The sequence below is a fragment of the Rhodococcus ruber genome, assembly GCF_027270735.1.
Classification (GTDB): Bacteria; Actinomycetota; Actinomycetes; order Mycobacteriales; family Mycobacteriaceae; genus Rhodococcoides; species Rhodococcoides rubrum_A.
In genome coordinates this window covers 1-112,971 of sequence record NZ_JAPWIJ010000006.1, presented here as the reverse complement: position 1 = coordinate 112,971, position 112,971 = coordinate 1, and the positions used below count along the sequence as shown (strand labels likewise).

Genomic DNA, 112,971 nt, shown 5'->3' with positions numbered 1-112,971 from the left:
GGCCCAGGAACGCGCCGACGGCGAGGATATCGAGGCGGAGTTCGCACGGCTGTACGTAGACACGCCGCGCACGGTCTTCTCCGACACCCTCGACTCCGTTGCCGACGGGTGTCGGTTGGTGCGCAGTGCCGATGCAGTCGCCGAGGTGCAGCGGATCAAACGAGAGACCGAGGGCACCATAGCCGTCGCCGGTGCCGCACTGGCGAAGTCGCTGGTCGACGAGATCGATCAATTCGAGGTCATCCTCCTGCCGACCATCCTCGGCGGCGGGAAGCCCTACTTTCCGGTCGGGCAGCACCTCGACCTGGCTCTGGAAGAGCACCGAGTGTTCGCGGCCTCCGGGTGGGTCTACATGCGCTACAGCGTCTCTCGCTGACTGTCGTCGGGTCCGTTTGCGTCGGGAGCACAATGAACACATGAGCTCCGGACACCGCCGTCACTGGTGGACCCTTCCCGTGCACCTGCTGTGGCTCGACACCGAATCAGCTCGGCTCCTTCGGTTCGGAACTTCGCTCGAGCACCCAGCCGGTGGCGCGGCGTGGTTGGACGATCATGGCCATCCCGACCTGGAGCATCCTGCACTGACCTACATCACCGCACGGATGGCGCACGTGCACTTCCTGGCGTCGGTCCAGGGGTATCCCGGGTCTCGCAGGAAAGCCGATCGAGTGTTCGACGGCCTACTGACGACGTTGCGGGACAGCACGAACGGCGGCTGGTTCGAGTCCAGCGCCGACGCGACCTCGCCCGATGCTGTCAAGAACGCGTACACGCATGCGTTCGTGGTGCTGGCCGCTTCGGCTGCCGCCGCCGCGGGGCACCCCGATGGTCGCGGTCTTCTCGACGAAGCCCTCGATATCGTGGCCGCACGTTTTTGGGACGAGAACTACGGAATGTGTGCGGACACATGGACCGCCGACTGGACCGAACTCGACGACTACCGCGGAATCAACGCCAACATGCACATGGTCGAAGCGCTGTTGGCCGCCGTCGATGCAGGTGCGCCCACGATCTGGCGCGAACGTGCAGTACGCATCTGCGACAACGTGTGCACGTGGGCTGCGGCCAACGACTGGCGCATTCCGGAACACTTCACTGCAAAATGGATCCCGCAACTCGAGTACAACAGCGACGACACCGCCAACCAGTTCAAGCCGTACGGGGCGACGGTGGGTCACGGATTCGAGTGGGCACGACTTCTGGTGCAGGCCAGCATGGTTGCGACCAGCGCCCACGGCCACGACTATGTCGAATCGGCGAAGTCGCTGTATCACCGTGCGGCGCAGGATGGCTGGCAGCCCGGCCCGACCCCGGGGTTCGTGTACACCACCGACTGGTCCGGACGTCCCGTGGTGACCGAGCGCCTGCACTGGGTACTGTGCGAGGCGATCGGCGCTGCTGCAACACTGGGGCGCCACACCGGAGAAGATCGGTACGACGACGACTACCGCGAATGGTGGGACGTCGCCGCCGACTCCTTCATCGACCACGTCGACGGCTCCTGGCATCACGAACTCGATTCCGACAATGTTCCAGCGGCGACGGTGTGGAGCGGCAAACCCGATCTATATCACGCCGTTCAGGCGACGTGGATCAGTCGATACGAGCTTCGCTCGAGCCTCCTGGCGGCATTCGGATAGCCTCTCGCCGCTTGCGCTTGTGTCAGATCAGGGTGTTCCCGGATATGCGTCACCGTCGTGTCGGACCATTATGGAGTCATGGCTCGACTACTTCGTCCACCTGCCGCGCATCGCACGGTCGCGTACTTTCTCTCACTGTCGAGCGCCGTCTTCGCCGCCGTGCACGTGGCGTGGGCTGCCGGTTGGCGCGGCGGTGTTCCAGCGGAGATCGCACCCATTGGTGAACGGCCGGTGTTCCTCGCCTACGACCTCGCCGCGACCGCGATCATCGCAATTGGAGCGGGGTTGTTCGCCTGGTTCGGAACCGGCATCGAATCGACCGTGTGGCATCGGCGCGTGACGTGGGCGATGCTGGTCGGATCGTGCTTGGCTTTGGCTCGCGGTGTCCCCGCGTTGATGCTCGATGTCGTCACGCTCGCACGAGGTGATCAGGTGCAGACAGTCGGGATCATTGCCGACGTCTGGTTCGGTGTAGTCGGCATCGGAGGATTCGTGATCGCCAGATCAGCGCGGAGTTGCAGTCGACGCGCAGTTGGAACGCGCTGTTGAGAAGTGCACCGTCGCTACGTCTCGCTCGAGAATGCATCAGCTGGACGTCCGGTGTTCAGATGTCGTTGGGTGCGCTCTATACCCTGGCGAGATCATCCCATCTCGAAGGGCAGATCATGGAGCTCAGGCATCTGACGGCGTTCATTGCCCTCTCCGAGGAACTGCATTTCGGACGCGCCGCCGCCCGACTGCACCTCACCCAGCCGTCGTTGAGTGCGCAGTTGCAGAAGCTGGAGAAGTCGCTGGGAGTGACGTTGGTGGCCAGGACGTCGCACGAGGTGACGCTGACGCGAGCGGGCCGCGAATTCGAGAGTCAGGCGCGGCTCATAGTTCGTCAGATGGACACGGCGGCACGGGTCACCCGGGCGGTAGCGACCGGCGAGGAACGGTCTCTCAACATCGGTTACAACCTGCCGGCCAGCCGGCATGTGCTGCCCGACGCCCTGGCCCGGATGAATCGCGATCATGCGGACGTCGTGGTTTCGCTGTGGGAGAAGCGAACCGGCCCACAGTTGACGGCTCTGAAGGAGGGCACTCTCGATGTTGCGCTCGTGTACGGCCGCCCTGGGTCGGCTGAGTTCATGCATCGCCGGGTGCTGCAAGGTATACCGCTTGTCGCCGTGGTCGGCAGGACACACAATTGGGCAGGTCGGTCCCGAGTTCCGTTCGCGGACTTGGCAGGTCAATCGTGCATCTTGTTCGACCGCGAGCAATGCCCGGCCATGTACGACTCCATCTTCGCGGCGGCCGCCGACAACCGCATCGGACTGCATGTGGCCCAGACTGCCGATGACCCCGGTGCGACAGCGCATGTGGTCTCGGTGAAGCCACTGGTCGGCTTTGCGTCGTGGTCACGGGCGATGTCTGCGGGGATGGGGGCTGTAGGGGCCAGTACTGTGGCCGTCAAATTGTTCGACCCCGTTCCGACAATCGATCTGTATCTCGTCTGGCGAGGCAACGAGTGCAACCCCGCAGTCGACGCCTTCGTTCGCTGCGTCGAACCGGCGTGATCACTTCAATCCCGACCTGACGAACGCGTCGACGATATGCCGCTGCAGAACGACGTAGAGCAGGAACACTGGTAGACACGCCATTCCCGCGACCGCCATCATCGGGCCCCAATCGGTGCCCTCGGTTCCCATGAAGCTACGCAGACCCAGCTGCAGGACGGCGTTGCTTCGCTGCAATACCACTGCAGGCCAGAAATATTCGTTCCAGGAGTTGACGAACAACAGGATCGACAGGGCAGCGAGTGCGGGCCTGAGGTTGGGAACCACCACAGTCCACAGGATCGACCACGAGGAACGTCCATCCATTTGTGCGGCCGAGATCAGCTCTTTCGGAAAGCCTGCCATGTGTTGACGAAGCAGCAGCACGGCCAATGCGGAACAGAGTGTGGGCACGACGACGCCCGCGAGGGTGTTGATCAGCCCCAACTGATACAGCAGAACGTAATTGGGCAACATCGTCACCTGGAACGGCACCAGCCACGTGCCGACGAACGCGAGGTACAGCAACTTCTGGAACCGGAAGGTGTACATCGCGAAGGCATACGATGCCAGCACAGCGATCAGCAGCTGTGCCGTCGACGACGCGAGCGCAACGGCAAACGTGTTGCCCAACAGCCCGAACAGGTCCACCTTGTTCGCCGCGTCGGTGTAGTTGGCCAGCGAGAGGGGCCACGGTACGGGGGAGAGCGAATAGACGTCGTCGGGGCGGCGCAACGACGTCGCGAACAACCAGTAGATCGGAAACGCACACGCCAGCGCGGTGATGCCGAGAATCAGGTGTCCGCGTAGGCGGCCGATATCAATCGTCATGAAAGGCAACCTTTTCCGACAACAACACGAGACAGCCGGCGAGCGCCCCGAATCCCACGAACAGCACGATGCCCGCGGCCGCGCTCAGTCCGGCGTCGAACGTGCGGAAGCCGTAGTCCCACAGCAGGTAATATATGTTGGTCGTAGACCGAGACGGACCGCCCTGAGTCAAGGTATCGATGAGCGGGAACGTCCACTGAGCGCTCAACAACACGGTCATCAGGGCCAGGAACACCAGGGTCGGCGACAGCAACGGCAGGACGATCCAGCGGTCGATCTGCCACTTCGACGCACCGTCCGACTCCGCAGCCTCCTGGTACGACGTGTCGATACCGGCCATCCCCGCGGACACCACCAGAACTGCGAAACCCAGGAAGTGCCAACCTGTGATCACGATGATCACGAACTGTGCGGTGTCCGCGTCCTGAATCCAGTTGCGATCCGAGCCGATGATGCGGTTGACGATGCCGGCACCTGGGTCGAGCAGCCACTGCCACACGGCCGCTCCGGCGACGGGTGCGATGAGGAACGGCGCGAAGACGATGCTCTGGTAGACAACCCGTGCGCGCCCGTTCACCTTTCGGGTGGCGAACGCGATGGCCACCGGAAGTACGATGGAGAACGGCAGTAGCCCGACGATAAGAATCACTGTGCGCCACAGGGAGTCTCCGACGGCCGGTAGCTCGAGCAGTCGCCGATAGTTGTCGGCACCGACCGGAACCATCAGTGTGGTCGGCAATAGGTTCCACGAGTAGGTCGACAGCTCCGCGGCCTGCACCAGTGGTCGATACGTCCAGACGATCAACAGGCCGACGGCCGGTGCCAGATACAAGTACGGCTGCGCCGACCGGATCACCCGCCGCCACCGGCCCTCGCGAACGATGGGTCCTGCATCCGTATCGAGGACGGTCTCGGGCGGTCGATCCGCGACAGTGACGAACACCCTTTCTCACCCGCCCTGGCGTGAGAGATGGGCGAGCTTGTCGAGTACCGATTGCCGAGACTCGTCGTACACGGTGGCGGCAGGCGTCACCTCGACGGCGGTTGCGGTGAAACCGGATTCGAGCAGGTCTATGCGAGTGAAGCCGAAGCCGATCAGTCCTCGGTGCCGCCCGGCCGGGGGAGAGGTGTCGACACGGTACGACATCGCAGGACCGACCCACACCGGAACACCGCCGACGGACCCTGCACCGGTGTGGTGGGCGTGGCCGCAGACGATCATGCGCACATCCGATCCTGCAATCGCGGACTCGAGGTCAGCAGGATTCTGCAGCCTCAGGCAGTCGACCGTCACCACCGGCGACGAAATGGGCGGGTGATGCAGCACCAGGATCGTCCCACGCAGCGATGGCACCGCCAACGCCTCTGCAAGCCAACGCAATTGATGTGGCTCTATCCGGCCGTCGTGTCGCCCCGGTGTCGAGCTGTCGAGCACGACGATGCGAACTCCGTCGACGACCTGAACCGAGTCGAACGTGCGATCCGGGTCCGACGCCCGAGTGTCGTCGAGTAACTCACGACCGAACGCTGCCCGCTCGTCGTGATTTCCCATCGCGTAGATCGTTGCCGCACCCAGTGATTCGGCCACCGGATCGACAGCACCCCGTAGTCGACGGTACGCGGCCGGATCACCGTCGTCGGCCACGTCACCGGAGAAGATCATCGCGTCGATGCGCTGCCCGGAGGTCACGAGCATGTCGAGAGCACACGTCAGATTGGCGAATGTGTCGACACTTCCGTGAACCATTTCTCCTGCAGCCCGCAGATGCGTGTCGCTCAACTGCACGAGCGTAAATCCTGACCCCCTCATGATGCTGGCAGAAGAGTCGCGGCCTGCTCCCGAGCGGCAGTCAACGCCGTTGCGGGGTCGGCTCCCTGGTACACCGACGATTCGACGGCGTCCATCATGCCGTCCCGGATCTGCAGATAATCGTTGCCCGGCATCGACACCCACGGCTCCATCGTCGCCAGCTGCGTCAGGTTGGGTTCGATCAGCGGATTGGACTCGGCCCAGTCCTTCAACCCGTCGGGATCGTCGACGAGCCCGGTACGCAAGGGCAGGTAGCCGATACCCTTCGAGATCGCGATGTAGGACTCTTCGCTGGTAAGGAACTCGATCAGTTCCCAGGATGCTCGCTGCTTCGCAGGATCGGAGGCGAAGGTGAAGAGCGACGCCCCGGAGTTGGTCGGTACCAAAGGCTTCGAGTCGAACGACGGCATCGTGGTGGCCCGCAGGTCCCACTTGTCCTTCGCGCCCTTGATGAATGTGCCTTGTATCGCGCTCGTTTCGAGGATCATTCCCATGTCGCCGCGAGCAAAGGCTTCGTACCCCTGTTGCTGGCTGAGCTTCGGCGTGGCCCCGGTGTCGACGAGTCCGCGGGCCATTGCGACGGCGTCGACGGCAGGTTGTGCATCGAACTCGAGCGTCGACCGGTCCTGCGATATCGCTCGACCACCGTTGGACCGAACCAAACTCTGGAAGCACCAATCCTTCGCCGATTTGGTGAGGCAGTCCAGATACACCCCGCCCTTGCCGGTCTTCGACGCGATGGCCGATGCGGCGGTGGCTACCTCGTCCCACTTTGTGGGCGGACTCGCCGGATCGAGACCGGCCTGCTCGAACAGGGTTGCGTTGTAATAGAAGACAGGGGTGGAGAAGACGAACGGCACTCCGTATGTCGTGCCGTCCCAGTCGGCAAGTGCTCGCGCAGTAGGGGCGTACGGGTGCCGTACGCCGTCGAAGTTGCGCTGCACCTCGTCCTTGCCGACGAGATCGTCGAGCGACTTCGCGCCCAGCTGGTGAATGGTGAAGTCGAGGTCACTGAAGCCGAGCTGCGCCACGTCCGGCGGCACCCCGGCAACCATTTGGCTCTGGATACTCGACACGGTATCGGTGGCGGGATTGGGGCTGTTGCCCTGTGGCTTCTGGGCGGTGACAGTGATGTTCGGGTGTTGCTTCTCGAATTCGCCGATCAGGGCGTCGAACGTGTCCGTCCAGGCACCGGCCAGCCCGTAGTTGTAGCTCTCGAAGACGATGGACACCGGTTGATCAGGGGCGAGTTCTGGAATCGCGGCCGATCCTGCTGTCGAGATGGGGGCCGAGGTACTGCCCAGTCCTGCGCAGGCGGTCAACAGCAGAGCGCTCACCAAGAGCGCTCCCGATCCGGTGAGAATGCGTTTCACTGTCTGCACTTTCCGTTCGATGAGGGGAGTGGGATGGTTACGCCACGTAAAGCGGTGATCGGTCTCGGGCAGGTGTGTCCTCGGGCGCCCAGATCAGGCGCCGCCCGGTTTCGGGGTCGAACAGATGCACGTCCGCGGGCTCGACCCGGATGGAGATCGGGCTTCCGACGCGGGCCGGAGACGGTCGAGAAGCTCGGATGCACAACGTGTTCGAGCCTGCACGAATGTGGACGAGCTCCTCGCTGCCGAGGTTCTCCACCGTCGTGACGTCGGCTTGAAGGCGAGTGGATGCGTCCGTGATGTGCATCTTCTCCGGCCTGATGCCGACTGTGACCGGCTGATCGGTATGTGCGCCCGCCACGATCCCCAGGGGAATGTTCACTCCTGGAGCCACGGCGTGAAGTTCGCCTCGATGCGCCGTGACGGTGGCGTCGAACAGGTTCATCGGCGGGGCACCGAGGAATCCGGCCACGAAGACCGATTTCGGGGTGTCGTAGAGCTCGGACGGTGTGCCGACCTGTTCGATGCGGCCGTTGTCCATCAGCGCGATTCGCGTCGCCATCGTCATGGCCTCCACCTGATCGTGTGTGACGTAGAGGAAGGTGGTGCCGATTCGCCGATGCAGTTCGATCAACTCGGTGCGGGTGGCACTGCGAAGCTTGGCGTCGAGATTGGACAGGGGCTCGTCCATCAGAAACGCGCCGGGATCTCGAACCATGGCCCGAGCCAAAGCAACTCGCTGCCGCTGCCCACCGGAGAGTTCGGCCGGTCGTCTGTTCAACAGCTCGCTCAGATCGAGGGCCGTGGCAACGGAGGCCACCGAATCCGCAATGCGTCTACGGGAGAATTTGCGTGACCGAAGCGGGAAGCCGATGTTCTTGGCCACGCTCAGGTGCGGATAGAGCGCGTAGCTCTGAAACACCATCGCAAGGTCTCGGTCACGCGGCGGCACGACTGTGATGTCTGTGCCATCGAGCAGAATTCGGCCGCCGCTCGGCTGGGCCAGGCCTGCGACCAGTCGAAGCAGGGTCGACTTCCCGCAGCCGCTCGGTCCGAGTAGAACCAGGAATTCGCCGTCGGCGATGTCGAGATGTATCTCCGTCAACGCGTAGCTGCTGCCGAACTTCTTGGAGACGGATTCGAGCTGTATTCGGGCCACCGCAACCCCTCACCTGGTGCTGTCGAATTTGATGGCCCCATGCCAACACTCGGTGATGTATTCGAGGTGAACGCAGTGCGGTCGTCGTGACCGGTAGGATGCAGAGCAACCTCGGTGAGCTGGAACGATAGGTTGTCGCACTCGACCGATCGTCAACGCAACAGCGCCAAAACCTTCCTTTGGGTCTGTATTGTCGTCTCGTGCCCGACGGTAGAAGATGCGACGCCATCATCGACATCTCTGTCATCGTCACGGTGGTGGCCCTCGGTGTCGTCGCGGCCGGCCTGCTTCGATCGCCGGAGTCGGCTGTTGCCGTCGGTGATTCCGAAGTTGTGTCCGAGCCGATCGAGTATCCGGTGGACATCCCGGGCTGTTCGGAGGTCGAGCCGCCCCCGTCGAGTGAGGGTGCAATCTTCGTATCTTCGTCGTCCATCGGAGGCGAGACTCCGTCCTACGACGATCCCGCCTATCCGTGGCTCACCTCGGGTAAGGCCGGTGCCATGTCCGACGCCGTTCTCGCCGCGCTACCAACGGACGTCACCGTCGAACTGGCCGCCCCATCCCAGTCTCTGACCTTCCAACCGATCGACGACCTCGGCGGTACTGCACCGGAGGGCTTCGAGCCCAGCACGAGCGCGACGGGAACATTGACCCGGGCCGACTCGTCTGCGTACGCAAGCGTCGACGTTCGGCCGTCCGAGACCGGCGTACCCGCCTGTGTCGCAGGCGCTCTCGATGCGCGAACCAGCAACTCCGACGGCACCGTCGTCGACACCAACGACAATTGGTACGAGTACGGCGGTAACCGAACTCACTTCCGCACGGCCACCGCCTATCATCCGGACGGGACGCAGGTGACCGCCAATCTCACGGACACCGAATCGGACGAGTTTCCACTGGAGGCATCCGAGCTGGCCGACATCGCGGCGCTGCCGGATCTGCGTGTCACGGTCGCTGCGCCGGCGGGAAGTGCTGCACCACGTGAGGATTGCAGTCTCTGGACATCGGATTCCGGAACTTCACAGGATGTTCGGGCCGATTCCGTCGCCGCGGCGAACGACGCGTTGACGATCGCGTGGGAGTCGCTGCCCGACGCGCCGCGGCTCGATCGACCGATCGGGTCCCTTGTTCCCGGCTATTACGGCTCTGGGGTGTGCACCGATCTCGAAGTTGTCGGTACCGATATCGCGATGTCCATTTCCGTGGCCGGAGGTATGGAACTTCCGGTGCCACTCGATCCCTACGATCCAGAGTCCGCGTACGGCCCCGTCATCGAAACACGAACGCTGCCCGACGGTTCGGTGGTCGAAAGTTACGACGCCGACATCATGAACAGCTTCGTCTCCGAGGACGGCGCCACACAGCTCACCCGTTCGGTGACGGTGACACGACCGTCCGGGGTGCAGGTGTCGGTCCGCTCGACGGTCGACCTCGAGCCCACCCAGTACGCACCGCTGGTGTTGCCGGAACCACTGTCTTTCGAGGTGCTCGATGCTGTGGCGCAGGCTCCGATTGCGCAGTGGCCATGACCGATTCGCAGAGAAGGTCCACAATCGGCGCAGGAGTTGCGGTCGCTGTCGCCGCCGTATCCGTCGTCGCTGCAGTCGTCGTGGTATCGATGCAGGATGTTCCCGTCGAACAGCCGTCGGATATCCAGGCGATGACACCGACATTCTCGGAGGAGACGACCAGTACGCAGGCATTGGCCGGGCCCATCCTCGACCCGACGTGGCAGATCGACGTGGAGACAGTCTACGGACGCAAATTCGCCGAATTTCGTTCTCCCGCAGCAAATCTGCAATTCGATTCGAGCGTCACCGGGGTGATCGACGTCGGTGATGTTCTCGTCACTGCAGCGGGACTGCCGAATCCTCGATCGTATTCCGTGGATTCGATCGAGTTCGTGGCCATCGATGCCGAGGGCGGCGATGTCCGCTGGAAGAAGTCACCCGGCAATGTCGACCAATGCGCAAGCGAGCCTGTGGGCACCGACATCGTCTGTCTGGATTCCTATTCCGACGTCCCGTCGATCGTGAGGATCGGCGTGGACGACGGGGAGGCACGGAGAACGCCGATCCCCGAAGCCTGGTTCCCGTACGCCATCGAGAGCGACGGGCAGTCCGTCTTCCTGCTCGAGGGCAACCCCGAGGACGGCGAATCGGTGCTGCACGGTGGTTCCATCGATGCCCTCGATCGGATGTGGTCGCGCCCGATCACGTCCTTCGCGGGCTGGGATGGCGTCGAGGGCCCGCTGATTCACGTGTCCGATGGGCGTGGTCTCGTCACCCTCGGCGGCGAGGCGACGTTCTTCGATCCGCAGACCGGTGCGCCGCTCGAGGGGCTCGAATTGAATTCCGACGCAACCATCGTCGACGCAGGCGGTGCGGACGTGTGGACGCTGCGTGATCCGTACGCGTCCGAGACGACCGTCGGCAACACCGCTTATTCGTTCGAGGAGAACGCGCTCGTCGCCACCACGGAATCGGACGACGTGCGGTGGCGATGGCCACTGCCCGAAAGATCCGACGGATTCACGGAGTCGGGTTCGATCGTCGAGACGCGGTCCGGGGTGTTCTTCCTCGGGACCGATTCGATGGTGCGTCTCGAATCGGTCCCATCATGACCTCGTGATTCACCGAAAGCACAGCACGTCGAACTATTCGCGGTGGGGAGTGCGTTCACCGGTGTTCGGATCCACGTCGAACAGTTGGTCGGTGCTGTCGGGTGCGTAGACGACGGTGTCGATTTCCCGGGCGCGCCGTCGGGCACCGTCTCGAACAGCGAAGAATGCGGCACCGAACAGCACGACGACGGTGACACCGGCAACGATGGCCCACCCTTCGAAGCCGCCCGCCAAGGCGGCGATCAGACCGCCTGCGGCCGCGATTCCGGCGAAAATCAAGATGACGGCCAACATGTTCTCGACCGCACGTGCCCAGCTTGTCTTGGAAGGCCTTTTCTCGACCATGGGGGATGTTCCTCTCGCTAAGTTCCATCCCCGGATACCCGGAAGTCCGTCGACTATGCCGTCGGCCTCGAGGAGCCCTCCGCTACTGGGCCTTGCGTGCCCGGTACGCGGCGACCGCCGCACGGTTGCCGCAGGTTGTGCTGCAGAACCGGCGAGAGCGGTTTCTGGAGAGGTCGAGAACCAGCCCGTTGCAATCGGGGTCGGCACAGACGTCGAAGCGGGACAGCTCGTCGGCGCGGATGACGTCGATCATCGCCATTGCGGTTTCTACGACGATGCGGGTCGCGAGCGGACTGTCGTCGGCCACAGCGTGGATGTGCCAGTCGAGGTCCCCGTGACGCACCAGACGCGGCAGCGCAGAGGACTCGGCCAGCAGGCGGTTCACCTCGACGACTGCGTCGTCGCGGCTGCTGGTGAGCAGCGCTCGCAGCGTCGGTCGCAGGGCCCGGACGGCGTCCAGCTCTGCGTCGTCGCCGTCGAACCGCCCGGAGTAGCCCTGCTCGGTGATGAACTCGGCCAGCTCGCTGCGTGTGGTCAACGTGTCCGGATCCTCAGCGGAATTGACCAATGCCACGGCGGACAGAAGCGACAGTTCTGCGTCATGAGCAAAAAGCATGTTGACACCTTACCAAGTCGGTCTCTACTGTCACATGTCATGACGGCTTACACTCATGACACGACGGTGGATCTCGCGGCCACCCACGACGCTGCTGCGCGCTCGCGCCGGCTTTCGGGGCTCGGGTTCGCGTTGCTCTCGGCCGCGTCCTTCGGGCTTTCCGGCTCACTCGCCACGGGATTGCTCGACGCCGGCTGGACGGCCGGGGCCGCGGTGACCGCGCGGATTCTGTTGGCGGCAGCGGTGTTGCTGATTCCGTCGATCCTGGCGCTACGCGGCCGCTGGAGGCTGCTGGCCAAGAACTGGAAGCTGATCGCGGCGTACGGAGCGTTCGCGGTCGCAGGCTGTCAACTCGCCTTCTTCAACGCGGTCGGTCGCATGGAGGTGGGTGTAGCGCTGCTCATCGAATTCACCTCGCCGGTGGCCGTCATCGGGTGGATGTGGTTCCGCCATCACCAACGCCCGGGCCGCCTGACCCTGGTGGGTGCACTGTTGGCCGCAATGGGTCTGGTGCTCGTGCTCGACCTGATCTCCGGTGCCGACGTCGATACCGTCGGCGTGCTGTGGGCACTCGGCGCGATGGCCGGTGCAGCCGTCTACTGGGTGCTCTCTGCCGACGAGAGCAACGGACTTCCGCCGATCGTGCTCGCAGGCGGAGGGTTGCTCGCGGGCGGGCTGATCCTGCTGGTTGCCGGGCTCGTCGGAATCGTGCCGTTCGCAGCCCCGCTGACCGATGTCACCTTCGTCGATGCCGTTGTGCCGTGGTGGGTTCCGATCATCGGGCTCGGAGTGGTGACGGCAGCGCTTGCCTACGTCCTCGGGATCGCCGCGGGTCGACGCCTCGGCTCGAGGCTGGCGTCGTTCATGGGTCTGATGGAAGTTGTTGCGGCACTGGTGTTCGCGTGGCTGCTACTCGGTCAAGCACCGGCACCGATCCAACTCGCCGGTGGCGCACTGATCCTGCTCGGTGTTGTCGTCGTCAAATCCGGTGAACGCGCCACCGCGGACGAGCCTGTGGAACCGCTGCAGAGCAGGGAGTGACAGCTGCTCAGCCGTCGACGCGTCCGAACACCACCGCGGCCAGGATGGTGTGGGCACTGGCTATCACCGAGTCCAGGGGTTCGCGTTCGGTGGACAGCAGCCATTGCTGAGCGATGGTGAGGACCGCACCCACCAGTCCCATCGCCAGTGTTCGACGGTTGGGCCCGGCCAGGCCACGGCTGGACCCGACGGTCTCGGCCACCTGTAGCACCGTCGCGGAGAACGAGGTGGTGGTCTTGCGGTACAGCGCGTCGACGGTGGGCGATACGCCGAGGATTTCCACGAAGGCGATGCGTGCAGACTTGGGCTGTTCGGCGACAAACGTGAAGAAGCCGGTGAGGGCTCCGCGGAGCACCTGCTCGCTGGAGTTCGTCTCTGCGGCAGCTCCGGCGAGAATGCTCTCGCGCATGGCGTCGGTGGCGCGGGCATAGGTCGCCATCAGCAGGTCCTCGCTGTTGGTGAACGACTCGTAGAAGTAGCGCTTGGTCAGGCCCGCCTCGCTGCACACCTTCTCCACCGTTGCGGTCCGATAGCCGGTGGTGCCGAAGACTTCGACGGCTGCGTCGAGCAGGCGTATCCGACGCTCCTGCTGCCGCTGTTGCGGATCGGCACCTCGGTAGGTGCGGCCGACTTCACTGTGATGCGTAGTCACACACAGATCTTGACACCGCTCGGTATCAGATGCAAAGTGTTCGCAGACAAGCATTCGGATCGAGGGGGAGCACATGGCGGCGTCGACGCTACGGAACAAGGTGGTTCTGATCACCGGAGCAGCACGGGGAATCGGTGCCGCCACTGCACGTGACCTGGCAGGCAAAGGTGCCCGGCTGGTACTCGTCGACGTCGACGAGGCCCCGCTGCGCGAGCTGGCGACGCAGCTGAAGGCCGAGGCGTTCGTCGCCGACGTCCGAAATCTGGACGACATGCAGCGCGCAGTCGACGGCGGTATCGCGGCCTACGGGGGTATCGATCTGGTGCTCGCCAACGCGGGTATCGCCAGCTACGGATCGATCATGCAGGTGGATCCGGCCACGTTCCAGCGGGTCATGGACATCAACGTGATGGGCGTGTTCAACACCGTCCGCGCCGCACTACCGTCGCTGATAGAACGCAACGGCTACATCCTCGTCGTCTCCTCGCTGGCAGCGTTCACCCCCTGCCCCGGTCTGGCGGCCTACAACGCGAGCAAGGCTGCGGCCGAGCATTTCGCGAATGCGCTTCGGCTGGAAGTGAACTACCGAGGAGTCGATGTCGGCTCCGCCCACATGGCCTGGATCGATACCCCGATGGTGCAGGACGCGAAGTCCGATCTCACCGCATTCCAGGATTTGCTTGCGGTACTGCCCGGCCCCCTCGGGAAGACGATGACCGTCGAGCAGTGTGTCGACGCGTTCGTCGACGGTCTGGCCAAGCGCAAGCGTCGCGTCTACGTACCGCGCTGGGTGGGTGCAGCGTCCTGGTTCAAGGCCGTCATCACCTCGCGCGTCGGCGATCGCAGCATGCTGGCGCACGTGCCGACCATCCTGCCCAAGATGGACGAAGAAGTAGCTCGCCTCGGTAGGTCCGAGAGCGCTCGCAACAAGACCAGCTGACCCCCCACCGAAGGAATCGTTGCTGATATGACTGCCGTACTGACCACCCCCGAGGTCGATGTCCTCATCATCGGTGCCGGCCTGTCCGGCATCGGGGCCGCGCGTCATCTCGGGCACGATCTGCCCGGGAAGACGTACACCATCCTGGAGAGCCGCGGCGCGATCGGTGGCACGTGGGATCTGTTCCGCTACCCCGGTATTCGCTCCGATTCCGACATGTACACCCTGGGGTACAGCTTCAAGCCGTGGATGGGCGAGAAGTCCATCGCCGACGGCACCGACATTCGCAACTACATCGTCGAAACTGCCCGAGAAGCAGGCGTCGACAAGCACATTCGGTACCACCACAAGGTGATTGCCCTCGAATGGTCGTCCGAGCAGCAGTTCTGGACGGTGACCGCGCAGCGTAGCGATACCGACGAGACAGTCACGATCACCGCGTCGTTCGTGTTCTCCTGCAGCGGTTACTACAACTACGACAAGGGCTTCAGTCCGGAGTTCGCCGGCCAGGAGAATTTCGGTGGGCAGGTCATCCACCCGCAGCACTGGCCGGAGGATCTGGACTACGCGGGCAAGAAGATCGTCGTCATCGGCAGTGGCGCAACGGCAATTACGTTGGCTCCCAACCTTGCTCGCGAGGCCGAGCACGTGACGTTGCTGCAGCGGTCGCCGAGCTACATCCTCTCGCTGCCGTCCAAGGATCCGATCGCGCAGACACTGCGAAAGCGACTGCCGAAGAAATTGGCGTACAGCGTGACCCGGCTCAAGAACGTGTCGATGGCCATGTTGATCTTCACGTTGAGTCAGAAGTACCCGGAATTCATGAAGAAGCGGATCCGGAAACTGCAGGAGGGCTGGCTGCCGAAGGGATACGACCTCGACACGCACTTCACCCCGTCCTACAACCCGTGGGATCAGCGCCTGTGCCTGGTGCCCGACAACGACCTGTTCCGCTCGATCCGCAAGGACGAGGTCTCGATCGTCACCGATCACATCGACAGCTTCACCGAGACCGGCCTGAAGTTGAAGTCCGGCCAGCACCTCGACGCCGATATCGTCGTCACCGCAACGGGATTGAACCTGTCCGCACTCGGCGGCGCGACGTTCCGCGTCGACGGTGAGGACGTGGATCTGCCCAGCACCATGGCGTACAAGGGCATGATGCTCACCGGCATCCCCAACTTCGCTTTTGTCGTCGGGTACACCAACGCGTCGTGGACGCTCAAGGCCGACATGGTGTCGAACTACGTCATGCGGCTTCTCGCTCACATGGACGAGAACGGGTACAGCACCGTCGAGCTCGAACGCGATCCCTCCGTCGCCGAAGAACCGTTTCTCGATTTTGCCGCCGGTTACGTGCTGCGGGCCGTCGACAACTTCCCGAGGCAGGGCAGCGAAACCCCGTGGAAGCTGCGGATGAACTATTTCCGTGACCTGCCGGTTCTGCGGTACGGCAAGCTCGTGGACAAGGCGATGAAGTTCGGTCGGCCCCGATCGAAGGTCTCTGTGGGTTCCTGACGGGAATAGATCTCGTCCCGGATCGTTTGTTCCGGACATGAAAATTGGCATCATCGGAAGTGGACAGATCGGCGGCACGCTCACGCGCCGTCTCGCAGCACTCGGACACGAGGTTCGGTTCTCCAACTCACGAGATCCGGAGACTCTTGCCGACCTGGCGGCCGAAACCGGAGCGACCGCGGTGTGGGCCGCGGATGCCGCGGAGGATGCCGACCTCGTCATTCTGAGTATCCCGCAGAAGAACGTTCCGGATCTCGCTGCAGGAATCACCAGTGCTCGTAAGCCCGGGGCGCCGATCATCGAAACGAATAACTACTACCCGCAGCAGCGCGACGGGCTGATCGAGGAGATCGAAGGCGGAACACCCGAAAGCGTCTGGGTGGCACAGCAACTCGGTGAGCCGGTGATCAAGGCCTTCAACGGAATTTGGTACAAGCACCTGCTCGAGAAGGGCGTACCGGCCGGGACCGACGGGCGCATCGCGCTTCCGATCGCAGGCAACGGCGCCGACTCGAAGAAGTTCGTGTTCTCGGTCATCGACGAGCTCGGCTTCGACCCCGTCGATGCCGGAACCCTCGAGGATTCCTGGCGACAGCAGCCGGGGTCGCCGGTGTACGGCAAGGACTTCGGAGTCGACGCCACCGTCGAGGCACTGAGCAAGGCAACCGAAGAACGCAGCGAGGAGTGGAAGGCCTGACAGCTGGGCTGACTACAGGGCTGAACTACCTGACGCGGCCCTCGCGGAGTGTGCGCTCCGCGAGGTCGCGTAGGGGCCCGGTCAGGGCCGAATCGCCGACTCGGCACGAATGCTCGCCCACCGACACGTTCCAGACGAATGTGTCGCGGGCGTTCGACTCGGCCGCGTCGGTGGCCTGCTGATCGGCAAGGTACGGCTGCGCGGCCTCGACCAACGACTGCCATTCCGGCTCGTCGGTCTCGACGACGCCACGCTTGGACATCCCGGCGACTCCGCCGGTTCGTAGTACCTCGATGCGCAGGCTCATCTGCCCTCGATCACACCCGATTCTCGCTCGGCTTCGGTAGGGACTCAAGACCGGTTGTCTTCACCCCCACGGTAGACCAACCCGTGGCCACGGCCTCGGAAACGTCGGACCCGGCTCCGAATCGCTTGTTTGCTGCCGCGAGTGTCGCGGCGGCAAAGCCGGCAAAGTCCACGGTTGGCGTGAGTCCGCCGACGGTCATCGTGTCGAACCAGACCTGCCCGACGCGGTCCCACGCCGGGCCTCCCAGAGTGGTGGCTGCAACGGCGAACGCGCGGTTGGGGATACCCGAATTGATGTGTACGCCGCCGTCGTCCTCGGTGGTGACGACAAAATCGTCCATACTCGCCGGCTGCGGATCCTTGCCCAACACATCGTCGTCGTAGGCGGTGCCCGGCTCGAGGAGCGAGCGCAGAGCCCTCCCCTGAACGGCGGGAAGGAACAGACCTTCACCGATCAGCCACGACGCGTCCTCGGCGTTCTGCTTCGCGGTGTACTGCTCGACGAGTGCGCCGAACACGTCGGAGACGGACTCGTTCAGTGCGCCGGCCTGGTCCTTGTATTCGAGCGGGGTGGTGTACTGCGTGAACCCGTGTGCCAGTTCGTGCGCGATGACGCCGAGCGAGACAGTGAAGCGTGCGAACACCTCGCCGTCACCGTCGCCGAACACCATGCGCGAGCCGTCCCAGAACGCATTGTCGTAGTCCTGGCCGTAGTGCACCGTCGCGTCGAGGGGCAGGCCGCTGCCGTCGAGACTCGAGTAGCCGTACACCTCGTCGAAGAACGCGTACGTGGCACCGAGACCGTCGTATGCCTCGTCGGTTGCGGTATCGCCGGTGGGATCTTCACCCTCGGCGCGAACCTGCTGGCCCGGGAGGTCGCGAGTCGATTTAGCGTCGGAGATGGTGCGTTCGAGTGTGCCGCCGGTGCGCGGCGCGATGGCGGTACGTGCCTGAACGACTTCTCGTCCCGCACGCATCTCACGGTCGGCGAGCAGTGTGGCGCGGGCACCGGCTCCCTGGAGCCGTTCGAGCAGAAACGGTGGAACTACAGAATGAAACGTCATACGCGGTGACCCCCTAGGTCCGTGGCATGTGCGGTGCGTAGTTCCCAGTGTGCCCGAGGGCACCGACAATTCTCGATCCTCGGCACCGACCTCACTCGCGCATGGTCGACAGATCGATACCCTCCACCTCGCTCGGGGGACGCAGTGCGGTGACGGTCGCCCAGTTCCGGGCCAGCAGCGAGGCGTCGGAATCGTCGTCCTCCGCTCGGATCGCGTCGAACTGGACGGTCACGAAATCTTCTCCGCGGTCTCCTATTTCGGCCTGCACAGCGCCGTAGCGAGCCAGTGACGCCGGGACGATTCCGGCGAAGTCGGCGAGGGGAACGTCGGGAATGTTGACGTTGACCACGGCATCGACGGTCAGGTGCGCGACCATCCATGTCACCGCCAGGTGTGCGACGTGTTCGGCAGTCTCCCAGTGCGACGGTCGAGTGGCGAGCGAGGACAGCGCCATGGCAGGAACCCCGTGCGTCAGGGCCGTCAACGCCGCGCCCACCGTTCCCGAATGCAGAACGGCAGCACCGGTATTGGGGCCGTGATTGATGCCCGAGAGCACGAGGTCCGGTACGTCGCCGAAGGCCCCTCTCGTAGCGACGAACGCGATGAGGGCAGGCGAGGCCTGCACCGCATACGCCGTCACCTCGGGTAGTCCCTCGATCTCGGTCATCTCGATACCGAGGTGGTCGTCGACGCCCATCCCCGTCAACGAAGCGCTGGCACCACTGCGCTCCTCGTGGGGCGCGGCCACCACGACGTCGAGGCCGGCATCGAGGGCCACTCGTGCCAGCAGTGCGATGCCCGCGCTGTGCACGCCGTCGTCATTGGTGATCAGGGCTCTCATTTCTTGCCCGCCTTGCCGTACGGACGCACGTCCACCGATTCGGTCAGCCCGAGTACCAGATCTTTCCGCCCGCTACCGAGGCCACGGCGGGTGACGTTGGCGGTGCCCGCGCCTCCGCCCAGCCGTAGCGCCTCCTGCATCGACATTCCCTGGGCGATTCCGGTCGCGATACCGGCGCTCATCGAATCGCCTGCGCCGTGGTGATCGACCATCTGCAGACCCGGGGTGACGATCTCGAGTACGTCGCCCTCCACGAGAGCCAACGCCGGGTCTCCCGCTCGTGAGATCACGACGACCTCGGCACCTGCGTCGTGCATCTTTCGCATCGAATCGATCAGGTGCTTCGGATCTTCGGATTCTGCACCGCCGTCGGCGATGAGATCCTCGTGACTGACCTTGAGCACCGTGAGACCGCCGGTGAGAGCAGCCTGCATCGTCGGTCCCGACAGGTCGGCTACCACCGGGACATCGAGCGCGCGTAGGTCTGCGCACAGCCGCTCGTACACCTCGGGCGGCACGATGTCGTCGGCGTGCGGTCCGCCGAGAATTGCCACGTCGCTGCGGGCACCGGTGGCAAGTGCCGCACCGAACAGATCGTCGAGCGCATGCCTGGCCAGCGGTGGCGGATCCACCGTGGCGAGTACCTCGCGCTCTCCGCTGCGGCGGTCGTGCACGTAGGAGCCACTTTCCTGACCGATATCGATGGAGACGACGGAGATGCCCTCACTCTCTACGATGCCGCGCAGCACGGCACCGATCTCACCGCCGAAGACCCCGGCGAGCGTGACATCGAGACCGAGCACCGACGCCATCCGCGCGATCCAGTGACCCTGACCGCCTGCGTGTACGTGCAGTTCGGTACTGCCGTTCGGGGCGGCGTCGAGAGTCACCGTCAGAAGCGGAGACGGTGCGAAGACGAGGGCAGTGGGCGTACGAGAGGAGGAAGGCACCGATCGCGAATGCCCGATTTGTCAGGTCCGAAACGGAATGAGTGGGAAGGGTCGGTCGGAGATGCCGTCAGAACCTACGACGCAGGCGCATCCCGATGGGACGTCCGTCGGGGTCGACGAACAAACGGTAGGCGAGTGCTGCGAGTCGCTGTTGCCAGACGGGCGGCACCGAGATCTCGTGCTTGCGCAGTCGGCCGACGGGTCGGGACTTCGCGGACGGGTTGCGATGCCAGTTGTCGAGTGCGGTCGCGCTGGCCGCAACCACATCGAAGAACTGCTGCGGGTCGACGAGATCTGCGTCGTCGCCGTCGGCCCGTCCCAGGTGCTCGCGGATCAGTTCGAGTCTCAGGTTGCGCGCATGGGTTCTGGCACCGTCGCCGAGGCCGGCCGGGTCCACGGGTGCGCGATCGTCGCGCTGCTCGTCGACGATGGCCGCGGTCAGCTCCGAATCATGGGTCCAGGAGCGGCGATTGAAGTTGTCCGATCCCACCGCGGTCCACACGTCGTCGATGATGCAGACCTTCGAGTGCACGTATACCGGTATGCCACGGTCATTTTCGATGTCGAGCACCAGAACGCGATCACCGCCGGCCGCGCGGATGACCCCGAGCGCCGCCGAGTGTCCCAGCAGCGCAGAAGGAATGGTCAAGTTGCTGTCGTCGTCGAGGTGCTTGGGGACCACCACCACCAACCGCAGGTTCGGCTTGCGCCGCAGTGCCGCGGCGAACACGCGAGCGACGTCGACCGACCACAGATACTGATCCTCGATGTAGATCAGCTCGGTTGCTCTGTCGAGGGCTTTGGCGTACGCGCGGGCCGCGCTGCGCTCGCCCTTCGTGGCGAACGGGTAGGCAGGGCGTCGGCGGGGATAGGTACGCAACAACTGCACCGAGCACGTGCCCTGCTGCTCCGGGGCCGGCGCCGCCGGAGGGAGTTCCGACGGCTCGCGCGTCACTCCGCGCAGGAAGTCGGGAATCGCGTGCCACGGTAGGCGCGAGAGAGCCGCGGGATCTTCCCAGCGTTCGCGGAAGACGTCTTCCACGTCTCGGACCGCCGGGCCTTCGATCTGCACCTGCACGTCGTGCCATGCGGGGATTTCGCCGTACTCGGGAGGGAAGGGACGTGAGACAGGATCGCCGAAGTGATCGGCATCGTCGCGTCGGGCACGGGCCAGGTCGATGCCACCGACGAACGCGACGTCGGGCAGATCTTTCCTGCCGTACCGCACGACGACGAACTTCTGGTGGTGGCTTCCGGTCACCAGCACGCGCTGGTCGAGAATGACCTCGCCGCCTGCCTCCTCCAGCAGCAGCGCAAGCTTGCGGTTCTTGGGGCCGGTGAAACCGAGGGTCTCCATGTGGGAGCGCCACACCATGCCCTTGACGACGCCACCGCGGTGCGCGACGGCGGCCAGGGCATCCTCGACGGTCACGCCGTCGTCGGTGAGCAGCTGCTCCGGGTCTCCGCGCCAATCGGTGAAGAGCACCAGATCGTCGCGTTCGGTCTGCTCGAGGGCTCGTGCGAGTGCAGCGAAGTAGGTCTTGCCGTGCACCAGGTTCTCGACGCGGTTGCCCTCGGTCCAGGCCGAAATTCGAGTGTCGTCGTTGCCCCGCTCGGGTGCAGTGAGGAACCACGGGTGCGCGGGGTCGAAGTGGCGCTCGGGGGCAATCAGAGCGGAGGTGGACCGGCCGAATTTCTCGGCAACTCCGTCTACGACGCGCCGGATGCGCTGCACTATCACGCACGCATCATTTCACCCGGTTTGAAGGCGAGAGTGGGCGGGCACCCCGGCGATATGACTCAGGTACCCAACGTCACGCTCAGAAACGGCAAGCAGATTCCCCAGCTCGGCTTCGGCGTCTTCCAGATCGACCCGGAGGAGACCGCGAAGGCCGTCGAAACGGCGCTCGAGATCGGCTACCGGCACATCGACACAGCCGAGATGTACGGCAACGAGAAGCAGGTCGGCGAGGGCATCCGTAACTCCGGAATCGATCGCGAATCGGTCTTCGTGACCAGCAAGCTCAACAACGGCTTTCATCGGCCCGACGACGCGCGCTCGGCATTCGACAAGACGCTCAGCGACCTCGGAACCGACTACGTCGACCTCTTCCTCATCCACTGGCCGCTGCCCACCCGCTACGACGGCGATTTCGTATCCACGTGGAAGACGTTGGAGGAGTTCGCAGCCGACGGTCGCGCCCGTAACATCGGTGTCTCCAACTTCCAGCCCGCTCACCTCGATCGCCTCGCAGAGGAGACCGATACGGTCCCTGCGGTAAACCAGATCGAGGTGCACCCGTACTTCGTCAACAACGACGTGTGGGCCTACGGCCGTGAGCATGCCATCCCCACCGAGGCGTGGTCGCCGATCGCTCAGGGCAACGTCCTCGACGACACGGAAGTGCGGCGAATCGCCGACGCGGCAGGCAAATCCGTTGCGCAGGTGGTGCTCCGCTGGCACATTCAGCGCGGCAATATCATCTTCCCGAAGTCGGTCACGCCGGAGAGGGTCAAGGCCAACTTCGAGATCTTCGACTTCGAGCTCAGCTCCGCCGATGTCGACGCCATCACGGCGCTGGACAAGGGTGAGCAGGGTCGTACCGGACCGAATCCGGACACGTTCGACATGATTCCGGACTAGAACGAAACACTGTGGGCCCGAACGTCTCCGGAGACGTTCGGGCCCATAGTTGTTCGGTCAGCTCTTCAGGGTCGATCCGGTTGCGGCGGTGACCTGCTCGGTGGTCACGCCCGGTGCCAGTTCCACCAGCTCGAGCGTGCCGTCGCCGACGACGTCGATGACGGCCAAGTTGGTGACGATGCGATCGACGACGCCCTGGCCGGTGAGAGGCAGAGTGCAGGCGTCGAGGATCTTGGGGTTGCCGGCACGGTCGGTGTGTTCCATGACGACGATGACGCGCCTGGCACCGTGTACGAGGTCCATCGCGCCGCCCATACCCTTGACCATCTTGCCGGGCACCATCCAGTTGGCGAGGTCGCCGGTGCGGGAGACCTGCATGCCGCCGAGCACCGCTGTGTCGATGTGGCCGCCGCGGATCATCCCGAAGCTCAACGACGAATCGAAGTACGCTGCACCGGGATTGACGGTGACAGTCTCCTTGCCGGCGTTGATGAGATTGGCGTCGACCTTGTCCTCTGTTGGGTAAGGTCCGGTGCCCAGGATGCCGTTCTCCGAGTGCAGGGTGACCTTGACGTCATCGGTCAGATATCCCGGGATCAGTGTCGGCAATCCGATGCCGAGGTTGACGTATTCGCCGTCGATCATCTCCGCCGCGGCGCGTTCGGCCATCTGATCGCGTGTCCATCCTGCACTCATGCTCGAACTCCTGAACTGACGGTGCGCTTTTCGATGCGCTTGTCCTGTGGCCCGGTATGCACGACGCGTTGAACGAACACGCCGGGAAGATGTACGTGGGCTGGGTCGATCTCGCCCGGCTCCACGAGATTCTCTACCTGCGCGATGGTGATTCTGCCGGCCATCGCGGCGAGGGGGTTGAAGTTCATCGCAGTCTTGTCGAACACGAGATTGCCTGCTGTATCGCCAGTTTCGGCGTGCACCAGCGCGAAGTCGGCGTTGATCGACTCTTCGAGTACGTACCGCTTGTCGCCGAACACTCGCGTTTCCTTGGGCGGCGATGCGATCGAGACCGAGCCGTCGGCGTTGTATCGCCACGGCATTCCGCCGTCGGCGATGGGGCTGCCGACTCCGGCGGGGGTGAAGAATGCGGGAACGCCGTTGCCGCCGGCGCGGAGTCGTTCGGCGAGCGTGCCCTGAGGGGTCAGCTCGACCTCGAGTTCGCCGGCGAGGTACTGCCGGGCGAATTCCTTGTTCTCGCCGACGTACGAGGCGGTGACGCGGCGAATGCGTCCGGCGGCCAACAGGATTCCCAGTCCGTAGCCATCGACGCCGCAGTTGTTGGAGAACACTTCGAGCTCGTCGGCGTCGGTGTTCGCGATGGCCTCGATGAGAGCGTCCGGAATGCCGCACAGTCCGAAGCCGCCGACCGCGATGGTCGCCCCACGGCCGATGTCCGCGACCGCGTCGGCAGTGGACGCGTAGGTCTTTCCTGTCACAAGAACTCCTGATGTGTTCGTTGAGCAAACGATGTGTTCAGTGAACCTGAGCTGCACTTCGATGTGGGACAAATGGCCTCGATTGCTCATTCGGTGAACGGTTCGAGAGTTGGTGTCCACTCAATGGACGTACGATCCTCGGGTGACGTCATCGGAAGCCAACGCGAGTGTGATCGGGAAGATCTGTTCGTTGCTGCGTGCAGCCGGAGCCGAGGAACCATCCGGTGCGTCCACCACCGCTCTCGCGCGGGCGGCCGGTATCGCGCGACCGACCACCCACCGCTTACTGTCCACGCTCGCGGATCAGGGATTCGTGGATCGCGACGCAGGTACCGGTCGCTGGTCGCTGGGGCCGGAGATCTACCTGCTGGGGTCGATGGCGGCCCTGCGGTACGACATCACCGACCAGGCGCGAAAAGTAGTGCAGGCGTTGGCCACCGAGAGTGGTGAGAGTGCGTTCCTGTCTGTCCGGCGGGGTTCGGAGACGGTGTGCTTGCTTCGCGTGGAGGGAAGTTTTCCGCTGCGCTCGCACGTGCTGTACGAGGGGATTCGGTTGCCGCTCGGAGTGGCGTCGGCAGGGTTGGCCATTCTTGCGCACCTACCGGATCGGGAGGTCGACGAGTATCTCGACGGCGTGAATCTGGTGCCGGAGTGGGGAGAGAGTCACTCCGCCGTGGCGATTCGCAGGCGGATAGCGCACACCCGCACCACGGGATTCGCCGTCAATCCGGCGCTGCTCGTGGAGGGTAGCTGGGGACTCGGTGCCGCCGTGTTCGATCGCGCCGACAAGCCGGCATGGGCACTGAGCTTGACCGGTGTCGAGACGCGATTCCGCGACGATCGACGACGGGAGCTGGGCAAGATGCTCCTCGACGCGGCGCACCGACTCACCGTGCAACTGGGGGAGCGGCCCAGCCCCGGCTAGCTGTCGAGCTCGTCGAGAATGTCTGCGGCGTCCTGGCTGCCTGCGGCCGCCAGTCTCTGGAGCTCGAGGCGATCACCGCGTTCACCGGCAAGTTCGACCAGGATGTCGACGGCATCGGTACTGCCTGCATCGGCGAGGGCGCGCAGTTCGGCGAGGTCGTTTCGAGAGCCTGCGAGTTCGACCAACTGGTCGAGTGCATCCTGATCGCCTGTGCTTGCCTGGGCGCGCAACTCGGACAGCTCGGCCGCGGTGGAATCGGGCTCGGTCATGGGTCGAAGTGTAGAACGATCTGGCGAATTGTGGCAGGCCAGCCGACCTTCTCGAGGCTCGAGCGTTCTTGTCGGTGGGTCGAGATAGTCTTCATTCTGTTCGAACATGCGTTCTTGTTTCGGCTCACCGGGGGGTGAAAATGGGTGCAGTACCGACCGTGTCGCTGGAGGCGTTGACCGCTGCCGCACAGGCAGAGAATCGTCTTGCGTCTCGTAAGATTTCCGCCTGCTACGACGTCCATCGGAGCTGGATCACCCACGACACCAAGTACAAGCACTACAGCCGGTACGGACGCACCGAGATGGCAGTGGCGTTGGGATGTTCGGCGACGGTCGCCGAGGCGTACGTCTCCGTGGGCGTCGCCTTGCATACCCGACTTCCACTGCTGCGGTCCGCGTTCGAGGCCGGGGAGATCGACCTCCCGCGAGTCCGGACGGTGTGCCGGATCCTCGACAACCTTTCCGACGACATCGTCACGATGGTCGAGGACGAGATCGTCGAGGCGGCCCGTCGGTCGTCACCAGGTCCGCTGGAGAAGGAGATCTGGGACATCCTGCTGCGGGTCGCCCCCGAGGAAGCAGCTGCACTGCGGGAATTCGCCAAGAGGTTCCGCCACGTTTCCTACAGCCCCGCCGGGGAACTGGCCCGCATCCGGGCCGAGCTGACCGCACCCGAGGCCGCCGCCGCATGGCAACTCCTCGAGGAAATGGCCGACACCCTCTGCCCCAAAGACCCCCGCGGCAAACAAGACCGGTTGTGTGATGCGTTCATGGCCCGCATGCACGGCGAACCCCGCCTGGCATGTCTGTGCCACCGTGATGACTGCCCGAAAAAAGATGCGGCATTGCCGGATCGTCGGGTGCCGTTGACGATGGTCACCGTCGATATCGCCACCCTCATCGGGTTACTCGCGAACCCGGCGTATCTGGCCGGGCACGGATCGATCGACCCCGACCTCGCGCGTGAGTTGGCACGCAACAGTCAGTGGCAGATCCTGCTCACCGACGCAGTCACCCTCGCCGAGAAACTGGGCCTGGCCGTGCAGAACCCGGAAACCGGGGAATGGGAACGACGCTCGGGCGGTGAAAGCTCAGATCCTGCAAAGGAACCCGAGACGGAAACAGCGACGGAAGCCGGCACCGCTGCAGAAGGAGATGCAGAAGGAGATGCCGGCGCGGACTCGGCTGCTGATGCTGATGGGGGAATGGGGTCGGCCACGGATTCGGGTAGGGAGGCTGATTCCTCGAGCGAACCGACTTCGGCCAGTGCCCCTGCACCTGCACCTGCACAGGGGAATGCCTCGGCACCATCATCAGCAGCACCAGCGGAGGCACCCGAGACACCGGCGGATGAGGTCGACGAGACCGCAGATGCTGACGAGTCCGAGGGGAACGGCGAGACCGACGAGACCGAGCGGAACGACGAGTCCACGCCCGCACTTGCGACCGATCCGTCGGCAACTCCCGAACCGGACTCAGCCGATTCTGCACGGAAGCACGCCGCAACACGTGCAGGGTCACCGGTGACCGACCCGCTAGCGGAGGCAACGTCTCACACCGACCCTGAGGCAGCCGCATCGTCTGAACCCGCGACAGCATCGCAATTGCCTGCGGAACAGACATCGCCGGCACCTGACCCTGCGCCGATCGGTTCTCAATCACGCTCGTCCGCAACACCATCCGGCTCCACAGCACCCGGCTCTGCATCATCCGGTCCGATGTCAGCCGAAGGCCCGGCACCGGGAACAGCCTCGACTGCCGCTACCGCCAGCGACAACCCACACCAGCGTCGCCTGGGATCGTTGACCTCCGCCGCGGCCCTGTTCTGCACCCACACACCCGTCGGCAGGGGCACACGGCACAGCTCTGCCCTCGACCTGCCCTCCGCAACCCGGCGCACCAACCACGCCATCCGCGCAGCACACCGCACACCCTCGGGCCTCTACCTCGGCAACGCCTCCCTCGCCGCTGCACTCGAAGCCGCGATCGCCGCCGACCCCACCCTCGGAAAATCCGTCGCACGCGACCCACTGACCGACCACGCGCTGATCTACCGACCCGACACCCTCACCACCGCAGCCGTCCGCCTCCGCGACCGACACTGCCGCTTCCCCTACTGCCACCGCCCCGCCGCACACTGCCAACTCGACCACGTGATCCCCTTCGATCACGCCAACCCCCGCGGCGGCGGCTGGACGACGGTCAACAACCTCCAATGCCTCTGCGAGTTCCACCACACCGTCAAAACCGCCGGCTACTGGACAGCCGTCATGCTCCCCGGCGGCGCGATCCTGTGGACCTCCACCTCCAAGACCACCCGCATCACCCTGCCCACCAACGGCACAGCCGTACCCATCCTCGGCAACGACCTGAGACCACACATCCCCACCAAACCCAGACGATCCGGCATCATCGCCTACCCGAACCCACCCGACAACGAACAACCCGAGACAGACCAAACGGCAGCACCGCCGTTCTAGGCGATGCTGCCGTCAGACCAAGTGCCTGCTCCGTCAGACCAGGTGCTGAATGTGGTCGCGCGTGAATTCGATGCGCTCGTCCACGCGGCCGTCGCCCACCTTGTTCACCCACTCCGGATCGGACAGCAACGCGCGCCCGACGGCCACCAGATCGAACTCGTTGTCCTCGAATTGACCGACGAGCGCGTCCAATCCGGTCACTCCCGACGCAGCATCCTCCGACCATGCCGATGTGAACACCGAGTCGAGACCGACCGATCCGACGGTGATCGTCGGAACTCCGGTGAGCTTGCGGGTCCAACCGGCCAAGCCCAGCTTTCCGTCGTTACCGTCCAGCTCGGGGAACGCCGGATCCCAGTGGCGTCGGGTCGAGGCGTGCAACACGTCCACTCCGGCGTCGACCAGTGGCGTCAGGACGCGTCCGAGTTCCTCGGGATTCTGTGCGATCCGAGCGTCGAAGTGGTTGCTCTTCCACTGAGAGAATCGGTACACGATGGCGAAGTCCTCGCCGACGGCCGCACGAATCGCAGCAACGACCTGTGCGGGGAAACGGGTGCGGGCTTCGAGCGAGCCGCCGAACTCGTCGTCGCGCACGTTCGTTGTGGCCCAAAGAAACTCGTCGAGCAGGTAACCGTGAGCGCCGTGCAGTTCGAGGCCGTCGAAGCCGGTGTTCTTCGCGTTGACCGCAGCCTGTACCCACTGCGAGGTGAGTTCGTCGAGGTCGGCGTCGGTGAAGGCTCGACCGACCGAGGAGCCGTCGAGTGCAATTCCGGACGGGCTGACGGTGGTGACGTCGGGGAACAGGCGCGGCTCGGTGCCACGCTCGACCCCGAGGTGCCACAGCTGCGGAATGATTGCGCTGCCTTCGGCGTGCACTGCGTCGACGACGCCCTTCCAGCCTTCGAGGCTGGCGTCGCCGTAGATCCGTGGAACGCGAGTGTGAGGACCGGCCGCCGGGTCGGGGATGTAGGTGCCCTCGGTGATGATGAGGCCGGTGCCACCGGCTGCGCGCTTGCGGTAGTACTCGGCCACATCCGGGCCCGGGATGCCATCGGGTGAGAAGGCTCGCGTCATCGGGGCCATGGCGAAGCGGTTGCGCAGCTTCAGCGACTTGACCTCGAACGGCTCGAAGAGCCCGGTGGTGGACAGATGCTGAGTTGTGGGTGCAGTTTCGGTCACGCCTGCGCACAACCTGATGCAACACCGAGCTATTCCCCGCGCGGGGCTGTTAGCGTCGGATGCTTATGAGCCCTTCGCCGCTGATCTCTGCCGCCGAACTGCACGATCTCTTCGAGATGGGACGGGCCCCCGTCGTCCTCGACATCCGGTTCACGCTTCAGACCGGCAGCGACGGAGCAGGTTACGAGCTCGGACACATCCCGCACGCACAATTCGTCGACCTCGATGCCGATCTGGCCGCCCCGCCGGACCACGGGAGTGGAGCCAGCAGGAACGACCCGAATCACCGCGGCCGTCACCCATTGCCCGACGAGGAGACCTTCGTCGCAGCGATGCGCGGTGCCGGCGTCAGCGACGACTCCTCGGTTGTGGTCTACGACGGAGGACCGGCGACCGCGGCCGCGCGCGGCTGGTGGCTGTTGCGCTACTACGGCCACGCGGACGTGCGAGTCCTCGACGGCGGTTTGGCTCAGTGGGTGGCCGCCGGATTCCCGATCGGAACCGAACCGTCGATCGTCGCAGCCGGATCGTTCACTGCCCGGCCATCCCTGGCACGAGTTCTCGACGTGGACGACGTACTCGATTTCGCCCGAGACAACGTACTGCTCGACGCGCGGGCACCCGAACGATTCCGCGGCGAGGTGGAGCCGGTGGACCCCGTGGCCGGTCACATCCCGGGCGCGATCAACCGACCGACGACCGACAACGTCGATTCGGACGGCAAGTTCCTGGACCCCGAGGTACTCGATGGCACATTCGGTGGACTCGTGCCCGAAGGGAAAGACGTCGCTGTCTACTGCGGGTCAGGGGTGACCGCCGCGCACCAGATCCTCGCGCTCGAATTGGCGGGTATCGACGCTGCGTTGTATCCGGGATCGTGGTCGGGATGGATCACCGATCCGACGCGGCCGAGGGCATGACACCCCGGCTGAGGTGGCCGTTCATCGAACCAGGGTTGAACTTGAATCTGACTTCAACTATACCTGGGGCATGAAGGTAGAAGGCAAGGTTGCCATCGTCACCGGCGGTGGTGGCGGAATCGGCGGGGCCATCGCTGCTCGACTTTCGGAGCACGGAGCACGCGTCGTCGTCTCCGACCTCGACGGAAAGACGGCCCAGGCGGTGGTCGACGCTATCGAACGAGACCGGCCGGGGACGGCCGTCGCGGTTGCTGCGGATGCGTCGAACATCGCGGATATCGAGCGGCTGATCGCACAGGCCGAGGACTCGTTCGGTCCGGTCGATCTCTACTTCGCCAACGCAGGCATCAGCGGTGCACCCGGACTCGACGCCACCGAACAGGACTGGGACCTCTCGTTCGATGTGAACGTGCGCGCCCACATACGCGCTGCGCAGTTATTGGTGCCGGGTTGGCTCGAGCGCGGTGAGGGGTACTTCGTCAGCACCGCCTCTGCGGCTGGTCTGCTCACCCAGATCGGTTCGGCCACATACGCAACGACCAAGCATGCGGCCGTCGGATTCGCCGAGTGGCTGAACGTCACCTACGGCAACCGAGGCATTCGTGTCAGTTGCCTATGCCCGATGGGCGTCAACACCAAACTGCTCTACGAGGGACGCGAGTCCGGAGATGCGTTGGGAGCAGCCGCAACTGCGGCGGTGCTGAGCGCCGGTGCCGTACTCGAACCGCTCGACGTTGCCGATGTGGTGCTCGACGCGATGGACCGCGAGCAGTTCCTGATCCTGCCGCACGAGAACGTACTGGACATGTACCGCAACAAGGGTGCCGATTACGACCGGTGGTTGCGCGGCATGCGTCGCTACCAGGACAGCTTGCTCGACAACAACCGTTAGGGGCCCACCGTGGCATTTTTCGAGACCAGTGAGCGCGCGAAGAAGTACGAGTCGGATCTGTTGGAGTTCATGGACTCTCACGTCTACCCGGCCGAGGCCGTGTACGAGCAGCAGATGCTCGACTCCGGCGACCCACATTTCCAGCCGCCGATCATCGAGGATCTGAAGAAGGAAGCGCGCTCACGTGGACTGTGGAATCTGTTCCACCCGCACCCCGAGTGGGGCCCCGGCCTGACCAACCTGGAGTACGCCCCGCTCGCCGAGATCATGGGCCGCAGCCTGCTTGCCCCCGAGGCGTGCAACTGCAACGCACCCGATACCGGCAACATGGAGGTGTTCACGCTCTTCGGCACCGACGAGCACAAAGAGAAGTACTTGACGCCGTTGCTGGACGGCAAGATTCGCTCTGCCTTTGCGATGACCGAACCTGACGTGGCGAGCTCCGACGCCACGAACATCGCCATGAAGATGGACCGCGACGGGGACGACTTCATCCTGAACGGTCGAAAGTGGTGGACGTCCAACGCAATGCACAAGAACTGCAAGGTTCTCATCGTCATGGGCAAGACCGATCCCGAGGCGGCCACGCACCGTCAACAGTCGATGCTGGTGGTACCCATCGACGCACCGGGTGTCACCGTCCTGCGCAACCTGCCGGTGTTCGGTTACATCGACCGCGAAGGTCACGCCGAAGTGCTCTTCGAGGATGTGCGGGTACCGGCGAAGGACGTGTTGAAGGGGCCTGGTGAGGGCTTCGCCATCAGCCAGGCGCGCTTGGGACCTGGCCGCATCCACCACGCGATGCGCACCATCGGCGTGGCCGAGCGTGCGCTCGAATTGCTGTGTCGCCGTGCGGTATCGCGAGTGACGTTCGGTAAGCCGGTGGCGATGCGCTCGAACATCCAGGACTGGATCGCCGAGGCGCGCATCGAGATCGAGAAGACGCGACTGCTCACGTTCAAAGCCGCATACCTGATGGACACCGTCGGGAACAAGGAGGCGCGCACCGAGATCGCGGCCATCAAGGTCGCGGCTCCGGAAATGGCGCTGAAGATCATCGACCGTGCCATCCAGGTGCACGGCGGCGGCGGAGTGAGCAACGACTTCCCGCTCGCCATGATGTACGCCCACATCCGCACTCTGCGTCTGGCCGACGGTCCGGACGAGGTGCACAAGATGTCGATCGCGAAGATGGAGCTGAAGAAGTACCTCTGAAGGTAGGCCACCGCAGCAAGGTGAGCCTGTGCTAACTTCTGCGGATGAAACGGACATTCCTGGGGTGTGCACTCGGTCTGAGTACCGTATTGACGCTGGTCGCGTGCAGCAGCGGGGCAGCTGACGACGCCGGATCCGAAGTCCGCACCGTCACGATCGACACTCTTGCGGGACCTACACAGATCACGGGAACGCCGGAGCGCATCGTCGCCTTCGGACAGCAGTGGGTCGACGCGCTGCTCGAATTCGACGTGCAACCCGTCGGGTATGTCTCCGCAGGATCGAACGGCAACGAACGTGGGCTCTACCCCTGGCAGTCGGCAGTGAGTTCCGATGCCGAGATGCTCGACCCGGCTGCGGTCGACCAGATGGACGGTGCGGTGCCGACCGAGCAGATCGCGGCACTGGAGCCGGATCTGATCCTGGTGTCGGGAATTGCGTCGATCGAACCGTATGCAGGTCTGGCGGATTTCGCACCTACGATTTTGCCCGAGTCGGACCGGGTCGAGACCTGGGAATCGCAGATCGAGACCCTCGGGCTCGTGCTCGATCGGGAAGACGACGCTCGGCGAATCATCGACGAGGGCCACGCCGTCACCGACGACATCGAGAGGGATTATCCGGGACTCGAGGGTAAGACGGCGGTGCTCTCCCAGTTCGTCTTCGACTCCCAGCAGTTGGCTGTTGTCGCCGACCCCGAAGACGGTGCGGCCCAGGTGTTCGGCAGCATCGGGCTCAGTGTGCCGCAGAGTCTGGTCGATTCACCCGATATCTCTCACGGGCGCATCGTGCTCAGCCCCGAGCGGCTCGACGTGCTGACGGCCGACCTGGTCGTGATGCTTCCCAACGGGGGAACGCGGGAAGACCTGGAGAAGCTTCCGGGATTCTCCAGTCTGCCTGCTGCGTCGGGCGGTGGAGTAGCCGTGGTGGATTACGGGACGGTCGTCGGATTCAATACACCGTCGAAAGCGTCGGTCGAATACTCGCTGAACAAGATTCGACCGCAACTCGAGGCAATAGCAAGTTAGCTCCGGGGTGTCCAGGCCGGGTCACGGCCGATGAAGGCCATCAGCTTGTCCTGAGCCGACGCGTCGTCGCCGACCGGGGTGGCGGGCCCGTACTGCCCACTGTCCCGCAGCATCTGCTCCATCGGTCGCATGGCCGCGAGGGCCGCAGCGCACCGATCCTGGCCCAAGTTGGGTTCCAGGCCAAGGGCTTTCGCCAGGTCCCAGGAGTGCATCCAGATGTCGGCGGTGTAGAACATGTCGATCGCTTCGTCCACCGGCATGTCTCCCGTGTGCGGGTTGCTCAACACGCGGTCGGAGGGGTCGTCGAGAATTGCCTGGATGTCGGCGACGTGTCGCTTCCACGCGGCGACGGGGTCGGCCCCGATGTCGAGAGTCTGGAACTCGATTCCTGCGCCGCCCGCGAGAAAGCCGCGAGACCACTCGATCAGGTGCTTCACGACATCGATTGCGGCCCAGACCGATACCGGGCTCGGTCGTGACCAGTCCTCGGGCGAGGCCGACTCGACGAGCGCGGTGAACGCTGCCGCGTCCTGTAGGTGCTGCTGGGCCGGACCTGTTCGATGTCCGAGTAGTTCGTCGAGTTTTTCGTAGCCCTCTTTCACCCCGACATCCATTCCGCTGGAAAGCATCCCGTCGCGAGTTGCGAAGTCCGACATCACACTGAGAACTTTCAGGAGCGTGCCCCCGCCGTCGCGGCCCTCGAATGTGAGGGTCTCGAGGGCAACCGAATCGGGTTGGCCCTCGTAGGTGAACGTCCACACGATCCGCTCGTTGTCCCTGACCTCGTGGAAGCTGCCGAAGAAAGCAGCGATCTCCTTGCCGTCCCGATCGTTGGCGAATGCCCAGGAGCCTCCGGTATGGCCCTCCCACTTCAGAATTCGCGTGGTCAACGATCTGGGCCCCACCCACTGTCGGTACAGTTCGGGATCGATGTGAGCGCGGAACACCTGCTCCGGCGTTGCATCGAACTCCCGAACGATCTCGATCGTGGGTACTTTCTCGTCCGCGAGAATCTCGGTTTCGTACATGGTTAGGACGCTTCTTTCGTGTGCGGGGTCTTCGTCTGGTTGTCCATGCTGTCCAGCAGGGCATCGAGGCGTCGGTAGCGTTGTTCTGCTTCCTGCCGATAGCGCTCGATCCATTTCGCCACGAGGCCGAACACCTCCGCGTCCAGATGCACCGGCCGACGCTGGGCAACTTTGCTTCGGGTGACCAGGCCGGCCTCCTCGAGCACCTTCACGTGCTTGGATACGGCCTGCAGACTCATGTCGTACGGCTCCGCCAATTCGCTGACGCTCGCATCCGCGCCGGCCAGCCGCGCCACCATGTCGCGTCGAGTGGGGTCTGCCAAGGCCGCGAACGTTCTGTCGAGTTGCTCCGTGTGATCGTCCATCGGCTCCTCGCTTTGTCGATGAAGCCGAGCGTAGGCCGCGTGACGTGCCTAGTCAACCATTTGGTTGAGTACTTCCGTTGGCCTACCCTCGTCGGATGGGTATCGGTGAGGACATGGTGCGGGACGTGATCTCTCGAGATCTGGGGCACCCGCTACGAGTGGCAATCGACGGGGTGACGGCATCGGGAAAGTCGACCTGTGCGCGGTGGCTGGTGAGCGCTGTTGCAGCTCAGGGTCGACCTGCGATTCATGTGACCATGGACGGTTTTCATCACCGGCGCGCACATCGGTATCGGCAAGGGCGAACATCGGCTACCGGCTACTACCGGGACGCATACGATTTCGAGGCGCTGTGTACGCAGGTGCTGATTCCGTTAGGGCCGAACGGAAGTGGTGAAATCCGGCGTCGGATCATCGATCTGGCCACGGACGAGCCGGTGAACGATCCGCTCGAACCGGTATCCGCCGACGCAATCGTTGTGGTGGACGGAACGTTTCTGCACCGGCCGCCGCTGCCTGACTACTGGGACTACACGGTATTCGTCGACACACCGATGGACGTCGCACGTGCTCGCGGTACAGCCAGGGATGCGGATGCGCTCGGGGGTGAAGTGGCCGCGGGTATGGCCTTCGACCAGCGCTATCACGCGGCATGCCGGATCTATCTGGACGAGGTGGGTCCGCGCGCGCGAGCCACTCGGGTGCTACCGAGTATTGACAGCATGCTGTCAATGGGGTGATGATTGACAGTATCCTGTCAATCGACGTGAGGACGTTCCGATGACCACCATTGCGCTCTATGCCACCGACACCATGGCCGACTGGGAGTACGGATACCTCACCGCCGGCTTGGCCATGGCCCGTGAACAAGACCCGGAAGCCAACCGGCTGATCGTCGCCTCGGAGACGGGGGAGGCCGTCACAACGATGGGAGGATTGCGCATCACTCCGGACGTCGGCTTGGCCGATCTGCCGACACTCGACGCGTTGATTCTGCCGGGAGCGGGCAGTTGGGAATCCGGGCACGACACGGTACTGAAGCTCGCCGCCGAACTCGTTGCGGCGGGGACTCCGGTGGCGGCGATCTGCGGTGCCACCTACGGGCTGGCTCGGACCGGACTGCTCGACGACCGGCCGCACACCTCGAATGCCGCCGAGTTTCTCACGCAGGCAGCAGAATACCGTGGTTCGGAGCACTACCGAGACGACAAGGCGGTGTCCGACGGCACCGTCATCACTGCCGGCGCGACTGCACCCATCGAGTTCGCCAAGCTGGTGTTCGAGCGGCTGAACGTGTTTCCACAACCCGTCGTCGACGCCTGGTACGGCCTGTACACAACAGGCGAGCGAAAGTACTACGACCAGCTGGCGGGGGCGTGACCGACCGCAGCCCGGAGGGCGATGCGCTGACTGCTCTGGTGTTGCCCGTCTTCGAGCTCAATGGCGAATTTCTGGCTGCCGCACAGGACATCACCGCGCCGACGGGTCTGACTCCGGCGTGGTGGCAGGTCCTCGGAGCAACCCTGGACGAGCCCCTGTCGGTCGCTGATATCGCGCGACGCGTCGGTCTGGGATTGGCGCGGCAGAGCGTGCAGCGCACCGCGAATCTGTTGGTGGACAAAGGCTGGGCCGTGTACGTCGACAACCCGCACCACAGGCGGGCCAAGCTCCTCGAACCCACCCCCAAGGGACGCGAGACCGTCGCCGCTTTGAGAGATGCTCAGCATGCGTGGTCGGACGCCGTTGGTGCCGCAGTGGGTGAGGACGAATTGCGTTCCTTTGCGGAGACCCTGGAGAAGATCCTTGTAGCCTCCCGTCACTATCGTTGTGGCAGTGCATAATTCGTCAATGGCTGTGCTCGCACTGTTGCTCTCCGGACTCCTGGCCGGTTTGCTGTCACAATCCGACGGGGTCGACTTCTTCGGCGACACCGGCGTCGGCGGCGTGCTGTTCTCCAGCGGCGGAGGGGGAGTTGCAATTGCAGTGATTCTGGCGTCGGCTTTGGCGATGCTCGTTCGTGGGCGCAGTATTCTTACCGGCTTGTCCATCGCCGCCGCCGTTGTCGCCGGGGTGACGGCACTGCTGATGCCCTCCGACCTCGCCGAGGTGGTGGCCGGCGGAGTTCTGTTGGGATGCACTGCAGTACGGGCAATCGGTGTACGAGTTCGACAAGCACTGCTGATCGGGTCGTTCCTTGTCGGCCTACTCAGTTCAGGCGCGGTCGAGGCCTTGCAACACCCGGCTGTCCCGCGGCGCTACGCCGATTACCTCAGCGAATCCGATATCGGCACACCGGTGGTCGTTCCGGTCCTGTGCCTACTGGCTGTGCTGGCGGTGGCCTGGGCGGCTCGTGTGGACGACAGCGAAGGGAGTTCGCCACCCGAGCTGGGTATCCGCACTATCGGGGCGATGCTGCTGGTCTCGATCGGTGGCCTTCTACTCGCCGAACTGTTCGCACGCAGCGTGTTTCAGAGCGAGTACGGTCTCGTTGGAAATTGGTACTTCGGAATCCTCGTCGTACCTGTTCTGTTCGGTGCCGCTGCTCTGCTGCCAGGGCGAGGCGGCATCATGGTTCTCGCCGGGACCGCCGTGTTCATCACCTCGACCACCACCGCCGGAGTGGGCATCGAGGTCTCGGACGGAGTCTGGACACTCGGGCTCGTGGCCGTCACGGCACTCGCCGTGTCGGTCGGAGTGGCACTTGGACTGCGGTCGGGTCGCCCGTTCGTCGGCTTTGCGATCCTGGCAATGGTCTGTGTGACCGCACTGTTCGAGTACCCGCCGCTGGACAATGTGCACTACGTGGCGAGTCTGCTCATCTTCCCGGCCGGTGCGGCCTATCTGTACGTGGCGTGCACGTCGGCCACTCCAGCTAGCCCAGTTCCGGTGACGTTAGGCCTCGCGGTGCCGGTGGCGATCACGGTACCGATGGTGGTCACCTATGGATGGACGGCGTACACGCCGCTCACGTCCGTCATGCACAGCGCGACGTGGCCCAGCACCCAGCTGTGGTTCTCCACGGGCGCAGCCGTTGTGACGGTGGTCCTCGCAGGCGTCGGGACGCGGTTCCTCGGTCGTCGACCGCTACTGAATTGATCACCGGAGTACCGTTTTCTCACATGGCTTACAGATACCTCGGAAACAGTGGACTGAAGATCTCGGAGATCACCTACGGCAACTGGTTGACGCACGGATCGCAGGTGGAGAACGACATCGCCACCCAGTGTGTACGCGCGGCCCTCGATGCGGGCATCACCACATTCGACACCGCTGACGTCTACGCCAACGGAGCTGCCGAGACGGTGCTGGGCGACGCGCTCAAGGGTGAGCGTCGGGAATCGCTCGAGATTTTCACCAAGGTCTACTTCCCCGTCGGGCCCAAGGGCCCCAACGACACCGGACTCTCGCGTAAGCACATCCTCGAAGGCATCGACGCCTCGCTGCGTCGACTCGGCACCGAATACGTCGACCTCTACCAGGCGCATCGCTACGACGTCGAGACCCCGCTCGAGGAGACCATCGCCGCCTTCGGTGACGTCGTCCGCCAGGGCAAGGCGCTCTACATCGGTGTGTCCGAGTGGACCGCCGATCAGCTGCGCGCCGGGCAGGAACTCGCCCGCCAGAACGGCTTCTCGATCATCTCGAACCAGCCGCAGTATTCGGCGCTGTGGCGCGTGATCGAGGATCAGGTGATCCCGACGTCGAAGGAACTGGGCATCTCACAGATCGTCTGGTCGCCGATCGCCCAGGGTGTGCTCACCGGTAAGTACCTCCCCGGTCAACCCCTGCCCGACGGTTCGCGCGCCAAGGACGACAAGGGCGGCGACAAGATGATCGCGCGCTACCTCGACGATCAGACGCTCACCCGGGTGCAGCAGCTGAAGCCTATCGCCGATGATCTGGGAATCACCATGGCGCAGTTGGCCGTTGCGTGGGTACTGGCCAACGACAACATCGCCGCCGCACTCGTCGGGGCCTCCCGTCCCGAGCAGATCGCTGAGAACATCAAGGCCTCCGAGGTCACCCTCGACGCCGACGTGCTCGCAAAGATCGACGATGCGCTCGGGGATTCCGTCGAGCGTGACGCGGGCAAGACGGGCTCGCCCGAGGCACGTCTGGTCTGAGCACCGAAAGTTGCCGGTCCGACCGACAACGCGAAGCGAACAGGGTAATAAGGACGTATGGACACGATCACCGTCGATACACCTCAGGGCCAGGTTCGCGGTCGGACCGGCGCAGGCGTCACCTCGTTTCTCGGAGTGCCGTACGCCGAGGCTCCGTTCGGACCCCGCCGATTTCAGGCTCCGTCGCCGCCACCGACGTGGGACGGAGTGCGCGACGCGCTCGAGTTGGGGGCCACCGTTCCCAAGGTGGGTTACCGTCCGCCGACCAGCGAGATCCTCAGTGAGCCGGTGGTACCCGGCGAGGACTGCCTGAACGTCAACATCTTCACCCCCGATGCCGGCGGCTCGGCACCGGTGTTCGTCTGGATTCACGGCGGCGCATTCGTCAACGGCAGCAACGCCATTCCCACGTACGACGGTTCCGCCTTCGCGCGCGACGGCGTCGTGGCCGTGGTGATCAACTACCGACTCGGCGTCGACGGCTTCGCGTCGATCGACGGAGCCCCGGCCAACCGCGGAATGCTCGACCAGGTCGCCGCCCTCGAATGGGTACGCGACCACATCGCGGCCTACGGAGGCGATCCGGCCCGGGTGACCATCGCGGGGGAGTCGGCGGGCGCGATGAGCGTCGGCACCCTGATGTCGATGCCCCGTGCCGAGGGGCTCTTCCAACGGGCGATTCTTCAAAGCGGAGCCGGCCACCACGTCATCACCGCCGAGACCGCCGCGACGGTCTCCGCGGCGTTGGCGGCCTCGCTCGGCGTCGAGGCGACGGCGGACGGATTCGGGTCGGTGTCGGTGGACGCCTTGGTCGACGCGCAGCGCGATCTGTCCGATCGCATCGCGGCCGAGGCCCCGACCGGCGCGTGGGGTGAGCTCGCCTTGAACGTCATGGCATTCGAGCCCTGCATCGACGGTGATGTCGTTCCGGCGCTTCCATTTTCACGAATCATCAGTGACGGCGCGAGCGCACAGGTGGACGTGCTGATCGGAACCACCAGCGAGGAACATGCGTTCTTCATCGTGCCGGCCGGAATTGTCTCGCACCTCACCGAGGACTACGTGAAGATGGTCCTTGCCGGGTACCGAGCCGACCCGTCGGCGCTCGACAGGTACCGCGAACAGCTGCCCGACGCCTCGGCCGGCGAGCTGATGATCGCCGTCATGACCGACTGGTTCTTCCGTATCCCGGCCACGCGCCTGGTCGAGGCCCGCTCCGGTAACGCTTTCGTCTACGAATTCACCTGGCGCTCATCGTTGTTCGACGGCGCACTCGGGGCCTGCCATGCACTCGAGATCCCATTCGTGTTCGATATGCTGCACAAGCCCGAGACCGCACGGATCACGGGCCCGAACCCGCCGCAGAAGGTCGCCGACGAGATGCACCGTGCCTGGATCGATTTCGTGCGCGACGGCTCTCCCGGATGGGACTCGTACGGCAGCGACCGTGCGGTGATGATGTTCGGCGACGAGCCGGGAGTCGTTCTGGACCCGAGGTCGGCTACACGCGAGGTGTGGGACGGGGTGCGCTGAGCGGCTGAGCGGCTGCGCCGCACGTGCGCGGAACCTCGTACTCTGCTACGAGGTTCCGCGCACGACCGTCACCGAAGGTGATGCACTTCCTGCAGCCCGTAGACCGGGGTGTCGATGCCCTCGTAGCGCGCCTTGATCTGCAGTGCGAGGTAGAGCGAATAGTGCCGCGACTGATGCAGATTGCCGCCGTGGAACCAGAAGTTCTCCTGCTGGGTCGGCTTCCACATGTTGCGCTGCTCGCCCTCCCACGGACCGGGATCCTTGGTGGTGTCCGATCCCAGACCCCAGCATTTACCGACTTTGTCCGCGGTCTCCTGGTCGATGAGGTCGGCAACCCAGCCGTTCATCGAGCCGTAGCCGGTGGCGTAGACGATGAGATCGGCCGGGAGCTCGGTACCGTCTTCGAGTACCACGCCGGTCTTGCTGATCCGCTCCACCTGTCCGGCAACGAGTTTGATCTTGCCGTCCGCGACGAGCTCGGATGCGCCGACGTCGATGTAGTAGCCCGAGCCGCGGCGCAGGTACTTCATGAACAGCCCCGAACCGTCGTCGCCGAAGTCGTGTTGGAAGCCGGCCTTCTCGAGGCGATCGTAGAAGTCCTTGTCCTGCTCCGCGATCTGCTGATACACCGGGATCTGGAACTCGTGCATGATCCGGTACGGCAGCGACGCGAAGGTGAGATCGGCCTTGGCCGTAGTCATTCCGGATTCCACTGCGCGCTCGGAGTACAGATCACCGAGCGCGATCTCACACAGCGAATCGGACTTGACGATGTGCGTGGACGAACGCTGCAGCATCGTGACGTCGACGCCGGTCTCGTACAGTGCCTTGCAGATGTCGTGCGCGGAGTTGTTGGAACCGACCACCACCACGCGTTTGCCGACATAGGCGTCGGGACCGGGGTGTTCGCTCGAATGGTGCTGCTCGCCCTCGAATTCGTCCATGCCGGGGAAGTTGGGCACGTTCTTCTTGCCGGACATCCCGGTGGCCATCACCAACTGCTTGGGCCGAAGTATCACTTCCTCACCGTCGCGATCGACGACGACCGTCCACTCCTTGGCAGCCTCGTCGTAGGTGGCGGACTTCGCGGTGGTCTTGCTCCAGTACGGCACCTCCATGACCTTGGTGTACATCTCGAGCCAGTCGCCGATCTTGTCCTTCGGCGCGAACACGGGCCAGTTCGGCGGGAACGGCAGGTAGGGGAGGTGGTCGTACCAGACCGGGTCGTGCAGGCACAGCGACTTGTAGCGTCCACGCCATTGATCGCCGGGGCGTTCGGCACGATCGACGACGATCGCAGGCACCCCGAGCTGTCGGAACCGAGCGCCCAGCGCAATACCGCCCTGACCGCCACCGATCACGAGGGCATACGGCTGCACGCTGTAGCCGAGCTCGTTCTCCTCGATCTCCTTCTTCTCCGCCCAGTTCTGGGTATCGGCGTTCGAGCCGTGCACCGCGCCCTTGATGCGGGACTTCCCTTGACGCTCCTCATGGCCCTTGAGCTCCTGCATGGTCGTCAGCAGAGTCCAGGCCACATCGTCGCCGGTGTCGGCATCGACCGTCAGGCGCAGATGCCCTTTACCTCGGCTCGTTGCGGTCTCGAACTCGATCCACGCCGAGATGACGCCGTCCGCCTCGTCGGGAACCTCGGTGGTGTGGAAACCCGTCGGATCGGTGTCGTCGAGCCGCTGCGACAGCATGTCGCTGACGCCGTCGCGACCCTCGACGGTCTTGAGATTCCAGGTGAACGTGACGAGATCGCGCCAGAAGCTGCTGACGGCGAACATGCCGGCAACGCGAGGAATATCGCGGGCGACCAGTGCTTCCTCGAAGCTCGTCAGCCAGGCGTTGACCCGTTCCTGCGGGGTGTGCGTGCGGGTGATCGAGGCCGGCTCGATGGTCTGGGTCATCAAAACTCCTAGCGGTTCGTGGTGCCTTCTATGTGACCCAGCACACTCCTCTTGCGGGTGTGGGTCGAGAGTTGCAATGGGTTGCAGCGGCTCATGCCGGCGAGAGCTTCTTCAACCCCAACGACTGGAATCCGACGACGTAGATCAGCGTCCAGAGCACCAGCCAGTCGATGAACCCCAGCGCGTTCCCGGAGATACCTGCCGCCACGACGGGCTCGTGCAGGACGTGCTCCGCAACGACGAAGTAGTAGGCCAGGAACGTGCCGATCGCCAAGGCAAAGGTCAGTAGTGCGCGCCCCGCCGCGGGGAAGCGATTACCGAAACCGTTGGCCCAGAAAATCATCCAGAACGCCCAACAGACGCCGATCTGCGCCGGGAATTGGTCGATGACGGAGCCGAGCTCGGCGGTGGCGTCGGAGCCGACCAGGAACTTCGCCAGCGGGACCATCAGGAAGTAGATAGCGGTGCCGAGAACCGTGTTGCCGACGGTGGCTGCCAGAGCGGTCCGTCCGCCGCCTCCGGCCAATTTCCACGGCCAGTTGTCGAGGGTCTGGCCAGTGAGGATGACCGAGACCACGATCGAGTAGAACCAGCCCAGTGCGGTGTCGACGGACATCAACGGATCGGTGGCCGAGAGCGAGACCGAGGGCAGACCGAATACGAAGTACAACGCGAGAGTCGGTACGGCGACGAACGCGATCTCGCACAGCCCGATCAGCGGTTGCTTCATGCGCAGCACGGTCCACGGCCAGTGCTGCCAGTTGAGGACCACCATGACCCAGGTTCCGAATCCGAACAGCACGAACAGCGCTCCGGCGAAGTAGCCCAGTCCGCCCTCCCGAGTGCCGGCGAAATCCGGATACAGCGCACCGAGGCCGCTGCCGAGGATCCAGGTGACGGTAACGGCGAACACCGCCGTCGAGGTCAGGATCGCGAGCCCGCGCATCGGTTGCTTCAGAGAGTCGAATCCCACGAACTCACAATCGAATCCGATGAACACGATGAAGAGAATCGCCCAGAACAGCGCGGCGTTGAACGGAAGGGGATAGAAGTTCCACGGGCTGGTGGTGGGGTCTGCCATCAGATACCACGTCGCAAGCGACACGGCCGCCACGACGGCGAGGTTGGCGACTCCGAACAGGAGCCAGTTGCCCTGTGGTGGAGTGATTTTCGGCTTGCTCAGTGGGCGGTCTGCAGTTGCGGTCATGTGCTGCTCGTTTCGATCGAGGTGAAGGTGACGCCGTCACTATGAGCTGAATCACATGGGACCGTCAGGGTTGCGAGAGGTTGCAGCGAGTCGGGAGCAGTGCAACGCGATGCAACCCTGGCGGTTGTGCTCCGGGTCACATAAACCTGTGTGCATCCAATCCAGTCAGGAGTGAAGACCGATGCGCGCAGCTGTGTATTACGGACCCAACAAGGTGGAGATCACCGACGTCCCCGAGCCCCACCCCGGTGAAGGGCAGGTCAAGATCAAGATCGGGTTCAACGGAATCTGCGGAACCGACCTGCACGAGTACTACGCCGGCCCCATCTTCATCCCCACCTCGCCGCATCCTCTGACCGGTCAGGAAATGCCGCTCGTGCTCGGACACGAGTTCTCGGGAACGGTCACCGAACTCGGCTCGGGTGTAATCGGCGTGAAAGTGGGCGACCGCGTGGCCATCGAGCCGCTCTACCGCTGCGGCCAGTGCGGGCCGTGCCGGGCGGGCAATTACAACATCTGTGCGCAGATCGGCTTCCACGGACTGATGTCCGACGGCGGAATGGCCGAATACACCGTGGTGCCCACCGACATGATTCACGCCTTGCCCGACAACGTCTCTCTCGAACTCGGTGCCCTCGTCGAACCGATGTCGGTCGCCTATCACGCTGCAACGCTGGGAGATCCGAAGCCCGACGACACCGCTATGGTGTTCGGAGCAGGACCGATCGGCATCGGACTGTGGTTCGCGCTGCGCGGCAAAGGACTCGACAACGTCTACGTCGTCGAACCGTCGCCGACGCGTCGAGCATCGATCGAGGCCCTCGGAGCCAGAACCCTCGATCCGACGGCCCTCGACATCCCGGCCTACATCGCAGACCTCACCGACGGCAAGGGTGCCGACGCCATCTACGACGCGGCCGGTGTGCAACCTGCCGTGGAGACCGCGCTGGGCTGCATCGGCGCTCGCAAGCCCCTCGTCAGCGTCGCGATCTACGAGAAACCCCTGACCACACCGCTGCAGAAGTTGGTGATGAACGAATCCCGCATCCAGGGCTCGCTCTGCTACACCTCCGCCGACTACGAGGCCGTCATCGATCTGATGAGCAAGGGCCACTACGACACGACCGGCTGGGTGGACAAGATCGCGCTCGACGGCGTCATCGACGACGGATTCGAGGCGCTGCACGCAGGCACGAAGATGAAAGTTCTGGTCGACCCCTCGACGGGTGCACCCGCATGAGCGCCGTGTTGGTGACGGGAGCCGGTCAGGGCATCGGACGGGCGATCGCGTTGCGGTTGGCATCCGACGGTCACGACATCGCCTTGGTCGACCTGGGCGAGGACAAGATTGCCGGCGTCGCCGACGAGGTGCGTCGAACAGGCTCGAAGGCAACGACATTCGTGGCCGACGTCAGTGATCGCGACCAGGTGTTCGCAGCCGTCGACCACGCGCACAGCGCGCTCGGCGGCTTCGACGTCATCGTCAACAATGCCGGCATCGCCCAGGTGGCCCCTATCGACGATGTTCGACCCGAAGACACGAAGAAGATCTGGGCCGTCAACGTCGACGGTGTGCTGTGGGGAATCCAAGCTGCCGCAGCGACATTCAAGGCTCTGGGCCAGAAGGGCAAGATCATCAACGCGTCGTCCATCGCGGGTCACGACGGATTCGCGATGCTCGGGGTCTACAGCGCAACGAAATTCGCAGTCCGGGCATTGACCCAGGCTGCGGCCAAGGAGTACGCCTCGGACGGCATCACCGTCAACGCGTACTGCCCCGGTGTTGTCGGCACCGACATGTGGGTGACCATCGACAAACGATTCGCAGAGCTGACCGGTGCCGCGGAGGGCGAAACCTACGACAAGTTCGTCGGCGGTATCGCTCTCGGTCGGGCGCAGACGCCCGAGGACGTAGCGGCGTTCGTCTCGTATCTCGCCGGACCCGACTCGGATTACATGACGGGCCAGGCACCGTTGATCGACGGTGGCCTGGTCTATCGGTAGCCCCCGTTGATACCGATCTGTGAGCTGGAGCACAATTGACAACGATGACGCAGTCGACAGGTCCCGAACCTGCGCTGGCGGCCGGCGAAGACCCGCGCCGCTACGCGCAGATTCTCACTGCCGTGTACGACGCGACCATGACCGGCGGCAAGTCGCCTGCGCGTCCCCGTGAGGTCATCGGTGACTCGTGGCGGCGGTTGCAGACCCTGGGCATCGACCCCGAGCTGGGCAACCCCGCCGAGACGCAGATGGACGTCTCCGACCTCGAGCTCACGCGTCGGGAATCGGGTTTGTTCGACATCCTGGACGATCTGGCTCGCGGCCTGGAATCGGTGGTGCAGGACGGCGACAACATCCTCGTCGTCGCCGATCGGCACGGCCGCGTGCTGTGGCGCAGCGGATCGACGGCCGTCCTCGACCGGGCCGACAACCTCGGATTCGTCGAGGGGGCCAACTGGGCGGAGGATTCGGTGGGCACGAACGCCATCGGAACTGCACTCGTCTCAGGCCGCGCGGTCCAGATCTTCTCGGCCGAACACTATGTGCGCAGCCATCATTCGTGGACGTGTGCCGGAGCGCCGATCCGTGATCCGCGAACCGGCCAGGTGCTGGGAGCCATCGACGTCAGCGGGCCGGCCAAGACTGTCCACCCCACCACCATTGCGCTGGTCGACGCAGTCGCACGGTTGGCCGAATCCCAACTGCGCGAGATTCATCGGTCCACCCTCGATCGATTGCGTTCGGTGGCCGCACCGATGCTCGCGCGGCTGCGTTCGCCGGCACTGGCAGTCGACGCGAACGGGTGGGTCGCGGCCGTCGAATCGGTGGCACTGCGCAATCGCATCCTGCTTCCCGAGGACCTGGCGACCGGTCGCTTCTGGCTGCCGACGCTCGGTGTGTGCGACTTCGAACCCCTGCCCGGTGGATGGCTGGTGCTGCCGACCAGCACAAAGGATTCCGGCGTCGCCGATGTCGGATCGACAAGAATCCGCATCGACCTGCGCAATTCACAGAAGCCGCGCGTCGAGGTGCGCAGCGAAGTGGGGGAGTGGACTCACGAGCCGACTCCCCGGCACGCCGAGATTCTGTTCCTTCTCGCCACGCATCGGCACGGACGAACGGCCGCCCAGATGGCCGCAGATCTGTTCGGCGACGCCGGCCGCGCGATCACCGTGCGCGCCGAGATGTCGCGGCTGCGCAAGCACCTCGCCGGCATCGTCTCCACACAGCCGTACCGACTGGACGAGTCGTCGACGGTGGAGCTGCTCATGCCGTCGGACCCGAGCCGTTTGCTGCCGCATTCGTCGGCACCGGCGATCTGCGTGGCCCGGCACTTCGAGCACGACGTGAAGCTGTAGCGCAGAATCGAGGAATGAACCGCCTCGCCCGAATCCTCGATGCCTCGGATCCGGGACAGGTACGGCTGCGCAGTGCGTCGGCGACGACGTCGACGGTGCTGCTGGCGATGGTGATTCTGTTGCTGATTACGCGCGCCATCGGTCAGCCGGTGACGGTCGCGATGCTCGGAACCGTGGTGGCGATGCAGGCATCGGCGGCAGTGAAGGACAAAGACCAGCACAGTCGGCTGATCACCACCGCACTGATGGCGCTGCCGGCCTCGGCGGCAGTGACGTTGGCGTCGTTGCTCTCCGAGCTCGGCAAGGTGGCCGACGTCGGCTTCATCGTGGTGTTGTTCGCGGCCGTATGGGTCCGCAGATTCGGTCCTCGCGGCACCGCCCTGGGCATGGTGGCGTTCATCTCGTACTTCTTCGCACTGTTTCTGCGCGCGACCCCGGGGCAGCTGCCGACGCTCATCGCGGCGATCCTCGGCGGTGTGGCGATCGCGCTGTTCGTGCGCGCGGTGATCTTCCCGGATCGGCCGATCGTGGAAGTCCGTCGGTTGCTGTTCGCCATGCGGGCGGTATCGGTATCGGTGCTCGAGGCGGCGTCGAGGCAGGAAGACCGTGACTTGAACCTGTTGCGCCGCAGACTCGACCGGCTCGGCAACACCGCGCTGATGATCGACGACTGGCTCGACCGACACGACGCCGGTCAGCTGCTCAGCGTTACCAGCACCGATTTGTCGCTCCGCGTGTTCGACGCGCAGATCGCAACCGAACAACTCGTCAGCTCTCTCTGGGCTCTCGATCCGGCCAAGCCATGGCCGAAGGTGCTGGGACAGGCAACAACGGCTCTCGGGTCGGTCCTGCAGAACACGCCGTCCTCGGAACAGCTTCGGGCCGCTCGTCGGTTGGCCGCAACGGCCGCCGAGCGGGCCGACCCGTCGACCCCCGCAGGCATTGCTACGGTCTCCGCGCAGCGAGCCGTGCAGGCGCACATCGCTATTCATCACATCACCACCAACGCAGTCTCGGTTGCTGCGAGCCCCGAGACCGAATCGGCCGAGCCCGCGACCAAGGATGAGCCGAGCGGACTGAACCCCAGCACCAAGGCTGCGATTCAGGTGGCCGTGGCCACCAGCGCGGCGACCGTGCTGGGTGAACTGGTCTCGCCCGACCGCTGGTACTGGGCGGTGCTGACGGCGTTCCTGGTGTTCACCGGGGCGTCGACTCGGGGCGAGATCCTTACGCGCGCAGGCCAACGCGTCCTCGGAACCATCGCAGGCGTACTGGCCGGTGTGGTGATCGCCGCACTGGTGGGCAACAATCAACCCCTGCAGTTGGTGTTGATCGTCGTCTGCGTCTTCTTCGCGTTCTACCTGGTGACCGTGGCGTACGCGTTGCTCTCGTTCTTCGTCACCATTCTGCTCGCGATGCTCTACGGGCTGCTGGGCACGTTCAGTATCGAGGTGCTCGAGCTACGTATCACCGAGACCGCCGTCGGCGGCGTGGTCGGTATCGTCTCCGCGTACTTCATCTTCTCGACCGGAACTCGAAAGACGATGGTGGACAAGGTCGATACCTACCTCGAACAGTTGGACGCGTTGATCGAGGCCAGTGTCGAATCGGTTGTGGCACCGGGAGGAGAGACCGACCTGGTGGCGTCGACGCGCACGCTCGACAACGCGTTGAAGGACGTCGTGACGGCCGGAAAGCCACTCGTACTGGGGCCGACGACCCGCAGCAGGCGAGGCGCGAAACGACTGCTGCGAGTGTTGGCCGTCAGTAGCCGATCTGCCCATGCGTTGGCCCGAGCGGGCGTGTTGGCCTCTCGCGCCGATACGCAGACGGCCCCGTCGGACGACACGGCCCGGGCTCTGCGCGACGCCGCGGCTCTGGTGCGCGAGACCGTACGCCACGTCGAGGCGGCCGCAGCGGGCAAGCACGTCGAGCCGCCTGAGAAGGTCACCGAGACGACTGTCCTGGATGTCATGCTCACCTCCACCAACGCACCCGGTCCACTGCGGGGTGCGGTGCGCGCGTTGAACACGATGAACCGAACTCTCGCGGACGTGCTGAGTCGGAGTTGACCTTGGCACGGTGACAAGGTCTTGGCTGGGCTGCATGAACTCGATGAATTCGGTAAATGGGGCACTCCAACACAGCAATCCGTCGACCCGGCTTCGGGCCGCGCTCGATATCGGTACGACACCGGATCTGCAGTTCCTCGACGCACTGCTGCAGCGGTGCGCCGTCGAACCGGATTTTCAGGTGCGAGAGATGTTGACGTGGGCGCTGATTCGGCTTCCTGCGTCGTCGACGGTTCCTCGTTTGATCGAGGAAGTGCGATCCGGCGGGGCGCAGGCTCGCAGCCAGGCGTTGCACACGTTGTCCAAGATCAAAGATCGGGCGGCGTGGCAGCTCATCACCGAACCGTTGATCTCCGACCCCGACGACGAGGTGGCGCGTAGCGCGTGGCGAGCCGCGGTGGTTCTGGTACCGACCGGAAGCGAAGGGCAGCTGGCCGGGATGCTGAGCACGCAACTCGGGCGAGGTGGGTTCGAGGTGCAGCGCAGTCTCAGCCGCGCGCTGGTTGCGCTCGGATCGGTGATCGAGCCGATGCTGCAGCTCGCCGCGTCGAGCAACGATGATGTCGTTCGTGGCCATGCTCTGGCCACCGAGGCGCTGCTCCGAGACCCGGATGCCGGGTTCGCGGTGTTCGAGGCCACACGCGTCGATGCCCTTGGCGTAGTCGACACGGCGGGGTGAGATAGGACGATGTTGATCGGAGAAGTGGCGCGACGGTCCGGGGTGAGCGCGCGCATGCTGCGGCACTACGACCGACTCGGGCTGGTGCAGCCGACCTCGCGGAGCAGTACCGGCTACCGCGAATACTCCCCGGAGGACGTTCGGCGCCTGTTCCACGTCGAATCCCTACGTTCGCTCGGTCTGTCGTTGCACGACGTCGGGCGCGCGCTGGACGATCCGAGTTTCGCGGCCTCGGGACTCGTAGACGAGCTCGCGGCCCGAGCCGAAGAACGCATCGCGCGAGATACCGAATTGCTCACCCGGCTGCGTCGCGTCGGCAGCGCCCGTCCCGACGACTGGGACGACGTGCTCGGCACCGTGGCGATGCTCGGCGACCTGGACTCGGTGAGTGCCGGAAAACGGCAGTCGGCAGCGTTGGCATCGGTCGGTGATCGGACCGTACCGGCGGAGGCCCTGGCCGAGGCAGTACTGCGCGAACCCGCAACCAACGTGGCCGGCGCACTTCGGTGGGCCCTCGCGCAGTCCGGTGGCCTCGCGGTCGCGCCGCTGCGGCAGGGCCTGCACTCACCGGACCCCGATGTGCGCCGCCGCGCCGTCGAGACCGTCGTCGAGATCGACCACCCCGACGCCACCGACGTGTTGCGCGAGGCGCTGGTCCACGACGACGCGCAGATCAGGCGCGTCGCTGCACTGGAACTGGCGGCCAGAGGGGTCACCGACGCCGTTCCGACGCTGATCGAGATGGTCCACGACGGAACGAACGATGTGGATGCCGCAGACGCTCTCGGACTGCTGGGATCGGACTCCTCCACAGTGGCGGCTCTGATGGACGGGCTCGACGATGTCGCTGTGAGACTGCGAGTGACGCAAGCCCTGGCGAGCATTCCGGGCCCGGCGGCCGTGCAGGCGCTGCAGCGCTTGAACCGAGACTCCGACCGATCGGTTGCGCTGACGGCCGAGTACATCCTCGGCCGGAGGGAGTGAGCCGTTTCGGTACCGTCGAGGTCATGAAGGCATTCGGATTGTTCGCGGCACTGCTGATCACGTTGACTGCCTGCTCCACCGCAACCACCCCGGCCGCACCCGCCGAACCGGTCGCCCAGAACCAGGTGACCGTCGCCGACCGGATGTACTCGCCGAAGACACTGACGATCTCCGTGGGAGAGACCGTCACGTGGGTGTTCGCGGACAAAGGCATGGCACACAACGTTGTCGCCGACGACAACTCGTTTCGCAGTCAGCTCATGGAGACCGGCCAGTTCACCCACACCTTCGACACCGCGGGCACCTTCACGTATCACTGCACGCCGCATCCGGACATGACCGCGACGATCATCGTCGAACCGTGATGAACTGGTAGCCATGGCAACCCGGACCCGCAGCACCGCCGCACCCTTGGGGGTGGCGGCAGCAGCGGTCGGTGGGGCAGTGCTCCTGCACGTGCGCGACCCGCGAACCTCGACCTATCTTCCCTGCCCCTTCCACGCGCTGACCGGATTGTGGTGCCCCGGGTGCGGAGCCACCCGCGCTCTCGGCGACCTCAGCCGCGGAGACATCGTGGCGGCCGCGTCGAGCAATGTCGTTGCGGTTGTCCTTGCGATCGTTGCGGTCGCGGTGTGGGCGTTGTGGCTTCGAGCGCGCTGGACCGGCCGTCCGCTGCCGCGCCCTCGATTCGACCGTCCGACAGTGATCGTCCTGATCGTTGTTCTTACTGCGTTCGCGGTGGTGCGCAACACCCCGTGGGGCAGCGCAATCGCCCCGACCTGAACTCTGAGGAGTAGCTGTGCTGTTGGAAATCTTCTCGATCATCGTGCTGCTCGGCGTACTCATCGCGCTGATCCCCACCGCCCGACGCGTGTTCAAGAAAGGTGACGACGAATGAGCGACTCCCTGAAGGATCGGGTGCGCGCGAAGTTACTCGCGCAACTCGCCGACGACGGAGGCACCGCCGCCGAACAAGCGGAGGGCGACGACCCACGCCTGAACGCACTGCGCGACGACCTGGAGGCACTCGAGTCGGCGCAGGACGGGGATCCGGTGATCGACGATATCGCCGCACGCCACTGGGTGCCCTGACTGCTGCCGCGGTCGTCCGTGCGACTGTCAGGCCAGGCATGAGGTGCCCATCCTCGGCCTCTGCATTACGGGTTCGCGCTCCTACGTCGACGAGTCGAGGAAAGTCCGCAGATCCGCCGCCAGCTCAGCCGGATACTCCATCGCGGCGAAATGCCCACCGTGATCGGGAACTTCGGTCCAGTGCACGATGCGGAATTCTTGTTCCGCGAGGTGCCGAATGCCGATGTCGTGCGCAAACATGATGGCACCGACCGGTTGTGACGGCTTCTCGGCCTGCTCGCCCCAGGCGCCGGATTCGGCTGCGTACACGGTGTATGCGGCACTACCGGCGCAACGAGTGAGCCAATACAGAGTGACGTGCGCCAGGATGCGTCTGTCCGGTTCCGCGTCGAACGGATAAGTCCACGCACGAAACTTGTCCAGCATCCAAGCGAGCTGACCGATGGGACTGTCGGTCATGGCGGCACCGATCAATTGCGGTCGCGTCGACTGGATGGAGATGTACCCGAACTCGGACTGCAGGAAGTCCGCTACGCGGCGATAGCGGTCCAGTTCGACTTCGGTGCAACGCTTTTGCTCTTCTTCGTCAGGCGCTTGCTGGGGTGCGCCGATCGAACCGTTGACGTGAATGGCGGTGCAGTGATCGGGATCCAGCCGTCCCATCGCAGGTGCAACGCCGGCACCGTAGTCGCCACCTTGCACGACGTACGAGTCGTACTCCAGGTGACTCATCAACTCCACGAACGCTTTCGCCACCCGGTCGGTGGTCCACCCGTCGTCGGAGAGCGGCATGGAGAAAGCGAATCCGGGTACGGAGGGAACTATCACGTCGAAGGGACGGCTGTTCACGTCGTCCGGCTCCGTGAGGAGCGGAATGAGCTCCAGAAACTCGAGATACGACCCGGGCCACCCATGGCACAGCAGTATCGGTGTGGCATCGGCCCGCGACGATCGCACGTGCAGATAGTGGATGCGCTGCCCGTCGATTTCCACCAGGAATTGGGGGAATGCCTCGAGCTGCCTTTCCACGTCCCGCCAGCTGAAGTCGTCGATCCACGTCGAGGCCATGGATTTCAGGACGGAGATGGGGACACCGGTGGTCCAGTCGTCGGCACCCAAAGGTTCCGGGAGACGGGCGTCGCGGACGCGTCGTGCCAGGTCGTCGAGTTCGGACTGCGGGATGTCGACGGTGAACGGGGCGGGGGACTCGGTGATGGTCATGTCAGTACGTTCGCAGCTATTGCGGACAGCACCTGTCCTGATCGTCAGTGGCTTTTCGACCGTCGATGTCACGTCGAGTGGACTTCGGTAGGGGCCAGGGTTGGTATCGGTGTGAGGCGCATCTAGTATCTATGATGTGTCCGAGACGAGATCCGCAGCCGATATGGCGTACCTGACTGTCAAGGAACTCGTAATTTCGGGGGAACTTCCCGGTGGTGAGCTGGTCAGCGAGGGTGAGATCGCGACCCGTCTCGAGATCAGTCGCACGCCCGTGCGCGAGGCATTTCTTCGCCTACAGGTCGAAGGATGGATGCGCCTCTATCCCAAGCGTGGGGCTCTGATCGTCCCGATCGCGGTGGGTGAGGCGGAAAGTGTCGTCGACGCGAGGCGATTGGTGGAGGCGGGAAGCGTCCGCGCCTTCATCGAGGATGCAGGTGCCCGCTCACGAGTGGTGGATGCTCTGCGCGAGAACCTGCGATTGCAGGAACAGCTGGCGGTCGACGGCACCGCCGCCGAGTTCAGTGCCGCCGACGCCGACTTCCACCGCACCGTCGTCCGAGCCGGCAAAAACCCGTTGCTCGACGCGTTCTACGACGGACTCCGCGAGCGACAGCGGCGGATGACCGCGGCGTCCCTGACCCGTGATCCGGGCCAGATCTCCCGCATCGTCGACGACCATCGCCGACTCACCGACCTCATCGAGGCCGGCGACGCAGACGGATTCGAGCGAGCCGTCGAACAACACATGCTCGGGGTGCACGGCTTGCGCACAGACAGAGGGGGAACACGATGACCGAGGCAATGATCGACGAAGAACTGCAGCAGACAGCGGCCAAACGCTGGCTGCTGGTGGCGTCGGGCATGTTCGCTGTCGCCTGGGGCGGCAACGAGTTCACGCCGTTGTTGGTGATGTATAGGCTCGATCACGGCTTCTCGGCCGTGGTGGTCGATACGTTCCTGTTCGCCTACGTCCTGGGCATCATCCCGGCGATGTTGATCTGCGGGCCGCTCTCGGATCGACTCGGCCGACGCCCGATCATGTTGCCCGCCCCTGCAATTGCTGCAGCCGGGTCCATTCTGATCGCACTCGGACCCGACAACGCATACATGCTTTTCGGTGGCCGTGTACTCAGCGGCATCGCGCTCGGAATCGGTATGGCCGTGGGCGGTAGCTGGGTCAAGGAACTCTCCAGCCGTGATGCCACTGCCAAACCCGGTGCTGGAGCGCGTCGTGCCGCGATGTCGTTGACAGCGGGCTTCGCCCTCGGTGCCGGAGTTGCCGGTGTGCTCGCGCAGTGGGCACCGTGGCCGACGCACCTCGCTTACAGCGTGCACGTGCTCATCTGCATCGTCGCCAGTATCGGTATGCTCTCCGTTCCCGAAACACGCACGGCGACAGTGACATCGAAGAGCAAGAAGCTGCTCGACGACCTGAGGATCCCGTCCGCTTCGCATCGACGGTTCCTGTTCGTCGTATTGCCTTTGGCGCCATGGGTGTTCGGTGCCGCAAGCGTCGCCTATGCGGTGCTGCCGTCCTTGATGGCCGATGCGTTGGCCGACGAGCCCGGTGGCGGCTATCCCGTTGCACTTTCGGCCGCGATGGCGGTGATCGCCCTCGGCTCCGGATTCGCGATCCAGGCCGTCGGGCGTCGAATCGACACACCCGCCAACGCGCGCGGTGCCCTGGTGGCGCTGACACTGCTGGTGGTCGGCATGGCCGTCGCGGCCTGGGCTGCGTCGGTGCTGACGATTGCCGCGGCCCTGATCGCGGCAGCGGTGCTCGGGTGTGGGTACGGAATGGCGCTCGTCTCGGGTCTGCAAGAGGTGCAACGCATCGCGGGCCCCGACGACCTCGCCGGCCTCACCGCGGTGTTCTACTCGCTGACGTACCTGGGCTTCGCGGTGCCTGCCGTTCTGTCGGCGCTCACCGAGACCTGGCCCGGCGTGGTCACGTACCCCATCATCTTCGGATTCGGCGCGGTGATGGCCGGAATCTGTGGCCTGGTGGTGCGATCGAAGACGTCCGCTCACCTGCCCTAGGACGGAGGTTTGGATCTGTTCTGAATTACGGGTTGCTTGCGCCGCTGGCGGATCAGCACCGCGGCACCCGCAATTCCCGCTGCGACGAGGACTACGCCTGCGGCGACACTGGCGACGCGCTCGGGCCATGGCAGCATCGTCGGCACGCTGAACATGCGCCGAAAGAACGGCTCGATCATTGCCCCGGCGGGGACGACAAGACGCGCGATCAAGCCTGACGGGCCGCCGCCTCGTGCTGCGACCCCGACGAGACCCAACGGGCCGCCCATGACGAGGGCGAGAGCAAACCACATTCGGTTCGCCGCCCACACGGTCCCGTCGAACATCCCGAACAGTTGCCCGACAACGTAGTGCACCACCAACGCCAGCAGACTCGCGACGATCCCTGCCGCGAACGCGTGCAGCGGACGGCGGACCAGCCAGCCGGACAGGATGGGCAGGCCGGCCCACACGGCACCCGAATTCACCAATTTGCTGAGGGTCGAGCGCACGGCGAGCACTGTGTTCGCCTCAGCGGACAACTGGCTTACGCTCGTGATGTTCGACGCGAGCGACACCAGAGCCACGGTGATCGCGGCCGCAATGACAAGTCCCCACCACCGTTTCGCCATCAGTGGATGGTACGCAGGCATCGCGTCATTTCTCTGAACAGACAGAGCTCTCCGCGAGTGGATGCGCGCTGACCGGTTCGGCTCTAGGATCAGCGCCATCATGCTGCAGTCCTCTCGCACTGCCCCGCCGCACCGAGTACCTCCGACGGCGGCGCTCGTGGCTGCAACCGCGTGGAACCGACGCGAGGCGTACTGGTTTCTCGTCGCGGTGATCGTGCCGGCTGCCTGCTGGTCGAGGTATCCCGAGCTGGTGCCCTATATGTTCGCGCTCGTTCTGCTGGGGGCATCGGTGATCCGCGTCTCGGCAGTGGCGCGATGGGTGTCGATGCTGCGATGGGGAGTGATCGCAGACGTCGAGACCGTGGACACGGCACTGCGCGGTGATCGCAACCTTCGGCTCGCGCACGCCACCGGTTGGAACGTCCAACGGCGTTGGTACACAGGGGTTGTCACAGAATCTGCGGTGCGGTACCGGGCCGGGGACGCGCGCGGTCACCTCTTCGTTCGGGGACTGCCGTTCACCACCGGGGTGGTGCTCGCGCACTCCAAGCAGCCGTCGTCTGCCATGGCCATCAGCGACTTCTCCTGCGATCTGCAACTGGACGGCAAAGGACGCTGGGCGGCGTCGTTCCCGCGGGGGTTCTGGAGACAGGCGTTGGCGACGGTCGCGCTGTACGGCTACGCGATTGCCGGGTTGTCGGTGTCGCTCGGGTATCGCTGACGCCGGTCCATTGCCTGCTCGAACTACGGCAACGACGGCAATTGTTTGTCCACGAGCCATGCGTCCCACAGACTTCGGGGGCAACCGAAGCGGGAGGCGAGGTCGGTGAAGTCGGCGGTCGCCACGGTGGAGTAGCGGTACTTGGAGGTCCATTCCTGGATCAGCCCGAAGAAGCGCTCGTCGCCGATGGTGCGTCGCAACGCGTGCAGTGCCAGTGCGCCGCGCTTGTAGACGCGGTCATCGAAGATACGGGCAGGCCCTGGATCGGTGAGCTGCATGTCCATGGCCAGGCCGCGCTGAATGGTGTGCGCCCGCTTGGCCTTGTCGTGAGCCGTTGCGCCGCCGGAGTTCTCGGCCCAGATCCACTCCGAGTAGCAGGCGAATCCCTCGTGCAGCCAGATGTCGGCCCACTTGCCGAGGGTCAGCGAGTTGCCGAACCACTGGTGCGCCAACTCGTGCGCCACCAGGCGCTCGTAGTACCGGGAACCGGAACAGTGATTGGCACCGAAGATCGACAGCCCCTGCGCCTCGATCGGGATTTCGAGATCGTCGTCGGTCACCACCACGGTGTACGACGCGAAAGGGTAAGGGCCGTAGAGCCGTACGAAGGTATCCATCATCTGCGGTTGACGGCCGAAATCATGGTCGAACTGTGCGCGCAGTCGCGGGGGAGTGATCGCCTTCATCGGCACCGGCCCCGGGCTGACGATGCGATGCTCGTACGGACCGATCTGGATGGTCGCGAGATACGTGGCCATCGGCTCGGGCTGCTCGTACACCCAGGTGGTCCGGCTGGCGCGAGTGTGCTTGCGCACCAACGTTCCGTTGGCCACCGCGTAGTACGGCGAATCGGTGGTGATGGTGATGCCGTAGCTGGCCTTGGACACCGGATGATCGTCACACGGAAACCACGAAGCAGCACCGTTCGGCTGACTCGCGACGATCGATCCCTCGGTGAGCTCCTCCCAGCCGACCTCACCCCACAAACCGTTGATGGCCTTGGGAGTTCCGCCGTACGCCACCGTCACGACCAACGCTGCACCCGAGGCGATCGGCTTGGCGGGCGTGATTTTCAGCTTGCCGCGTTGATGGCTGAACTTCACCGAACGCGAACCGTTGACCGATACCTTCGACACGTTCATCGCCGGGCCGAGGTCGAACGCGAACTTAGACACCGTCGCCGTGGTGACCGCAGTGATCTTCGCCTTGCCCGTCAACCGGTTGCTCTCGACCTTGTACTCGAGGTCGAGCTCGTAGCGCGAGACGCGATAGCCGCGGTTACCGTTCTGCGGAAGATACGTATCGATCGGATTGTCACTGGAGTCGACGTCGAACACGGGGGCCACGAGCCTGTCCACCACTGAAGATCACCCCTCGTTTCGGTCGTCGCGAATCCGCGGAAAGGGATCACCCTTGGCCCACGGCGCGATCGGATTGCCTTGCCAACGAGTATGCGCGGGAACCGTATCGCCGCGCATCACCAGGGAGGCAGGGCCCACCGTCGCACCTTCACCTATACCCGAAGCGGGCAATGCGACACAGTGCGGTCCCAAGGTTGCGCCTGCGCCGAGATCGACAGTGTCCATGGACATGATCCGATCATGGAACAGGTGCGTCTGCACAACGCACCCTCGGTTGACCGTCGCGCCGTCGGCCAACGTCACCAGATCGGCCTCCGGCAGCCAGTACGTCTCACACCACACACCTCGCCCGATGTCGGCTCCGAGCCACCGCAGCCACATGTTCAGGACGGCGGTGCCTTCGGCTGCGCGCGCGAACCATGGCGCGGCGACGGTCTCGACGAACGTGTCGGCCACCTCGTTGCGCCACACGAACGAGCTCCACAGCGGGTGGTCGGTCTTACCGATGCGGCCGACCCACAGCCACTTCGCCAACGCCGACACTGCGGCAGCCACGAAACCGGCGACGAGTAGTACGAGTCCGCTGAGCAGCGCAGCCAACCAGTAGCCGATGGAGTCGGCGATGGCGGTGAGCCCGAACAACACTGCGAGCCCGATGCCGAACGTCACGACGACGGGAATCAACCGGCACGTCTCGACGAGTGCACGGGCGATCTTCAACTTCCTGGGCGGATCGAACGTGCGCGACGAGTCCGCGCTACCGGCCGCCCGACGCAATCGCACCGGTGGGCTACCGAGCCACGACGAGCCCGACTTCGCCTTGTCCGGCGTCGCCGACAGCACCGCGACCAAGCCGTTCTTCGGCACGGTTCGCCCGGGCCCGGTCATGCCGGAGTTACCGAGAAACGCCCGCTTGCCCACTTTGGCGTCGCCCAGATGCATCCAGCCGCCGCCGAGTTCGTAGCTGGCGACCATCGTGTCGTCGGCCAGGAAAGCGCCGTCGGCGACGGTGGTGAACTTGGGGATCATCAGCACCGTCGACGCTTCGACGTCCTTGCCGATCTTCGCGCCGAGGAGTCGGAGCCAGTGCGGCGTCAGCAACGATGCGTAGAGCGGGAACAGGAACGTGCGCGCCGAGTCCATGAGGCGTTCGGTGGCCCACACCTGCCAGCCGATACGGCTGCGCACCGGGTGGTATCCGCCGACGAGTCCGATGCTGAGCAACCGCACCGCGACGACGGTGATCACGGCGAACACCGCCAGCGACACCATCGTTGCGACGGGCAACATCACCAGTCCACGTTCGAAGGCGTCGAGCACGGAGTCGGCAGTGTGAATCCACCAGCCCATCAACACCAGGCTGACACCGATCGAGAACAGCGCCATGCCCGACAGGAACAGGGACGCGATGCCGTATGCGAACACCCAGTGGGTCGCCCGCGGCGGTGTCTCGGCGGGCCACGGATGATCGGCCTTGCCGACCTTCTGCGCGGGCGAACCGGACCACATCTGCCCGGCCTTCACTCGTCCGACGACCGCCGAACCGGCGGTGACGACCGCGTTCTTACCGACCTTGGTTCCTGGCAGCAGCGTCGAGCGGGCACCGACAGTCGCCCCGGCACCGATCTCGATGCCGCCGATGTAGACGAGATCGCCGTCGATCCAGTGCCCGGACAGATCCACCTCGGGCTCGATGGAACAGCCGTCGCCCAGCTCGAGCATGCCGGTGACCGGCGGCAGCGTGTGCAGGTCGACGCCCTTACCGATCTTCGAACCGAGAGCGCGCGCGTAGTAGACCATCCACGGCGCACCCGAAAGATTGGAGGCACCGCTGGCATCGGTCAATCGTGTTGCCGCCCAGAGTCTTATGTGCATGCTGCCGCCGCGCTTGTACGCGCCGGGTTTCAACCCGGCCAACAGGATGCGCGATCCGATCACCGAAATCGCCATCCGCCCGACCGGCGTGATGAACAAGACGAACGCGAGCAGAATCCACCACCACGACAGCGTCGGAGCCCACGACACGTCGCCGAACCACGACATGACGTTGAACAGCAACCCCAGCCAGGTGACCCACTGCAACCCGGTCAAGGTGGTCAACGGAACCGTCGCCAGAATCTGCGCCCACTGGGCGGTGCGCGACGTCGGGGGCACCTCGCGTGGAATTGCCTCGACCACCGGCTTCAGATCATCGAGATACTGTGCGAGCGAACCCAATCGGGGATGGTCGTACAACTGTGCGACGGTGACCTCGGGGAACCGCTCGCGTAAAGCCGTCACCAGCTGCGCGGCCGAGAGCGACCCGCCGCCGTTGGCGAAGAAGTCGGCGTTCTCGTCGTTGACCTGTGCACCGAGGATGTTGGTCCACAGCTGCGCCACCCACCCCGCCGTGCCGCCGAGCGCCGACGCGCCCGCCGAGCCGGGCAGTGGCCACGGCAGAGCGTTGCGGTCGACTTTGCCCGAGGTGCGCGTGGGCATCTCGTCGACCAACGCGAGGCGCGGTACCAGCGCCGACGGCAGCTGCTCGGCCAACAGTGTTCGGGCGGCCTCGAGATCGAAATCGGGGTCGGTGCTGGCGAGATAGCCGACCAGAACCGAGTTACCCGCTCCGGTCTTTCGCACGGCCGCAGCGGCACCGCTGACGCCCGGAAGTGCCTGCAGCGCATTGTCTATCTCGCCGAGTTCGATGCGTCGACCACCGAGCTTGACCTGATCGTCTGCGCGGCCCTGAAAGAGCAGGCCCTCGAGCTCGAGCTTGACCAGATCGCCACTGCGATACGCCCGCTCCCATCCGAGGGAGGGCATGGGCGCGTACTTCTCGGCGTCCTTGGCTGGATCGAGATACCGGGCGAGGCCGACGCCACCGATGACGAGCTCACCGATTTCACCGACCTGTACCGGAGCGCCAGACGCGTCGACCACCGCCAGGTCCCACCCGTCCAACGGCAATCCGATGCGGACGGGACCCTTCCCGTCCATGATGGCCGCGCATGCGACGACCGTTGCTTCGGTGGGGCCGTAGGTGTTCCAGACCTCGCGACCCTCGACGGCGAGTCGCTCGGCCAGCTCCGGGGGGCATGCTTCGCCGCCGAAGATGAGCAGCCGCACTGCCTCGAGTGCGACCGCGGGCCACAGCGACGCCAGGGTCGGCACCGTCGAGACGACACTGATATCGCGGGAGACGAGCCACGGACCGAGATCGAAGCCGGACCGAACCAACGACCGCGGCGCGGGCACCAGGCATGCGCCGTGTCGCCACGCCAGCCACATCTCCTCGCACGACGCGTCGAACGCCACCGACAGGCCGGCGAGCACACGATCACCCGGCCCGAGCGGATCCTGCTGCAGGAACATGCGCGCTTCGGCGTCGACGAACGCTGCCGCATTGCGATGACTGACCGCGACACCCTTGGGCGTACCCGTGGAACCCGAGGTGAAGATGACCCACGCGTCATCCTCCGGGGTGGGCAGTCCGGCCCCGTGTTCGGAAAGGTCGTCGTGGGGAACGTCCTGCTTGGGGGCAGTACCGGCCGCGATCCCACCTGCAGTGACGATGGCGGTGACCTTCGCTTCGCCGAAGACCAGTTCGGCGCGTTCCTCAGGATCGTCCGCGTCGACCGGAACGTAGGCGGCACCGACCTGGAGGATGGACAGAATGGCCACGTAGAGGGAGAAGGAACCCGACGGCATGCGGATGCCGACGCGATCGCCGCGCCGGACGCCTGCATTGGCGAGCCACTGCGCGCCCTCGGCGATGTCGTCCAACAATTCGGAGTAGCTGACCGACACGGCACCGTCGTCGATGGCGGGGGCGTCGGGAAAACGATGGGCGGTGTCGCGGAGAACGTCGATGAGCGTCCGGGCGGGAGGAGCGAGAGACGAGCGAAGAAACGCCGCCGGTGCTGGCGCGTTGTCCGCGCTCGAACCCGGCAGATCGTTCTCTTGGTGCACAGACAACCGGGCGTCCTTCTCATTCGTTTGCAATGACTCTGCGTTTGGCAGGTGACTCTGTGGTGCTGGCAAGCAGCAGCGCCGTTGGTTATCTCACGTTCTGTTTGCCAGCAGGTGAACGAGCGTGCGTTCCCACCGCGGAAATCCTACTGCCGCACGCGTGTGAGTCCCGGCTTGACAAAACTGCAGCGGGTTTGCAAAGGTTTTGTCCACGGTCACGAGTACCAGCATCAAGCCCCGGCTCGCTGGTCGGCAACCCTCCTTCGCGGTGGGGTGCTCCGGGTGACGACCAGGCTGTTGCCGGAAAACCGGCGCGGCAAGCGCGGACTCGTTCACGAAATCTTCGGTTGCGGGTCCCTCGAACGTGAGGGCTTGATCTGTCATGACATCTGTACTTTCCCGCCCCTGTGCTCCTTTTGCCCCTGTTTCGGGCACGGATCTGCAGGTACCCCTGGTGCAGGGTGGCACGTGCACCTACGCCAACTTCGACTACGCGGCCAGCGCGCCGGCCCTGGCGGCAGTGACCGATCGGATCGCGGAGCTGCTGCCGTTCTACTCGAGCGTGCATCGAGGTGCCGGCTACGCCTCGCGCGTCTCGACGGCTGCCTACGAGAAGGCTCGGGTGACCGTCGCCGATTTTGTTGGTGCGCAGAAGGATTCGGTGGTGGTGTTCACGCGGAACACCACCGACTCGCTCAATCTGCTGGCCGCGTGTGTGCCGGGCGACACAGTGGTACTCGATATCGAACACCACGCGAACCTGCTTCCGTGGCGTGATCGCCGAGTGGTGGTGGCCGCGTCGACACTGGCCGAGACGATCGACCGCCTCGACGCCGAGCTGGCCGCGAAACCTGCTGCACTACTGGCGATCACAGGTGCATCGAATGTCACCGGTGAGGTCCTCCCCGTTGCGGAACTTGCCGCTCTGGCGCATCGGCACGGGGCCCGGATCGCAGTGGACGGTGCTCAGCTGGTTCCGCATCGCCGCATCGACATCGCTGCACTCGGTGTGGACTACCTCGCCTTCTCGGGGCACAAGCTGTACGCCCCGTTCGGTGCGGGAGTGCTTGTGGGCGCACGTGATTGGCTCGACGTCGGCGAGCCGCACCTGGCCGGTGGCGGCGCGGTGCGCAGCGTGAGCATCGACCACACGGAGTGGGCCCCGGCACCTCAGCGGCACGAGGCCGGCACCCCCAACGTGCTCGGAGTGGCCGCACTGGCTGCGGCCTGTGAGGCCATCGCGGGATTCGACGACGACGAGCTGCAGGCACACGAGCACGAATTGTCGTCCCGCCTGCGAGGCGGACTGACCGCTCTGGACGGCGTCGAACTGCTGCAGGTGTGGGCCGATGCACCCGACACCGTCGGCATCGTCACCTTCACAGTGGCCGGACGCGACCCAGGTGAGGTGGCCGCGTACCTCTCTGCCGAGCACGGAATCGGAGTGCGGGACGGCAAGTTCTGCGCACATCCGCTGCTCCGCCGGCTGGACCATGCGGACGGCGCGGTTCGAGCCAGCATCGGCCTCGGCAGTTCCTCGGCCGATGTAGACCGACTCGTCGACGCACTCGCCGCCCTGGTCGAGTCCGGACCGAACTGGCACTACGAGGAGGACGCCGGTTGGTGGAACCCCGTGCCGGATCCTCGACCCTTCCCGGGCCTGGTCGACGGGGCAGCCGGGGTTGGATCCCCGTGCACCCCCTCGGACGGTTAGCATGGCGTCATGACCGTGAGTGTCGCGTGGCTGGGCAACCGCCACTGGTGCAACAGATACGTGGATCTGTGCCGCACTGCGTCCGGTTCGTGTTCGATTTCGGCTCCGCTCCGACCGAATGCGTTCTCCGACTTCTAGAATCAGGACCACCACTCATGTCGCACAACCACACTCGCGTCGCCGTCGAATTCGACGCGATCTGGTCCGAACTGACCGTGGCTCCGGACGCGGACATCGTCCGAATCCAAGCCTCCGACCTGCGGGAAGCACAGCAGCAACGGGCGCGGCTGCGCGCCGAAGCCGTCGAGCGCGGCGAGTCGGCCGACAGCACCGCGGTGTTCCTCGACCTCGAGGTACATATCGCGGCCGATGCGCGGACGGCTCGTCGCGAGTTCGCCGGGCTGGACGCACCGATCAGCCCGTCGTCCATCCGCTACGTCGGCACACCGTCGGGATTGGCCAGTTTGATCTCCGACGTCACCGCCGCAGACGTTGCCGACGGTGTGACGTTGCAGGTCCACGACGATGTGGATCGGCAGGCGACCTTCCTGAGCTCCGGGGTACTGCCCCTGCTCGGATCGCGTGGCACTCGGTTCGACATCGATGCCGTCGATGCCGTTCTCGGCACATCGCAGATCGCCCCCACACTCGCATCCTGAGGATTCGCACCCTCGGAGCTTGTGCGGGGTTCAGGTGACGTCGATCGCCAGACCCGCGGTGATGCGCACCAACTCGGTGAACGTGGACCTGAAGATCGTGTTGACGTGACCCGCTGCCGCCCACACCTCGGCATACCCGGCCAGATCCTGGTCGACGAAGGTATCCAGGTTGGTGGGGTGGCCGACCGGTGCGATACCGCCGATCGGCTGCCCGGTCGCATGCTTGGCCGTGTCGAGATCGGCACGCGCCAACGTGCCACCGAGGCGCTCACCTGTGTGCTCGAGATGAACATTGTGCGCACCGGACACGAGCAACAGCACCGGCTCGTCGTCGAGCAGAAACACCATCGACTTCACGATCGCACCCACCTCGACGCCCAGTGCCGCAGCAGCATCGGCGGCGGTGTGGGTGCCCTCCGGACTGTTCACCACCACCCCGTGATGACCACGTGAGATCAGAGTGTCGGCCACATGGGCTGCATTCGGATGAAGTAGCCGGGACATGAACCAACCCTATTGCCCCAGCCTTCTTTACGCAGATGCTTGCTCATCTGGTCATTCCGCAGGCTCCACTCCCGCGAGATCACCGAACAGTCTCAATCGCGCCATGCCGCCGTCGGGGAAGATGTCCATTCGGACCTCCGAGACCGGAGGTTCGTGGTCGAGTACGAAGCGATGCCGGGTGTCGGGCTGCAACGTCGTTCGCGGCAACAGCTCGATCCACTCGCCGTCACCGAGCCGTCCGCGCAACGACGCGGCACCCGGCGCGTTGCCGAGGAAGCACGTGGTGTCGAGCTCGGCGAGGCGGACGAGCCCGGTGCCCGCCAGCTGCACCTGCACCCAGTCGTTCGCGTCGTTGCGTCGACGCGAGGTCTCCCAGCCCTCGCCCATCGACCGCGGAGGACCGGGGAACAGCAGGTTGTTGGGGGAGCTGTAGAACATGTTGGAACATGCCGAGACGTAGGCACCGTTCTCGAGTGCGGCCAGATCGACCGGACCGGCCGCGAGAAACTTGGGATCGGGCTTGCCGCGGCCGAGGACCCGCAACCGTGCCACTCCGCCGTCGGGGTAGATCGACAGCTTCACGTGCGTCCACCGAGCGTCGGAGGTGACCTGAAATCTGTTCTCGCTGTCACCGTCGACCGGACTACGGGCGACGATGGTGGTCCACTCGGTCTGCGTGCGAAGCTCGTCCGGGGAGAGAAACCCCTCCACCTCGGCGGCCTCGATCGAGATTTCCGGCGGATAATTGCCGGTGAACCAGGAGGTGTCGACGACGATCGCCGATACGACGCCGGGTGCCCCGAGACGCACGATGGCCTCGTCGTATCCGGCCTCGCGTCGCCGACGCGTCTCCCAACCGTCGTAGATCTGGCCCTTGTGCCCGAACGTCGCCGTCGAATAATCGGCCTTGCCCGGACTGACGAGGTTCTCCTTCTCCGCGAACGTCTCGTCGTTCGCCCACACGACTGCGCCTCCGAGCGTGCGGACGGCGAGATCTGGCAGTGGCAGGGGGAAGGTGGCGGTCATGGGATCACACTTTACTGGTCTCGCGTGAGCTCACCGGGTTGTGTGTGCGCCGACGCCGCAACGCCGCGGCACCCAGGAGTGCCACACCGACCAGGATGTAGAGCGCCAGTCCGAGTGCCGGCTGTCCCAGTCCGGTGCCGGAGAAGTACACGATGCTGCGAACGCCCTCCGTGCCGATGCCCGGGGTGATCCAGCGCCCGATCGAGGCGTAGAGCGACGGCAGCACATCGGATCCGAAAGCTCCTCCCGCGCTTGGGTTTCCGAGAATCACGAACAGCACGATCGCGGCGGGCACCGCAGCGACGCCGATCAGTGCGCGCAGCCCGATGGTGACCAGTCCGGTGGCGAAGACCACGCCGGTGCCCAGCAGGGTGAGTGGGAACCAGTGGCCGGCAAAGGTTTCCAGAACGTGGGTGGTGAGGAAGGCCCCGAGCGCTCCGGAGGCGAGGGAGTACACCGCGAGAATGCCGACGTGCAGGTAGGTTTCGCGGCGCGAGGACGGTGCGCCGATCAGCAATCCGAATGCGGCGGCCAGCAGATAGCCGCCGACGACCCAGCCGACCGAGAGATAGAATCCGGACAACCCTCGGTTGTCGTGCACCCCGACCGGGATCTCGTCGCGAACCACGAACTGACGGCCCTGCGCGGCGTCCACCTCGGTGAAGATCGATTGCAACGCGGTGGCCTCGGAACTGCCTGCCGCGCTGGCGGTGATGAGCGTGTCCGTCCCGTTCGCACCGACGACATAGGCCCCGATGATGTCGCGGTCGCGGAGCAGCGAGCGGACCTGGGCGGTGTCGACTGCGGTGCGTGCGTCGAGTGGCGCGCCGTCGATGGTGTTCAGGCGATCGGCGGTCTGCTGATCGAGTCCGTCGGGAAGGCCGGTTTCGGTCACCACCGCGATCGGGATCGCGTGTGGCGTCGGCTCATGGAACGCCGAGACGTAGCTGAGGATGAAGCCGAGCTGTAGCACCAGGACTGCGGCGGCGAGCAATGACATCTTGCGCATGGTGAACTCCTGAACCGTGTGAAATCTGCGGGCTCGATTTCCGTGAGTCTTGTCGATACCCGAGGTATTCAATACTCTAGGTATCGTGAATGCCGTGGAGCAAGAAAAGTGGGGGTCGACACAGTCGCAGCGACGACCGCAGCGCGCCGACGTACGAGACCGATTGCTCGCCGCCGCTGCCGACGAGTTCACCGAACGTGGTTATGCTGCAGCCAAACTCACTGATATCGCGGACCGTGCCGGCTTCACCAAGGGGGCTGTGTACTCGAACTTCGAGTCCAAGCAAGCCCTGTTCGCCGAGTTGCTCGCCAAACGCTCACTCGACCTCGCAGCCCGCGTGCTGGCCCACATCTCCGATCTGGACTCCGGTGCAGCAGCAGGAGCAGGCGGAAACGAGATCGCCTCGTGGGTGGTCGCCGAACCCCGTTGGCCGCTGTTGACGGTCGAATTCGGCATCCTGGCCGGACGCGACCCGGCCGTCGCCGAGCGCTACCGCGCCGACCGTCGAGCACTGCGGCGTGAGCTCGAACGTCTCATCGCCGAACGCGCGGACCAGTGGGGCGTCGGCGAGAAATTCGATGCTCGACGCGTCGCGACGTCACTGACGGCCTTGATCTCCGGATTGGCCGTCGAACACTCGGTGGATCCGGAGGACATCGACGAAGGAATCATCGCCGACGCGGTGTCCGAACTGTTCGCCGGAGCGATAGCTAGGGCACATCTCGATTGAGGGCGACCGCACCGGGTAACCACGCAAGATGAATGCTCAGAATCCGGATCCCGACGTCACCGCAGGACTCGAAGCGGGTGGCGGCGTCACCCCAGGAGATACCCCACCCGCCGAAACAGGTGTCGGCGGCCCCAACCACGAACCGCCGCAGCGCAGCCGAGTGATGCCGATCATCATCATCTGCGTCGTGGCACTGTTGGCCATTTTGATTGCCGGTGGATTGATCGGTCGCGTCGTGGGACTGTTCGGCTGAGCCAGCTCAGTACGGAGGCCAACCACCCTCGGGGCCGAGCAGTCGGTTCAGTCGAACGTGGTTGATCTCCGCTAGCTCGTTGCGCATGATCTTGCGCTCGGTCAGGTCGTCGTTGTCGAGCCGGTGTCCCAGATCCACCAGGATGTCCCGCGGCTCGAATCCATCGGGTCCGAACATCACGCTGGTCACATACGGAAATCCGAATCGCTCGTCGTAGGCGCTAGCAGCGGATACCAGCGCTCCGCGCGTGTCCGAATCCATGGCCGCACACACTTTGCCGGGCTCCGGCAGCGTCGAGGCCAGCGAGTCGATGTCGCTGTCCGACATCTCGGCCAGTTCGGCGTCGGCTGTGGAGAACAGGTCGGCGCGAGAGCGGTAGCTACGGCCGTCGGCCACCCGTGACGCCCACGCCACCGAGCAGCAGCATTCGTACAGTGCGTGCACCGCTTTGCGACGCGGCAGGTCGTTGAATGTCTCCAGTCCCAGCCCCTGGTGCATCAGCATGTGTCGATAGTGGGCCTGTTCTGGCACATGTACCAGAGCTGAGCAGGGACTTAGCGCAGACGTTACGCGCCGTAACATGCGGTGCGGCGATCTGTGGCGATCCCGCTAGGCTCGAACGCATGACGGAACGTACCTGGAAAGCCTTCTCTGTCGAGATCGCGGACCACATCGCGCAAGTGACACTTCTCGGTCCTGGCAAGGGCAACGCAATGGGTCCCGACTTCTGGAGCGAGAGCACCGAGCTGTTCGCACAGCTCGACGCAGATCCCGAGGTTCGGGCAGTAGTGCTCGCGGGCTCCGGTAAGAACTTCACCTACGGACTGGATCTGGCCGCGATGGCCGGCACGTTCGGTCCGCTCATGGCAGACAAGGCGTTGGCCGGTCCTCGGACGTCCTTCCACGACACCATCAAGACGATGCAGAAGGCGATCAACGCCGTCGCGGACTGCCGCAAGCCAGTCGTCGCAGCAGTCCAGGGCTGGTGCATCGGTGGAGGCGTCGACCTCATCACCGCCGCCGACGTGCGGTACGCCAGTGCCGACGCGAAGTTCAGCGTGCGCGAGGTGCGGGTCGCGATCGTCGCGGACATGGGGTCTCTGGCCCGACTCCCCGCGATCATCGGCGACGGCCACCTGCGTGAGCTCGCATTGACCGGTAAGGACATCGACGCGGCTCGCGCCGAGAAGATCGGCCTGGTCAACGACGTGTTCGAGGACCACGAAGCCACTCTCGCCGCCGCCCGCGAGTGCGCGGCGGCCATTGCCGCCAACCCGCCGCTGGTGGTGCAGGGCATCAAGACCGTGCTGGACCATTCCCGATCCTCCAGCGTCGACGACTCGCTGCGCTACGTCGCCGCCTGGAACGCAGCTTTCCTCGCCTCGCACGATCTCACCGAGGCGATCACCTCCGTCTTCGAGAAGCGGCCGGCTCAGTTCACCGGTAGCTGACGTGGTCGAGTTCGCCGAGGAGTTGGGCACGCAGCTGGTTCGATTGCAGCGCCTGCGCGAGCGCAACATCGCCCAGATCTCGTCGTCGGGTGGCGTCGACGGTGCCGCATACGTCTGCCTGTTCCGGCTCTTGCGTGATGGGCCGATGCGGTCCAGCGAGCTTGCCGCCATGGTGAATTCGGATCCGTCGACGGTGAGCAGGCAGGTCGCTCAGCTCGTCGAACGCGGACACGTGGAGCGGTTGCCCGACGAACGGGACGGTCGGGCCTTCGTCCTCGCGGTGACGGAGTCGGGCCAGGAAGTGGCCGCGGCGATTCAGCAACGCCGAACCGAGGCACTCGGGCGAGTCATCGAGAAATGGGAGAGGGACGACAGGTCTGCGCTGGTCGGGCTGTTGGATCGATTCTTGACCGATTACGAAACCGTCAGGCCGGACCTACCCGACCCACGCACGGGTAACGTCTGACCCGCGAAAGACCTGAAACGTCGGATGTCGAGTCGTTTCGTACTCGAGATCCCAGCCGCGACGACCGGGACGCAGGCAATGCCTCACCCGGACGCTCGAACTGCCCGAACGGACGGAGGGAATGTGGTGCCAACCGATCACAACCGACCTTCCCAGTCCTCCGACCTCGGACCAGGATCGGGTTCGGTGCGGCTCGAACGCCGCGTTGCGAGAGGAATCGCTGTTCTCGCTCCGTCGTTCGGCCTGATCGGTGTGATCATCATGCTGTCCGACAACGGGCCGGTCGGTGTGATGGCCGTCGTGATCTGCACGATCGTGCTGCTCTCGACGATCCCGGTGGGAGCGTGGTGGTGGCTGCGTTCGGTCGACGCCTCGCACATGCCCGGGTGGTTCGTCGTCTACGCCGACGTGGGCGTCGCGGTCATGTTGCTGACCTTCGGCGACCGGGATCTGGCCATGTACGGCGCAGCCATGTTCTCGGTGATCGGCACCTACATCGCTTACTTCTCGCGGCGCACCGTGCTCAAGTTCCACACGGCATTCGTCAACGCCGTGATTCTTCTGCTCGCCGTGCTGGCCGTCGTCGAGCAGCCGGACGATCCCGCGTCGATCGTCGCGCGGACGCTGGTGACGGTGTTGGTGGTCAACTCGGTACTGGCGTTCAGAGCCGTCATTCAGCGCCAGCTCGACCTCGCCAATACCGACTCTCTGACGGGTCTGCTCAACAGACGGGGTCTGGAATTGCGGCTCGACCGGATGATGGCTCGATTGACGGAGGAGCAGTCGGTGGCGCTGATGGTGGTCGATCTCGATCAGTTCAAGCTGGTCAACGACACTTACGGTCACGCCGTTGGCGACGGGGTCCTGCGCCGAACGGCCCGGCGCCTCACCGCCGCGACGGGCGGACGGCCCTGCGTGGCGCGTACCGGAGGCGAGGAGTTCACGATCGCCGTACCGGTCTGCGGCGACTCGGACGACCACCTCGCCGACGATATTCGCGAGTCGGTGCACGATGCGAGTGACGACGTGCCGGTCACGGTCAGCATCGGTGTCGCCGTGCTCGATGCCGCTCGCTGGCGATCTGCGGTGTCGTCGTACGCCGCAGCCGAGCTGGTGCGTGGTGTGCTGCTCGACGCCGACACAGCAATGTACGAGTCCAAGCACGCGGGTGGAAACAGAACGACGGTGTACGCCGGCGATTGACTCGCCGGCACACACCGTCACTCGTTCGTCGGAGACCGATCAGCGCAAGGCGCTCTTGGGGTCGTTCCACAACTGATCGGTGAAATCTTCCAGCGCGACGAGAACGATGGTGTCCTCGGTGCGGCGCAGGATCGACTTGCTGGCGCGCACCTGAACGACGTCACCGGTCTTGTCGGTCATCCGCCACAGCGAATCCGCGCGGGTGGCCACCGTCGTGAGGAACATGTCGGCGACATTGACCCCTTCCGGTGCGCGGTCGGGAAAGATGTCGTGCAGGTGGAAGTCCACGCGTTCGGTGCGATCGAGACCGAACAGATCGTCGAAGGCCTCGTTTGCGAAGACGATTGCACCGCTGGGATCGACAGCGAGGATCGGCACGGGGATCCGGTCGAGGACGACCGTCACCGGCAGGTCGGGAAACTGCGTCGGATCCGAGATCGGCCGCGACTCGAGATTGCGACGGTCACCGGCGGTGCCGTTGGAACTGCTGTCGGTCATAGGTCTCCCCAAGCTGTGTTTCGTCGGCGCACGGCCGAAACGAGGTGTGTGGTGCCGAAACGATCAGTGACCCGGATTGTCCGTCAAGCGCTTGAATGATGCAGCGATTTCGGCTTCTGCTTCTGCGCGCCCCACCCAGTCTGCCCCGGTGACGTGCTTGTTGGGTTCGAGATCCTTGTAATGGACGAAGAAATGCTTGATCGCATCGAGTTCGAACGTCGATACGTCGCTCAGATCCTGGATGTGATCCCAGCGGGTGTCGCCTGCCGGTACGCACAACACCTTGTCGTCGCCGCCTGCCTCGTCGACCATCTTGAACATCGCGACAGGCCGTGCCTCGACGATGACACCCGGGTAGACCGACTCGGGCAGCAGCACCAGTGCGTCCAGCGGATCGCCGTCCTCGCCGAGCGTATTTTCGATGAAACCGTAATCGGCTGGGTACGCCATCGCGGTGTAGAGGTAACGGTCGAGGCGCACACGTCCGGTGACGTGGTCGACCTCGTACTTGTTGCGCTGCCCCTTGGGGATCTCGATGGTGACGTCGAACGGCACGTGCAGTCCTTACTGTCTTCGTCGAGCCGGAGGGCCCGAGCGGTTACGAATGTGGCGATGGTGGCGGCGCAAGGCTACCGGACCCGAGGATACTGTTGACTGAACGATCATGGGTACGACCACGGCAATGACGGAGGAACGGTGGCGGGGCTGACACGGCGGTTCCTCGGTCCCACAGCGGGCCGGCGACGCAGGAAGAAGCGGTTGATCCTGACGCTGTGCGCTGTGTTCGTGGTGATTCTCGCCGTGACGACCGCCGCGCTGGTGCTCCCGTCGGTGTCCGACGGTGCCGAGACCGCGATCGCGCCGCCTCCCGACACTGTGCTGCCGAACCCGAAGATCACTGCGTTTCCCGAGTCCGCACCGTCGCCCAGCTCGGCGGGGCTGGCCGGTGCACTGGCCGGGGTGGTGGACGACTCCGATCTCGGCACCTTCACCGGAACCGTCGCCGACGCACGGACCGGCCAGGTTCTGTGGTCCCGGAACCCCGATGCACCGATGACTCCGGCCTCGACGACCAAGGTGCTCACCGCCGCCGCGGCGATGCTCGCGCTCCCGGCCGATCACCGCGTCACCACCCGCGTCGTCCAGGGCAACGGCGACGGAAACATCGTGCTGATCGCAGGCGGAGACCCCACGCTCACAGCACTGCCGGTCGGCACCGTCGGGTTCTACCCCGGTGCGGCCCGCATCGACGATCTGGTGGAGCAGATCCGCCGCAGCGGAACGACGGTACGCAGCATCAGCGTCGACACCTCTGTCTACTCCGGCGACACCATGGCGCAGGGCTGGTTCCCGGCCGACATCGCCGCCGGTTCGATCACCCCGATCGAACCGATCATGCTCGACGGTGGAAGGTCCGAACCGCTCGTCGACGAGTCGCCCCGCAGCACCACCCCGGCGTTGGATGCCGGCCGCGCACTCGCAGCGGGACTGGGTGTCGATCCGGCCGCGGTGACGACGGGTACAGCCGCCGAGGGTGCCGATCAGCTGGCGTCGGTTCAGTCCGCACCGCTGCGTAACCGCTTGCAGCAGATGATCTATCGCTCCGACAACGTCCTCGCCGAGGCGGTCGGACGCGAACTGTCGATCGAAATGAACACGGCAGCAAGCTTTTCCGGCGCGGTGGCGTCCATCGGGCAGACGCTCTACACGGCAGGCTTCGACATGTCCGGATTGGCCCTGCAGGATGCCAGCGGGCTGTCGGTGGACGGCAAGATTCCGGCCCGACTGCTCGATCAGGTGCTCACCTCGGCCGCCGGAACGCAGCAGCCGGCGTTGCGCCCGATGCTCGACTACCTGCCCGTCGCCGGTGCCACCGGAACGCTGTCGGATCGGTATGCCTCGGGGGATCGAACCGGAGCGGGCTGGGTGCGGGCCAAAACCGGAACGCTTTCCAATGCAAGCGCTCTCGCGGGATACGTCGTCGATGTCGACGGCCGTGTGCTGACCTTTGCGCTGATGTCGAACGACCGACCACCCGAGGTCAGTCGCCCCGCCCTCGATGCCGTGGCATCGACCTTGAGATTGTGTGGTTGCCAGTGAAGTCAGCATCAACGGCAAGTGCCGACGAGAACGAGGGCACGTCCGGGTTCGCCGGTGCGGTCGATTGGTCGGTAGCCGCCAAGGCCGGGGCCAAGCTGGCCCGCCCGGGGCCCGCCACCTCGCGCTACACAGCCGAGGCGGCCGTGGAAGAGCTTGCCGCCGCATCGATTCGAGCCGAGGGGCCGGTTCGCGAGACCACCGGTCTGGCCGACGGACTTCCGGTGCCCGACGCCCAGGTGGTCGATCGAGCAGGATGGATCGCTGCGGCCGCGTCGTCCATGAAGCACCTCACCGGGGACGACGACGACACGCCACCGTCGGGGCTGCTCGGCGGAAAACCCGCAGGCCTGCAGGCGGGCGCAATGCTGGCGTTTCTCTCCAGTGCCATTCTCGGACAGTACGATCCGTTCACCGGGGAGAACGGAACGTTGCTACTGGTTGCACCGAACGTGATTGCCGTCGAACGTGCGCTGCGCGTATCACCCAGCGACTTTCGGCTGTGGGTGTGCCTGCACGAAGTGACGCACCGAGTGCAGTTCTCCTCCGCGCCGTGGCTCGGCGGCTACATGCGCGAGAACGTGGGGGTGCTCTCCGACGGCACCGACGAGCCGCTCTCGGACGTCGCCAATCGGTTGACCGGTGCGCTGAAGGCCCGCAAGAATCCGAGCGGAACGACAAAATCGGAGGATGCGGGCATCGTCGGCCTGCTGCGCGCCACCCAACCCCAGCCACAGCGCGACGCCATCGACCGGCTCCTGGTGCTCGGCACTCTGCTCGAAGGCCACGCCGACCACGTGATGGACGCCGTCGGACCGGCCGTGGTGCCCACCGTGACGCAGATTCGCGGTGCGTTCGACCAGCGACGTCGACGCAAGGTCAGTCCGCTCCAACGCGTCGTCCGGGCATTGCTGGGCATGGACGCGAAGATGGCGCAGTACGTCCGAGGCAAGGCATTCGTCGATCACGTCGTCGCCGCGGTGGGGATGGAACGCTTCAACACCGTGTGGACGGGCCCCGACACGCTGCCGCTGCTGTCGGAGATCGAGAACCCGGACGCGTGGATCGCGCGAGTTCTGGGCTAGTGCTCCTACCCGAGGGAGTGGAGCCCGCGGAACGACCCAGATTGCCCCAGGGAGTGGAGCCCGCGGAACGACCCAGATTGCCCGAGGGCCCTGCCCTGCTGGAGGTTCGGCATGCGGTGCGGGCGTGGCTCGCGGCGCATCCCGGTCCGGTTGCCGTTGCGCTGTCCGGTGGTGCGGATTCGCTCGCGTTGACGGCCGCGAGCGTGGCCGAGGCCCCGAACGTGCGCGCGCTCATCGTCGACCACGGTCTGCAGGAGGGCTCGGCCGAGGTCGCGGCAACGGCTGCTGCGAGGGCGCTGGAGTTGGGTGTGGTCGATGCTCGTGTTCTGCCGGTTCGCGTCACCGGTTCGGGCGGGACGGAAGCAGCGGCCCGCAGAGCCAGGTACGACGCGTTGAATCTCGCGCGCGGCGACGCGTCGGTGCTGGTGGCGCACACGCTCGACGATCAGGCCGAGACGGTGCTGCTCGGGTTGGGACGCGGATCGGGGCCGCGGTCGATTGCGGGTATGACGGCGTTCGCCGCACCGTGGGGCCGTCCGCTGCTCGGAGTCAGGCGGGTGATCACCCGGGCTGCCTGCGTCGAGCTGGGGCTGGAGCCGTTCGAGGATCCGCACAACACCGATACCGATTTCACTCGGGTGCGGCTGCGCCACGAGGTGTTGCCGTTGCTCGAGGACGTGCTGGGCGGTGGCGTCGCCGCTGCGCTGGCTCGGACGGCCGAGCAGTTGCGTGAGGACGGCGCCGTGCTCGACGCGCTCGCCGGGTCCGTTGCAGACACCGATGGGCCGGACATCGAGGTCTCGGCGATCGAGAAGCTCGCCCCCGCTGTTCGCCGACGAGTGCTGCGCCGATGGTTGATCGGCCGGGGAGTGACGTCGTCGACCGATCGACAGCTCCGAGCCGTCGACGCGCTTGTCGGACAGTGGACTGGCCAGGGCGGGGTTGCGCTGCCAGGAGGAACGCCCGACGCCAGGTTGGTGTGCTCGCGTCGACGTGGCAGGCTGAGCGTCGGCCTGGAGAACGAATGAAGGGAAACCCCGTGTACGAGGGCGACATCGAATCGGTTCTCATTTCCGAGGAACAGATCAAAGCGCGCACTGCGGAACTCGCAGAAGAGATCGCCAAGCGGTACCCCGAAGGCTCCCCGGAAGGTGACCTCCTGCTGGTCGGAGTCCTGAAGGGCGCGATCATGTTCATGACCGACTTCGCCCGGGCGCTGCCGATCCCGGCGCAGCTCGAGTTCATGGCGGTCAGCTCCTACGGCTCGTCGACGTCGTCCTCCGGTGTCGTCCGGATTCTCAAGGACCTCGACCGCGACATCACCGGACGGCACGTGCTGATCGTCGAGGACATCATCGACTCCGGTCTGACGCTGAGCTGGCTCAAGCGCAACCTCGCGACCCGTTCGCCCGCCTCGCTGTCGGTGGTGACACTGCTGCGAAAGCCCGACGCGATCAAGGTCGACGTCGAGGTCGCGAACGTGGGCTTCGACATCCCCAACGAGTTCGTCGTCGGATACGGCCTCGACTACAACGAGCGCTACCGGGATCTGCCGTACATCGGCCTGCTGGACCCGAAGGTCTACAGCTGAGCCGAGTTGTTCGGTCCACCCGGCTCGCGTGAACGGCCCCCGTGTGAACGGCCCCCGCGTGAATGGACCATTGCCGCGCCGAGACGTATGCAATGGTCCATCGATGCGGATAGGGTGCCGAAGAGGTGGGGAACTGCCGGGGGAGTGCGGTCGTTGGAGGGGAACAAGCGTCGACGCAAACAGGTGCGTGGACGCAGAGCACCAGGTATGAGCGAGTCAGATGTCCGAGTCTCGCGCTAGCCTGGAGTATCCGGCGGGCAGGGAGCAGCCAGCGCGCGGGAGCGGACTGAAAGGACACGGCCGACTCGGCTGAAGCTGTATGAATCGGAAGACAGTAATACGAAATCTTGCCATCGTTTTCGGCATTCTGTTGGTGATCTATGCCTTCAGTTACTTCGGTAACGACACGCGGAACTGGACGTCGGTCGACACTTCGGTGGCGATCGCCCAGCTCGACGACCGCAATGTCGAGTCCGCGCAGATCGACGACCGTGAGCAGCAGATCCGGTTGACTCTCAAAGAGGCCTCCGACGCCACGGACAACCAGAAGCAGATCATCGCGAAGTACCCGGATTCGGCGTCCGAGCAGATCTTCGACAAGGTCGACTCGCAGGGCCTGAACAGCTACAACACCACCGTCACTCAGGAGAGCTGGTTCAGCTCGTTCCTGCTGCTGATCCTTCCGATGGTGTTGATCCTCGGTGTGATCATCTTCGTGATGAGCCGCATGCAGGGCGGCGGGCGCGGCGGAGTCATGGGCTTCGGCAAGTCCAAGGCCAAGCAGCTGACGAAAGACATGCCGAAGACCACGTTCGCCGACGTCGCGGGCGCGGACGAGGCCGTCGAAGAGCTGTACGAGATCAAGGACTTCCTGCAGAACCCGGCGCGCTACCAGGCGCTCGGTGCCAAGATCCCGCGCGGCGTGCTGCTCTACGGGCCTCCCGGAACCGGTAAGACTCTGCTCGCGCGCGCGGTCGCAGGCGAGGCGGGCGTCCCGTTCTTCACCATCTCGGGCTCGGACTTCGTCGAGATGTTCGTCGGTGTCGGTGCATCCCGAGTACGCGACCTCTTCGAGCAGGCCAAGCAGAACAGCCCCTGCATCATCTTCGTCGACGAGATCGACGCCGTCGGCCGCCAGCGCGGTGCGGGTATGGGCGGCGGACACGACGAGCGCGAGCAGACGCTCAACCAGCTCCTCGTCGAGATGGACGGCTTCGGTGAGCGCACCGGCGTCATCCTCATCGCCGCGACCAACCGCCCCGACATCCTCGACCCGGCGTTGCTGCGCCCGGGCCGCTTCGACCGCCAGATCCCGGTCGGTGCCCCCGACCTGGCCGGCCGTCGGGCAATCCTGAAGGTGCACTCGGCAGGCAAGCCCGTTGCTCAGGACGCCGACCTCGAGGGTCTCGCCAAGCGAACCGTCGGAATGTCGGGTGCAGACTTGGCCAACGTCATCAACGAAGCGGCACTGCTCACCGCGCGTGAGAACGGCACCGTCATCACCGAGGCCTCGCTCGAGGAGTCGGTGGACCGCGTCGTCGGTGGTCCTCGACGCAAGAGCCGCATCATCAGCGAGCACGAGCGCAAGATCACCGCGTACCACGAGGGTGGACACACACTCGCTGCGTGGGCAATGCCCGATATCGAGCCCGTCTACAAGGTCACGATCCTCGCTCGCGGCCGTACCGGCGGGCACGCGATGACGGTGCCCGAGGACGACAAGGGCTTGATGACGCGGTCGGAGATGATCGCTCGTCTGGTGATGGCTATGGGCGGACGCGCCGCGGAGGAGCTCGTCTTCCACGAGCCGACCACCGGTGCATCCTCGGACATCGATCAAGCCACCAAGATTGCCCGCGCGATGGTCACCGAGTACGGCATGAGCAGCAAGCTCGGTGCCGTTCGGTACGGGCAGGAACAGGGCGATCCGTTCCTGGGCCGTTCGATGGGCCAGCAGTCCGACTTCTCGCACGAGGTAGCCCGCGAGATCGACGAGGAGGTGCGCAAACTCATCGAGGCCGCACACACCGAAGCGTGGGCCATCCTCAACGAATACCGCGACCTGCTCGACACCCTTGCCTCCGAGCTGCTCGAACGTGAGACGCTCACCCGCAAGGACCTCGAGAAGATCTTCCACAGCGTCACCAAGCGCCCGCGCATCACGTTGTTCAACGACTTCGGTGACCGCAAGCCCTCGGACAAGCCGCCGGTGAAGACTCCGCGCGAACTTGCCGCCGAGCGCGGCGAGCCGTGGCCTCCGGTGCCGCCGGCTCCGAAACAGCTTCCACCGCAACAGGTTCCGCAGCCCAGCTACTCCGGTTCGCCGCAGCTGAGTAAGGGTGGTTACCCGAACGGAAGCAACGGATACAACGGCAGCCCGGTCAACGGTGCTCCGGCGAACGGTGCTCCGACCAACGGGATTCCGACCAACGGTGCGCCGAACAGCGGCGGCCCGGCCCACGGCGGCGGCTACAACGGTGGTGGCCCCAACGGCAATTACGGTGGTGCTCCCAACGGTGGTGCTCCCAACGGTGGTGCTCCCAACGAAGGCGGCTACTCCGAGGGCTATCGCAGACCGGAACCCCGTCCGGCCCCCAACTCGGGTTCACGGCCCGATTACGGCGCTCCGGCAGGATGGTCTGCTCCGGGCTGGCCGCCGCGAGATCAGCCGTCGGTGCCGCGCTACCAGGGCCCGACTACGCCGCCGGCCCAGAATGAGCCGACTCGTGAGCAGCCGGAATCGGATCGACCGGAACAGAATCGGTACGAGCCGCCTCAGGGCCAGCCGACCTACCGACAGCACCCGACGTATCAGCAGCCGCAGTCGTACCAACCGCCGACCGGCCAACAGGCTTACCAACCGCCGCAGTATCAGCCGGATCCGTTCCGACCCGATACGCGGGATCAAGGTCGGACGTCTCGACATGCGCCCCCGTACGGCGAAAACCCGGATGGTTCCGCCCACGAGGAGCCGTCGGCCCCGTCGTGGCAGGTGCCCGGTCCGTCGCAGAACTACCCGCTTCCCGGCGACGACCGTTCCGGCGACACTCCGTCCGAGGACCCGCGACGCGACGAGCGAGCCGAGGACGACGGCGACGAAGGCCCGCAGACTCAGCGCTGGGAAGGGCCGGGGGGTTCGTACCGCTAGACCGGTCATTAGGCTTGCTGGGTCGATCGTGACGGTCGGCCCAGCACGTCGTTCGAACCGTGCTGGGCACACCCGCAATTGTCCTTTTGGAGACCGTTGCAGTTGAGCCCAGCCGTCACATTCGTGGAGCCCAAACGGAGGTACGTTCACGTGTCAGTCAATCGGACCGACGAGTCGACCAGCGACTCGGCAGAAGTCCCGGCAGTCGAGCAGCAAGCAGTCGAGCAGACGGTTGCCTACGCCACTGGGGCGGTCTTCGACCAGCCTCGCGCCGAGGCTGCAGTGCGTGAGTTGCTGATCGCCGTCGGCGAAGATCCCGATCGCCCCGGCTTGCTCGATACTCCGGCCCGCGTTGCGCGCTCCTACCGTGAAATCTTCGCCGGGCTCTACACAGACCCGGACACGGCGTTGAACACGACGTTCGACGAGGGCCATCAGGAACTGGTACTCGTCCGCGACATCCCGATGTACTCCACGTGCGAGCACCACCTGGTCTCGTTCCATGGCGTTGCACATGTCGGATACATCCCCGGCAAGAGCGGCAAGGTCACCGGCCTGTCGAAACTGGCGCGCGTGGTGGACATGTACGCCAAGCGCCCCCAGGTGCAGGAACGTCTGACCAGCCAGATCGCCGACGCCTTGATGCGCAAGCTCGACCCGCGCGGAGCGATCGTCGTCATCGAGGCCGAGCACCTGTGCATGGCGATGCGCGGAATTCGCAAGCCCGGTGCCAGCACCACCACCTCGGCAGTGCGGGGTCTGCTGCAGTCCAGCGCGGCGTCGCGTTCGGAAGCACTGGACCTGATCCTGCGGAAATGACGCGACCGGTCGAAACCCGATGAGTCTCGCGAGGAGTATCCCGTCGGCCCCCGTCGTCATGGGCGTTCTCAACGTCACTGCCGATTCCTTTTCCGACGGCGGTCGGTACCTCGACATCGACGCCGCTGTCGAGCACGGGTTGGCGATGCATCGCCGCGGAGTCGATGTCGTGGACGTCGGTGGTGAATCGACGCGCCCAGGGGCCGACCGGATCGATCCGCTTCTCGAGGCCGAGCGTGTGGTGCCGGTGATCGCCGCGCTGGCCGCCGAAGGCGTGGTGACCAGCGTCGACACGATGCGCGCCTCGGTCGCCGAGGCTGCCATCGAGGCAGGCGTGTCGATAGTGAACGATGTGTCGGGCGGCCGAGCCGATTCGGCCATGGCCGGGGTGGTCGCGGACGGCGGGTTGCCGTGGATCCTGATGCACTGGCGGGCCGCCGGCTCCGAGTATCGACACTCCGGTCCGGCCGACCGGTACGACGACGTGGTTGCCGACGTACGCAACGAACTACTGGAACAGGTCGATCACGCGGTGGCCGCGGGGGTCGACGAATCGGCGCTCGTGCTCGATCCCGGCCTCGGCTTCGCCAAGAACGCCGAGCACAACTGGCAACTGCTTCGGGGCCTACCCGAGCTGGTGGCGGCCGGTTTTCCGGTACTCGTCGGTGCCTCCCGTAAGCGCTTCCTCGGGTCGCTCCTGGCCGACGAAAGCGGCGCGCCTCGACCACCGGACGGACGTGAGATCGCCACGGCCGTCGTATCGGCACTCGCCGTCGCCGGTGGCGCATGGGGTGTGCGGGTGCACGACGTCCAGGCGTCACTCGACGCGGTGGCCGTCGTCAAGGCATGGCAGGGTGATCGGGCATGAGCGAGACCAGCGGCCGCGACGGTCTCGGAACGCGTCGCGGCGACCGCATCGAACTACGTGGCCTGACGGTCCGCGGCAATCACGGAGTCTTCGACTTCGAGAAGCGCGACGGTCAGGACTTCGTCGTCGACATCACCGTATGGATGAATCTACGTCCCGCAGCCGAGACCGACGATCTGACCAGGACGCTGCACTACGGCGAACTGGCCGAACATGCCGCGGCCGTGATCTCGGGACCTTCCAGGGACCTGATCGAGACGGTCTCGGCCGAGATCGCCGAGGTCGTGCTGGCATACGATTCCCGCGTCGACGCGGTGGAAGTGGTGCTGCACAAGCCGTCTGCCCCCATCCCACTGTCATTCGAGGACGTGGCCGTGGTGGCGTATCGGGAGCGGACGTGACGCGTGCGGTGCTGTCGATCGGCAGTAACATCGGCGACTCGCTCGGTCACTTGCGTTCGGTGACAACAGGATTGGGATCGCGACTGGTGGCCTGTTCGGCCGTCTACCGATCTGCTCCCTGGGGTGGTGTCGAGCAGCAGGATTTTCTCAATGCGGTCCTGGTGGCCGAGGACGAGGCGTACGGCCCCTGGGACTGGTTGCGCTTGGGGCAGCAACTCGAGGAGGCGGCGGATCGCGTTCGAGTGCAGCGATGGGGGCCACGCAGCCTCGACGTCGACGTGATCGTGTGCGACGACGTGATCAGCGAGGACCCTCGCCTGATACTTCCGCATCCCCGCGCGCACGAGCGGGCATTCGTGCTGCTGCCGTGGCTCGACGTCGAACCCGACGCCACCTTGCGCGTCGGTGACGAGGATGTGCCGGTGACCGAGCTGCTTTCGCGATCGAGTGCGGAGGAGCGTGCCGGAGTCGTACGTCTCGACGGCACCGGTGATCGCCTGTGGTGACCAATCCCACCAAGGTCGGGGATGTCTTGGGTATTTTCCTGGTCGCCTCGGTCGGCACCTGGCTGCTGGTCCGGGTTTTCTACGGTTCGGTGCCGCCGATTCCGGTGTACGCCGGCGCGTCGTTGTACCTGGTGGCGGTGGTGGAAGTGGTGACCGCAGTGATCGTCCGCAATCGCATCGCGGAGCACCGCGTGGGCACAGGTCTGCACGATCTGAGTCCGTTGACGGTGTACAGGGCCCTGGTGCTGGCGAAGGCATCGATGCTGGTGGGGACCGCTGTCGTCGGGGTCTGCGTCGGATTTCTGGTGTATGTGATGCCGCGTGCGACGACAGTGCGGGCCGCGTCGTCCGATCGGGTCGGCGCGATGGTGGCGCTGGTTGCGGGAGTGGCCGTCGTCGCTGCCGCGGTCTGGCTCGAGCAGTGTTGCCGAACCCCGAAGGATCGGGACGACGAGCGCTCCCGGTAACGCACGAAACATTTGATTGTTACCTCGGTTGTGTAAGTGATCGGTCGAGGATGACTATTTGCGAACGGGTTGCCAGTTACCCTGGTGAACATGACAGATCAGACTCGCGCAAAGAAGGGGCGCCGAAACAGGCGTAGTGCGAGCCAGCTGTTTCTTGCGGCGCTCGTCGTGTTCGGCATCGTCGCCAGCGTGTTCCTGCTGTTCACCGAGAGTGTGCAGTGGATGAGGGTCGGCGTTCTCTCGGCGCTGTGGGCCGCCGTGATCGGTGCTTTCGCAATGACCAAGTACCGACGGGAATCGGCTGCGGACCAGACCAAGGCCAAGGATCTGCAGACGGTCTACGAGTTGCAGTTGGCTCGTGAGATTTCGGCGCGACGCGAGTACGAGATGAGCGTCGAGGCCCGGGTTCGTAGCGAATCGCGAATGGAGATCGACGAAGTCGCAGCATTGCGCAACGAACTCGCCGCGCTCCGCCAGAACCTGCAGGTGCTGTTCGACGGCAATCTGCCGACCGAACGCGTCGCGTTGCGGGCCGAGGCGATGAGAATGCAGGAGCTCGGCGGTCGGCGATACGACAGCTACCAGCCTGCGCCGTCCGGACTGTACGTACCCGGTGGTGGGAACGGTAACGGTCCGACGGCCGCGGGCACCGGGCTCAACGGCGTCGGAACTCCCTACGACGAGCCCGTCACGGCCGAGACGTCGGTGGTGTATCCCGAAGGACCGGACGAGATGCCGCAGGCCACCGCCGCGCAGGGTTCGTACGCCGAGAACTCGTTCGAGACCGATTCGTTCGAGACCGAGGAGCCGAGCTACGACGCGTCGGCAACAGCTGTGGACGAGGTAGATGCTTACGAGCACCCAGTAGCGCGGCCGCGTCCGTACAGCGCGCCGAGACCTGCCGCGCGAGTGACTCCGCCCAGCTCGCCGTTCACGGCATACAACTTCGAGCAGACGCGTCCGCCGGCAGCGGAGCCGGAACCACAGGACTACGAACCTCGGCCCACCGCGGAAACGTACGAGGCCGAGACCGATGCGGCCGATGAATACCATGCCGATGAAAACCAGGCCGCGGAGTCCTCGACCCCTGTCGAACCTCGGCAGTCCGAGTATTCCGAGGCCGAGCCTGCAGCTGACGACGTTTCGGACCCTGCGTACGGATCGGACTCGGCTCGCGACGGCGACTCCTACCCGGCTTCCCGTAGTGCATTGCGCGAATCAGCGGATGCGTTCTTCTCGGTCGATCGGGATTACCAGACTCCAGCCGTGGATACGTCCGCCTCGCCTCGTCGCGGTCGCAGGCGTGCCGAGTCGACCGACGAGGATGCCACCGGCGCACACTCGAACGGCCGATCCGTCGCGGAGATCATGGCAGGTCTGGCCGGCGGCGACTCGGCCGACACCACGACCACCGACCCCGGGACGCGTCGCCGTCGTCGTCGCGCAGACTGAGAACCAGATCACTCCGTCCGTCTATGGCCTTGCAGAGGTCATGATCGCTATTGTTTCCTGCAGGACGTCTGGTACCCGCCGCGCGGGACTGGAACGAACGAGAGGAAGTTTTCGGTGACCTCATCAGGGTTCACTGGTGGTCTGTCTCCGGCTCGATTGACGGTGGGTGTCGTCTCGGCCGGGCGGGTAGGTACTGCATTCGGTGAGGCGCTCGAACGCGTCGGTCACGTCGTAGTCGGTGCCGCCGCCGTGTCGGACGCGTCGCTTGCTCGGGTCCGCGACCGGTTGCCCGAGTCGCAGGTTCTGCCGGTCGACGAGGTGGCTCGCCGCGCGGAACTGCTCATTCTTGCTGTCCCCGACAGTGAATTGGCGTCGATCGTGGCCGGCTTGGCAGCCACGGGAGCGGTGGCGCCGGGGAAGCTCGTGGTGCACACCTCCGGTGCGAACGGGGTGTCGGTGCTCGAACCGCTCGCCGCGCTCGGTGCCGTACCCCTCGCGATCCATCCGGCCATGACGTTCAGCGGCAGAGCCGAGGACACCGACCGGATGACGGCGGCGTGCTTCGGCATCACCGCCGGCGACGAGATCGGTTACGCCGTCGCGCAGGCTCTGGTGCTCGAGATCGGCGGTGAGCCGGTACATGTGGCGGAGAACAATCGTGCGCTGTACCACGCTGCCCTCGCGCACGGTAGCAATCATCTCGTCACACTCGTGGTCGACGCGGTCGAAGCGCTTCGAGTTGCGTTGGCCGGACCGGGTTTTCCTGGTTCCGATACCGAACGTGGTGTGCCCGAGCGTGTTCTGGCTCCGCTGCTCGAAGCAGCTCTGGACAACGCCCTGCGAAACGGGCAATCGGCGCTCACCGGCCCGGTGGCCCGAGGCGATACCGCAGCCGTCGGTAAGCACCTCGACGTGCTCGAGACCGTGGATCCTCGGATCGCCGCCGGGTACCGGGCGCTGTCTCTTCGGTCTGCGCAGCGCATCGGTGCAAGGGCAGACCTGATCGAACTTCTGGAAGGGAAGCAATGACCCTCGCGGGCAGCTACACCAAGGGGCAGTTGACAGTTCATCACGATCCTGCGGTGATCACGTCGGTGTCCAAGGCCTTACGTGGTGTCGGCAAGCAGGTTGCGCTGGTGCCGACCATGGGTGCGCTTCACGCCGGTCACCTGCAATTGGTGCGCCAGGCAAAGCTCACGGGCGCGGTGGTCATCGTGTCGATCTTCGTCAATCCGCTTCAGTTCGGGGTCGGCGAAGATCTCGATGCCTACCCACGAACTCTCGACGCCGATGTCGCGTTGCTCCGCGAGGAGGGCGTCGAGCTGGTCTTCGCGCCCTCGGTATCGGATATGTATCCGTCGGGTCCGCGCACCACCGTCAATCCCGGACCGCTCGGAGCGGAACTCGAAGGTGGCAGCAGGCCAACGCATTTCGCGGGCATGCTCACCGTCGTCGCCAAGCTGCTGCAGATTGCGACCCCCCATCGCGCGTACTTCGGGGAAAAGGACTACCAGCAGCTGACGCTGATTCGGCAGATGGTGCGAGATCTGAACTTCGACGTCGCCGTCATCGGCGTACCGACGGTGCGCGAGCAGGACGGTCTCGCACTGTCCTCGCGTAATCGATATCTGGACCCCGAACAGCGTGATGCGGCGATGGCGCTGTCGGCTGCGCTGGTGGCCGGGGCGCATGCTGCGGCAGGTGGCAGTGAGGCCATCATCGCCACCGCGCGTGCCGTACTCGACGAGGCTCCGCTGGTGCAGGTCGACTACCTCGAAGTGCGCGACCCGCATCTCGGCCCGGCTCCCGAGCGTGGAGACGGAAGACTGCTCGTGGCGGCCAAGGTGGGCACCACCAGATTGATCGACAACGTCGGTGTCGCAGTCGGCACCGGCTTCCTCGAATACCCGGACGATCCGAAAAGTGGAGAGTGACACGATGTTTCGTACCATGATGAAGTCCAAGATCCATCGCGCCACCGTCACACATGCAGACCTGCACTACGTGGGCTCGGTAACCGTCGATCAGGATCTGATGGAGGCTGCCGATCTGCTCGAAGGCGAGCAGGTCACCATCGTCGACATCGACAACGGTGCTCGACTCGAAACGTACGTGATCACCGGTGAGCGCGGCAGCGGTGTCATCGGAATCAACGGGGCTGCAGCTCATCTGGTCAATCCGGGCGACTTGGTGATTCTGATCGCCTACGGGGTGATGAACGAGCAGGAAGTTGCCGACTACGCGCCGCGGGTGGTGTTCGTCGACCAGAAGAACCGGCCGGTCGAACTCGGCAGCGATCCGGCTCATGCGCCTGCGGGCTCGGGTCTGATCACTCCGCGCGATCTCCGGGCCGATGCCGTGCTGGTCTGATTCGATGCTCCTCGCGATCGATGTGCGCAACACCAGTACCGTCGTCGGGCTGTTCACCGGTACCGGTGATCACTCGAAGCTGCTGCGGGACTGGCGCATTCGAACCGATCCTCATGTGACAGCCGACGAGCTGGCGCTGATGTTGCGTGGGTTGCTGGGAGCCGATGCGGAACAGATCACCGGAATCACTGCGCTGTCGACGGTGCCGTCGGTGCTGCGCGAGATGCGCACCATGCTCACGCGCTATTGGGATCATGTGCTGCACGTGGTCGTCGAACCCGGCGTCCGGACCGGAGTGCCGCTGCTGGTGGACAATCCCAAAGAGGTCGGAGCCGATCGGATCGTCAATACCCTTGCCGCGCACGATCTGTACGATTCGGCGTGCATCGTGGTGGATTTCGGCACCACCACCTGCGTCGACGTCGTATCTGCCAAGGGGGAATTCCTCGGCGGTGCCATTGCGCCCGGGCTCGAAATGTCGGCGTGGGCGATGTCGACCCGAACCGCCACGCTGCGCGAGGTGGAGATGGTCCGGCCACGGTCGGTGCTGGGCAAGAACACCGTCGAGTGCATCCAGTCGGGCACCATCTTCGGGTTCGCGGGCCTGGTGGACGGTCTCGTCGGACGGATCAGGCGCGAGGTGCCCGAGGTCACCGGTTCGGACGTCGCGGTCATCGGCACCGGAGACATCGCGGCGCTGATCCTGCCCGAGTCGACCACTATCGAGCATCACGAACCGGACCTGACGCTCGAGGGACTGCGACTGGTCTACGAACGGAACATGGCACGGCGTCCACGCTGAATGTCTTCGGTGCCGTCCGCGCTGAGTGTTTCGGTGAGTGGGTAGCGCATCGGGCGTCGGTGTGCCAGAATCGTCGGCGTGATGACGTGCATGGCCACCCAGGAGTGTTGTCGAGGCTGACCGCTGCCTCGTTCGTCACACACCCCTGGAGTAGAGCTTCATGCTTTCCACACCTGTATTTTCTGCACCCTCCCGACCCCGATCGTCCTCACGGTCGGTCTCGACATTGCCGACTCGGCTGCGTCCTCCCGACCTTCTTCGGATCACCGATCAAGGCGCATCGGATGTTCTCGAAGGTCGTTTCGACCACCTGCTACCCGGCGGTGGACGGTGGCCTACCGACGAGCGCTGGGCCACTCGCCTGCACTCGGACGACGATCTGGACGTCTGGTTGATCAGCTGGGTTCCCGATCGGTCCACCGAACTGCACGATCATGCCGGATCGCTCGGTGCCTTGACTGTCCTGAGCGGTTCTTTGCTCGAATACCGCTGGGCGGGAACCGAACTGAAGGAACGGCATCTCGACGCGGGAGATCAGGCGGCCTTTCCGCTTGGATGGGTGCACGACGTGATGCACGATCCGGCGTCGAACACGACCGGGCCCACTCTCAGCGTGCACGCCTACTCGCCGCCGCTGACGGCGATGTCCTACTACGAGGTGACCGAGCGCGCGACTCTGCGCCGCACCCGCAGCGAGCTCACCGACGAACCCGAGAAGGCCACGCGATGACCATTCACACCATGACCGTTGTCGAAATGCTGGAATCCGCTCGCGAGACCATCGACCGCACCACCGTCTTCGAGCTGCGCGACGCCGTCGACCGCGGTGCTGTCGTGATCGATATCCGCCCGCAGGCCCAGCGAGCAGTCGAGGGAACGCTGCCGGGCGCGCTGGCCATCGAACGCAACGTTCTCGAATGGCGTCTGGATCCCACCAGTGACGCGCGTCTGGCGATCGCCACCGACCACGACGTCGAGTGGATCGTCATCTGCTCGGAGGGCTACACCTCCTCGCTCGCGGCCGCGTCGCTCAAGCTGCTGGGTCTGCACAAGGCCACCGATCTGGTCGGCGGCTATCAGGCCCTCAAATCGGCCGGGCTGCTCGGAGTATTGACGCAGGCCAAGCACTGCGTTCGTGAGGCAGAGGCCGTCGCAGCGCACTGATCGTCCTTACAGCGTTGCGCTGTAAAGTGTGTGCGCGTGAGTGATACAGCTTCTACCCAGCCGGCCGACGACACCCCGGAGCAGCTACGGATTCGTCGTGCCAAGCGCGCTGCGCTGCTCGAGCGCGGGGTCGAGGCGTACCCGGTGTCGGTTCCGCGGACCCATTCCCTGCTCGAGATTCGCACCGAGTTTCCCGAGCTCGAAGCCGACACGACCACCGGTCTGATCGTGGGAGTCGTCGGCCGCGTCATCTTCGTCCGCAACACCGGCAAGCTGTGCTTCGCCACGCTGCAGGAGGGAGACGGTACCCAACTGCAGGCGATGATCAGCCTGGCCGGCGTCGGCGAGGACGCCCTGGCGGCGTGGAAGGCCGACGTGGACCTCGGCGACTTCGTCTTCGTACACGGAGAGGTGATCAGCTCCCGTCGCGGCGAGCTGTCGGTCATGGCCGACGCATGGCAGATCGCATCGAAGTCCTTGCGGCCGTTGCCCGTCGCGCACAAGGAACTGAGCGAAGAGACGCGCATCCGGCAGCGCTACCTGGATCTGATCACGCGTCCGGAAGCCCGGGAGACCGCACGCAAGCGCATCGCCGTGGTTCGCGAACTACGCAACGCGCTCGAGCGCCGCGGCTTCCTCGAGGTCGAGACACCGATGCTGCAGACGCTGCACGGCGGCGCCGCGGCCCGGCCGTTCGTCACCCATTCCAATGCCATGGACACCGATCTCTACCTCCGGATCGCGCCGGAGCTGTTCCTCAAGCGATGCGTCGTCGGCGGCATCGAGAAGGTCTTCGAGATCAATCGCAACTTCCGTAACGAAGGCGCCGACTCCTCGCACTCGCCGGAGTTCGCAATGCTCGAGACGTACGAGGCCTACGGTACGTACGACGATTCGGCGACGATGACGCGTGAACTCGTCCAGGAAGTGGCCGTGGCTGCGCTCGGGTCGACGGTCGTGACGCTGCCCGACGGCACCACCTACGACCTCGGCGGCGAATGGACGACGCTGGAGATGTACCCGTCGTTGTCCGAATCGCTCGGGTTCGACGTCACCCCCGACACCACCGTCGACGAACTGCTCGCGATCGCGGACAAGGTCGGGCTGGACGTGCCGCGCAAGGATGGCGTCCCGATCTACGGCCACGGCAAGCTGGTCGAGGAGCTGTGGGAACACCAGGTGGGTGACGCGTTGACCGAACCGACGTTCGTGCGCGATTTCCCCGTCGAGACGTCCCCGTTGACCCGGCAGCACCGCAGCAAGCCCGGCGTCACCGAGAAATGGGATCTCTACGTTCGCGGATTCGAGCTGGCGACCGGATACTCCGAGTTGATAGACCCGATCATCCAACGCGAGCGTTTCGAGGACCAGGCTCGTCAGGCTGCGGCGGGCGACGACGAGGCGATGGTTCTGGACGAGGACTTCCTCGCCGCGATGGAGCAGGGCATGCCGCCGACCACCGGAACCGGCATGGGCATCGACCGTCTGTTGATGGCGTTGACCGGCCTCGGTATCCGCGAAACGATCCTTTTTCCGATCGTCAAGCCCTCTCAGGCCTGATCGGCAGGTAGAGCGCTGTTCGCCAGCAGCGGACATCGAATGGGAAACGTTTTGCATAGTGCCTGCGTTATGAACAGTAAGCAGGCAAGGCAGTCCGTATCTGCGGGCGGTTGCGCAGCATTTCAGGGGTGGAGGGTCGGCGTTCGTAACGTCGGCCAACTACAGTGAGTACCAGTCTTACCTTCAAATGCACAAGCGACCTCAGCGTATGGACACTGCGGCGCTAGAAGAACTGGTGGGCGAGCTACCACCCACCAAGAAGTGAGGGAGAGCGATGTTCGAGAGGTTCACCGATCGCGCGAGGCGTGTTGTCGTCCTGGCTCAAGAAGAAGCCCGGATGCTCAACCACAACTACATCGGCACGGAGCACATTCTGCTCGGCCTCATCCACGAGGGCGAAGGCGTCGCCGCCAAGTCCCTCGAGTCGCTGGGCATCTCCCTCGAAGGAGTACGCAGCCAGGTCGAGGAGATCATCGGCCAGGGCCAGCAGGCTCCGTCCGGTCACATCCCGTTCACCCCGCGCGCCAAGAAAGTACTCGAGCTCAGCCTGCGTGAAGCACTGCAGCTCGGCCACAACTACATCGGCACCGAGCACATCCTGCTCGGCCTGATCCGCGAAGGCGAAGGCGTCGCAGCTCAGGTTCTGGTCAAGCTCGGAGCCGACCTCAACCGGGTACGCCAGCAGGTCATCCAGCTGCTGTCCGGGTACCAGGGCAAGGAGCCGTCCGAGAGCGGCACCGGTCGCGGCGAGGCGGGCACCCCGTCCACGTCACTGGTTCTCGATCAGTTCGGTCGCAACCTCACCCAGGCCGCGCTCGAAGGCAAGCTCGACCCGGTCATCGGTCGCGCGAAGGAAATCGAGCGCGTCATGCAGGTGCTTTCGCGTCGTACCAAGAACAACCCCGTCCTGATCGGCGAGCCCGGCGTCGGTAAGACGGCCGTCGTCGAGGGACTGGCTCAGGCCATCGTCAACGGCGAAGTTCCCGAGACGCTCAAGGACAAGCAGCTCTACACCCTCGACCTCGGCTCGCTCGTGGCCGGCAGCCGTTACCGCGGTGACTTCGAGGAGCGCCTGAAGAAGGTGCTCAAGGAGATCAACACCCGCGGCGACATCATCCTGTTCATCGACGAGCTGCACACGCTCGTCGGCGCGGGTGCTGCCGAAGGTGCCATCGATGCCGCGTCGATCCTCAAGCCGAAGTTGGCTCGTGGCGAACTGCAGACCATCGGTGCCACCACCCTCGACGAGTACCGCAAGTACATCGAGAAGGATGCCGCACTCGAGCGTCGTTTCCAGCCTGTTCAGGTCGGCGAGCCGACCGTCGAGCACACCATCGAGATCCTCAAGGGTCTGCGCGATCGCTACGAGGCACACCACCGCGTCTCGATCACCGACGGTGCACTCGTTGCGGCCGCTACGTTGGCCGACCGGTACATCAACGATCGGTTCTTGCCCGACAAGGCAATCGACCTCATCGACGAGGCGGGCGCGCGGATGCGCATCCGCCGGATGACCGCGCCGCCAGACCTGCGCGAGTTCGACGACAAGATCGCCGACGCGCGCCGGGAGAAGGAATCGGCCATCGACGCTCAGGACTTCGAGAAGGCTGCGAACCTGCGCGACAAGGAGAAGACCCTCGTCGGTCAGCGTGCTGAGCGTGAGAAGCAGTGGCGCTCCGGCGATCTCGACGTCATCGCCGAGGTCGACGACGAGCAGATCGCCGAGGTCCTCGGAAACTGGACCGGCATCCCCGTCTTCAAGCTCACCGAGGAAGAGACCACTCGTCTGCTCCGCATGGAGGACGAGCTGCACAAGCGGATCATCGGTCAGGTCGAGGCAGTCAAGGCCGTCTCGAAGGCGATCCGTCGTACCCGTGCAGGTCTGAAGGACCCGAAGCGTCCGTCGGGCTCGTTCATCTTCGCCGGCCCGTCCGGTGTCGGTAAGACCGAGCTGTCGAAGGCTCTCGCGAACTTCCTCTTCGGCGAGGACGACGCGCTGATCCAGATCGACATGGGCGAGTTCCACGACCGCTTCACCGCCTCGCGTCTGTTCGGTGCTCCTCCCGGATACGTGGGCTACGAAGAGGGTGGCCAGCTCACCGAGAAGGTCCGTCGCAAGCCGTTCTCCGTCGTGCTGTTCGACGAGATCGAGAAGGCCCACTCGGAGATCTACAACACGCTGCTTCAGGTCCTGGAAGACGGTCGTCTCACCGACGGACAGGGACGCACGGTCGACTTCAAGAACACCGTGCTGATCTTCACCTCGAACCTCGGTACCGCAGACATCTCGAAGGCTGTCGGTCTCGGCTTCTCCTCGGGTGAAGGCACCGGGTCGAACTACGAGCGGATGAAGCTCAAGGTCAACGACGAGCTGAAGAAGCATTTCCGCCCCGAGTTCCTGAACCGTATCGACGACATCGTCGTGTTCCACCAGCTCACCCGCGACGAGATCATCCAGATGGTCGATCTCATGCTCAACCGAGTCGAAGGTGCGCTCAAGAACAAGGACATGGCGATCGAGGTCACCGAGAAGGCCAAGTCGTTGCTCGCCAAGCGCGGATTCGACCCCGTACTGGGTGCCCGGCCACTGCGTCGCACCATCCAGCGCGAGATCGAGGACGCCCTGTCGGAGAAGATCCTCTTCGGCGAGATCGAAGCCGGCCAGATCATCCTGGTCGACGTCGAGAACTGGGACGGCGAAGGCGCAGGCGAGGACGCGAAGTTCACGTTCCGCGGCGAGAAGAAGGCCATCATCGTCCCCGACGAGGTCCCGGTCGATCTGGCCAAGGCCACCGGAGACAGCGACAGCGAGTAAGTTTCACAGTTCACCCCAACGGGCGATCCTCTTCGGAGGGTCGCCCGTTGTCGTATGTCTGCCCATTGTCCGCCGACCCGCCGACCCGCCGACCCCTCCGCTTTGTGGATCAATGTGGATTTCAGTCAGTCAGACTGCAACAAAGGCGCATTGATCCAGACCCGAGGGACGAGGGCAACGGCGATGACCGCAAGTTCGGCGAGCACGATCCAGAACAGCAGGGTCATATCCGGAGCCCAGCGGGAAAGGGTCGAGATGGGGGCACCGGCGAGCATCGGCATCCCGAAGTACAGCACTCCTCCGGCAGCGACGGCCATCAGGATGTGTGCGGGTGCCCAACGGCCCGGGGCGGTCCTGATGCGAAGCAGGATTCGTCCTGCGCACAGTGCGAGCAACACCGCGAGTGTGCTCGACGCGATCAGCGCGATCTCGTACATGCCGAGGCCGGTGCTGCGGGGTTCGTCGATTCCGAGTCGGTTGAGAACGAGTGAGCGGGCAGCCGAAGCCAGTCTTTCGGCCTCGAGTTCGCCGTATCTGTTGGCGGCGAACACCACGGCCAGATGGCGGTCGGGAATGAGCGCAACATGCGTGAAGTAGCCGGGAACCGCCCCCGAATGCCATCGCATCTCGGTACCGTCGGGCAGCGTTTCGACGTACCACCCGTATCCGTATGCCGTGCCCGAGCCCGTCGGCACCGTGTCGAGACTGTTCGACGCCGGGTCGGTCAGTTGCCGTGCCGCGTAATGCGAGAGTTCGTCGATCGAACCGCCGAGGTAGCCGTAGCCTAGTCCGGCGGCATCGATCCCGGTGTCGATGCGTCGGGGTAGTCCGAAGAAGGGAACGTGTCCGGGCGTGACGGTACCCACGGTGTGCACTCCGGTTTCACGAGCCACGACGTTCGCGAACGGTTCGGCAGTGATCTTCTCGACGATTGCCTGCAGCAGTAGGTAATTCAGGCTGGAGTATCGGAAACTGCCGCGCTCGGCGGCGGCGACATCGAGGGCGGGTACGACGTCCAGTGCTGAGTCGGTTCGTCCCCACCCGTCGAGCTGGGCAACGTCGTGGGGGAGTCCGCTGGTGTGGTGGACCAGGTCGCTGATCGTGACGTCCTCGGGAAGAATCGAATCACTCTCCGGAAGAACCGAATTCACGGTGTCACCCAGATCGAGGCGCTGTTGCGAGGCCAGCGAGCGCACCGTCGCTGCCGTCACCGACTTCGATACCGAACCCCAGACGAACGGCGTGCCGTCGTCGATCGGGGCACCGTGTCCGTCCACCCCGTACTCGACGTTCTCGATCACCTCGCGTTCGGAGACGACTCGGAACGCCACTCCAGGCAGGCCCAGATCCTCGGCGATCACCGCGATGTCCGACGCGCTGCCGTCGTCGGAGATGGTTGGGGTTGCGGTCAGAACTGCTGCAATGGTCAGGAGGGCGTGCACGATGCGCATGGATGGAGTGAACCAACGTCACCGAGGTCGGCGCCTCGGTGAACACCCTGATTTCACACCTGAGATCAGCTGTTGTGAACCAGGCCGTCGATCCAGGGCAGGACGTCGGAGTATGCGGCCAGGGCCCCGGGGAGGTGGTTCGCGCCCTTGTAGGGGATGGCCGGAAACTCGTACTCGCGATAGGTGACCCGGGCACCCAGATCCTGCCAACGCTCGAGCAGTGTTCGACTCTGCGCGACGGGCACGGTGTCGTCCTCGACTGCATGCGACAGGTACACCGGCATGGTGGGGGCGATGCGGCCGACGGTGTTCGCTGCGGTCACCTCGGCGAAAGCCGGGTTGCTCAGCTGCTCGATCAGTGGTCGGCCGTCGCGGGTGAGTTCGCTGGTGTGCACGATGTCGGTGGCCGCGCGGTCGGTGGTGCACCAGTTCTGCGCTGCATCGAGCGCGGCATTGCCGTCGGAGTCGAAGAGGCTGCGGATGCTCTCCGCTCGTTCCGGGTAGGAGTTGATCATTCCGTCGACGGCGAAGAGCACGGCGCTACCGAGAGTCGTGTTGTCCAGGTTGTCGATGTTGAGCGTCGGATCTGCCGGTGGTGCACCGACATATGCCCCGACGACATCGAGGTCCGGTGCGTAGGTGGCAGCAATTTCGGCAGCGGCCCCCGACGCGAATCCGCCTTCGGAGTAGCCGAACAACACGACCGGGGTGGTGGGGTCGACGTCTGCCGCTCTGGCTGCGTCCAGCAGAGCGTGACCCGAGGCGAGCCGGTTCAGATACGTGTGTCCGCCGGGAGTGCCCAGCCCCTGATAGTCGGTTGCGACGACGCGGTACCCGGCCAGGAGCAGCGGCAGGATGGCCGGGGACGACCCGACGGTGCCGAGAACTGCCGATCCGGCGCAGCGGTCGGCCATGCCGGAGGTGCCGGGCGCGTAGGCGATCACCGGCCGCGGGCCGGGGCCGGGCCACGGGGCGGTGGGGGTCATGGAGTATCCGGACACGACCATGGGTTCGTCGCGGGTGTCGTTGGACCGATAGAGAATGCGTTCGATATCGAAGCCGAGTCCGAATCCCTTGGGTGAGGTGACCGGCTTGGTCCTCACGAGCTCGCCGGGGGCTGCCGCGGCGATGGTCGGCACGGGCGCGTCGTAGAAGTCACGCAGTGAATCGGCGCTCGCGACCGGGGTCGATACCACTGCGCTCGCCAGCAGCACCGTCGACGCGATCGCCAGTGCGTGCACGCACTTCTTCATCTGTTGCACCCTTCGTGTCGAGATTCCCGCACTCGATGGCTCGGCCGTGCCGCCGACGTTAGCCTGAGTATCGGTCCTACACAGGGTCGACAACGAAAGGACTGAAGTTCGATGCCAACTCGTACCTCACGCACAGCTTGGAACGGCACTCTCGAGCAGGGTTCCGGCCAGGTAGAGCTGTCCAGTTCCGGCGCAGCGACTTTCGACGTGTCGTTTCCCAAGCGCGCCGCCGAGAACGCCGACGGCACCACCAGCCCCGAGGAACTGATCGCGGCTGCTCACTCGAGTTGCTACGCGATGCAGCTGTCGGCCCTGATCGCCGAGGCGGGCGGTACCCCGCAGAGCCTCGAGGTCACCGCCGACGTTTCGCTCGGTCCCGACCAGCCCGGTTTCAAGTTGACGGGTATCAAGCTGACCGTTCGAGGCGAGGTCGACGGTCTCGACGCAGATGGGTTTGCGAAGGCTGCTCAGGCCGCAAAAGAAACGTGTCCCGTCAGCAAGGCGCTGACCGGCGTGGACATCACCTTGGATGCGTCTTTGGAGGGCTGAACGGGCGCGGTGCCCGATGTGAGACTGGCGAACGATCGTCAGGTTTGAAATAGTTCGTCAATTGACCCATCTACAGATGATTCGGTGACGAATCGAGGTCAAACGTCGGGTTCGATCGGCTGTTGCGCACGTTCGGGGTACGCACCGACCGGCCTAGGAAGGACGGCCCACCATGTTGTGGACGCGCTTCCTGGGCCTCGGTGCGATTGCGGTGGTGGGCTACGCAACAGCCCCGCAGGGATTACCCCGGAACGCGATCTACGCAATCGTGGTTTCGGCCACAGTGGCCGCCTTCGTGCATCGCTACGTGGGTGAACCCGGCCCGGACAAGCGGACGTGGAAGTACATGGCCGTCGGCTTCGGCAGCTGGGGCATCGGGGACGCGCTGATAGCCGTGATGAAGATCGACGGTGGTCGGGTGTCGACGTTCTCCGCCGCGGACGTCTTCTACCTTCTGGGCTACGCGATCATCGCAGTCGGGTTCGCCCGTGCCGCCGACGAGAACGGTCTGGTGTTCGGGATGGAGGAACTGTACGAGTGCCTGATCGTCGCCGTGGGCTTCGGTCTCGTCACCTGGGTGTTCGTCGTGTCCGACGGCTCGACCCGGTCGGTCTCGGAGGCCATGGCCCTATGGCCGGCAACGGCGTACCTCACCGTCGACGCGTTCTTGTTGACTCTCGTCGGCAGTTTGTACCTCGTCACGCGGTCGACCACGGTTCCGCTCGTGGCCGCGGCAGTCGGGGTGGTACTGCTCGTATCGGCCGACTTCGCGTCCTACGCCGCCGTGAGCAACACCGAGGTCTACGGGTCGACTATTCCGAACGCGATGTGGTTGGCCTCGTACGTCTGCTTCGGAGTCGTCGCCCTGCACGATGCGCAGAAGTCGGCGAGGCGGGCCGAACGGCCCGGTCCGTTCAAATTCGGTAAGGGACGGTTCTTCGGACTCTCGGTTGCGGTCGCCGTGACACCGACGGTGATGACCGTGCAGCTGGCCCGCGGCGTTCCCGTCGAGCAATGGGGTTGGCTCATCGTGGGATCCTCGGCGCTGGTCATCCTGCTTGTCGGGTTCCGGATGGCGCGCTTCGTGCGGACGCTGCGACTGCAGGCCGCCATCCTCGAGGATGTTGCACGTACGGATGCGGTGACCGGACTCGCCAGCCGGCGTCTACTTCGGGAGCGTTTGGACACGATGCTCGCCACTCGCGGTGATTCGGATGTCTTCACGCTGGTGGTCGACATCGACCGCTTCGCTCAGATCAACGAGACGTTCGGTTACAGCGTGGGCGACACTGTGCTGCGTGAGATCGGCCATCGACTCGTCGCATCGGTTCGATCGGACGATCTGGTCGGACGCCTCGGTGGTGATCAATTCGTCGTCGCGATGCGCAGGAGTCCCGACCGGACCGACGTGTGCGAGACCGCCGCACAGCTGCAGTTCGCCGTCAGTCGCAAGATGTTCGTCCACGACATCAACGTCGCCCTCGATGCGACTGTCGGAGTAGCAGCCATCGAGGATTCGGCGGTATGTGCGTACCGGCCGGAGGGTCCGTCGGCGACGCCGATCGACGGTGAGGCGATGATGCAGCAGGCTCATGTGGCGCTGACCGCGGCCAAGGCAGGGCACACCCGAGTCGGTCGATACGAACCCGACATGGATCGTGACCGCCACGATCAGATGCGGTTGCTGGGCGAGCTCGACACCGCGATTCGGGATCATCAGCTTCGGGTCTTCTTCCAGCCGTGCCTGGATCTGGAATCGGGCAGCGTCGATCGCGTCGAAGCTCTGCTGCGGTGGCAGCATCCACGTGAGGGGTTGATCGGCCCGTCGATCTTTCTGCCCGACGCCGAGCGGACCGGCATGCTGCCCGCAATCACCGCGCTTGTGCTCGACGAGGCGTTGGCGCAGTGCAGCGCGTTACGACGCCGTGGCGTCAATCTGTCTGTCTCGGTCAATCTTTCGGTCAGGAACCTGCTCGACGAGACACTGACCGAACAGGTGTCGGCTGCGCTGGCCAAGTACGCGGTGCCCGCGCACACGCTGGAGTTCGAGGTCACCGAGACGACCGCGATGACCGACCCGGTGCGTTCGGTGAACGCGTTGGCCTCCCTGCGTGGCTTGGGGGCGACCATTGCGATCGACGATTACGGCACCGGCTACAGCTCGTTGGCGTATCTGCAGAGTCTGCCGGTGCAGACGCTCAAGATCGACCGCTCGTTCGTGTCGAAGATGAACACCGACGACACCGACGCGTCGATCGTGCGCTCGACCATAGACCTGGCTCGAAGCCTCGGGGTGCGAGTGATGGCAGAGGGGGTCGAGGACGAGGGCACGCTCGATGCGCTCCGACTGCTCGGGTGCGACGGTGCCCAGGGCTACTTCTTGGGTAGGCCGATGCCCGCAGAGTTCTTGGCCGATGCCGTCGCGAAACTGGATTCGGAGATGCCGACGAAACTCGAGTGGGAACTCGCCCGCGAACGCATCTGAGCAGCGTTGCTCACGATGTGGCAGGCACGTCCAGTACGACCTCGAATTCGAGCAGTGATGCTCCCGACGAAACCGGTTTGCCCTCACCGGAACCGGCGTGTGCCTGGCGAGACGGTCCACCGGACCAGGCCTGGAACGATTCCTCGTCTTCCCACTGGGTGACGACGAAATAACGCGACTCACCCTTGACCGGCCGGAGCAACTGGAACCCGAGGAACCCGGGGGAGCCGTCGACCGTTCCGGCACGAGCGGCGAAGCGCTTCTCGAGTTCGGGGCCTGCGCCCTCCGGTACGTCGATCGCGTTGATCTTCACAATGGCCATGCTCTCGAGATTACTCCGCCGTTATGCTCGGCGGTGATGCTCTACGACGAGGGTGGATCCGGCCGTTCGATACTGCTGCTGCACGGGTTGATGGGTAGTGCGGCCACCTGGCGTCGACAGGTTCCGTGGCTTCGAGAATTCGGGCACGTGCACACCTACGACGCGCCAGGGCACCGGCGGCCGGCACCGTCCGAGCTCTCGACCGAGTCGTTCGTAGCGGATCTGCTGGAGAATCTGGAGTCGCTCGGCCCGAGTGTGCTCATCGGTCATTCGATGGGATCGCTGCATGCCTGGTGTGCGGCAGCAGGGCGACCCGACCTGGTGACCGCCCTCGTGATCGAAGACATCGCACCGGATTTCCGGGGCCGCACCGCCGACGATTGGGCCGCGATGATGCGGGCATGGCCGCAACCCTTTCCCGACGCGGATGCGGTGCGCGCTTTCTTCGGAGACGTTGCAGGACAATACTTTCTGGATTCCTTCGAGCACGCTGACGACGGCTGGCGACTGCACGGCGATGTCGACACCTTCGAGGCGATCTCGCAGGAATGGGGTACGCGTCATTTCTGGAACGAGTGGGATGCCGTCGCGTCTCCGGCGCTGTTGATCGAGGGAGAGCACTCCATCACCCCGACAGGGCAGATGCGACAGATGCACGCACGCAAGCCCGGATCGACGTATGTGAGGATCGAGAACGCAGCGCACCTGATTCACGACGAGGCCCCCGAGCGATATCGCACGGCGGTCGAGGGGTTCCTGCGCACACTAAGATGATCCGAATGCCGCTCGCGAAGCTCAACGGAATCGACCTGAACTACGACGTCACCGGCAACGGACCACTGGTGGTGCTGGTGATGGGCACCGGTAGTCCGGGACGAGTGTGGCGAACCCATCAGGTTCCTACCCTGGTGAAGCAGGGGTACCGGGTCGTCACGTTCGACAATCGCGGCATCGCACCGTCGTCCGAGTGCGCAGGCGGGATGATGCTCGACGACCTGGTGGCCGACACCGCTGCCCTCGTAGAGCACCTCGGTGGGGGCCCCGCGCGCGTCGTGGGCACCTCGATGGGGGCCCGTGTCACCCAGGAATTGGCTTTGGCCCGGCCGGATCTGGTCTCGCATGCAGTGATGATGGCCACCTTCGGTAAGACCACCACTTTTCGTGCGCAGATGTCGAAGGGCGAGAAGGATCTCCACGACGCCGGAATCGAACTTCCCGCGTCGTACCGCGCGGCAATGACTGCGATGCAGAACTTTTCACCGAAGACACTGGCCGACGACGCTGCGATCGGCGATTGGCTGGCAGTACTCGAATATTCGGGTGGCAAGAAGACGGCGGGAATGCGGGCGCAGATCGGACTCGAAATGCGTTCCGGGACAGATCGATTGGCTGCATATCGGGCAATCAGGTCAAAATCTCTGGTGATCGGATTTGCCGATGACCGCATGATTCCGGTGCAGCAGTGCCGCGACGTTGCCGCCGCGATACCCGGTGCGCGCTATGTAGAAATTGCCGACACCGGTCACTTCGGCTACCTCGAACGCCCGGATGCCGTCAATGCGACTCTCGTCGAGTTTCTGGCGTCCTAGCCGTCCGAGCCCTCGCCTGCCAGGGCGAACAATCCCGATTCGGTCTGCTCGATCAAGCCGTCGGTGAGCAACGAATCGAGAGCACGGTCGCGTTGGGTCGGGTCGGTGGGCCAGACGATGTCGAGCTGAGCTCGCTCGACTGGGCCGGTGCTCTCGCGCAGCACCGACATGAGCTTGCCGCGAACCTGACGGTCGGTGCCCGCGAACTTCTGGACCTTCTTCGCAGGCCCGGTGTGCGCCGGTCTTCCCGCCTCGATCCAGGCGCACTCCGGCAGCGGGCACAGCAAGCACGCTGGATTCTTGGCGGTGCAGATCAACGCGCCCAGCTCCATCAACGCCGCCGAGTATCGGGCTGCGCGGGGCACGCTCTTCGGGAGCAGTTGTTCGACGTCGGCCAAATCCCTTGTCGTCGAGGGATTTCCAGGCTCGGCGTTGCCGTGCAACGCACGCGCGACGACGCGTCGAACATTGGTGTCCACCACCGGAACTCGCTGACCGTAGGCGAAAGTCGCCACCGCCCTGGCCGTGTAGGCCCCGATGCCGGGCAGGCCGAGCAGGGTGTCGACGTCATGCGGAACCTCGTCACCGTAGTCCTCGGCGAGCACCCGAGAACACTCGTGCAGACGCAATGCGCGACGCGGGTATCCCAGCTTCCCCCACGCCCGCAGCACCTCGGCCTGCGACGACGCGGCCATCGCCGAGGGGACCGGCCACCGCTGCACCCACTGGTCCCAGATGGGAGCCACCCGCACGACGGGCGTCTGCTGCAGCATGATCTCGCTCATCAGGATCTGCCATGCGGTCACTCCCGGACGACGCCACGGTAGGTCGCGTCCGTCGGTATCGAACCATCCGAGCAGAGCCTCGGCATCGATCGGCAACTGTGCGCCCTTCTCCTCGTGTCTGTGACGGGTACCAACAGTAGTGAACCCGACTCGCCGGTAACTCGATGCACGTGTACCCAACTAGCCGATGGCACGCTCCGCGTGCACAATGAATCCATGCCTGCTTCGAATCCGATCGCTGCCTGGAAGTCACTCAAGGAAGGCAACCAACGGTTCGTCTCCGGAGAGGTCCTGCACCCGTCGCAGGGTATCGAGGACCGTGCTCGCCTCGAGAGTGCTCAGCATCCCGGTGCCATCCTGTTCGGCTGCGCCGACTCGCGTGTAGCCGCCGAGATCATCTTCGACCAGGGCCTCGGTGACATGTTCGTCGTCCGCACTGCCGGTCATGTGGTGGACTCCGCCGTCCTCGGTTCCATCGAGTACGGCGTGGCGGTACTGAACGCGCCGCTGATCGTGGTGCTCGGTCACGATCACTGCGGTGCAGTCCAGGCGACCGTCGATGCCCTCGAAAGCGGAGACGTCCCCGGTGGCTACATTCGGGACGTCGTCGAACGCGTCACCCCGTCGGTGCTCTCGGCCCGACGTGACGGTCACGAGGCCGTCGACGAGTTCGAGGCACGGCACGTCCAAGAGACCGGCAATTTGCTGATGCAGCGCTCCCGCATCGTGGCCGAGAAGGTAGAGGCCGGGGAACTCGCGATCGTCGGCCTCACCTACCAGCTGTCGAAGGGACACGCGCAGCTCCGCGAGGTCATCGGCGACATCGGCGAACAGCCCGCCTGACTCGCCCCCGAGCCCGTGCGAGCGAGTCGTTCACGCGACACGCCGCGTGGGCTCAGGGAAAGGTTGCCTCCGGCCGCATACGGTTGATTCGTGTTGGAACCGAGCGGGCCTTTGCCTCCCGAAATCTATTGGCGACGCCGCGCGCTCGCCATCGGTGCGGCCGTTGTCGTCCTCGGATTGATCGTGTGGTTCATCGCTTCGCTCAGCGGCGGTTCCGACGACACCGAGGCCGCTCCCGCCGGTGTCGTGTCCGCACCGGCATCGACCTCGGCTCTGCCATCACCCAGTTCGTCCGCCACCCAAGGTGATTCCGGTGGCTCGGGTGGCTCCGGCGGCGGTTCCGGTGGATCTGGTGGAGGCACCGACTCTGCAGCCGGTGGTGGCGCAGCAGTGACAACCAGCGGTGCACCGGCTCCGGTGATCGCCAATCAATGCCCGGACCAGTCGCTCGCGATCAAGGTGACGCCGGAAAAGGCCACCTACCGTCTGGGTGAAGAGCCCGTGTTCACCGTGGTCATCACGAACATCGGCTCCACCGAATGTCAGCGCGACGTCGGTGCCGGTCTGCAACAGGCGCTCGTCTACACCCTCGACAACCAACGCATCTGGTCCAACGTCGACTGCTTCCCCAACGCCGCGTCCGATCTGCGTACCTTCAAGCCCGGCGAGCAAGCCGGATTCACGGTCAAGTGGTCGGGTACCAACTCCGTTCCGGGTTGCGGCGAAGAGCGCATCCCGGTGGGTGTCGGTGCGTACCAGGCGATCGCGCAGCTCGGCGAGCTCAAGAGTGTGCCGGAGCCGTTCAACATCACCGGCTGAGTACGGTCGAGTCTCATGACCACCTCGACAGCTCTCGCCCGCGCCGCCTACAAGACTCTCGAACCCTTCCACGTCACCGCGTACTTCAATCCTGAACTGGGATCAGCCTACGAGGACACCGGACTCGACGGTCATGCCTGGTACGTCGGTGCACGGGCCGCCCCGATGGGTCCGTGCGCGCCGAGTGTCGTTGCCGCTGCGTTCTACAACTTCAACCCGATGCTGATCGAGCGTGCATGGCCGGCCGCTGTGGCCGTCGGTCTGGATGCGGTGTCCGACCGTCGGTGGGCCCTGCTCGACTCCGTTCTCGGAACGGCTCTCGGCTCCTTGGCGGACGACCCGGCTCTCGCCACGTTGGCGGGCCGTCTGGGCGATATCGGCGACACCGCGTCGTTCGCCGGCCGGCCGCTCTCGGCCGCATGGCATTCCACCGAACGACCCGACGTGCCGCATCTTGCCCTCTGGCATTCGATCACCGTTCTGCGTGAATGGCGCGGCGACGGCCACCTCGCCGCCTTGATCGACGCAGAACTCGACCCGACGGAAGCGGCAGTGTTTCACGAGGCCGTTCGCCCGACCCCGCAGCCCGGCCGCCGAGCGCTCGGCAAACGCATCACGCAGCTGACGAGGCAGTGGTCCGAGAGCGAATGGGACTCGGCCGCAGAGCGACTCGCCACCCGCGGACTGCTCACCACCTCTGCCGATGGTGAGACGCTGACCGACAACGGCACCGCTCTCGATCAGCACATCGAAGATCGCACCGACGCCATGGCATCAGCAGTGTGGAAGAACGTCCCGGACGCCGAGCAGCTGATCACCAGCGCCCGGCCGTACGTCAAGGCCGTGATCGACGCAGGCTTCCTGCCGGGGACGAAGAAGAAGTCCTAGTCGTACGGGCCCGAGATCGAGGCCTCGGCCAGTCTGGAGAGGCCTTCGCGGATGTGACGGGCCCACAGTCCACCGATTCCGTCGACGGACTGCAGATCGGCAGCGGTGGCGGCGAGCAGCCCCTGCAGCGTGCCGAACGCGCCGACGAGTCGGTGAATCTGGCTGAACTGCAACCGCGGAACGCGCGTCAGTACCCGATAGCCGCGAGGGCTCATCGGGGTGTCGAGGGCCTCGATGGTCGCTGGGTAGCCGAAGGCGCGGGCCAGCGTCGTCAGGTCCAGCAGATCGACGTCGGTCAGCTTGTCGAGGGCGGCGAGTGCCTTCTCCACCCCGGTGGTGCTCGACGGCTCGTTGCCGGCCAGATAGTCGCGCACGACCAGTTGACGATCGACGTCGTTGTCGCCCAACAACTCTTCGAGCTGCAGGGCGAGCTGGCGGCCGTCGGTGCCGAGTTCGAGGACGTTCTGTTCGATCTCCACCGACACTCGCCGCACCATCTCGAGCCGCTGCGCGACGGTCAGGGCATCGCGCAGAGTCACGAAGTCCTCGATCTCGACGACCGAGAGTTGACGAGTGTTCTCGTCGAGCCGGGCTTTGTAGCGCTCGAGGGTCGCGACGGCCTGATTGGCGCGAGAGAGGATGGTGGACGAGCCCTCGACGACGTGTCGGATGCCGCCGATGTACACACTGACGATGCTCATCGACTGACTTACGGAGACAACGGGATAGCCGGTCTGCATGGCGGTGCGCTCGGCAGCACGGTGCCGAGTACCGGATTCGACCGTGGGAATCTTGTGGTCGGGAACCAGCTGGACATTGGACCGAACGATGCGCTTGCCGTCGGTCGAAAGCACCACTGCGCCATCCATTTTCGACAACTCACGAAGCCTGGTCGGTGCGAACTCGACATCGAGTTCGAAGCCTCCGTCGCAGATCGCCTCGACTTCTTCGTCGTAGCCGAGGACGATCAACCCGCCGGTGCGGCCGCGCAGAATTCGCTCCAGGCCGTCACGCAGAGCGGTTCCCGGTGCGAGCCGAGCAATGGTCTCGCGCAACGCTGGGGACGGCGTGGTGCCCTCCATGGCCAACCCCCTCGTGTCATGTCAGCGTGCGGCGTAGCTTCTGTCCGTGCGGATGAAGAGTTCCGTGCGGATAAAGAGTACTGCCCGGTGTCATACGGGGCGCATACGCGTATACGTCAACGCCTCACCGACGTTGGTGACCGTCTTGACTTTGATCCCGTCCGGTATGGGTCCGGCGTCCTCGGGGACGATCGCGTAGTTGAAGCCCAGCCGTGCAGCCTCGGCGAGTCGGCGGCCCAACCCGGCTACGCGTCGAACCTCGCCGGCCAGGCCCACTTCGCCCAGAATGACCATTCCGGCAGGGAGGGGTTGATCGCGAACGGCCGAGGCCACGGCCGCCGCGAGAGCGAGATCCGCGGACGGTTCGCTGGTGCGCATGCCGCCGACAGTGGCGGCATAGACCTCGGCCTTGGAGACCTTGACCCCGCACCGGCGTTCGAGAACGGCCAGGATCATCGCCACTCGAGCATGATCGAGTCCGCTGACCGCACGCCTGGGCGACGGCATCGCGGTGTCGACGATCAGTGCTTGCAACTCCGCCAGTAGCGGCCGCTTGCCGTCCATGGTCACCGTGACGGCCGTCCCGGGAACGGCGTCGCTTCGATGATGCAGAAACAACCCGGACGGATCGCTGATGCCGACTATGCCGGTCTCGCGCAACTCGAAGCACCCCACTTCGTCGGAGGCACCGAAGCGATTCTTGACGCCACGAATCATCCGCAGCGTGGAGTGCTTGTCACCCTCGAAGTTGAGCACGACGTCGACCAGATGCTCGAGCGACCGGGGACCTGCCACCGCGCCGTCCTTGGTGACGTGTCCGACGAGCAACACCGCTACCCCGGTGGTTTTGGCCAGGGTGGTCAGAGCACTGGTGATGGCGCGAACCTGAGTGACTCCGCCGATGACCCCATCCACATCGGCGGCGAGCATCGTCTGTACCGAATCGACGATCAACAGGCTGGGCTTGACCTGTTCGACATGGCCGAACACCGTGGCCAGATCGGACTCCGCGGCGAGGAAGACTCGCTCGTGTACCGCGCCGGTGCGGTCCGCGCGCAACCGAACCTGGCCGGCTGATTCCTCACCCGTGACGTAGAGCGCGCGGCGATCCGGTGCCGAGCGAGCCCACCGATGCACGACCTCGAGCAGCAGGGTCGATTTACCGACTCCGGGCTCACCCGCGAGCAGAACTACCGAACCGGGCACCAAACCGCCGCCCAGTACGCGATCGAACTCGTCGATCCCGGTGGTGTTGGCCTGAGAGGTGGCACTGCTGATGGTCGTCAGAGCAGCGGCGGGCGTGGTCGGGATCATCGCCCCACCGCCGGAACGCAACGCCGACGCACCTGCGCGGGTGGTCAGGGGAGCGGCGGTGGCCTGGACCTCGTCCATCGATCCCCAGTTGCCGCATTCGGGACAGCGCCCGACCCATTTCGAGACCGAGTGATGACACGCAGAGCAGCGGTAGCTCGACTTCAGTTTGACCACTGCTGGAGCCTAACGATCGGCACCGACAGGGTCGTGCGATTTCGAGAGGGAGGTCAGTGTCCGCCGCTGTGCTCGGATACTGCCTCTTCGGAGCGCTCGAGCTCGTGACCGGCGTCGACAGGCACGTTGACGACGACCTCACCTGCGTTCGCGAACTCGAACGTGACCGGAAGGGTCAGGCCCGGACGTACGTTCTCGCTGATGTCGGCCATCTCGACCTTGATCAACTGGATCGGCAGCAGGGGATCGTCGAGCTGAACGTCGGCGGGCGAACCTGCACCGAGCGCGGTCAGTGGAGCGATCTCGTTACTTCCCGATTCCGCCTCGTCGACGATGGTGATCTGCGCCTCGGGGGACGAGATGCCGGTCAGTTCGTCGGCAGCAGCGGGGTTGGAGTTGATGGCAGTGAAGCCGAGCTCGACGGTGCCGCCGGGCTCGATGCTGTACTCCTGCGAATCCGGGTACACCACGTGGACGTTGCGCAGCTGAATGGCCCCCACGTCGGCGGAGTTACCGTTGACCGCGGCGACCTGGGTTGCAGTCTGGGAAATCTGGCCTGCGCCGCACGCCGTGAGGGCGAGTGCGCCACCGGCGAGAAGGGCGAGAGTGGTGGCCACTTTGCGATGGCGGCCAAGCGGTGTCGCAGCGTCGATTGCAGTCACTTCGGTCGTCCTCCATGTGGTGCCGGGCCGGCTCGGTCCATCTCGTCCACTAGGCAGAATAGTAGTTCTCGTCCACCGACCACCCGTGGGGTCTGCCAGTGGCCGGATGATGCCAGGTGGGGGTGCCTGTCAGGAGAAGTACATGCAGAACGGCCCACGTGAAAATGTGGCCCCGGATACACGTCGATGCGTCTGTGTCAACCCCTGATTCGGCATCGCTATGCCCCTGACCTGCACCGTTGATATCGGACGTGGTATTCTGGGTAAATCGAAAGGGGCACTTGTCACATGATTTTCAAGGTCGGAGACACCGTCGTTTACCCCCATCACGGAGCGGCGCTGATCGAAGCGATAGAGACACGCACCATCAAGGGTGAACCGAGAGAGTATCTGGTTCTCAAGGTCGCGCAAGGCGACCTCACCGTTCGAGTCCCCGCGGACAACGCGGAGTACGTAGGCGTTCGCGACGTCGTCGGGCAAGAAGGCCTCGACAAAGTATTCCAGGTGCTGCGCGCACCGCACACCGAAGAGCCCACCAACTGGTCGCGCCGCTACAAGGCGAACCTGGAGAAGCTGGCCTCCGGTGACGTGAACAAGGTGGCCGAGGTCGTCCGCGATCTCTGGCGACGCGAACAGGATCGTGGACTGTCGGCAGGCGAGAAGCGCATGCTCGCCAAGGCACGTCAGATTCTGGTCGGCGAGCTGGCACTGGCCGAAGGAACCGACCAGGCCAAGGCCGACACCATGCTCGACGAAGTTCTCGCAACAGCTTCGTAGTGTGAACAGTTTCGTAGGGTGAACGGTGCTGCCGGCGACGTAGTCGCGCTGGTACCCGCTGCAGGCAAAGGCCTTCGGCTCGGACACGACGAGCCGAAGGCATTCGTCTGTCTGGGTACCGACTCTCTCCTGACGCGGTCCGTGGACGGACTTCGGGCCTCGGGTGCCGTCGATCGCATCGTCGTCATAGTCCCCGCGGATCTTCTCGACGCGGCTCGCAGCCACGTCGGTGCCGACGTGCTCGTCGTCGCGGGTGGCGTCGAGCGTACCGACTCGGTGCGGGCCGGTCTCGCTGCTGTCGGTGACGCGTCCATCGTGTTAGTCCACGATGCCGCGCGTGCCCTCACGCCACCGACGCTGATCGCGCGCGTCGTGGCCGAGGTGCGCGCCGGTCGCTCCGCCGTCATTCCGGTTCTTCCGGTCGTCGACACCATAAAGTCGGTCGACCTCATGGGCGCGGTGGTCGGCACGCCCGATCGCGCGAGTCTGCGCGCGGTACAGACACCGCAGGGCTTCGACGCCGACGTCCTGCGTCGTGCGTACGACGCGACCACCGACATCTCCACCGACGACGCGGGTTTGGTCGAGCGCATCGGAGAGACGGTGCACACCATCGTCGGCGATGCCCTCGCATTCAAGATCACCACGCCACACGACCTACTACTGGCACAGGCCCTGCTGTGAGAGGCGCGCTATGAGAGTCGGCATCGGCACCGACGTCCATCCGATTGCTCCCGGCCGACCCTGTTGGCTGGCCGGACTGCTGTTCGAGGACGCGGACGGGCTGGAGGGACATTCCGACGGCGATGTCGCATCGCACGCTCTGTGCGACGCATTGCTGTCCGCGGCAGGTCTCGGCGACCTCGGGTCGGTCTTCGGCACCGGCCGTCCGGAATGGGATGGGGTCAGCGGAGCTGCCATGTTGACCGAGGTCAAGCGGCTGCTCGACGCCGACGGATTCGCGATCGGCAACGCCGCGGTGCAGATCATCGGCAATCGGCCCAAGATCGGGGCGCGTCGCGTCGAGGCGCAGGAGGTTCTCTCGCGGGTGCTCGGAGCGCCGGTATCGGTGTCTGCGACCACCACCGACGGGCTCGGTCTGACCGGTCGGGGTGAAGGAATTGCGGCCATCGCGACCGCACTTGTCATGACGGGGTAAAACCACCGGTAGCATTGCTGGTCGTGACCCTTCACCTACACGACACCGAGACGAGGGCCTTGCGGGAATTCACCCCCCTGGTCCCTGGCCATGCATCGGTGTACCTGTGTGGGGCGACGGTGCAGGGTGAACCCCATATCGGTCACGTGCGCAGCGGGGTCGCGTTCGACGTGCTGCGCCGCTGGCTGTTGGCGCATGACTACGACGTCGCTTTCGTTCGCAACGTGACGGACATCGACGACAAGATCCTGAACAAGGCGCGCGACGCCGGTCGTCCGTGGTGGGAGTGGGCGGCAACGTACGAGCGTTCGTTCACCTGGGCCTACGACCGACTCGGTGTGCTGCCGCCGTCGGCGGAGCCGCGTGCGACCGGGCACATCACCCAGATGGTCCAGATGATCGAGCGACTGATCGAACGCGGCCACGCCTACGCCGACGCGTGTGGCGACGTCTACTTCGACGTGCAGAGCTTTCCGAGTTACGGCGCGCTGTCCGGTCACAAGCTCGACGACGTACACCAGGGCGAGAGCGTCGCCGAGGGCAAGCGTGATCCGCGCGATTTCACGCTGTGGAAGGGTGCCAAGCCCGGCGAGCCGTCCTGGCCGACGCCGTGGGGTCCGGGTCGCCCGGGTTGGCACCTCGAATGCTCGGCAATGGCGGAGACATACCTGGGCGCGGATTTCGACATCCACTGCGGCGGTCTCGATCTGGTGTTCCCACATCACGAGAACGAGCGAGCGCAGTCGATGGCGGCCGGCGACGGCTTCTCGCGGTACTGGCTGCACAACGGGTGGGTGACGATGGGCGGCGAGAAGATGTCGAAGTCCCTCGGCAACGTTCTCTCGGTGCCCAATGTGCTCAAAAAGGTTCGGCCGCAAGAACTTCGGTTCTACCTCGGTGGTGCACACTACCGCTCGATGCTCGAGTACTCCGACACCGCGCTCGAGACGGCGGCCGTGACTTATCGGGGTATCGAGGGGTTCGTCCGGCGAGCCGTCGAACGCGCCGGTGAGGTACCGATGGGCAAGTGGACCACAGGATTTGCCGCTGCCCTCGACGACGACCTCGGAGTTCCCAAGGCGTTGGCCGAGATTCACGCCACCGTCACGTTGGGCAACACCGCGCTCGAGTCCGGTGACCTACCGGCCGCGGTGGAGTACGCAGGCAGTGTGCGGGCGATGCTGGACATACTCGGTGTCGATCCGCTCGATCCGCACTGGATCAGCGACAGTGGTTCCGACGCAGCCGCTCTGAGTGCTCTCGGCGTGTTGGTCGAGGCCGAGTTGGAGCGTCGAGCAACGGCGAAGGCGACCAAGGACTGGGCCGCCGCAGACGAGATACGCGATCGATTGGCCGAGGCCGGAGTCGACGTGACAGATACACCCAACGGGCCCGAATGGTCGTTGGGTACGAGCAAGACCGACGAAGCAGGTTTGTGATGGCAGGCAATTCGAGTAGGCGCGGCGCAATCCGCAAGGACGGCACCAAGAAGGGGCAGGTCGCCGGTTCCGGAGGCAAGCGTCGTAAGGGTCTCGAAGGACGAGGCGCGACGCCTCCCGCCTCCGAGCGCACCAAGCATCCCGCGGCGCGTCGGGCCAAGCTCGCCGAGAAGTCCGCGCAGAACCGCGGCGTCACCACCGGTGGCCGTGCAGGTGGGCGACCGGCCGGACGCAAGGCCGAGGACGGCCCCGAGGTGGTACTCGGTCGCAACCCGGTCGTCGAGTGCCTGCGCGCAGGTGTGCCCGCGACGGCCCTGTGGGTTGCCGTGGGAACCGACAGCGACGACCGGCTCAAGGAAGCCGTACAGCGAGCGGGCGATGCGCGCATCTCCATCCTCGAGGTGCCTCGCTCGGATCTGGACAAGCTCAGCGCCAACGGATTGCACCAGGGCCTCGCGCTGCAGGTACCGCCGTATCGCTATGCGCATCCCGACGACTTGATCTCGAACGCCCGCACGCACCAGGAACCTGCGCTGCTCGTTGCGCTCGACAACATCACCGACCCGCGCAACCTGGGCGCAGTTGTGCGTTCGGTGGCGGCGTTTGGTGGCCACGGCGTTGTGATCCCGCAGCGGCGCAGTGCGAGCGTGTCCGCAGTGGCGTGGCGAACCAGTGCCGGCGCCGCTGCTCGGCTGCCCATCGCGCGCGCGGTCAATCTGACTCGCACCCTGAAGGATTGGCAGACCAAGGGCGTCACGGTCGTCGGCCTCGATGCCGGCGGCGACACCGAACTCGACACCTTCGACGGCAAGGGGCCGGTTGTCATCGTCGTCGGATCCGAGGGCAAGGGCCTGTCGCGTCTGGTCAGCGAGACCTGCGACCACATCCTGTCGATCCCGATGGCGGGGCCGGTGGAATCGCTCAACGCCTCCGTCGCCGCAGGCGTCGTCTTGGCCGACATCGCGCGGCAGCGCCGCGGCTGAAGCGCGAACCTCACACCCTTTCTGCAAACCTTGCACCCCTGCTATCGCTTGAATGGGTATGTGAGGTCGAGAAAAGGGGTGTGAGGTTGTGTGCGGTCGGAATCAACCGATAGCGCGAAAGTGCACCCGACTGCCGGGGGTCAGCTGTGCGGCGGCAGACATAGCGCCCGCGGTGACAACGGCGATCACCGGATAGCCGCCTGTGACGGGATGGTCGGCCAGAAACAGTACCGGCTGACCGGACGGCGGAACCTGCAGCGAACCGAGAACCATTCCTTCGCTGGACAATTCGTCGTCGATCGCGCGGGTCAAGGGTTCGGCACCGTCCAGCCTGATCCCGACGCGATCCGAATCCTGCGTCACTGTCCACGGCTGCTCGAGCAGTAGTGATCGAGCGCGTTCGGTGAACCAGTTATCGCGTGGCCCGAAGGTGATGTGCAGTGCTTCTCGGATTGTCGGCGGAACACCGAAATCTGCAGCGGGCCAGCACGATTTGTCGTTGCCGACAGGCAGGGCGGTGCCGAGGGAGAGAGCGGCCGGGCCGATGCTCGACATAGTGTCTGTCGATCGGCTGCCGAGGACGACGGGCACGTCGATACCGCCCCGTACGGCGAGGTAGCTGCGCAGACCCCATGTCGGCGCAGACAGTTCCAATTCCTGCCCGGCTCGGATCACCAGTGTCGAATACAGTCCCTGCTCCGTGCCGTCGATCCGGCAGGTCGCGCGCGCACCGGTGACTGCGACAAGAGCGTCGAACTCGGCGCGTAGATTCAGTCCACCGAAGGTGACTTCCAGTGTCGCGGCATGGGAATCGTTGCCCACCAATCGGTTTGCGGCATCGTGCGAGAGCAGGTCTGCGGCACCGGAGCGGCCCACTCCGATCGACGCGTGCCCCGGGCGGCCACGATCCTGCACGGTGCACAGTGGCCCCGTCCGCAGCACGGTGAGGGCTCTCATGCCCGCTCGAATCGGACGGTGGTGCCGGGGCGCAGCAGTGCCGGCGGTTCACGGTCGAGGTTCCACAATTGCGCGTCGGTATGCCCGATGAGCTGCCAACCGCCGGGGGATGAGCGTGGGTAGATGCCCGAGAACTCGCCCGCCAGCCCCACCGAACCGGCCGGGACGCTCGTGCGCGGCGACGTGCGCCGCGGGACGTGCAGTCGTGTGTCGGTGCCGACGAGGTAGCCGAACCCGGGGGCGAAACCGCCGAAGGCGACGGTCCACGTCTGATCGAGATGAGCCGCAACGACTTCTGCGGTGGTCAGGCCGGTCAGGCCGGCCACCTCGTCGAGGTCTTCCCCGTCGTAGATCACGGGGATCGTCACGGTGTCGTACCGGTCTTCATCCGTCGAGGCGGAGGGTGTCACTGCCGAGATCCAGTCGAGAATCGGCTGCCGTGCCCCGTCGAACATCACCAGCACGGTGCGCGCGGCGGGAACGAGGTCGACCAGGGCAGCCGGTGGGTCCAGAGTCAGCGCACGGTAGTACGCCATCGTCTCGTCCAGCCCGTCGAATTCGACGAGTGTGGCATTGTCGCCGGCCGGGAGGAAACGCATCAGACGAAGGCAGTGATGTCGATGTGGTTGGCGCGCAGCTGCTCCGAGACGGCGGTGGCCATGGCGACTGCGCCGGGGGAGTCGCCGTGCAGGCAGATCGACTCGGCCCGGACGTCGATGGTCGAGCCGTCCACGGCCACGGCGGTGCCGTCGGCGACCATGGTCAGCACTCGCTGTGCCACCGCATGGGGATCCGAGAGCACCGCGCCGGGCTCGGAGCGCGAGACGAGTGTGCCCTGCGGCGTGTAGGCGCGGTCTGCGAAAGCCTCTGCGACGGTGCGCAGTCCGGCTCGCTCGGCTTCCTCGAGGAAGACCGAACCGGGGAGCCCGAGGACCGGCAGGGTCGCGTCGTACGAGGTGACGGCGTCGACCACGGCCCGTGCCTGCTCGCGGTGGTGCACGATTGCGTTGTACAGCGCCCCATGAGGTTTGACGTAGGCAATGGCCGAGCCGCCCACCTGGGCGAGCGCATCGAGTGCGCCCATCTGGTAGATCACGTCGGCAGTGAGGTCGGCGGGGGAGACGTCGAGAAAGCGTCGGCCGAACCCGGCGAGGTCGTGGTAGCCCACCTGCGCTCCGATCCGCACGGCTGCTCGAGCTGCCGAACGGCACGTGCGCAACAGAGTGGTGGGATCACCGGCGTGAAAGCCGCACGCGACGTTGGCGCTCGACACAACGTCGAGCATGGCGTCGTCGTCGCCCAGAGTCCACGCACCGTAGCTTTCGCCGAGATCGGCGTTGAGATCGATGGCCGTCACCCTCGACATCCTAATGGGACTTGATCGGCGAGTCTCCGGCTGGAATTGGCGCAACCGGAGAACGCTGGTCACCGAGCCGCTGGTGGGTGAGCACTATTTCATCCTGGAGTGTGGATCGACTCCTAGCCCTAGATCGTGTCCCCACCGGTCGGCGAGGGGTCCCAGAATGCTGATGGGGTGTCGTGCCACCTGAGCACTGATCCATTAGGTCGCC

The 112,971-nt window shown here is 64.9% G+C and carries 114 protein-coding genes and 1 riboswitch (1 of these 115 only partly in view); of the genes, 73 read left to right on the top strand and 41 right to left on the bottom strand.

Annotated features, from left to right (window positions below):
• From O4220_RS15350 to O4220_RS15335, 4 genes are all read left to right on the top strand, one after another.
• Positions 1–376, top strand: partial view of a dihydrofolate reductase family protein gene (locus O4220_RS15350; protein WP_269605657.1) — the 3' portion only. Its footprint begins 182 nt before the window's first position; 376 of the gene's 558 nt are visible here — the last part of the coding sequence; the start codon falls outside the window, past its left edge; the stop codon is at positions 374–376.
• 40 nt (positions 377–416) lie between these two features.
• Positions 417–1,640, top strand: a complete 1,224-nt coding sequence (locus O4220_RS15345; RefSeq protein WP_269605656.1) for an AGE family epimerase/isomerase — start codon at positions 417–419, stop codon at positions 1,638–1,640.
• A 78-nt stretch (positions 1,641–1,718) separates the two neighbouring features.
• Complete coding sequence (locus O4220_RS15340; RefSeq protein WP_269605653.1) at positions 1,719–2,189, top strand: hypothetical protein; 471 nt, start codon at positions 1,719–1,721, stop codon at positions 2,187–2,189.
• Positions 2,190–2,305: 116 nt separating this feature from the next.
• Positions 2,306–3,199, top strand: coding sequence for a LysR substrate-binding domain-containing protein (locus tag O4220_RS15335; protein WP_269605650.1), 894 nt, complete (start codon positions 2,306–2,308; stop codon positions 3,197–3,199).
• Here O4220_RS15335 and O4220_RS15330 read toward each other — a convergent pair whose 3' ends face one another.
• The 5 genes from O4220_RS15330 to O4220_RS15310 all read right to left on the bottom strand — a co-directional run bounded on the left by O4220_RS15330 (position 3,200) and on the right by O4220_RS15310 (position 8,351).
• Positions 3,200–4,009: a carbohydrate ABC transporter permease gene (locus O4220_RS15330; protein ID WP_269605648.1), complete on the bottom strand. Its 810-nt coding sequence runs from the start codon at positions 4,007–4,009 to the stop codon at positions 3,200–3,202.
• Positions 3,999–4,892, bottom strand: coding sequence for a carbohydrate ABC transporter permease (locus tag O4220_RS15325; RefSeq protein WP_269606297.1), 894 nt, complete (start codon positions 4,890–4,892; stop codon positions 3,999–4,001). Before O4220_RS15325 ends, O4220_RS15330 begins: the two co-directional genes overlap by 11 nt.
• Positions 4,893–4,958: 66 nt before the next feature.
• Positions 4,959–5,795, bottom strand: coding sequence for a metallophosphoesterase (locus tag O4220_RS15320; RefSeq protein WP_332112826.1), 837 nt, complete (start codon positions 5,793–5,795; stop codon positions 4,959–4,961).
• Between the two features lie 20 nt (positions 5,796–5,815).
• Entirely contained in the window at positions 5,816–7,192 is a 1,377-nt protein-coding gene (locus tag O4220_RS15315) for an ABC transporter substrate-binding protein (protein WP_269605644.1), read from the bottom strand.
• 37 nt (positions 7,193–7,229) lie between these two features.
• Complete coding sequence (locus O4220_RS15310) at positions 7,230–8,351, bottom strand: ABC transporter ATP-binding protein (protein WP_269605642.1); 1,122 nt, start codon at positions 8,349–8,351, stop codon at positions 7,230–7,232.
• A gap of 200 nt (positions 8,352–8,551) precedes the next feature.
• On the opposite strand from O4220_RS15310, the gene O4220_RS15305 reads away from it, so the two are divergent.
• Positions 8,552–9,880 carry a hypothetical protein gene (locus O4220_RS15305; RefSeq protein ID WP_269605640.1) on the top strand — a complete coding sequence of 443 codons (1,329 nt, stop codon included), beginning with the start codon at positions 8,552–8,554 and terminating at the stop codon, positions 9,878–9,880.
• Positions 9,877–10,974, top strand: coding sequence for a hypothetical protein (locus tag O4220_RS15300; RefSeq protein WP_269605638.1), 1,098 nt, complete (start codon positions 9,877–9,879; stop codon positions 10,972–10,974). The genes O4220_RS15305 and O4220_RS15300 overlap by 4 nt, the downstream gene beginning before the upstream one ends.
• Before the next feature lie 33 nt (positions 10,975–11,007).
• Here O4220_RS15300 and O4220_RS15295 read toward each other — a convergent pair whose 3' ends face one another.
• Entirely contained in the window at positions 11,008–11,319 is a 312-nt protein-coding gene (locus O4220_RS15295; protein ID WP_141215839.1) for a hypothetical protein, read from the bottom strand.
• A gap of 82 nt (positions 11,320–11,401) precedes the next feature.
• The gene (locus tag O4220_RS15290; RefSeq protein WP_269605634.1) at positions 11,402–11,935 is read right to left on the bottom strand and encodes a CGNR zinc finger domain-containing protein; all 534 of its coding nucleotides are present in this window, start codon (positions 11,933–11,935) and stop codon (positions 11,402–11,404) included.
• A gap of 39 nt (positions 11,936–11,974) precedes the next feature.
• On the opposite strand from O4220_RS15290, the gene O4220_RS15285 reads away from it, so the two are divergent.
• On the top strand, positions 11,975–12,976 hold the full coding sequence (locus tag O4220_RS15285; protein WP_269605632.1) for an EamA family transporter: 1,002 nt from the start codon (positions 11,975–11,977) through the stop codon (positions 12,974–12,976).
• Between the two features lie 7 nt (positions 12,977–12,983).
• Here O4220_RS15285 and O4220_RS15280 read toward each other — a convergent pair whose 3' ends face one another.
• Positions 12,984–13,628 (bottom strand): TetR/AcrR family transcriptional regulator, encoded by a 645-nt coding sequence (locus tag O4220_RS15280; protein WP_269605630.1) that lies wholly within the window; start codon positions 13,626–13,628, stop codon positions 12,984–12,986.
• Between the two features lie 73 nt (positions 13,629–13,701).
• Here O4220_RS15280 and O4220_RS15275 point away from each other — a divergent pair, with 73 nt between their 5' ends.
• From O4220_RS15275 to O4220_RS15265, 3 genes are read left to right on the top strand one after another with little or no spacing between them, the layout of a single operon-like run.
• Positions 13,702–14,568: an SDR family oxidoreductase gene (locus O4220_RS15275; RefSeq protein WP_269605627.1), complete on the top strand. Its 867-nt coding sequence runs from the start codon at positions 13,702–13,704 to the stop codon at positions 14,566–14,568.
• 27 nt (positions 14,569–14,595) lie between these two features.
• On the top strand, positions 14,596–16,086 hold the full coding sequence (locus O4220_RS15270; RefSeq protein WP_269605625.1) for a flavin-containing monooxygenase: 1,491 nt from the start codon (positions 14,596–14,598) through the stop codon (positions 16,084–16,086).
• On the top strand, positions 16,073–16,783 hold the full coding sequence (locus O4220_RS15265) for an NADPH-dependent F420 reductase (RefSeq protein ID WP_269606296.1): 711 nt from the start codon (positions 16,073–16,075) through the stop codon (positions 16,781–16,783). Before O4220_RS15270 ends, O4220_RS15265 begins: the two co-directional genes overlap by 14 nt.
• 25 nt (positions 16,784–16,808) lie before the next feature.
• Here O4220_RS15265 and O4220_RS15260 read toward each other — a convergent pair whose 3' ends face one another.
• The 5 genes from O4220_RS15260 to O4220_RS15240 form a co-directional block, all read right to left on the bottom strand.
• On the bottom strand, positions 16,809–17,090 hold the full coding sequence (locus O4220_RS15260; RefSeq protein ID WP_269605623.1) for a protealysin inhibitor emfourin: 282 nt from the start codon (positions 17,088–17,090) through the stop codon (positions 16,809–16,811).
• A gap of 10 nt (positions 17,091–17,100) precedes the next feature.
• Positions 17,101–18,153 carry a M4 family metallopeptidase gene (locus O4220_RS15255; RefSeq protein ID WP_269605620.1) on the bottom strand — a complete coding sequence of 351 codons (1,053 nt, stop codon included), beginning with the start codon at positions 18,151–18,153 and terminating at the stop codon, positions 17,101–17,103.
• A gap of 91 nt (positions 18,154–18,244) precedes the next feature.
• Complete coding sequence (surE, locus tag O4220_RS15250) at positions 18,245–18,994, bottom strand: 5'/3'-nucleotidase SurE (protein WP_269605618.1); 750 nt, start codon at positions 18,992–18,994, stop codon at positions 18,245–18,247.
• Positions 18,991–19,944, bottom strand: coding sequence for a 1-phosphofructokinase family hexose kinase (locus O4220_RS15245; RefSeq protein WP_269605616.1), 954 nt, complete (start codon positions 19,942–19,944; stop codon positions 18,991–18,993). The genes surE and O4220_RS15245 overlap by 4 nt, the downstream gene beginning before the upstream one ends.
• Before the next feature lie 67 nt (positions 19,945–20,011).
• Entirely contained in the window at positions 20,012–21,685 is a 1,674-nt protein-coding gene (locus tag O4220_RS15240) for a phospholipase D family protein (protein WP_269605614.1), read from the bottom strand.
• Positions 21,686–21,739: 54 nt separating this feature from the next.
• On the opposite strand from O4220_RS15240, the gene O4220_RS15235 reads away from it, so the two are divergent.
• The gene (locus tag O4220_RS15235) at positions 21,740–22,588 is read left to right on the top strand and encodes an aldo/keto reductase (RefSeq protein ID WP_269605611.1); all 849 of its coding nucleotides are present in this window, start codon (positions 21,740–21,742) and stop codon (positions 22,586–22,588) included.
• Between the two features lie 57 nt (positions 22,589–22,645).
• On the opposite strand, the gene O4220_RS15230 is transcribed toward O4220_RS15235, so the two are convergent.
• Both O4220_RS15230 and O4220_RS15225 read right to left on the bottom strand, forming a co-directional pair.
• Positions 22,646–23,284, bottom strand: coding sequence for a 3-oxoacid CoA-transferase subunit B (locus O4220_RS15230; protein ID WP_269605608.1), 639 nt, complete (start codon positions 23,282–23,284; stop codon positions 22,646–22,648).
• Positions 23,281–24,042 carry a CoA transferase subunit A gene (locus O4220_RS15225; protein WP_269605606.1) on the bottom strand — a complete coding sequence of 254 codons (762 nt, stop codon included), beginning with the start codon at positions 24,040–24,042 and terminating at the stop codon, positions 23,281–23,283. The genes O4220_RS15230 and O4220_RS15225 overlap by 4 nt, the downstream gene beginning before the upstream one ends.
• Positions 24,043–24,184: 142 nt before the next feature.
• Between O4220_RS15225 and O4220_RS15220 the strand changes: the two genes are divergently transcribed.
• Positions 24,185–24,967, top strand: a complete 783-nt coding sequence (locus O4220_RS15220; protein WP_269605604.1) for an IclR family transcriptional regulator — start codon at positions 24,185–24,187, stop codon at positions 24,965–24,967.
• Here the strand turns inward: O4220_RS15220 and O4220_RS15215 are convergent.
• Entirely contained in the window at positions 24,964–25,236 is a 273-nt protein-coding gene (locus tag O4220_RS15215; RefSeq protein ID WP_269605602.1) for a hypothetical protein, read from the bottom strand. The two genes, O4220_RS15220 and O4220_RS15215, sit on opposite strands and share 4 nt — an antisense overlap.
• 140 nt (positions 25,237–25,376) lie before the next feature.
• Between O4220_RS15215 and O4220_RS15210 the strand changes: the two genes are divergently transcribed.
• Positions 25,377–27,716, top strand: coding sequence for a DUF222 domain-containing protein (locus O4220_RS15210; RefSeq protein WP_269605600.1), 2,340 nt, complete (start codon positions 25,377–25,379; stop codon positions 27,714–27,716).
• A 33-nt stretch (positions 27,717–27,749) separates the two neighbouring features.
• On the opposite strand, the gene O4220_RS15205 is transcribed toward O4220_RS15210, so the two are convergent.
• A complete protein-coding gene (locus O4220_RS15205; protein ID WP_269605599.1) occupies positions 27,750–28,895 on the bottom strand; it encodes an NADH:flavin oxidoreductase in 1,146 nt (381 codons plus the stop codon).
• A gap of 65 nt (positions 28,896–28,960) precedes the next feature.
• On the opposite strand from O4220_RS15205, the gene O4220_RS15200 reads away from it, so the two are divergent.
• From O4220_RS15200 to O4220_RS15185, 4 genes are all read left to right on the top strand, one after another.
• A complete protein-coding gene (locus O4220_RS15200; RefSeq protein WP_269605598.1) occupies positions 28,961–29,815 on the top strand; it encodes a sulfurtransferase in 855 nt (284 codons plus the stop codon).
• 70 nt (positions 29,816–29,885) lie between these two features.
• Positions 29,886–30,707, top strand: coding sequence for an SDR family oxidoreductase (locus O4220_RS15195; protein ID WP_269605597.1), 822 nt, complete (start codon positions 29,886–29,888; stop codon positions 30,705–30,707).
• A gap of 69 nt (positions 30,708–30,776) precedes the next feature.
• Positions 30,777–31,922: an acyl-CoA dehydrogenase family protein gene (locus O4220_RS15190; protein ID WP_420030404.1), complete on the top strand. Its 1,146-nt coding sequence runs from the start codon at positions 30,777–30,779 to the stop codon at positions 31,920–31,922.
• 44 nt (positions 31,923–31,966) lie between these two features.
• Positions 31,967–32,950 (top strand): ABC transporter substrate-binding protein, encoded by a 984-nt coding sequence (locus tag O4220_RS15185; protein ID WP_269605592.1) that lies wholly within the window; start codon positions 31,967–31,969, stop codon positions 32,948–32,950.
• On the opposite strand, the gene O4220_RS27835 is transcribed toward O4220_RS15185, so the two are convergent.
• Together O4220_RS27835 and O4220_RS15170 are read right to left on the bottom strand one after the other, a co-directional pair.
• Entirely contained in the window at positions 32,947–33,978 is a 1,032-nt protein-coding gene (locus O4220_RS27835) for an SRPBCC domain-containing protein (RefSeq protein ID WP_332112825.1), read from the bottom strand. The genes O4220_RS15185 and O4220_RS27835 overlap by 4 nt on opposite strands.
• Before the next feature lie 2 nt (positions 33,979–33,980).
• Entirely contained in the window at positions 33,981–34,343 is a 363-nt protein-coding gene (locus O4220_RS15170; RefSeq protein WP_269605590.1) for an ArsR/SmtB family transcription factor, read from the bottom strand.
• 95 nt (positions 34,344–34,438) lie between these two features.
• On the opposite strand from O4220_RS15170, the gene O4220_RS15165 reads away from it, so the two are divergent.
• Genes O4220_RS15165 through O4220_RS15140 form a run of 6 tightly spaced genes read left to right on the top strand, consistent with a single transcriptional unit; the run spans position 34,439 to position 40,000 of the window.
• A complete protein-coding gene (locus O4220_RS15165; protein WP_269605588.1) occupies positions 34,439–35,083 on the top strand; it encodes a hypothetical protein in 645 nt (214 codons plus the stop codon).
• A 40-nt stretch (positions 35,084–35,123) separates the two neighbouring features.
• Entirely contained in the window at positions 35,124–35,723 is a 600-nt protein-coding gene (locus O4220_RS15160; protein ID WP_269605586.1) for a DJ-1/PfpI family protein, read from the top strand.
• On the top strand, positions 35,720–36,184 hold the full coding sequence (locus O4220_RS15155) for a MarR family winged helix-turn-helix transcriptional regulator (protein WP_269605583.1): 465 nt from the start codon (positions 35,720–35,722) through the stop codon (positions 36,182–36,184). The genes O4220_RS15160 and O4220_RS15155 overlap by 4 nt, the downstream gene beginning before the upstream one ends.
• Before the next feature lie 7 nt (positions 36,185–36,191).
• Positions 36,192–37,439, top strand: a complete 1,248-nt coding sequence (locus O4220_RS15150) for a hypothetical protein (RefSeq protein WP_269605581.1) — start codon at positions 36,192–36,194, stop codon at positions 37,437–37,439.
• Positions 37,440–37,462: 23 nt separating this feature from the next.
• Complete coding sequence (locus tag O4220_RS15145; protein WP_269605579.1) at positions 37,463–38,467, top strand: aldo/keto reductase family protein; 1,005 nt, start codon at positions 37,463–37,465, stop codon at positions 38,465–38,467.
• 57 nt (positions 38,468–38,524) lie between these two features.
• Positions 38,525–40,000, top strand: a complete 1,476-nt coding sequence (locus O4220_RS15140) for a carboxylesterase/lipase family protein (RefSeq protein WP_269605577.1) — start codon at positions 38,525–38,527, stop codon at positions 39,998–40,000.
• Between the two features lie 68 nt (positions 40,001–40,068).
• Here O4220_RS15140 and O4220_RS15135 read toward each other — a convergent pair whose 3' ends face one another.
• Both O4220_RS15135 and O4220_RS15130 read right to left on the bottom strand, forming a co-directional pair.
• Positions 40,069–41,910 (bottom strand): flavin-containing monooxygenase, encoded by a 1,842-nt coding sequence (locus tag O4220_RS15135; RefSeq protein WP_269605575.1) that lies wholly within the window; start codon positions 41,908–41,910, stop codon positions 40,069–40,071.
• Between the two features lie 91 nt (positions 41,911–42,001).
• On the bottom strand, positions 42,002–43,117 hold the full coding sequence (locus O4220_RS15130; RefSeq protein ID WP_269605573.1) for a hypothetical protein: 1,116 nt from the start codon (positions 43,115–43,117) through the stop codon (positions 42,002–42,004).
• A 181-nt stretch (positions 43,118–43,298) separates the two neighbouring features.
• Between O4220_RS15130 and O4220_RS15125 the strand changes: the two genes are divergently transcribed.
• The 9 genes from O4220_RS15125 (at position 43,299) to O4220_RS15085 (ending at position 51,306) form a co-directional block, all read left to right on the top strand.
• Positions 43,299–44,357 carry a 2,3-butanediol dehydrogenase gene (locus O4220_RS15125; RefSeq protein ID WP_269605570.1) on the top strand — a complete coding sequence of 353 codons (1,059 nt, stop codon included), beginning with the start codon at positions 43,299–43,301 and terminating at the stop codon, positions 44,355–44,357.
• A complete protein-coding gene (locus O4220_RS15120; RefSeq protein WP_269605568.1) occupies positions 44,354–45,121 on the top strand; it encodes an acetoin reductase in 768 nt (255 codons plus the stop codon). Before O4220_RS15125 ends, O4220_RS15120 begins: the two co-directional genes overlap by 4 nt.
• A gap of 44 nt (positions 45,122–45,165) precedes the next feature.
• The gene (locus O4220_RS15115) at positions 45,166–46,479 is read left to right on the top strand and encodes a GAF domain-containing protein (protein ID WP_269605566.1); all 1,314 of its coding nucleotides are present in this window, start codon (positions 45,166–45,168) and stop codon (positions 46,477–46,479) included.
• 14 nt (positions 46,480–46,493) lie between these two features.
• On the top strand, positions 46,494–48,551 hold the full coding sequence (locus tag O4220_RS15110; protein ID WP_269605564.1) for an FUSC family protein: 2,058 nt from the start codon (positions 46,494–46,496) through the stop codon (positions 48,549–48,551).
• Between the two features lie 43 nt (positions 48,552–48,594).
• Positions 48,595–49,230 carry a HEAT repeat domain-containing protein gene (locus O4220_RS15105; protein ID WP_269605562.1) on the top strand — a complete coding sequence of 212 codons (636 nt, stop codon included), beginning with the start codon at positions 48,595–48,597 and terminating at the stop codon, positions 49,228–49,230.
• Between the two features lie 9 nt (positions 49,231–49,239).
• Positions 49,240–50,214 (top strand): HEAT repeat domain-containing protein, encoded by a 975-nt coding sequence (locus tag O4220_RS15100; protein ID WP_269605559.1) that lies wholly within the window; start codon positions 49,240–49,242, stop codon positions 50,212–50,214.
• Positions 50,215–50,237: 23 nt separating this feature from the next.
• On the top strand, positions 50,238–50,579 hold the full coding sequence (locus O4220_RS15095; RefSeq protein WP_269605557.1) for a cupredoxin domain-containing protein: 342 nt from the start codon (positions 50,238–50,240) through the stop codon (positions 50,577–50,579).
• A 13-nt stretch (positions 50,580–50,592) separates the two neighbouring features.
• The gene (locus tag O4220_RS15090; protein ID WP_269605555.1) at positions 50,593–50,997 is read left to right on the top strand and encodes a DUF2752 domain-containing protein; all 405 of its coding nucleotides are present in this window, start codon (positions 50,593–50,595) and stop codon (positions 50,995–50,997) included.
• Between the two features lie 111 nt (positions 50,998–51,108).
• Positions 51,109–51,306, top strand: a complete 198-nt coding sequence (locus O4220_RS15085; protein WP_032380110.1) for a hypothetical protein — start codon at positions 51,109–51,111, stop codon at positions 51,304–51,306.
• Positions 51,307–51,387: 81 nt separating this feature from the next.
• Here the strand turns inward: O4220_RS15085 and O4220_RS15080 are convergent, their stop codons facing one another.
• The gene (locus tag O4220_RS15080; protein WP_269605552.1) at positions 51,388–52,527 is read right to left on the bottom strand and encodes an epoxide hydrolase family protein; all 1,140 of its coding nucleotides are present in this window, start codon (positions 52,525–52,527) and stop codon (positions 51,388–51,390) included.
• Positions 52,528–52,690: 163 nt separating this feature from the next.
• Between O4220_RS15080 and O4220_RS15075 the strand changes: the two genes are divergently transcribed.
• The gene (locus O4220_RS15075) at positions 52,691–53,320 is read left to right on the top strand and encodes a GntR family transcriptional regulator (RefSeq protein ID WP_269606294.1); all 630 of its coding nucleotides are present in this window, start codon (positions 52,691–52,693) and stop codon (positions 53,318–53,320) included.
• Positions 53,317–54,567 carry an MFS transporter gene (locus tag O4220_RS15070; protein ID WP_269605550.1) on the top strand — a complete coding sequence of 417 codons (1,251 nt, stop codon included), beginning with the start codon at positions 53,317–53,319 and terminating at the stop codon, positions 54,565–54,567. Before O4220_RS15075 ends, O4220_RS15070 begins: the two co-directional genes overlap by 4 nt.
• On the opposite strand, the gene O4220_RS15065 is transcribed toward O4220_RS15070, so the two are convergent.
• Positions 54,564–55,178 (bottom strand): hypothetical protein, encoded by a 615-nt coding sequence (locus O4220_RS15065; protein ID WP_269605547.1) that lies wholly within the window; start codon positions 55,176–55,178, stop codon positions 54,564–54,566. The two genes, O4220_RS15070 and O4220_RS15065, sit on opposite strands and share 4 nt — an antisense overlap.
• A 100-nt stretch (positions 55,179–55,278) precedes the next feature.
• Between O4220_RS15065 and O4220_RS15060 the strand changes: the two genes are divergently transcribed.
• On the top strand, positions 55,279–55,899 hold the full coding sequence (locus O4220_RS15060) for a hypothetical protein (RefSeq protein WP_269605545.1): 621 nt from the start codon (positions 55,279–55,281) through the stop codon (positions 55,897–55,899).
• A 23-nt stretch (positions 55,900–55,922) separates the two neighbouring features.
• Here the strand turns inward: O4220_RS15060 and O4220_RS15055 are convergent, their stop codons facing one another.
• Positions 55,923–57,260, bottom strand: a complete 1,338-nt coding sequence (locus tag O4220_RS15055; RefSeq protein WP_269605543.1) for a M1 family metallopeptidase — start codon at positions 57,258–57,260, stop codon at positions 55,923–55,925.
• Positions 57,261–57,266: 6 nt separating this feature from the next.
• Entirely contained in the window at positions 57,267–61,211 is a 3,945-nt protein-coding gene (locus O4220_RS15050) for a Pls/PosA family non-ribosomal peptide synthetase (RefSeq protein WP_269606292.1), read from the bottom strand.
• 213 nt (positions 61,212–61,424) lie between these two features.
• Positions 61,425–61,540: riboswitch (SAM riboswitch) on the top strand.
• A 53-nt stretch (positions 61,541–61,593) separates the two neighbouring features.
• Here O4220_RS15050 and O4220_RS15045 point away from each other — a divergent pair.
• Complete coding sequence (locus O4220_RS15045) at positions 61,594–62,925, top strand: aminotransferase class V-fold PLP-dependent enzyme (protein ID WP_269605540.1); 1,332 nt, start codon at positions 61,594–61,596, stop codon at positions 62,923–62,925.
• A gap of 155 nt (positions 62,926–63,080) precedes the next feature.
• Entirely contained in the window at positions 63,081–63,584 is a 504-nt protein-coding gene (locus O4220_RS15040; RefSeq protein WP_269605538.1) for a hypothetical protein, read from the top strand.
• A 30-nt stretch (positions 63,585–63,614) separates the two neighbouring features.
• On the opposite strand, the gene O4220_RS15035 is transcribed toward O4220_RS15040, so the two are convergent.
• The 3 genes from O4220_RS15035 to O4220_RS15025 are packed head-to-tail and all read right to left on the bottom strand — an operon-like array spanning position 63,615 to position 66,123.
• Positions 63,615–64,088 carry a YbaK/EbsC family protein gene (locus O4220_RS15035; RefSeq protein ID WP_269605535.1) on the bottom strand — a complete coding sequence of 158 codons (474 nt, stop codon included), beginning with the start codon at positions 64,086–64,088 and terminating at the stop codon, positions 63,615–63,617.
• Between the two features lie 51 nt (positions 64,089–64,139).
• A complete protein-coding gene (gene alc / locus O4220_RS15030; RefSeq protein WP_269605533.1) occupies positions 64,140–65,114 on the bottom strand; it encodes an allantoicase in 975 nt (324 codons plus the stop codon).
• Between the two features lie 4 nt (positions 65,115–65,118).
• Positions 65,119–66,123 carry a hypothetical protein gene (locus O4220_RS15025; protein ID WP_269605531.1) on the bottom strand — a complete coding sequence of 335 codons (1,005 nt, stop codon included), beginning with the start codon at positions 66,121–66,123 and terminating at the stop codon, positions 65,119–65,121.
• Between the two features lie 94 nt (positions 66,124–66,217).
• Between O4220_RS15025 and O4220_RS15020 the strand changes: the two genes are divergently transcribed.
• Complete coding sequence (locus O4220_RS15020; RefSeq protein ID WP_269605529.1) at positions 66,218–66,853, top strand: TetR/AcrR family transcriptional regulator; 636 nt, start codon at positions 66,218–66,220, stop codon at positions 66,851–66,853.
• Between the two features lie 28 nt (positions 66,854–66,881).
• Entirely contained in the window at positions 66,882–67,106 is a 225-nt protein-coding gene (locus tag O4220_RS15015) for a DUF6480 family protein (protein WP_269605527.1), read from the top strand.
• A 6-nt stretch (positions 67,107–67,112) separates the two neighbouring features.
• On the opposite strand, the gene O4220_RS15010 is transcribed toward O4220_RS15015, so the two are convergent.
• The gene (locus tag O4220_RS15010; RefSeq protein ID WP_269605525.1) at positions 67,113–67,610 is read right to left on the bottom strand and encodes a 2-oxo-4-hydroxy-4-carboxy-5-ureidoimidazoline decarboxylase; all 498 of its coding nucleotides are present in this window, start codon (positions 67,608–67,610) and stop codon (positions 67,113–67,115) included.
• Between the two features lie 119 nt (positions 67,611–67,729).
• Between O4220_RS15010 and O4220_RS15005 the strand changes: the two genes are divergently transcribed.
• The 3 genes from O4220_RS15005 (at position 67,730) to O4220_RS14995 (ending at position 70,226) form a co-directional block, all read left to right on the top strand.
• The gene (locus tag O4220_RS15005) at positions 67,730–68,557 is read left to right on the top strand and encodes a crotonase/enoyl-CoA hydratase family protein (RefSeq protein ID WP_269605523.1); all 828 of its coding nucleotides are present in this window, start codon (positions 67,730–67,732) and stop codon (positions 68,555–68,557) included.
• Position 68,558: 1 nt separating this feature from the next.
• On the top strand, positions 68,559–69,023 hold the full coding sequence (locus tag O4220_RS15000; RefSeq protein WP_269605521.1) for a MarR family winged helix-turn-helix transcriptional regulator: 465 nt from the start codon (positions 68,559–68,561) through the stop codon (positions 69,021–69,023).
• Positions 69,024–69,149: 126 nt separating this feature from the next.
• Entirely contained in the window at positions 69,150–70,226 is a 1,077-nt protein-coding gene (locus tag O4220_RS14995) for a GGDEF domain-containing protein (protein ID WP_269605519.1), read from the top strand.
• A 39-nt stretch (positions 70,227–70,265) separates the two neighbouring features.
• Here the strand turns inward: O4220_RS14995 and O4220_RS14990 are convergent, their stop codons facing one another.
• Both O4220_RS14990 and O4220_RS14985 read right to left on the bottom strand, forming a co-directional pair.
• Positions 70,266–70,724 (bottom strand): PAS domain-containing protein, encoded by a 459-nt coding sequence (locus O4220_RS14990; RefSeq protein ID WP_269605517.1) that lies wholly within the window; start codon positions 70,722–70,724, stop codon positions 70,266–70,268.
• A gap of 63 nt (positions 70,725–70,787) precedes the next feature.
• A complete protein-coding gene (locus O4220_RS14985; RefSeq protein ID WP_032380124.1) occupies positions 70,788–71,279 on the bottom strand; it encodes an inorganic diphosphatase in 492 nt (163 codons plus the stop codon).
• Positions 71,280–71,420: 141 nt separating this feature from the next.
• Here O4220_RS14985 and dacB point away from each other — a divergent pair, with 141 nt between their 5' ends.
• The 19 genes from dacB to O4220_RS14890 all read left to right on the top strand — a co-directional run bounded on the left by dacB (position 71,421) and on the right by O4220_RS14890 (position 91,869).
• Positions 71,421–72,824, top strand: coding sequence for a D-alanyl-D-alanine carboxypeptidase/D-alanyl-D-alanine-endopeptidase (gene dacB / locus O4220_RS14980; protein ID WP_269605515.1), 1,404 nt, complete (start codon positions 71,421–71,423; stop codon positions 72,822–72,824).
• A complete protein-coding gene (locus O4220_RS14975) occupies positions 72,809–73,906 on the top strand; it encodes a zinc-dependent metalloprotease (RefSeq protein WP_420030399.1) in 1,098 nt (365 codons plus the stop codon). The genes dacB and O4220_RS14975 overlap by 16 nt, the downstream gene beginning before the upstream one ends.
• Positions 73,907–73,983: 77 nt before the next feature.
• Positions 73,984–74,934, top strand: a complete 951-nt coding sequence (gene tilS / locus O4220_RS14970; RefSeq protein ID WP_269605512.1) for a tRNA lysidine(34) synthetase TilS — start codon at positions 73,984–73,986, stop codon at positions 74,932–74,934.
• An 11-nt stretch (positions 74,935–74,945) separates the two neighbouring features.
• Entirely contained in the window at positions 74,946–75,497 is a 552-nt protein-coding gene (gene hpt, locus O4220_RS14965; protein ID WP_032380712.1) for a hypoxanthine phosphoribosyltransferase, read from the top strand.
• 319 nt (positions 75,498–75,816) lie between these two features.
• A complete protein-coding gene (gene ftsH, locus O4220_RS14960) occupies positions 75,817–78,645 on the top strand; it encodes an ATP-dependent zinc metalloprotease FtsH (RefSeq protein WP_269605509.1) in 2,829 nt (942 codons plus the stop codon).
• A gap of 150 nt (positions 78,646–78,795) precedes the next feature.
• Positions 78,796–79,464, top strand: coding sequence for a GTP cyclohydrolase I FolE (gene folE, locus O4220_RS14955; protein ID WP_269605507.1), 669 nt, complete (start codon positions 78,796–78,798; stop codon positions 79,462–79,464).
• Between the two features lie 19 nt (positions 79,465–79,483).
• Positions 79,484–80,332 carry a dihydropteroate synthase gene (folP, locus tag O4220_RS14950; RefSeq protein WP_269605505.1) on the top strand — a complete coding sequence of 283 codons (849 nt, stop codon included), beginning with the start codon at positions 79,484–79,486 and terminating at the stop codon, positions 80,330–80,332.
• Positions 80,329–80,733 carry a dihydroneopterin aldolase gene (gene folB, locus O4220_RS14945; RefSeq protein WP_269605503.1) on the top strand — a complete coding sequence of 135 codons (405 nt, stop codon included), beginning with the start codon at positions 80,329–80,331 and terminating at the stop codon, positions 80,731–80,733. Before folP ends, folB begins: the two co-directional genes overlap by 4 nt.
• Positions 80,730–81,239: a 2-amino-4-hydroxy-6-hydroxymethyldihydropteridine diphosphokinase gene (folK, locus tag O4220_RS14940; RefSeq protein WP_269605501.1), complete on the top strand. Its 510-nt coding sequence runs from the start codon at positions 80,730–80,732 to the stop codon at positions 81,237–81,239. Before folB ends, folK begins: the two co-directional genes overlap by 4 nt.
• Positions 81,233–81,706, top strand: coding sequence for a DUF3180 domain-containing protein (locus O4220_RS14935; protein ID WP_420030398.1), 474 nt, complete (start codon positions 81,233–81,235; stop codon positions 81,704–81,706). The genes folK and O4220_RS14935 overlap by 7 nt, the downstream gene beginning before the upstream one ends.
• A gap of 90 nt (positions 81,707–81,796) precedes the next feature.
• The gene (locus tag O4220_RS14930; RefSeq protein WP_269605497.1) at positions 81,797–83,158 is read left to right on the top strand and encodes a DUF6779 domain-containing protein; all 1,362 of its coding nucleotides are present in this window, start codon (positions 81,797–81,799) and stop codon (positions 83,156–83,158) included.
• Between the two features lie 114 nt (positions 83,159–83,272).
• Positions 83,273–84,187: a Rossmann-like and DUF2520 domain-containing protein gene (locus O4220_RS14925; protein WP_269605495.1), complete on the top strand. Its 915-nt coding sequence runs from the start codon at positions 83,273–83,275 to the stop codon at positions 84,185–84,187.
• Entirely contained in the window at positions 84,184–85,092 is a 909-nt protein-coding gene (gene panC / locus O4220_RS14920; protein ID WP_269605493.1) for a pantoate--beta-alanine ligase, read from the top strand. Before O4220_RS14925 ends, panC begins: the two co-directional genes overlap by 4 nt.
• 4 nt (positions 85,093–85,096) lie before the next feature.
• The gene (gene panD, locus O4220_RS14915; RefSeq protein ID WP_269605491.1) at positions 85,097–85,528 is read left to right on the top strand and encodes an aspartate 1-decarboxylase; all 432 of its coding nucleotides are present in this window, start codon (positions 85,097–85,099) and stop codon (positions 85,526–85,528) included.
• Positions 85,529–85,532: 4 nt separating this feature from the next.
• The gene (locus O4220_RS14910; RefSeq protein ID WP_269605490.1) at positions 85,533–86,330 is read left to right on the top strand and encodes a type III pantothenate kinase; all 798 of its coding nucleotides are present in this window, start codon (positions 85,533–85,535) and stop codon (positions 86,328–86,330) included.
• A 160-nt stretch (positions 86,331–86,490) separates the two neighbouring features.
• A complete protein-coding gene (locus O4220_RS14905; protein WP_269605487.1) occupies positions 86,491–87,060 on the top strand; it encodes a cysteine dioxygenase in 570 nt (189 codons plus the stop codon).
• An 11-nt stretch (positions 87,061–87,071) separates the two neighbouring features.
• Positions 87,072–87,494, top strand: coding sequence for a rhodanese-like domain-containing protein (locus O4220_RS14900; protein WP_269606289.1), 423 nt, complete (start codon positions 87,072–87,074; stop codon positions 87,492–87,494).
• Between the two features lie 36 nt (positions 87,495–87,530).
• Complete coding sequence (lysS, locus tag O4220_RS14895) at positions 87,531–89,054, top strand: lysine--tRNA ligase (protein ID WP_269605485.1); 1,524 nt, start codon at positions 87,531–87,533, stop codon at positions 89,052–89,054.
• A 274-nt stretch (positions 89,055–89,328) separates the two neighbouring features.
• Entirely contained in the window at positions 89,329–91,869 is a 2,541-nt protein-coding gene (locus O4220_RS14890) for an ATP-dependent Clp protease ATP-binding subunit (protein WP_269605483.1), read from the top strand.
• A 125-nt stretch (positions 91,870–91,994) separates the two neighbouring features.
• On the opposite strand, the gene O4220_RS14885 is transcribed toward O4220_RS14890, so the two are convergent.
• Positions 91,995–93,320 (bottom strand): serine hydrolase domain-containing protein, encoded by a 1,326-nt coding sequence (locus O4220_RS14885; protein WP_269605481.1) that lies wholly within the window; start codon positions 93,318–93,320, stop codon positions 91,995–91,997.
• Between the two features lie 65 nt (positions 93,321–93,385).
• Positions 93,386–94,573, bottom strand: coding sequence for a lipase family protein (locus tag O4220_RS14880; RefSeq protein WP_269605479.1), 1,188 nt, complete (start codon positions 94,571–94,573; stop codon positions 93,386–93,388).
• 111 nt (positions 94,574–94,684) lie between these two features.
• Between O4220_RS14880 and O4220_RS14875 the strand changes: the two genes are divergently transcribed.
• Together O4220_RS14875 and O4220_RS14870 are read left to right on the top strand one after the other, a co-directional pair.
• Complete coding sequence (locus O4220_RS14875) at positions 94,685–95,122, top strand: OsmC family protein (RefSeq protein ID WP_032401489.1); 438 nt, start codon at positions 94,685–94,687, stop codon at positions 95,120–95,122.
• A gap of 172 nt (positions 95,123–95,294) precedes the next feature.
• Positions 95,295–97,607 (top strand): putative bifunctional diguanylate cyclase/phosphodiesterase, encoded by a 2,313-nt coding sequence (locus O4220_RS14870; RefSeq protein ID WP_269605476.1) that lies wholly within the window; start codon positions 95,295–95,297, stop codon positions 97,605–97,607.
• A gap of 10 nt (positions 97,608–97,617) precedes the next feature.
• Here O4220_RS14870 and O4220_RS14865 read toward each other — a convergent pair whose 3' ends face one another.
• Positions 97,618–97,929 (bottom strand): antibiotic biosynthesis monooxygenase family protein, encoded by a 312-nt coding sequence (locus O4220_RS14865; protein ID WP_032380136.1) that lies wholly within the window; start codon positions 97,927–97,929, stop codon positions 97,618–97,620.
• Between the two features lie 36 nt (positions 97,930–97,965).
• Between O4220_RS14865 and O4220_RS14860 the strand changes: the two genes are divergently transcribed.
• On the top strand, positions 97,966–98,703 hold the full coding sequence (locus O4220_RS14860; protein WP_269605474.1) for an alpha/beta fold hydrolase: 738 nt from the start codon (positions 97,966–97,968) through the stop codon (positions 98,701–98,703).
• A 5-nt stretch (positions 98,704–98,708) separates the two neighbouring features.
• Positions 98,709–99,518: an alpha/beta fold hydrolase gene (locus tag O4220_RS14855; RefSeq protein WP_269605472.1), complete on the top strand. Its 810-nt coding sequence runs from the start codon at positions 98,709–98,711 to the stop codon at positions 99,516–99,518.
• On the opposite strand, the gene O4220_RS14850 is transcribed toward O4220_RS14855, so the two are convergent.
• Complete coding sequence (locus tag O4220_RS14850; RefSeq protein WP_269605470.1) at positions 99,515–100,399, bottom strand: A/G-specific adenine glycosylase; 885 nt, start codon at positions 100,397–100,399, stop codon at positions 99,515–99,517. The two genes, O4220_RS14855 and O4220_RS14850, sit on opposite strands and share 4 nt — an antisense overlap.
• 120 nt (positions 100,400–100,519) lie before the next feature.
• Between O4220_RS14850 and O4220_RS14845 the strand changes: the two genes are divergently transcribed.
• The 3 genes from O4220_RS14845 to O4220_RS14835 all read left to right on the top strand — a co-directional run bounded on the left by O4220_RS14845 (position 100,520) and on the right by O4220_RS14835 (position 102,853).
• A complete protein-coding gene (locus tag O4220_RS14845) occupies positions 100,520–101,146 on the top strand; it encodes a carbonic anhydrase (protein ID WP_032380723.1) in 627 nt (208 codons plus the stop codon).
• 90 nt (positions 101,147–101,236) lie between these two features.
• Entirely contained in the window at positions 101,237–101,965 is a 729-nt protein-coding gene (locus O4220_RS14840; RefSeq protein ID WP_269605467.1) for a hypothetical protein, read from the top strand.
• Between the two features lie 15 nt (positions 101,966–101,980).
• The gene (locus O4220_RS14835) at positions 101,981–102,853 is read left to right on the top strand and encodes an SCO6745 family protein (RefSeq protein WP_269605465.1); all 873 of its coding nucleotides are present in this window, start codon (positions 101,981–101,983) and stop codon (positions 102,851–102,853) included.
• Here the strand turns inward: O4220_RS14835 and disA are convergent.
• The 3 genes from disA to O4220_RS14820 all read right to left on the bottom strand — a co-directional run bounded on the left by disA (position 102,850) and on the right by O4220_RS14820 (position 106,085).
• Positions 102,850–103,935, bottom strand: coding sequence for a DNA integrity scanning diadenylate cyclase DisA (gene disA, locus O4220_RS14830; protein WP_269605463.1), 1,086 nt, complete (start codon positions 103,933–103,935; stop codon positions 102,850–102,852). The genes O4220_RS14835 and disA overlap by 4 nt on opposite strands.
• Positions 103,936–104,025: 90 nt before the next feature.
• A complete protein-coding gene (radA, locus tag O4220_RS14825) occupies positions 104,026–105,423 on the bottom strand; it encodes a DNA repair protein RadA (RefSeq protein WP_032380143.1) in 1,398 nt (465 codons plus the stop codon).
• Positions 105,424–105,476: 53 nt separating this feature from the next.
• Positions 105,477–106,085 (bottom strand): hypothetical protein, encoded by a 609-nt coding sequence (locus O4220_RS14820; protein ID WP_269605460.1) that lies wholly within the window; start codon positions 106,083–106,085, stop codon positions 105,477–105,479.
• 288 nt (positions 106,086–106,373) lie between these two features.
• Between O4220_RS14820 and O4220_RS14815 the strand changes: the two genes are divergently transcribed.
• Genes O4220_RS14815 through rlmB form a run of 5 tightly spaced genes read left to right on the top strand, consistent with a single transcriptional unit; the run spans position 106,374 to position 110,443 of the window.
• Positions 106,374–106,862, top strand: coding sequence for a CarD family transcriptional regulator (locus O4220_RS14815; RefSeq protein ID WP_027494344.1), 489 nt, complete (start codon positions 106,374–106,376; stop codon positions 106,860–106,862).
• Positions 106,863–106,880: 18 nt separating this feature from the next.
• Positions 106,881–107,546 carry a 2-C-methyl-D-erythritol 4-phosphate cytidylyltransferase gene (ispD, locus tag O4220_RS14810; RefSeq protein WP_269605457.1) on the top strand — a complete coding sequence of 222 codons (666 nt, stop codon included), beginning with the start codon at positions 106,881–106,883 and terminating at the stop codon, positions 107,544–107,546.
• Positions 107,547–107,556: 10 nt separating this feature from the next.
• A complete protein-coding gene (ispF, locus tag O4220_RS14805; protein WP_269605455.1) occupies positions 107,557–108,021 on the top strand; it encodes a 2-C-methyl-D-erythritol 2,4-cyclodiphosphate synthase in 465 nt (154 codons plus the stop codon).
• Between the two features lie 23 nt (positions 108,022–108,044).
• A complete protein-coding gene (gene cysS, locus O4220_RS14800) occupies positions 108,045–109,460 on the top strand; it encodes a cysteine--tRNA ligase (protein WP_269605453.1) in 1,416 nt (471 codons plus the stop codon).
• Positions 109,460–110,443, top strand: coding sequence for a 23S rRNA (guanosine(2251)-2'-O)-methyltransferase RlmB (gene rlmB / locus O4220_RS14795; protein WP_269605451.1), 984 nt, complete (start codon positions 109,460–109,462; stop codon positions 110,441–110,443). The genes cysS and rlmB overlap by 1 nt, the downstream gene beginning before the upstream one ends.
• 102 nt (positions 110,444–110,545) lie before the next feature.
• On the opposite strand, the gene O4220_RS14790 is transcribed toward rlmB, so the two are convergent.
• Genes O4220_RS14790 through O4220_RS14780 form a run of 3 tightly spaced genes read right to left on the bottom strand, consistent with a single transcriptional unit; the run spans position 110,546 to position 112,757 of the window.
• Positions 110,546–111,400: a biotin-dependent carboxyltransferase family protein gene (locus tag O4220_RS14790; protein WP_269605448.1), complete on the bottom strand. Its 855-nt coding sequence runs from the start codon at positions 111,398–111,400 to the stop codon at positions 110,546–110,548.
• Positions 111,397–111,999, bottom strand: a complete 603-nt coding sequence (gene pxpB, locus O4220_RS14785) for a 5-oxoprolinase subunit PxpB (RefSeq protein ID WP_269605446.1) — start codon at positions 111,997–111,999, stop codon at positions 111,397–111,399. Before pxpB ends, O4220_RS14790 begins: the two co-directional genes overlap by 4 nt.
• Positions 111,999–112,757, bottom strand: a complete 759-nt coding sequence (locus tag O4220_RS14780; RefSeq protein WP_269605444.1) for a LamB/YcsF family protein — start codon at positions 112,755–112,757, stop codon at positions 111,999–112,001. The genes pxpB and O4220_RS14780 overlap by 1 nt, the downstream gene beginning before the upstream one ends.
• Positions 112,758–112,971 lie beyond the last annotated feature (214 nt).

What these genes read in the sequence shown, in the direction of transcription:
- O4220_RS15040 (WP_269605538.1), top strand. Translation starts at nt 63,081, where the DNA reads ATGTCGCACAACCACACTCGCGTCGCCGTCGAATTCGACGCGATCTGG.
- O4220_RS15015 (WP_269605527.1), top strand. Translation starts at nt 66,882, where the DNA reads ATGAATGCTCAGAATCCGGATCCCGACGTCACCGCAGGACTCGAAGCG.
- O4220_RS15140 (WP_269605577.1), top strand. Translation starts at nt 38,525, where the DNA reads ATGGACACGATCACCGTCGATACACCTCAGGGCCAGGTTCGCGGTCGG.
- O4220_RS15035 (WP_269605535.1), bottom strand. Translation starts at nt 64,088, where the DNA reads ATGTCCCGGCTACTTCATCCGAATGCAGCCCATGTGGCCGACACTCTG.
- O4220_RS15090 (WP_269605555.1), top strand. Translation starts at nt 50,593, where the DNA reads ATGGCAACCCGGACCCGCAGCACCGCCGCACCCTTGGGGGTGGCGGCA.
- O4220_RS15080 (WP_269605552.1), bottom strand. Translation starts at nt 52,527, where the DNA reads ATGACCATCACCGAGTCCCCCGCCCCGTTCACCGTCGACATCCCGCAG.
- pxpB (WP_269605446.1), bottom strand. Translation starts at nt 111,999, where the DNA reads ATGCGTTTCCTCCCGGCCGGCGACAATGCCACACTCGTCGAATTCGAC.
- O4220_RS15150 (WP_269605581.1), top strand. Translation starts at nt 36,192, where the DNA reads ATGGCTGTGCTCGCACTGTTGCTCTCCGGACTCCTGGCCGGTTTGCTG.
- O4220_RS15115 (WP_269605566.1), top strand. Translation starts at nt 45,166, where the DNA reads ATGACGCAGTCGACAGGTCCCGAACCTGCGCTGGCGGCCGGCGAAGAC.
- O4220_RS15120 (WP_269605568.1), top strand. Translation starts at nt 44,354, where the DNA reads ATGAGCGCCGTGTTGGTGACGGGAGCCGGTCAGGGCATCGGACGGGCG.
- O4220_RS14790 (WP_269605448.1), bottom strand. Translation starts at nt 111,400, where the DNA reads ATGAGAGCCCTCACCGTGCTGCGGACGGGGCCACTGTGCACCGTGCAG.
- O4220_RS14860 (WP_269605474.1), top strand. Translation starts at nt 97,966, where the DNA reads ATGCTCTACGACGAGGGTGGATCCGGCCGTTCGATACTGCTGCTGCAC.
- folB (WP_269605503.1), top strand. Translation starts at nt 80,329, where the DNA reads ATGAGCGAGACCAGCGGCCGCGACGGTCTCGGAACGCGTCGCGGCGAC.
- O4220_RS15185 (WP_269605592.1), top strand. Translation starts at nt 31,967, where the DNA reads ATGAAACGGACATTCCTGGGGTGTGCACTCGGTCTGAGTACCGTATTG.
- O4220_RS14855 (WP_269605472.1), top strand. Translation starts at nt 98,709, where the DNA reads ATGCCGCTCGCGAAGCTCAACGGAATCGACCTGAACTACGACGTCACC.
- O4220_RS15075 (WP_269606294.1), top strand. Translation starts at nt 52,691, where the DNA reads ATGGCGTACCTGACTGTCAAGGAACTCGTAATTTCGGGGGAACTTCCC.
- O4220_RS15110 (WP_269605564.1), top strand. Translation starts at nt 46,494, where the DNA reads ATGAACCGCCTCGCCCGAATCCTCGATGCCTCGGATCCGGGACAGGTA.
- O4220_RS15100 (WP_269605559.1), top strand. Translation starts at nt 49,240, where the DNA reads ATGTTGATCGGAGAAGTGGCGCGACGGTCCGGGGTGAGCGCGCGCATG.
- O4220_RS14885 (WP_269605481.1), bottom strand. Translation starts at nt 93,320, where the DNA reads ATGCGCATCGTGCACGCCCTCCTGACCATTGCAGCAGTTCTGACCGCA.
- O4220_RS27835 (WP_332112825.1), bottom strand. Translation starts at nt 33,978, where the DNA reads ATGTACGAAACCGAGATTCTCGCGGACGAGAAAGTACCCACGATCGAG.
- panD (WP_269605491.1), top strand. Translation starts at nt 85,097, where the DNA reads ATGTTTCGTACCATGATGAAGTCCAAGATCCATCGCGCCACCGTCACA.
- O4220_RS15295 (WP_141215839.1), bottom strand. Translation starts at nt 11,319, where the DNA reads ATGGTCGAGAAAAGGCCTTCCAAGACAAGCTGGGCACGTGCGGTCGAG.
- O4220_RS15045 (WP_269605540.1), top strand. Translation starts at nt 61,594, where the DNA reads ATGACATCTGTACTTTCCCGCCCCTGTGCTCCTTTTGCCCCTGTTTCG.
- O4220_RS14870 (WP_269605476.1), top strand. Translation starts at nt 95,295, where the DNA reads ATGTTGTGGACGCGCTTCCTGGGCCTCGGTGCGATTGCGGTGGTGGGC.
- O4220_RS15210 (WP_269605600.1), top strand. Translation starts at nt 25,377, where the DNA reads ATGGGTGCAGTACCGACCGTGTCGCTGGAGGCGTTGACCGCTGCCGCA.
- O4220_RS15230 (WP_269605608.1), bottom strand. Translation starts at nt 23,284, where the DNA reads ATGAGTGCAGGATGGACACGCGATCAGATGGCCGAACGCGCCGCGGCG.
- O4220_RS14835 (WP_269605465.1), top strand. Translation starts at nt 101,981, where the DNA reads ATGACCACCTCGACAGCTCTCGCCCGCGCCGCCTACAAGACTCTCGAA.
- O4220_RS15270 (WP_269605625.1), top strand. Translation starts at nt 14,596, where the DNA reads ATGACTGCCGTACTGACCACCCCCGAGGTCGATGTCCTCATCATCGGT.
- O4220_RS15165 (WP_269605588.1), top strand. Translation starts at nt 34,439, where the DNA reads ATGGGTATCGGTGAGGACATGGTGCGGGACGTGATCTCTCGAGATCTG.
- O4220_RS15060 (WP_269605545.1), top strand. Translation starts at nt 55,279, where the DNA reads ATGCTGCAGTCCTCTCGCACTGCCCCGCCGCACCGAGTACCTCCGACG.
- O4220_RS15010 (WP_269605525.1), bottom strand. Translation starts at nt 67,610, where the DNA reads ATGCTGATGCACCAGGGGCTGGGACTGGAGACATTCAACGACCTGCCG.
- ispF (WP_269605455.1), top strand. Translation starts at nt 107,557, where the DNA reads ATGAGAGTCGGCATCGGCACCGACGTCCATCCGATTGCTCCCGGCCGA.
- O4220_RS15125 (WP_269605570.1), top strand. Translation starts at nt 43,299, where the DNA reads ATGCGCGCAGCTGTGTATTACGGACCCAACAAGGTGGAGATCACCGAC.
- O4220_RS15290 (WP_269605634.1), bottom strand. Translation starts at nt 11,935, where the DNA reads ATGCTTTTTGCTCATGACGCAGAACTGTCGCTTCTGTCCGCCGTGGCA.
- rlmB (WP_269605451.1), top strand. Translation starts at nt 109,460, where the DNA reads ATGGCAGGCAATTCGAGTAGGCGCGGCGCAATCCGCAAGGACGGCACC.
- O4220_RS15340 (WP_269605653.1), top strand. Translation starts at nt 1,719, where the DNA reads ATGGCTCGACTACTTCGTCCACCTGCCGCGCATCGCACGGTCGCGTAC.
- O4220_RS14890 (WP_269605483.1), top strand. Translation starts at nt 89,329, where the DNA reads ATGTTCGAGAGGTTCACCGATCGCGCGAGGCGTGTTGTCGTCCTGGCT.
- O4220_RS15215 (WP_269605602.1), bottom strand. Translation starts at nt 25,236, where the DNA reads ATGACCGAGCCCGATTCCACCGCGGCCGAGCTGTCCGAGTTGCGCGCC.
- O4220_RS15260 (WP_269605623.1), bottom strand. Translation starts at nt 17,090, where the DNA reads ATGAGCCTGCGCATCGAGGTACTACGAACCGGCGGAGTCGCCGGGATG.
- O4220_RS14880 (WP_269605479.1), bottom strand. Translation starts at nt 94,573, where the DNA reads ATGAAGAAGTGCGTGCACGCACTGGCGATCGCGTCGACGGTGCTGCTG.
- O4220_RS14845 (WP_032380723.1), top strand. Translation starts at nt 100,520, where the DNA reads ATGCCTGCTTCGAATCCGATCGCTGCCTGGAAGTCACTCAAGGAAGGC.
- O4220_RS15130 (WP_269605573.1), bottom strand. Translation starts at nt 43,117, where the DNA reads ATGACCGCAACTGCAGACCGCCCACTGAGCAAGCCGAAAATCACTCCA.
- O4220_RS15285 (WP_269605632.1), top strand. Translation starts at nt 11,975, where the DNA reads ATGACGGCTTACACTCATGACACGACGGTGGATCTCGCGGCCACCCAC.
- O4220_RS14875 (WP_032401489.1), top strand. Translation starts at nt 94,685, where the DNA reads ATGCCAACTCGTACCTCACGCACAGCTTGGAACGGCACTCTCGAGCAG.
- O4220_RS15195 (WP_269605597.1), top strand. Translation starts at nt 29,886, where the DNA reads ATGAAGGTAGAAGGCAAGGTTGCCATCGTCACCGGCGGTGGTGGCGGA.
- disA (WP_269605463.1), bottom strand. Translation starts at nt 103,935, where the DNA reads ATGGAGGGCACCACGCCGTCCCCAGCGTTGCGCGAGACCATTGCTCGG.
- O4220_RS15105 (WP_269605562.1), top strand. Translation starts at nt 48,595, where the DNA reads ATGAATTCGGTAAATGGGGCACTCCAACACAGCAATCCGTCGACCCGG.
- O4220_RS15200 (WP_269605598.1), top strand. Translation starts at nt 28,961, where the DNA reads ATGAGCCCTTCGCCGCTGATCTCTGCCGCCGAACTGCACGATCTCTTC.
- O4220_RS15005 (WP_269605523.1), top strand. Translation starts at nt 67,730, where the DNA reads ATGACGGAACGTACCTGGAAAGCCTTCTCTGTCGAGATCGCGGACCAC.
- O4220_RS15095 (WP_269605557.1), top strand. Translation starts at nt 50,238, where the DNA reads ATGAAGGCATTCGGATTGTTCGCGGCACTGCTGATCACGTTGACTGCC.
- O4220_RS15170 (WP_269605590.1), bottom strand. Translation starts at nt 34,343, where the DNA reads ATGGACGATCACACGGAGCAACTCGACAGAACGTTCGCGGCCTTGGCA.
- O4220_RS15275 (WP_269605627.1), top strand. Translation starts at nt 13,702, where the DNA reads ATGGCGGCGTCGACGCTACGGAACAAGGTGGTTCTGATCACCGGAGCA.
- ftsH (WP_269605509.1), top strand. Translation starts at nt 75,817, where the DNA reads ATGAATCGGAAGACAGTAATACGAAATCTTGCCATCGTTTTCGGCATT.
- O4220_RS15135 (WP_269605575.1), bottom strand. Translation starts at nt 41,910, where the DNA reads ATGACCCAGACCATCGAGCCGGCCTCGATCACCCGCACGCACACCCCG.
- O4220_RS14815 (WP_027494344.1), top strand. Translation starts at nt 106,374, where the DNA reads ATGATTTTCAAGGTCGGAGACACCGTCGTTTACCCCCATCACGGAGCG.
- O4220_RS15190 (WP_420030404.1), top strand. Translation starts at nt 30,777, where the DNA reads ATGGACTCTCACGTCTACCCGGCCGAGGCCGTGTACGAGCAGCAGATG.
- alc (WP_269605533.1), bottom strand. Translation starts at nt 65,114, where the DNA reads ATGACCGCCACCTTCCCCCTGCCACTGCCAGATCTCGCCGTCCGCACG.
- O4220_RS14910 (WP_269605490.1), top strand. Translation starts at nt 85,533, where the DNA reads ATGCTCCTCGCGATCGATGTGCGCAACACCAGTACCGTCGTCGGGCTG.
- O4220_RS15235 (WP_269605611.1), top strand. Translation starts at nt 21,740, where the DNA reads ATGACTCAGGTACCCAACGTCACGCTCAGAAACGGCAAGCAGATTCCC.
- O4220_RS15335 (WP_269605650.1), top strand. Translation starts at nt 2,306, where the DNA reads ATGGAGCTCAGGCATCTGACGGCGTTCATTGCCCTCTCCGAGGAACTG.
- O4220_RS15330 (WP_269605648.1), bottom strand. Translation starts at nt 4,009, where the DNA reads ATGACGATTGATATCGGCCGCCTACGCGGACACCTGATTCTCGGCATC.
- O4220_RS15300 (WP_269605638.1), top strand. Translation starts at nt 9,877, where the DNA reads ATGACCGATTCGCAGAGAAGGTCCACAATCGGCGCAGGAGTTGCGGTC.
- O4220_RS14905 (WP_269605487.1), top strand. Translation starts at nt 86,491, where the DNA reads ATGCTTTCCACACCTGTATTTTCTGCACCCTCCCGACCCCGATCGTCC.
- O4220_RS15145 (WP_269605579.1), top strand. Translation starts at nt 37,463, where the DNA reads ATGGCTTACAGATACCTCGGAAACAGTGGACTGAAGATCTCGGAGATC.
- O4220_RS15255 (WP_269605620.1), bottom strand. Translation starts at nt 18,153, where the DNA reads ATGACGTTTCATTCTGTAGTTCCACCGTTTCTGCTCGAACGGCTCCAG.
- O4220_RS15085 (WP_032380110.1), top strand. Translation starts at nt 51,109, where the DNA reads ATGAGCGACTCCCTGAAGGATCGGGTGCGCGCGAAGTTACTCGCGCAA.
- surE (WP_269605618.1), bottom strand. Translation starts at nt 18,994, where the DNA reads ATGAGAGCCCTGATCACCAATGACGACGGCGTGCACAGCGCGGGCATC.
- O4220_RS15345 (WP_269605656.1), top strand. Translation starts at nt 417, where the DNA reads ATGAGCTCCGGACACCGCCGTCACTGGTGGACCCTTCCCGTGCACCTG.
- O4220_RS14865 (WP_032380136.1), bottom strand. Translation starts at nt 97,929, where the DNA reads ATGGCCATTGTGAAGATCAACGCGATCGACGTACCGGAGGGCGCAGGC.
- O4220_RS15025 (WP_269605531.1), bottom strand. Translation starts at nt 66,123, where the DNA reads ATGCGCAAGATGTCATTGCTCGCCGCCGCAGTCCTGGTGCTACAGCTC.
- O4220_RS14930 (WP_269605497.1), top strand. Translation starts at nt 81,797, where the DNA reads ATGACAGATCAGACTCGCGCAAAGAAGGGGCGCCGAAACAGGCGTAGT.
- O4220_RS15160 (WP_269605586.1), top strand. Translation starts at nt 35,124, where the DNA reads ATGACCACCATTGCGCTCTATGCCACCGACACCATGGCCGACTGGGAG.
- O4220_RS15065 (WP_269605547.1), bottom strand. Translation starts at nt 55,178, where the DNA reads ATGGCGAAACGGTGGTGGGGACTTGTCATTGCGGCCGCGATCACCGTG.
- folP (WP_269605505.1), top strand. Translation starts at nt 79,484, where the DNA reads ATGAGTCTCGCGAGGAGTATCCCGTCGGCCCCCGTCGTCATGGGCGTT.
- O4220_RS15070 (WP_269605550.1), top strand. Translation starts at nt 53,317, where the DNA reads ATGACCGAGGCAATGATCGACGAAGAACTGCAGCAGACAGCGGCCAAA.
- O4220_RS14900 (WP_269606289.1), top strand. Translation starts at nt 87,072, where the DNA reads ATGACCGTTGTCGAAATGCTGGAATCCGCTCGCGAGACCATCGACCGC.
- panC (WP_269605493.1), top strand. Translation starts at nt 84,184, where the DNA reads ATGACCCTCGCGGGCAGCTACACCAAGGGGCAGTTGACAGTTCATCAC.
- O4220_RS14990 (WP_269605517.1), bottom strand. Translation starts at nt 70,724, where the DNA reads ATGACCGACAGCAGTTCCAACGGCACCGCCGGTGACCGTCGCAATCTC.